The organism is Streptomyces sp. NPDC049954, from assembly GCF_040656295.1.
Classification (GTDB): Bacteria; Actinomycetota; Actinomycetes; order Streptomycetales; family Streptomycetaceae; genus Streptomyces.
The window spans coordinates 194258-309600 of record NZ_JBFALS010000001.1; the positions used below are offsets into that span (position 1 = coordinate 194258).

Genomic DNA, 115343 nt, shown 5'->3' on the forward strand with positions numbered 1-115343 from the left:
CGGGGGGGGGGGGGGGGGGGGGGGGGGGGGGGGGGGGGGGGGGTGCGCCCCGGGGCCCGGGGGGGGGGGGGGGGCCGGGGGGGGGGGCCGCGGGGGGGGCGCCCCCCCCCCCCGGCCCGGTCCGGGCTGCGGGAGCCCGGACCGGGCCGATCGGTCCCTCATTCTCTGTCCGCGTCCCGCGCCGCGCGCAAACCGGGGAGGGCCCCGGGGAGGGCCCCGGGGAGGGTCAGGCCAGCCACCACACCGTGGTGTCGGCGGCCAGCGGGAAGCGGCCGTCCGTGGCGGCGGGCACGGCCCCGTCGGCGGCGCTGGTGAGCAGCGGCTCCCCGGGGGCGGGCAGTGACACGGCGGCGCCGGTGGTGTTGGCGGTGACCACGACGCAGGGGCCGTCGGGGACGGTGCGCCGGAAGGCGAGCACCCCCTCGGGGGCGTCGAGCCATTCGACGGACTCCCCCGCGCCGAGGGCGGGCTGGGCGCGGCGGGCGGCGAGGGCCGAGCGGTACAGCTCCAGCGTGGAGCCGGGCCGTCCGGTCTGTGCCTCGACGCTCAGTTCGGCCCAGTCGCCGGGCTGCGGGAGCCAGCTGCCGCCGGGCCCGAAGCCGTACGAGGGACCGGTGCGGGTCCACGGGATCGGGACCCGGCAGCCGTCGCGGAAGCCGTCCTGGCCCGCGGCCCGGAAGTACGAGGGGTCCTGGCGCACCTCGTCGGGCAGGTCCACGACGTCGGGCAGGCCGAGTTCCTCCCCCTGGTAGACGTAGGCGGAGCCGGGCAGGGCGAGCATCAGGAGGGTCGCCGCGCGGGCCCGGCGCAGTCCGAGTTCCGGGTCGCCGGCGCTGCGGATCTGGGTGCCCAGGCCCGGCGGGTTGCCGAAGCGGGTGCGGTGCCGGGTCACGTCGTGGTTGGACAGGACCCAGGTGGCGGGCGCCCCGACCGGGCGCATCGAGTCGAGGGTGCGGTCGATGACCTCGCGCAGCGCGGCGGCGTCCCAGTGGGTGCTGAGGTACTGGAAGTTGAACGCCTGGTGCAGTTCGTCGGGCCGTACGTAGCGGGCGGTGCGCTCGACGGTCGGGGTCCAGGCCTCGGCGACGAAGATGCGCTCCCCGGAGTACTCGTCGAGGATGGTGCGCCACGAGCGGTAGATCTCGTGCACGCCGTCCTGGTCGAAGAACGGGGTGACGTCGTTGCCGAGCAGTTTGAGCTGGTCGTGCGAGCCGAGGTCGGGCAGCCCCTCGGCCTTGACGAGTCCATGGGCGACGTCGATGCGGAAGCCGTCGGTGCCCATGTCCAGCCAGAAGCGCAGGATGGAGCGGAACTCATCGGCGACGGCGGGGTGTTCCCAGTTGAAGTCGGGCTGCTCGGGGGCGAACAGGTGCAGGTACCACTCGCCGTCCGCGACCCGGGTCCAGGCGGGGCCGCCGAAGACGGACTCCCAGTCGTTGGGCGGCAGTTCGCCGTCCTCCCCCTGTCCGGGGCGGAAGTGGTAGCGCTCGCGCAGCGGGGAGCCGGGCCCCTCGGCGAGGGCGCGCTTGAACCACTCGTGCTGGTCGGAGGAGTGGTTGGGGACGAGGTCCACGATGACCCGCAGGCCCAGCGCGTGGGCGTCCCGGATCAGGGCGTCGGCGTCGAGCAGCGAGCCGAACACGGGGTCGACGGCGCGGTAGTCGGCGACGTCGTAGCCCGCGTCGGCCTGCGGGGAGGCGTAGAAGGGGCTGAGCCACACCGCGTCCACGCCGAGGTCGCGCAGGTGGGTCAGCCGGGAGCGGACGCCCTCCAGGTCGCCCATGCCGTCCCCGTCGCTGTCGGCGAAACTGCGGGGGTAGACCTGGTAGATGACGGCCTCGCGCCACCAGTCGCGGGGGGCGGCTGCGGTGGCCAGTGCCTGCCGAGGCGCTGGCCCGCGGTCCGGGGTGGGCTCGGTCGGGTGCTGGGTCATGGCGTCCTTGCTCTTGCTGCGTGCGGTCGGGCGGTCGGGCGGTCGTTCGGTGTCCGGCCCGGGGGCCGGGGAGGCGGTCAGCCCTTCGCGGAGCCCGCGGTGAGGCCGGTGACGAGGTGGCGCTGCACGAGGTAGAAGAAGGCGGTCACCGGGATCGCGATGAGCACGGCGGTCGCCGCCATGTAGTTCCACTGGGCGTCGTGTTCGCTCACGAAGCTCTGCAGTCCCACGGCGAAGGTGTACTTCTCGTCGTCGAGCAGGAAGGTCGAGGCGAAGGCGACCTCGGACCACGCGGTGATGAAGGTGTAGAAGGCGGCGACCGCGATCCCGGGGCGGGCCAGCGGGAGGATGAGGCGGCGGAAGGTGCCGAAGGGGGAGAGCCCGTCGATCCGGCCGGCCTCGTCGATCTCGATCGGGATCGTGTCGAAGTAGCCCTTGAGCAGCCAGGCGCTGTAGGGGATCGCGGTCGTGCAGTTGACGAGGACGAGCCCGAGGTAGCTGTCCACCAGGCCGAGTTCGGAGAAGATCTCGTACATCGGCACGATGAGCACGGCGATCGGGAACGCCTGCGTCAGCAGCAGCACCCACATGAGCGGGCGGTAGCCGGGGAAGCGCATCCGGGACACGGCGTAGCCGGTGGTCGCGGCGAACAGGACGCCGATCACGGTGGTGCCCAGGCCCACGATCAGGGTCGAGGACAGCCAGTGCCAGAACTTGGTGTGCTCCAGCACGAAGGAGTAGTTCGACAGGGTCATGCTGCCGAAGATGCGGTCGGGGTGGAGGTAGTCGTCCTTGTGCGGTCCCAGCGACAGGAACGCGAGCCACACGACGGGGAACAGCGCGATCAGGCTCGCGAGGGTGAGGGTGCCGTGGGAGAGGACGGAGGCGAGACGGCCGCGCTCGCCGCGGCGCCGTACCCGCACGGGCCTGGTGCGTTCGGCGGGCCGCCCAGCGGCGGGCGCCACGGGGGCCGCGAGGGTGCTGGGGTTGCTGCTCATGGTCGTAGCTCCTGCGGCGTCAGACGGTGGACTGCTGATCATTGCGGGCCAGCCAGCGACGGTAGAAGGTGGTGAAGACGACGAGGATCGACAGGAGCAGGACGCCGTAGGTCGCGGACTGCGCGAAATCGCGCGGCTGCTGCCCGAAGCCGAGGTGGTAGGCCCAGGTCACCAGGATCTGGGCGTCCGGGGCGCTGTTGCTGCCGAACAGCAGGAAGATGATGGCGAACTGGTTGAAGGTCCAGATCACGCCGAGCAGGACCACGGTGGAGCTGACCGGCCGCAGCCCCGGCAGGGTGACGTGGCGGAAGCGCTGCCAGGCGCTCGCGCCGTCCATCTCCGCCGCCTCGTAGAGCGTCGCGTCGATCGACTGCAGGCCGCCCAGCAGGGAGACCATCATGAACGGCACCCCGCACCAGGTGTTGACGAGGATCGCGGCGATCCGCTGGTACGCCGGGTCCTCCAGCCAGGCCGGCTGCGGCAGGTGCAGGGAGCCGAGCACGGAGTTGATGAGGCCGGAGTCGGCGAGCAGGATGCGCCAGGAGAAGACCGTGACGAAGGTCGGTACGGCCCACGGCAGGATGAGCAGCAGGCGGTAGACGATCCGGCCGCGCAGCTTCTGGTTGAGCAGCAGCGCGAGCCCGAGGCCGAGGCAGTAGTGCAGGAACACGCAGGCCGCGGTCCACACGACGGTCCAGATGAAGTGGGACCAGAACCGGTCGTAGGCGGTGGGGCCCCAGAGGATGTCGGCGTAGTTGTCGAGGCCGATGAACTTGTAGGTGGCGTCGATGTGGTTGACGCCGATGGTGCGGGCCGAGTTGAGGCTGTTGGCGTCGGTCAGCGTCAGGTAGAAGCCGCGCACCAGTGGATAGGCGACCAGCACGCCGAGCACGATCACCACGGGGGCGACCATCGCGTACGCGTACCAGTACTTCTGGTAGCCGCGCCTGAGCCGGGTCAGCGGGCCGGGGCGGCTCTTGTCGGGGGCCGCGCTCTCGACGGCGACTGTCATGGGTTCGACACCTTCTGGGAGGTACTGCGTGCGGGCTGCGCTCGGGGGTGTCCGGGAGGCCGGGAAGCGTCGGGGGTGGTGCGGGCACCCGGGATCCGGCGGACACGACCTGTCCGGTGGCCCGGCCGTCCCCGGTCAGGCGGGGACGGCCGGTACCGGCGGGGGCCCTCGCGCGCCGGCCCGTTCGGGGCCCGGCGCGCGGTGGCCGCACGGCTACTTGCTGAAGTCGGGCAGCAGCTTGGCCATCGCGGTCTCGATGTCGGCGAGGCCCGCGTCCAGGGACTCCTTGCCGCCGGCGATCTTCGGCAGTTCGCTGTCCATCGGCGTCCACAGCGAGGAGTACTCGGGCAGCGCCGGTCGCGGCTGGGCGGCGTCGAGGACCTTCTGGTAACCGGCGGTGCCGGGATCGGAGGTGACCTCGGCGGTGTAGGCGTCCTGACGGGTGGGCAGCGTGCCGTTCTTGAGGGCGATCTGCTCCTGGGTCTTCGCCGAGGTCATGAAGCGCACGAACGTGAGCGAGGCTTCCTGGTGGGCCTTGTCGGAGCCCGCGTACACCGAGAGGTTGTGGCCGCCGGTCGGGGCGCCCGGCTTGCCGGCGGAGCCGGCCGGGACGGTCGCGACCCCGAGGTTGTTCTTGTCGGAGAACGCGGAGCCCTTGTAGAAGTTGGTCAGCTCCCAGGGGCCCTGGATGATCGAGGCGACCTTGCCGTTGACGAAGGCGTCCTGGATGTGCGCGTAGGCGTCGGCGGTGACGTCGGCCTTGTGCAGGCCCTTGCCCTCGAACAGGCCCTGCCACTCCTTGAGTCCCTTGACCGCGGCGGGGCTCCTGACGGTGATCTTCTTCGCCTCGGCGTCGACCGTGTCGGTGCCCTCGCCGTACAGGAAGGGCTGGGCGTAGTAGCCGGCCGTGGAGGCCCAGTAGCCGTCGGCCCCGGTCTTCTCCTTGACGAGGGCGGCGTCCTTCCTGAGGTCGGCCCAGGTGGCGGGCGGCTCGGCGATGCCGGCCTTCTTGAACAGCGCCTTGTTGTACACGAGGGCGAGGGTGTCGGTGACCAGCGGGACACCGTAGGTCTTGCCCTCGAACCGGGCCTGCTCGATCAGGTTGGGCTGGATCTTGTCCTTCTCGGCGAGCGCCTCGGTGCCGTCGAGCGGCAGCAGGTAGCTCTTCTTGGCGAAGGCGGGGGTCCAGCCGACCTCGGCGCGCAGTACGTCGGGGGCGCCCTTCGCACCGGCGGCGGTGTCGAACTTGTTCTGCGCCTGGTCGAAGGGCACGTTGACGTACTTGACCTTGATGCCCTTGTGGGTCTTCTCGAACTGCTGGGCCAGCGCCTTGTACGTGGGGGCCTCGTTGGTGGCGTTGGAGGTGTCCCACCAGGTGATGGTGACGGGGCCGTCCGCCTTGCCGCTGTCGCCGTCGTCGCCGCCGCAGGCCGTCGCCGCGAGGGCGAGGGACGCCACCAGTGCGGTGGCCGCTATGCCACGCCGCATGAGATCTCCTTGAGGGTGAAAAAGCCCGAGTGACCGGAGGGCGGGAACTCCGCGCCTCCGTCCCGCTCCCCGTGATCGGGCAGGGGACTTTGCCGACTTGCCGACAGCGCCGTTGCGGCGGCCGGGCGAACGAGAACGTAACAGCCAGGTAAGCGGCGCGAAAGACCTTGCAGCAAAAAATTGCAAGACATCGCCGACGGACACCCTCCCGTTATCGCCGCGTGACCTGCGAAGTACCGTTTCCGCAGGCCGCCACCCCTCGAACACCGGACCGAGGGCTTTGTGCAAGACTCTGCAAGCCCTTGCCGTGACGGCCGGGAGCGGGGAATCATTCGGACGGTCCGGGCGCGCCACCCACCCGCAGAGAACCGTCGCCGACCCGGACACCGACCCAGAACCCGAGGGAGCCCGATGCCACAGCAGCCCGCGCGGCGCGTACCGGCCGCCCGGCGCCCGCGTGCCTCCGCCGCACGGACCGGGGGCACGGGCACCGCGCGGCTCGCCGACCTCGCGACCCAGGCCGGGGTGAGCGAGGCGACGGTCAGCCGGGTGCTCAACGGGAAGCCGGGGGTCGCCGACGCGACCCGGCAATCCGTGCTCGCCGCGCTCGACGTCCTCGGCTACGAGCGTCCGGTACGGCTGCGGCGCAGCAGCGCGGGGCTGGTGGGGCTGATCACCCCGGAGCTGGAGAACCCGATCTTCCCCGCGCTCGCCCAGGTCATCGGGCAGGCGCTGACCCGGCAGGGCTACACGCCGGTGCTCGCGACGCAGACGCCGGGCGGCTCGACCGAGGACGAGCTGACCGAGATGCTCGTGGACCGCGGGGTGGCCGGGATCATCTTCGTGTCCGGGCTGCACGCGGACACCAGCGCCGACATGAGCCGCTACGAGCGACTACGCGCCAGGGGCGTGCCCTTCGTCCTGGTGGACGGCTTCTCGCCGGAGGTCGGCGCCCCGTTCATCTCACCCGACGACCGTGCCGCCATGCACCTGGCGGTGACCCATCTCGCCTCCCTCGGGCACACCGGCATCGGTCTCGCGCTCGGCCCGGTCCGCTTCGTCCCGGTGCGGCGGAAGATCGAGGGCTTCGTGGACGCGATGCGGGACCGCTTCGGCCTCGACGCGCAGGACGTCACCGGGCGCCTCGTCCAGCACTCGCTGTTCACCCTGGAGGGCGGCCGGGTCGCGGCGGACGCGCTGCTGGACCGCGGGTGCACGGCCGTCGTGTGCGCGAGCGACATGATGGCGCTCGGCGCGATCCGCGCGGCCCGGGCCCGCGGCCTCGACGTGCCCGGGGACGTGTCCGTGGTGGGCTTCGACGACTCGACCCTCATCGCCTTCACCGACCCGCCGCTGACGACCGTACGCAAACCGGTACCGGCGATGGGTCAGGCGGCGGTACGCGCGCTCCTGGAGGAGATCGGCGAAACCCCCGCCCCGCACAGCGAGTTCGTGTTCATGCCGGAGCTGGTGGTGCGCGGTTCGACGGCCTCGGCCCCCGTCCGCGGTGCGCACGGGGGCGCCGGCTGAGACCACCGCCGGCCGTCCCGGACACGAGCAGCGCTCACGTGCCGCCCAGGGGCGCCCGTCGCGCGACAATGGTGCGGTGGCTGATGCGCCACCCCTGATCGCCCCGGACGACCCGGTCCTCGTAGGTGACGCTCCCGGTCGTGCCGTCGGCCCTGACCCCGATGCCCTTGGAGCGGACCCGCACCAGCCCGTCGCCGTCCTGCGTGACGACGATGTTCGTGACGTGGTGCCCCACCGGGTTCGAGGCCCCCGACGCGAGCGCGGCGTCCCGGACGGCCGCCACTCCCCTCAGCGGCCGCTGCCCGAAGTCCGTGAGGTCGTAGACGACGTCGGCGGTGAACAACTCGTCGAGCCGGTCCAGCTCCCCCGCGTCGAAGAGGTGACCGTGCAGCGAGACCAGCTCGGCGATGTCGATCCGGTCCTCCACCGAAAGCGTCCGGTGTGTCATAGCGCTCCGTCCCCTGGCCCAAGTGCCGTGTGCGGCCGACTCATTGTGCCAATAGGCGGCGGCCGGCACCCCTGGAGGAGGTGGCACCGGCCGCCGCGGAAGCGACACCGCGCCTGCGGGCCCGGAGGCTCAGGCCCGGGTGAAGCGCAGCGTCATGAGCTGGAAGGGCCGCAGGGACACGGTCACCCGGCCGTCGGCCACCTCCGGTTCCGGCTCCTCGGTGAGCGTGCGCTCCAGCAGGTCGGTGACGGCCACGGCGGCCACCGGGAACCCCGCGGTGAGTGTGGCCCCGGTCCTGCCGCCGCGCGCCTCGTGGAAGCGGACGACGACGTCACCGCTGCCGTCGTCGGCGAGCTTGACGGCGGTGACCACCACCGACTCCTGGTCGACGGCCACGAGCGGGGCGATCTCCTCGGCGGCGCCGCGCACTTCGCGCTCCGGCAGGTTGATCCGCCAGCCCTCGCGGACCGCGTCGTCGATGGAGGCGGCGGGCACCAGGGCGTGCCGGAAGCGGTGCACCCCCTGGTCGGTCTCCGGGTCCGGGAAGCGGGGGGCGCGCAGCAGGGAGGCCCGCACGGTCGTGGTCGTCCCCCCGTCCCCGTCCTCGCGCACCGCGCGTGTCACGTCGTGCCCGTACGTCGAGTCGTTGACGAGGGCCACGCCCCAGCCCGGCTCCTCCAGGTGCACGAAGCGGTGGTTGCAGGCCTCGAACTTGGCCCACTCCCAGCTCGTGTTGGTGTGGGTGGGGCGGTGGAAGTGCCCGAACTGGGTCTCCGAGGCGTACCGCTCGGCGTGCACGTCGAGCGGGAAGGCGAGCTTGAGGAACTTCTCCGTCTCGTGCCAGTCGACCTCGGTGTCGATGTCGAGGCGCCGGGCCCCGGGCAGCAGGCGCAGCACCTGGGTGGAGCGCGAGTCACCGAAGGAGCGGACGACCCGGACGCCGTTCCCTGCCGCGGCGACCTCCTCGGCCTCGGTGAGGTCGGTGACGGTGTTGCGGTAGAAGGCGTCGACGTCCCAGGCGTCCCACTGGTTGGGGAAGTCGGCGTGCAACTGGAGCAGATTGCCCCGGCTGCCCGGGGCGAGCGTCTCACGGCCGGCCCCCAGGTCCTGGACGGAGACGACAAGGCCCTGCGCGTCGATCTCGACGCGCAGCAACCCGTTGTCGAGGAGGAAGCCGCCGCCCGCGCGGGGGCTCGGGGTGACGCCCTCGGTCGCCGGGACGGCCGCGGCGCCGCCCGCCGCGATGCCGGAGCGGGTGTGCGGAGCACCGTTGAAGACGAGCGCCCGGCCGCCCTCCCCGGCCAGGGCGCGCTGGGCGGCGTCGATGACGGCCTCCAGTTCCCGGGCCACACGCGCGTAGGCGCGCTCGGCCTCGCGGTGCACCCAGGCGATGGAGGACCCGGGCAGGATGTCGTGGAACTGGTGCAGCAGCACCGTCTTCCACAGCCGGTCCAAGTCCTCGTACGGGTAGCGGAAGCCGGTACGCACCGCCGCGGTCGCCGCCCACAGCTCGGCCTCGCGCAGCAGGTGTTCGCTGCGCCGGTTGCCCTGTTTGGTCTTCGCCTGGCTGGTGAGGGTCGCGCGGTGCAGTTCGAGGTATAGCTCGCCGACCCAGACGGGCGGCTCGGGGTACTCGGCGCGGGCCTTGGCGAAGAAGTCGGCCGGGGTCTCCCAGGCGACGGTCGCCGTGCCCTCCATGTCCCGCATCCGGACGGCCTTGGCGACCATCTCGCGGGTCGTGCCGCCGCCCCCGTCGCCGAAACCGGTGGGGGCCAGCGAGTGGCGGGCGCGGCCCTTCTCCTTGAAGTTGCGCGCGGCGTGCGCGATCTGGTGGCCGTGCATCTCGCAGTTGTAGGTGTCGACGGGCGGGAAGTGGGTGAAGATGCGTGTGCCGTCGATCCCCTCCCAGCGGAAGGTGTGGTGCGGGAAGCTGTTGGTCCTGCTCCAGGAGATCTTCTGGGTCAGCAGGTACTGCGAACCGGCGGCCTTGATGATCTGGGGCAGGCCGGCGGCGAACCCGAAGGTGTCGGGCAGCCACGCCTCCTCGTTCTCGATGCCGAACTCGTCGAGGAAGAAGCGTTTCCCGTGCACGAACTGGCGGGCCATGGCCTCGGAGCCGGGCATGTTCGTGTCCGACTCGACCCACATGCCGCCGGCCGGCACGAACCGGCCCCCGGCGACCGCCTCCTTGACCCGCTCCCACACCTCGGGCCGGTGTTCCTTGACCCAGGCCCACTGCTGGGCCTGCGACATGGCGAAGACGAACTCGGGGCTCTCGTCGATCAGCGAGGTCATGTTGGCGCTCGTGCGCGCGACCTTGCGGACCGTCTCGCGCAGCGGCCACAGCCAGGCCGAGTCGATGTGCGCGTGACCGACGGCGCTGACGCGGTGCGCGGAGGGCTGGGCGGGGGTCGCGAGGACGCCCTCCAGTTCGGCGCGGGCGGCGGCGGCCGTGGCGTTCACGCGCTGGAGGTCGACGGCGTCCAGGGCGCGCTCCAGGGCGCGCAGGATCTCCCAGCGGCGCGCCGAGTCGACGGGCAGTTCCCGCATCAGCTCGCCGAGGACCTCCAGGTCCATGACGAGGTCCCACACGGTCTGGTCGAAAACGGCCAGATCCATACGGCCGAGCCGGTACTGCGGCTCGGTGCCGGCGGTCTCCTTGTCACCGAGGGTGGTGGGAGCGAAGGCCCACTCGCCCTGGATGACGGGGTTGGAGGCCGCCTCGACGCGGTATTCGACGGACTCCCCGCCGCGCACCGGGGCGCCCACCCGCACGTACCGGTTGCGGGGGTGGATGCCCTTGACCGGGCTGCCGTCCGGGGTGTGCACGAGCCCCTCGCACTGGAAGCCGGGGCCGGAGTGGTTGAAGCCGATGTCGAGCACGGCCTCGACGGTGCGGCCCGCCCACTCCTGCGGGACGGAACCGGTCACGGTGAACCAGCTGGTGCCCCAGGGCGCGCCCCAGGGTTCTCCGACGGCGATGGGCCGGGGCTCGGCGGCCAGTCCCTCGGCGACGGGGACCGGCTCCCCCGGCGCCTCCCAGATCGCCACCCGGAGGGGAACGGTCTCGGGATGGACGGCGGGACGGATGCGTTCTTCGAGGACGCGGTGGAGGCGTGCTTCGACCAGGGCGCGGTCGTCATGCATGTGAGGTGCTCCGTAGGGACGGCGGCGGGGTGCGGGCGGTTCAAGGTCGGGAACACCCCTGCCCAGACGCCCCGTGCGTCACTCCTCGGGCCGCACGCGAGCGGTTTCCGGGCACCGTCCGGGCAGCCGTGCGGCGGCTTCGGGCAGGCGCCGTGCCCGGGCAAGCGGAACGGCCGGTTCCCGGCGTGCGGCGCACGCCGGGAACCGGCCGTCGTCCGTGCCTTCGTGGACTGACCGCTGACTTCCCGTACGAAGTGGTCAGTCCACGCCCGGGAGGATGTGGGGTTCGGCGAGGTCGTCCTCGTACCCGGCGAGACGGATCGGCGCGGAGCGCGACCACACCTCCAGGTTGCCGATCTGCTGCTGCCGACGCCGGCCGCGTTCGCCGAGTTCTCGTGGCCGCTGTTCTCGCTGGGTCGTTTCAGGTGTCACCGCGCACTCCTTATGTGTCGGGTAACCCCCGGGAGTGCCGGCCCGGCGCCCGTGTCACCGGGGGCGCGCCGACCGCCCGGTGGGGCACTGCTGCTGAGGCGGAACGGGCGCGGTGGCGCCGGTGGCTCGTGCGGAGGACAGCCGAGGTACGGCCGACTTCCGGGGACGGACGGGGGTGAGGGTGGAACCCCCGTCTGCTGTCCGTGCCCCTCAGACTAGCCACATGAGCGCGCTCCCGCTCGATGGCGCGAGAATCCGTCAACACGACAGGGACAGAGCGGCATCTTCCGGCCAAGAGGACACCCGGTGCCGCAATACGGTCACCGGGTGCCGAAGAGGTGGTGGAGGTGTCAGCGCCGCGCGGGCGGAGGGGGGTTCACCACTTGCCGGGTTCGTAGTCCTTGAGGAAGACGCCGTAGACGTCCTCCCCCGACTCCCCGCGCACGATGGGGTCGTAGACCCGGGCGGCGCCGTCCACGAGGTCGAGCGGGGCGTGGAAGCCCGCCTCGGCGAGCCGCATCTTGTCGGGGTGCGGGCGCTCGTCGGTGATCCAGCCGGTGTCCACGGCCGTCATCAGGATGCCGTCCGTCTCGAACATCTCCTGCGCGCTGGTGCGGGTCAGCATGTTGAGCGCGGCCTTGGCCATGTTGGTGTGGGGGTGCCCCGCGCCCTTGTAGCCGCGCGCGAAGACGCCTTCCATCGCGGAGACGTTCACGACGTAGGCGCGGCCCGAGGCGGCGGCCATCGCCGGACGCAGCCGGCTGATGAGGACGAAGGGCGCGGTGGAGTTGCACAGCTGGACCTCCAGCAGCTCCACCGGGTCCACCGCGTCGACGGTCTGCACCCAGCTGTTGGTGTCGTGCAGGTCAGGTACGAGTCCGCCCGCGTCGATCGCGGTGCCGGCCGCGATCCGTGCCGGGGAGGCGGAGCCGGTGACGAGGGCGAGTTCGGTCACGTCCTGGGCACTGAGCACCTGCGTCCGGGAGCGCGCGGCGGGCAGGGCGGCGACGGCCCCCGAGCCGAAGGTCCCGATGACCTGGGAGGCGGGCAGCTCACCTGCGGGCAGCGGCGCCGACTCGGCGGTGAGCAGTTCGCGGTACGCCTGCGGGGAGCGGCGCACGGTCTGCGCGGCGTTGTTGATCAGGATGTCGAGCGGACCCTCGGCGGCCACCGCGTCGGCGAGGGCGACGACCTGGGCGGGGTCGCGCAGGTCGATGCCGACGATCTTGAGGCGGTGCAGCCACTCGGCGCTGTCCGGCATCGCCTTGAAGCGGCGGATCGCGTCGCTGGGGAAGCGGGTGGTGATCGTGGTGTGGGCGCCGTCCCGCAGCAGCCGCAGCGCGATGTACATCCCGATCTTGGCGCGGCCGCCGGTGAGCAGGGCGCGCTTCCCGCTCAGGTCGGTGCGGGCGTCACGGCGCGAGCGGTTCTTCTCGGCGCACTCGGGACACAGCTGGTGGTAGAAGGCGTCGACCTCGACGTAGCGGGTCTTGCAGGTGTAGCAGGACCGGGGGCGCTTGAGGATGCCCGCGAGGCGGCCGGCGGCCGAGGAGGAGGGCAGGACGCCCTGCGTCTCGTCGTCGATGCGCTCGGCGGAACCGGTCGCCGTGGACTCGGTGACGGCCCGGTCGTGGGCGGTCTTGGCCGCCCTGCGCTCCTGCCTGCGGCGCTGCTTCACGGTCCGGTAGAGACCGGAGGTGGCGCGCCGGACGAGTATCGCGTCGGGGTGGTCGACGTCGAGCCCGTCCAGCTCCCTGATCACGTCGAGGCAGACCGCGAGCCGCTCGGGGTCGATCCCCGGCACCCGGGCGTCCTCGCGGGGCTCCTGGGCGCGCGGCTGTCCGGGGACGGCCGCTGCGGGCTGCCCGGGAGCGGTGGGCTCGGTCGTCGTGGGGGTGCTGGCTGCCGGCGTCATCGCTGTGTCCTCTGGGTCCTGAAAGCTGCGCGCACCTGGGGCGCGGCCCCGCCGCCGCGCTTCGGGGCGGCGCCCGGCTCAGAAGAATGAGGGTCGAGGCAAGGTCAGAGGGTACTGGGGCGGGCGCCCCGGCGACAAACCGCTGCGGCGGGCGTGCGGCGCGCACCGGCGGGGTGCGGGCGCCTTGGGGACGGGCGGGCCCGGTGGGCTCAGTGGGCGTGCACTCCCTTGCCGAGAGCGATGACGCCGTGCGGGGAGACGGTGTACAGCCGTCCGTCCCGGTCGGGGTTGACGCCGATGGTGGCCCCGGGGGCGACCTCGACGTTCTTGTCGAGCACGGCGCCGCGTACGACGGCCCCGCGCCCCACCCGCACTCCGGAGTGCAGGACCGAGCCCTGCACGACGGCGCCCGGTTCGATCACGACGCCGGGCGACAGGACGGAGCGGGTCACCTGGCCCCGGATCACGCAGCCGGGGCTCACGATCGACTCGCTCGCGATGCCGCCGGCGCAGAACTTGGCGGGCGGCAGTCCGTCGGCGTAGGTGTAGACGGGCCATCTGCGGTTGTCGAGGTTGAAGGCGGGGGTGTCCGTGACGAGGTCCATGTGGGCCTCGTAGTAGGAGTCGAGGGTGCCCACGTCCCGCCAGTAGCCGTGCTCGCGCTCGCTCTCCCCCGGCACCCGGTTCTCGTCGAAGTCGTAGAGCTGGGCCTGCCCGAGCGAGGTCAGCATCGGGAGGATGGAGCCGCCCATGTCGTGCACGGAGCTCTCGTCCTCGGCGTCCCGGTGCAGGGCGTCGACGAGCACCTTCGTGGTGAACAGGTAGTTGCCCATCGAGGCGAACACGTGGTCCGGGTCCTTGGGCAGGCCCGGCGGGTCGGCCGGCTTCTCCAGGAAGCCCTCGATGTGCCGTCCGTCGCCGCTCGGGCTGATGACGCCGAAGGAGGAGGACTCGGCGCGCGGCACCCTGATCCCGGCGACGGTCACGCCCGCACCGCCCTCGATGTGCCGCTCCAGCATCTGCCGGGGGTCCATGCGGTAGACGTGGTCGGCGCCGAACACGGCTATGTAGTCCGGCTGTTCGTCGTGGACCAGGTTGAGGGACTGGAGGATGGCGTCGGCGCTGCCCAGGTACCAGCGCGGTCCGAGTCGCTGCTGCGCCGGGACCGGGGTCACGTAGTTGCCGAGCAGGCTGGACATGCGCCAGGTGGTGGAGACGTGCCGGTCCAGGGAGTGCGACTTGTACTGCGTGAGCACGCAGATGCGCAGGATGTCGGCGTTGACGAGGTTGGAGAGGACGAAGTCCACGAGCCGGTAGGTGCCGCCGAAGGTCACCGCCGGTTTGGCCCGGTCCGCGGTGAGCGGCATGAGCCGTTTCCCCTCGCCGCCCGCCAGCACGATGCCCAGTACCGAAGGTCCGCCCCGCATAACCGTCCCCTGTCGCCGACCCGTCCTGCATTGCCCGCATGTGGTGCGTCGCGCTGTGGTGCCTGTGGTGCTGTGCGCGGTGGTGCGTGTGCGTGGTGCGCTCCCGGTCCTGCGGCGGTACGGGCGTGGTGCTCGTGTCTCCGCGGCGCGCCCCGGGGGTAGGGCTCAGTTACCCCCGAGCACGGAGGTGTAGACCTCGACGGTGCGACGGGCCACTTGGTCCCAGCCGAACTCGCGTACCGCACGCCCCCGTCCGGCGGCCCCCATGAGGGCGGCCGTGGGCGCGTGCCCGACGAGCCGGTTGAGGGCCCGGGCGAGCCCGCGTTCGAAGCCTTCGCCGTCCTTCGCGTCGTAGGGCACCAGTACCCCGGTCTCCCCGTCCGCGACGACCTCGGGGATGCCGCCGACGGCCGAGGCCACGACGGCCGTGCCGCAGGCCATCGCCTCCAGGTTGACGATACCGAGCGGCTCGTACACCGAGGGGCACACGAAGGCCCGTGCGTGGGTGAGGAGTTGCACGACCTCCGGGCGCGGCAGCATCTGCGGGAACCAGAACACCGCGTCGCGCGTGGCGCGCAGTTCCTCGACCAGGCCGAGGAACTCCTGCTCGATCTCCGGGGTGTCGGGGGCTCCGGCACACAGGACGAGCTGGGCGTCCGGGTCGAGTTCCCGGGCGGCGCGCAGGAGGTGCGGCACGCCCTTCTGCCGGGTGATCCGCCCGACGAACAGGACGTAGGGGCGGTCCGGGTCGATGTCGTACCGCTCCAGCACGTCCGTGGCGGGGTCGGCGCGGTACAGCTCGGGGTCGATGCCGTTGTGCACGACGTGGACCCGGTCGGGGTCGACCGAGGGGTAGCAGTCCAGGATGTCGGCGCGCATACCCCGGGAGACGGCGACGACCGCGTCGGCCGCCTCGATCGCGGTGCGCTCGGCCCAGCTGGAGAGGGCGTAGCCGCCGCCGAGCTGTTCGGCCTTCCAGGGGCGCAGCGGCTCCAGGGAGTGCGCGGTCACGACGTGCGGGACGCCGTACTGGAGTTTCGCGAGGTGCCCCGCGAGGTTCGTGTACCAGGTGTGGGAGTGGACGAGGTCCCGGCCGGCGAGGGCCGCCGCCATCGAGAGGTCCACCGAGAGGGCCCGCAGCGCGTCTCCCGTTCCGGCCGGCAGCGCCCCGGGATGGCGTACGACGCCGGGCTCGGCGCCTTCTCCCCAGGTGTGCACGACGAGGTCGGTCAGGCCGCGCAGCTCGCGGGCCAGGAACTCGACGTGCACCCCCGCCCCGCCGTACACGTCCGGCGGGTACTCCCGGGTGAGCAGTCCCACACGCATGCGTCTCCCCCGTTCCCAAGACGGCTCTGCACCGTCGCGGCGTCCCATGCTCACCCATCAACGGGCGGCCGGGGAAGACCGCGGGCCACCCCGTCGGTGCCCGTGTTCTGCGGATGCCCCGGATCCGCGTGGGCACCCGTCCCAGGGTGATCAGCCCCGCGCCCGGGAGCGCGCGCCCGCCGCACGGCGCAACCGGGCGCCCGTACCCGGGATGTACGCCGGGGTTTCCGTACTCCATCGGCAGTAGGAGGCACTCGGTGCTCAGGAACGACGACGAGATGCCGTCCGGCAGGGAAGGGTGGACGGTATGAGAGCCCACCGTTCACCGTTGTGCCGCCGCCGGAGCCCGTCATGAGCGATCTCACGCTGTCCGTGGTGTTCGCCCTGGTGTCGGCCGTCGCCTACGCGGGCGGGGCCATCGTGCAGGAACGCGTGTCCCTGTCCTCCCCGGACACCGCCTACGCACCCCTGCGCCGCCCGGCGTGGTGGGGTGCGGTGGCGCTGAACGGACTGGGGGCCGCGCTGCACGTCGGGGCGCTCGCCTATGGTCCGCTGAGTCTCGTCCAGCCCCTGGGGGCGCTCACGATCGTCTTCGCGCTGCCGATGGCGGCCCTACTGGTGGGCAAGAAGGCGGGGGCCGGCGCCTGGCGCGGGGCGCTCATGGCCTCGGTGGGGCTCGCCGGTCTGCTGGCCCTGACCGGTTCCGGCGGTGACCGGACGCCGGGGCAGTCCGAGATGGCGGTCGTGGGCGTGGTGACGGCGGGGGTCGTCCTGGCGCTCATGGTGGTGGCCCGTACGGTCCACCACCGGCCCGCCGCGCGGGGTGGGCTGGTCGCGGCGGCGGCCGGGGTCGCCTTCGGGATGGCCTCGGTGTTCACGAAGACGGTCGCCGACCGGTTCAGCGGCGAGGAACCTCTCGCGCAGTTGCCGAGCCTGCTCGCGATCGCGGTGTTCGCGGCCTCCGGAATGCTGCTGTCCCAGGCCTCGTACCGGGGCGCGGGGCTCGCCGCTCCGCTGTCGACGGCGACCGTGGTCAATCCGGTGGCGGCGGCCGCCGTGGGGCTGTCGCTGTTCGGGGAGCACTTCCGGTTCGGGGTGCCGGGCACCGTCCTCGCGCTGGGCTGCGGCGTGCTCGCGGCGGCCGGGCTGATCCTGCTGACGACGCGGCGCGCGGACGCGGACGGTTCCGAGGAGGCGCCGCCCCAGGTCTCCCGCCCGGGTCCGCCGGGCGGCCCGCTGACCGGCCCGGCGCAGGGGCCGTCCGGGCCGGCCGGACCCCGTGGGGACCGCCCCGGTGACCCGGCCACCGGGCCCGGGGAGGCGCCGCTCGGCGGGGGCCCGGTGCCCCGGGTGCTGTGCGTCCCGCCCGGGAGCGACCGTACGTGGTGATCCGACGGCCGACCCGGGCGGTCGGGGCGGTCAGACGTGTACGCCGCCGGCCCGCAGGTAGGCCAGCGGGTCGATGTCGGAGCCGAAGCCCGGGCCGGTGCGGACCTCGAAGTGCAGGTGCGGCCCGGTGACGTTGCCGGTGGCCCCGGAACGGGCGATGCGCTGGCCCGCGGCGACACTCTGCCCGGCCTTGACGTTGAGCGCCGAGAGGTGCGCGTACTGGCTGTACCTGCCGTCGTGGTGGCGGATGACGATCTGGTAGCCGTAGCTGCCGCCCCAGCCGGCCGAGACGACCTCTCCCGCGCCGATCGCCTTGACGGAGGTGCCGGTGGCCACCGGGAAGTCGACGCCGGTGTGGTAGCCCTTCGACCAGGAGGAGCCCGCCGCGCGGTACTGGGTGCCGGTGCCCGCGGCGACGGGCGCGGTCAGACTGCCGGTGCGGGTGGCGCGGTCGGCCTTCTTGGGCTGCTCCGTGTGCGCCGGGGCCTTCTTCACCTCGGCCTCGCGCGCCGGGGCCTTCGGCTCGGCCTTCTTGGGTGCCGCCTTCTTGGGTGCCGCCTTCTTCGGCGCGGTCTTCGGTGCCGTCTTCTGCGGCGTGTGGCGCGGGCCGGCCTTCTCGCCGGAACCGGCGAGGGACAGGTGCTGGCCGGGGAGGATCAGGTCGGGGTCGGCGCCGACGGTGGCGCGGTTGATCGCGTAGAGCTGTTCCCAGCCGCCCGCAATCCGCTGGTCCTCGGCTATCCCGGAGAGGCTGTCGCCGTGCAGGACGGTGTACATACGGGCCGTGCCCGCCCGGGACTGCGGGGTGGCCGCGGGGTTGGCGTGCGTGCTGTGGGCCGCTTCGGCCCCCTGCGCGGTGTGCTTCACGCGGACGTCCGGGACGTCCTTCGCCCTGGCCGGCTGCGCCTGCTTCTGCTGCTGCTGCGCCTGCTTCTGCTGTACGGGCTTCGCCTTCTCGGCGCCGTCCGGGTGGGCCCCCGGGGCGGGGCCGCCGCGGGCGAGTCCCGCGCGTGGTCCGCACTGGGGCCAGGCGCCGGGGCCCTGGCCGTCCAGGACCTTCTCGGCGACGGCCATCTGCTCGGCGCGGCTCGCGTGGTCGGCGCGATCGGCATAGGCCCCGCCGCCGTACGCCTTCCAGGTGCTCTGCGTGAACTGGAGGCCGCCGTAGAAGCCGTTCCCGGTGTTGATGTCCCAGTCGTTGCCCGACTCGCACGCGGCGACCTTGCGCCAGGTGTCCTCGGTGGCGGCGTGCGCGGAGCCCACGGCGACGAGCGGGAGGGCGAGTCCGGCGCCGGAGGCGGTGACGGTGAGGGACGCGCGCTGGAGTGGGTGCGGCTGGTAGCGCCGGTGACGGCCTAACGGCATGGAGACTCCCTCGGAGGTGGTCCCGGACGTGGGTCAGCAGCGCAAAGTTAGGCCGCCCGCACTGTGCGCGACAAGCGGAATGGCTGAAGACGCAGCTCACGAGGGGGGTCGGGAGAGCCCTTCGCGGGTACCCGGGCCCGGCGGGCGCCCGTCGGCGCGGCGGCTGCGGCCCCGCGCAGGAGATGTCGGCGGTTCGTGGCGATACTGGCGTCAGCGGTGCGTCGCCCGGCGCACGGACCCGACGCACAGACCGCCGTACGACGGACATCCGGGGCCCGGTCCGCGGGCCCCTCGACCCCACAGGTCTCAGGGAGTGACAGGAATGAGCGCTTCGGCCCAGATCGGTGTGACCGGACTCGCGGTGATGGGGCGCAATCTCGCGCGCAACTTCGCCCGCAACGGGTTCACCGTCGCCCTGCACAACCGCACCGCCTCGAAGACGCACGCGCTGGTCGAGGAGTTCGGCGAGGAGGGCACGTTCGTGCCCACCGAGAGCGCGCGGGAGTTCGTCGCCGCGCTGGAGCGGCCACGCCGCCTCGTCGTGATGGTGAAGGCGGGCGAGCCCACGGACGCGGTGATCGAGGAGTTCGCCCCGCTGCTGGAGGAGGGCGACATGATCATCGACGGGGGGAACGCCCACTTCGCCGATACCCGCCGCCGCGAGAGGCAACTGCGCGAGCGCGGCATCCACTTCGTCGGCGCCGGAGTCTCCGGAGGCGAGGAGGGCGCCCTCAACGGGCCCAGCATCATGCCGGGCGGCAGCGAGGAATCGTACGCGTCGCTGGGACCGATGCTGGAGAAGATCTCCGCGAAAGCCAAGAACGGCGACCCCTGCGTGACACACATCGGCCCGGACGGATCGGGCCATTTCGTGAAGATGGTGCACAACGGCATCGAGTACGCCGACATGCAGCTCATCGGTGAGGCCTACCAGCTGCTCCGCGACGTGGCCGGTTACTCCGCCGGGCAGATCGCGGACATCTTCCGCACCTGGAACACCGGACGCCTCGACTCCTACCTCATCGAGATCACCGCGGAGGTCCTCTCCCACGTCGACGCCGCGACCGGCAAGCCCTTTGTGGACGTGGTGCTCGACCAGGCCGAGCAGAAGGGCACCGGCCGCTGGACCGTCCAGATCGCCCTCGACCTCGGCGTCCCCGTCTCCGGCATCGCCGAGGCCGTCTTCGCCCGCTCCGTCTCCGGCCACGCCGCCCTGCGCGAGGCGTCCCGCCACCTGGCCGGACCCAGCGCCCGGCCGCTCGGCGAGGACGAGGCGGCGGCCTTCGCCGACCAGGTCGAACAGGCCCTGTACGCCTCGAAGATCGTCTCCTACACCCAGGGCTTCCACCAGATCGCCGCCGGCAGCGAGCAGTACGACTGGGACGTCGACCTCGGCGGGATCGCCGCCATCTGGCGCGGCGGATGCATCATCCGCGCCGCCTTCCTCGACCGCATCACCAGCGCCTACGAGGCCCAGCCCGACCTCCCCAGCCTGCTGGCCGACAAGGGCTTCGCCGACGAGATCGCCGCCGCCCAGGACGACTGGCGGGCCGTCATCTCCACCGCCGTCACCCAAGGCGTCCCCACCCCCGCCTTCGCCGCGACCCTCGCCTACTACGACTCCCTGCGCGCCGAACGCCTCCCCGCCGCCCTCACCCAGGGCCAGCGCGACTATTTCGGCGCCCACACCTACCACCGCACCGACCGCGAGGGCACCTTCCACACGCTGTGGGGCGGGGACAGGACCGAGGTCGAGAGCTGACGCCGAGGCGGAGCCCGCTCCCCCGGATCGAGTTCCGGCTACTGGGGCCCAGGACACAGAGGTCCGTCCTGGGTCTCCAGAAGGCCGTCCTCCGAATTCAGCCCGAGACCTACGCGTCACGGGACCGCGAGCGTTCGTGTCGGGTGGCTGGCGGCCGTCCCGCTGAGTGCCGTTCTACCTGATCAGGGACGTGCGGCTGGGGGACGCCGAAGCGGTGGGCCAGGCCCGCCGCATCATCGAAGGCCTGCTCGTCGCCCCACGCTCCTGACGCCGCGGGGCGTCAGTCGGCGGCGGCCCGGTTTTTCGGGAGCAGGAAGACCAGTACGGCCGCCAGGACCGCGATGGCGCACGTGGCCAGGGACGACATGGCGAAGGCATGGCCTGCGGCCTCGGTCTTCCCGTCCGTGTCGGGGCGGAAGGTGTCGAAGAAGACGGCTCCGATCACGGCGACGCCCAGGGCACCGCCGATCTGCTGGTCGGTCGACAAAGCCCCCGAGGCCATGCCCACGCTGTGCGCGACACCCGTCGCGCACGGTGATGTCACGCACGGGGGCGCGGCGCTCGATGAGGTTGACGCGCCATGAGCTGTGGCGGCGTCGCCACGTTCCCGCTGCCGCTCCATTCCGGGTCCGTGTCCCTGCCGAAAGCATGGAGACGTCAACGCGCGAGAGCGCCTGGGGCGGGTCAGTAGTACTGGACCAGGCAGAATTCGTGCTCTTCGGGATCGGCCATCACGACGACCACGCCCTCGTCGTAGTCGTACCGTTCGCCGGTGAACCGGCCGCCGAGAGCGCTGACCTGCGCGATGCCCTGGTCGATGTCGTCCACTCCGACGTCCAGATGCAGACGTACCTTGCCGTGCTTCGGCTCGGTCGTGGGCTGGAAGTTGAGGCGGGGCTCTGGGTCACCTGAACGGCCGAGGTAGGCCCAGCCGGGCCGGGACGGCAGTCGCGGGCGGTCCAGCAGCGCACTCCAGAAATCCGCGACCCGTTCCACGTCGACGCAGTCGATGGTCACTCCGACCCAGCGGTTCGTCATCTCGTCAGCTCTCCTGTGTTGTCGGGTGGAATGCCCGGGCTCGGATTGCCTCCGGCCCGGCAGCCCGGAGGACCACGGGCTCACCGCGTCCTGACCGGGTGCGAGGCACCCTGGCTGACGCGCCGCCCCACGAGTTCCGCGGCCGCGGCCGCAGGTGTACTCCCGTGGTTCCGGGCGGCGTTGAGGACCTGACGGAGCGTACCGGCTGTACCGGCGAGACGCTCGGTCAGCTGTTCCCCGGACTCCCGACCGAGCGCGACACCGGTGGCGTGGGTGCGTGCCTCCTCCCGCACTGACGACCGCGTCCGCCGCCCATCAGAGGATTCCGCGCGCGGCGAGGAGGCGGACAGTGGCCGGTTCGTCGAGTTGGTTGGTGGCCGGGCCGGCGATCGCGGCGCATCGCAGCAGCGACACGGCACGGGCGGTCAGCGGACCGCCGAGCGCGGGCGGCACGAGGACGCCGGCCTCCGTCGCGAGGGCGGTGCCGGGGTCCCCCGGGTCGCGCCCAGCGCAGGGCAACGGGGCTGCTTCGGCACGCGCAGCCACCGCCGCACCGACCGCGAGGGCACCTTCCACACGCTGTGGGGCGGCGACCGCTCGGAGGTGGAGAGCTGAGCGGCCCGTGCAGGACGGGGAGGAGGGGGGGGCCCCCGGGGGGGGGGCGCCCCCCCCCCCCCCCCCCGCGCCGGCGGCCCCCGGGGGGGGGGGGGAGGGCGGCACCCCGGGTGGGGTGCCGCCCTCCTCCCCGTCCTACGACGCGGCTCACATCGGCTGCGGCTCGGGCTCCGGCCCCGGCTCGGGCGGTACCGGCGAGGGCGCCGGGCCCGGAAGGGGCGGCTGCGGCTCGGGGTCGGGGTGTGCGGGCCCCGGGCCCGGTACCGGCCTCGGGGTGGGCGGCACCGGGTCGGGGCGGCCCGGTACGGGCGTGGGGGACGGCGGTACCGGTTCGGGCACCGGATTGGGGGCCGGTGTCGGCGTCGGGGTGGGCGCCGGGGGCACGGGGTCCGGCGGCGGGCTGGTCCAGGCGGGCGGGGCGCCCTCGTTCGTGCGGGTCATGCGGTTCTCCTTCCGGCCAGGAAACGGTTCGGCTTCCGGAGTTCTCCCCCGCGTACCCGGAGGGCTCGCGCCCACGCCCCCTTCCTGAGCCGTACGGACCAGTGCGGCGGTGGCGCGTCCGCCGCCGGGCTCCGGGCTCCCTCAGGAGACGGGCGCGGTCTCGGCGGGGGCGAACTGGGTGCGGTAGAGCTGCGCGTACCGTCCGCCACGGGCCAGCAGCGTCTCGTGGGTGCCGCGTTCGGCGATCCGCCCGTCCTCGACCACGAGGATGAGGTCGGCGGAGCGGATCGTGGACAGGCGGTGGGCGATGACGAGAGCGGTGCGTCCGGCGAGGGCCTCGGTGAGCGCCTCCTGGACGGCGGCCTCCGAGGTGTTGTCGAGGTGCGCGGTGGCCTCGTCCAGGATCACGACGCGCTGACGGGCCAGCAGCAGCCGGGCGAGCGTCATCCGCTGGCGTTCCCCGCCGGAGAGCCGGTAGCCGCGCTCGCCGACCACGGTGTCGAGTCCGTCCGGCAGATCCGCCACGAGACGGTCCAGGCGCGCCCGGCGCAGCGCCTCCCACAGCTCCTCCTCGCTCGCCCCGGGGTCGGCGATCAGGAGGTTGTCACGTACCGACTCGTGGAAGAGGTGGCCGTCCTGGGTCACCATGCCGACGGTGGCGCGCAGCGCGGAGCCGCCGAGTTCGCGCACGTCGACGCCGCCGAGGCGGACGGCCCCGGCGTCGACGTCGTGGAGGCGGGGCACGAGGCTCGCGACGGTCGACTTGCCCGCTCCGGAGGACCCGACCAGGGCGACGGTCTGTCCCGGTTCGGCACGGAAGGAGATGCCGTGCAGAACCTCCTGGCCGCCCCGCGTGTCGAGGCCCGCGACCTCTTCGAGGGAGGCGAGCGAGACCTTGTCGGCCGCCGGGTAGGCGAAGCTCACCGCTTCGAACTCGACGGAGACCGGGCCCGGCGGCACCTCGCGAGCCTGCTCCGGTTCGGCCACGAGGGGTTCGAGGTCCAGGACCTCGAAGACCCGCTCGAAGCTGACGAGGGCACCCATGACCTCGACCCGCGCCCCGGCGAGCGCGGTGAGCGGGGCGTAGAGCCGGGTCAGCAGCAGGGAGAGGGACACGACGGCTCCGGCCTCCAGGGTGCCGTCCAGTGCGAGACGCCCGCCGATTCCGTAGACCAGGGCGAGGGCGAGCGAGGAGACGAGCGTGAGGGCGGTCACGAACACCGACTGGGCCGTCGCGGTGCGCACGCCGATGTCCCGGACGCGGGCGGCTCGTTCGGCGAAGGCGGCGGACTCCCGGCCGGGATCGCCGAAGAGTTTGACGAGGGTCGCGCCGGGCGCGGAGAAGCGCTCGGTCATCCGGGTGCCCATAGCGGCGTTGTGCTCGGCCGCCTCGCGCTGGAGGCGGGCCATCCGCCGCCCGGTGCGGCGCGCCGGGATCACGAAGAGGGGCAGCAGGACGAGGGCGAGCAGGGTGACGCGCCAGGACAGGGCGAGCATCACGCCGAGGGTCAGGACGAGCGTGACGAGGTTGGCGGCGACCCCGGAGAGGGTGTCGCTGAAGGCGCGCTGGGCTCCGATGACGTCGTTGTTGAGGCGGCTGACGAGGGCCCCGGTGCGGGTGCGGGTGAAGAAGGCGACCGGCATGCGCTGGACGTGGTCGAAGACGGTGGTGCGCAGGTCGAGGATGAGCCCCTCGCCGAGACTCGCGGAGAGCCGGCGGCCGGTCAGGGCGAGCGCGGCCTCGGCGAGCGCGATGAGGGCGATCAGCAGCGCGAGCCGGGTGACGCGGCCGGGGTCGGCGCCGGAGACGATCCCGGTCACCACCCGGCCGGCCAGCAGCGGGGTGGCGACGGCGAGCAGCGCGGTGGCCACGCTCAGGACGAGGTAGGCGAGGATGCGGCCGCGGTGCGGCCGGGCGAAGCGGGCGATCCTGCGCAGGGTCGCGCGGGCGAGCGGGCGGTGGGTGCTCTCGGCGTTCATGGCCGAGCGCAGTTGGCTCCAGGCCGTCATTTCCATGCTCATGACGGCGACGCTAGGACCCGAACCAAACTTGAGGTCAAGCGTCGCCGCGCGGGGGCCGCGGCCGGTTCAGCGCGGGCCCCCGGCCGGAGTGCGCCCGCTGGAGACCCCGTAGTACTGGAGGTCCTGGACCTGCGGCTGACGGACCACCGGGTAGGCCATGCGGACGGAGGCCACGGTCCTGCCCTCGCGCGACACGGCGGCGGAGCCGGTTCCCTCGCCCAGTGGGACGAGGGTGGAGTGCACCCCGGCGGGGACCCGCGCCTCGCGCGGAGTGCCGCCCTGTTCGGTGCGGAGGGTGGCGGGCGCGGTGAGGAAGGTGAGCGCCTCGGCGGCGTCCCGGGTGGGTGCGGAGCCGCCACGCAGGCGCATCAGCCGCTGCTGCCCGGCGGCCGGCGCGGTGGCGGCGAACTGGGTGCGCGAGCTGAGGTAGACGACGTCCCGCACGATCCTCGGCCACTGCCCGGTCTTGAAGCGGGTCAGGTAGTACGAGGAGAGGTCGAGGTAGGTGTAGCCGTTGTGCAGCGAGGGGGCGAACTGCGTTCCCTCGGAGTAGTCGTTCCAGGTCGTCATCTGGACCCAGTCGGCGCCCTGGTCGATGGCCGCCTGCCAGCTCGCGCGCAGCGTCGCGGTGTTGCCCGCCTCGTCGAAGATCCCCTGGTTGGGGCGGGCGTCCTGCACGGAGACGGGCTGCATCCAGAGCTTCCCGTACCGCTGGGCGAGGGCGATGTCGGCTGCCGCACCGTTCTGCGTGGTGTAGCTGCGGTTGCCCCACTCACTGAAACCGTGACTGACCGGGGCGAACTTCTCGGCGTTGGCGGGCAGGTTGAGGAACACCGGGACGAGCGCGGAGTCCACGCCGTGGGCCTGGCGCAGCCGGTCCATGACCTGGCTCCACCAGGCGGGCTCCTGCGCCTCGGCCTTGAAGGGGGAGATCACGAGACGCCCGTCGTCCAGGCGCTGGGCGGCGGGGGCGGCGGCGAGTTCGGCGAGCTTGTCGGCGAGGGTGACGGGGTCGGTGCGCAGGCCGACCATGTCGGGCATCAGCATGATCCGGAATTCCGGGTCCACGGTGTGCGCGGCCTCCATCAGGAGCCTCACGCGGTCCCAGTTGGTGCCGGAGAGCGACAACAGGTCGACGCTGAACCCGTCGAGTCCGGCCTCGCGGGCGGTGGCCACCTCCTGTTCGAGGTTGGCCCGCTGCCAGTCCCCCTGCTGGGGCGCGACCGGCAGCGGCCGGTCGCGCAGCAGTCCGCCGTAGGCCGCGTGCTTGCCCTTCTCGCCGTCCTGCCGCAGGTAGTTGCGCGCGTAGTAGTCGGCTCCCGGCGGCTGGTTGTCGAGGGAGACGGGGTAGGGCGTGAAGTAGTGCGCGAAGACCTTCTTGCCGGAGGCGGCCCGCAGCGCGGCCGGGTCGGGCAGGTCGAAGGGCAGGGCCTCGGCCGTCGGGCGGACCGCGGGGGGCAGCGGGGAAGCGGCCGCGGACGGCGGCAGGGCGGACTGCTGCCCGCCGCCCCCCGAGTCGCCGAGCGGACCCCACGCGAGGCCGGTGCCGGCGACCACGCCGAGCAGCAGGACACCCGACAGCGCGGCGAGCAGCAGCCGCAGCCGTCCGCCCAGCGGTGAACGGCGGTGCGGAGCGGGACGGGGCGGAGGCTGCGTCACTGGGATTCCCCTCTGTCACGAGCTTCGCGTCACGGAAGGCTCGCCAGTAGTACAGCGGATCGGACAGGACGGGACAACAAGAACCCCGCGGACGGCAGGACTCCGTTTAATCCGGGCCCGGGGCGAACACGGGCACAGCTCGGGCATACTGTAGCCACTTCACTCGCTTCACGAACTGCCGTCCGATTCGGGAGCCGCCCTCAGCGGCCGCCCCGGAGTTAATGGAAGGTCACCGGGAGCGGACGTTCCTGTAAACGGAGATGCGAGAAGACCGGCCAGTGCCATAGTGTTCTCCGTTGCCACACTTGTTCGTCGATCGGGGATTCGACCGATGAGTCGTGGTTCGTCAACACGTGCCGGGGGGGTACATGTGGCATGTCCAGTCGCCTGAGACAAGTGCGTCCACAGTCAGTCGCTTGCCCAGGGGACTTCCCCCGGGAAGCAAGGCGCGGTGGTATCTGCCACTCGCGCTGCTCGTCGACGTGCTCGGGACCTCCGTTCCGGTAGCCGTCCTCTTCCAGGGGCACGACCAGCCCTACCCGAAGGCCGCCGCGGCCGTCGCCGCGACGGCCTGGGTGCTCGTGCAGGCCCTGCGTCAGCGCTACGCGGCGCGGGCCATCGGTGAGTCGCGCGGCGCCCTGCCGGTGCTGCACGACTGGCTCATCCTGATCGGGGTGCTCGCCGTCGTGCACGTCGCGGCGGACCTGCGGCACGGCCAGCTCGTCAGCCTCGCCGCGCTGCTGCCCGCGCTCGTGCTGACCCTGACCTGCCGCAAGCTCACCTACCGCCACCTCGCCGCGACCCGCAGGGCCGCGCAGGGCGTGGTGCGGGTCCTGCTGCTCGGGGAGCCGCCGGCCGTCGAGTCGGTGGCCGGTCACCTCGCCGGGCACACCAACCATCCGTACGTCGTGGTCGGCGTGGTCGCGATCGGCGAGGGCCCGCTCGACGGGGGCCTGCGGCTCGCCGCCCGGCTGCCCGAGCACCGGCCCACGACTCCGGGCGGGGACACCACCCTGGTCCTGGCCGCGGCGCTCGAACTGCGCGTCGACGTCGTGCTGGTGGCGGCGGGCCGGGAGATGTCCGGGGACCGGCTGCGGCAGTTGTCCTGGGGGCTGCACGACGCGGGCCTCGAACTGGCCGTGGCCCCGGGCCTCGTGGAGGTCGCGCCCAAACGTCTGGAGACGACCTCGGCGGCCGGGATGGCGCTGCTGCGGATAGCCCCACCGGTACGGCGCGGCGTCCAGCCGGCTTTGAAGACCGTACTGGACCGGGTGCTGGCCGTCGCGGGGATCGCGGTCATCTCCCCGCTGCTGCTCGGCATCGCGCTCGCGATCAAGCTCACCTCGCGCGGGCCCGTGTTCTACCGCAGCGAGCGCGTCGGGCAGGGCGGGGTGCCCTTCCGGATGTGGAAGTTCCGCTCCATGAAGGTCGGCGCGGACGCGATGAAGGCCGAACTCGCGGCGGAGAACGAGCACGACGGCGCGATGTTCAAGATGCGCAAGGACCCCCGGGTGACCGGGGTCGGCCGACTGCTGCGCCGCACCTCGCTGGACGAACTGCCCCAGCTGCTCAACGTGGCGGTGGGGCAGATGTCCCTGGTGGGACCGCGTCCCCCGTTGCCGGACGAGGTCGCGACGTACTCGGACACCGAGCGCAGGCGGCTCGCCGTGCGGCCCGGGATGACCGGGCTGTGGCAGATCAGCGGGCGCTCCGACCTGTCCTGGGACGAGACGGTTCAGCTCGATCTCAGCTATGTCGACAACTGGTCGTTCACCAGCGATGTCGACGTCATGGCCCGTACGCTCCGCGCCGTCGTCGACGGTCGCGGTGCGTACTGAGCCCGGCGGGGCGGCCACGGTCTCAGACCGTGGCGCGCCACGCCTCATAGGTCCGCGCGATGCCGTCGCGCAGCGGGACGCGGGGCTTCCAGCCGAGCGAGGCGAGCCGCGAGATGTCGAGCAGTTTGCGCGGGGTGCCGTCGGGCTTCGAGGTGTCCCAGCCGATGGACCCGGTGTAGCCGGTGACGTCCTTGACGGTCTCGGCCAGTTCCCTGATCGTCAGATCGCTTCCGCAGCCGACGTTGACCGGTTCGGCGCCGTCGTAGGAGCGCAGCAGCAGGGCGCAGGCGTCGGCGAGGTCGTCCACGTGCAGGAACTCCCGGCGCGGGCTGCCCGAGCCCCACAGCACGACCTCCTCGCGGCCGGCCGCCTTCGCCTCGTGGAAGCGGCGCACGAGGGCGGGCAGGACGTGCGAGGTCTCCAGGTCGAAGTTGTCCCCGGGGCCGTAGAGGTTGGTCGGCATCGCGGAGATGTAGGAGGCGCCGTACTGGGTGCGGTAGGACTGCACCTGCACGATGCCGGCGATCTTGGCGAGCGCGTACGCCTCGTTGGTGGGCTCCAGCGGGCCGGTCAGCAGGGCGTCCTCGCTGATGGGCTGCGGGGCGAGCTTCGGGTAGATGCACGAGGAGCCCAGGAACAGCAGCCTGCCGACCTCCGCCGCGTGCGCCCCGGCGATCACGGACAGCTGGATCTGGAGGTTCTCCTCCAGGAACTGCACGGGATAGGTGCTGTTCGCCATGATCCCGCCGACCTTGGCGGCGGCGAGCACCACCGCGTCGGGTCGGGTCCGGGCGAGGTAGGCGGCGGTGGCCGCCGCATCGCGCAGATCGAGTTCCTGGCGGGTGCGGGTGAGGACCTCGTGTCCGTCGGCGCGCAGCTTGCGCGCGACGGCGGAACCTACCAGGCCGCGGTGTCCCGCGACGAATATTCGGGCCTGCTCCGGCAGGAGCTGCGGTTCGGTCATGGACCGGATCATGCCAGGACACAGCCCGCCGACGGCACCCGGTACGGGATTTTCTTCGCGGAACGCGGCAAAAGACCTGTCGCCGGGCCCGTCGCCCCGGGTTCCCCCGGCGCCCGGGGCCGCCGTACGCTCCGCGCACGACCTCCGGGCCGCCCGCCCGCCGGCCGGGGCCCCACGCCCCGCCCGAGGACCACCGTTCACCACCTCACCACCACGTTTCAGAACCACGAAGGCGGCCCCCACTCCGGCCGGCCGGTTCAGGAGGGGCACCACTCATGAGCAAGAGCGCACTGATCACCGGCATCACCGGGCAGGACGGCTCGTATCTGGCCGAACTGCTGCTGTCGAAGGGCTACACGGTCCACGGACTGCTGCGCCGTTCCTCCAGCTTCAACACGGAGCGGATCGACCACATCTACCAGGACCCGCAGGAGGCCGACCGCTCCTTCGTGCTGCACCACGCCGACCTCAGTGACGGGGTGGCGCTGGTGAACCTGCTGCGCGAGATACAGCCCGACGAGGTGTACAACCTGGGCGCCCAGTCGCATGTGCGGGTCTCCTTCGACGCGCCGCTGTACACGGGTGACGTGACCGGCCTGGGCGCCCTGCGCCTGCTGGAGGCCATCCGCGCCTCGGGGGTGAACACGCGCATCTACCAGGCGAGTTCCTCGGAGATGTTCGGCGCCACTCCCCCGCCGCAGAACGAGGGAACGCCCTTCCACCCGCGCAGCCCGTACGGCGCGGCGAAGGTGTTCGCCTACTGGGCGACGGTCAACTACCGCGAGGCGTACGACATGTTCGCGGTCAACGGCATCCTGTTCAACCACGAGTCGCCGCGGCGCGGTGAGACCTTCGTGACCCGCAAGATCACCCGTGCGGTCGCGCGGATCAAGGCGGGGCTCCAGGACCGGCTGTACCTGGGCAATCTGGACGCCGTCCGGGACTGGGGCTACGCCCCGGAGTACGTCGACGCGATGTGGCGCATGCTCCAGCACGGCGAGCCGACGGACTACGTGGTGGCGACCGGGGTCCCCGCCACGGTCCGGGAGTTCGTGGAGACCGCCTTCGCGCACGCGGGCCTGGACTGGAACGAGTACGTCCGCTACGACCCGAAGTACGAGCGCCCCAGCGAGGTCGACGCGCTGATCGGCGACGCGGGCAAGGCCCGGGAGCTGCTGGGCTGGAAGCCCAGCGTGCTGGTCGAGGAGCTGGCCCGGATCATGGTGGACGCCGACGTGCGGCAGGTCGAGGACCAGTTGGCGGGCGCCACGGTGCGCATCGACCGCTGATCCCGCCCGCGCGGAACACACCTCACGTCGGGCCCGCGTCCGTCCCGCGTCCGACGGGGGCACCCGTCGGACGCGGGGCCTCGCGCGTGACCTCGCAGGCCCCACCCTCGCGCGGTCGTGGCCGGGACGGCCGGGGCAACCGATTTCTCCGGGCCTGCTGACCGGTTTTCATACCGATACGGTCAAGGAACCCCCATGAGGCGCCACCCGGCTGTCCCTCGCCCGGAGTTCTCCTGCGAAGATACTGATCCGTTCGGCCAGAGCAGGCCGCTCGTCCGGGCCCATAGCCTTGGGGGGTACATGCAAAGATCCAAGGGGCTCTCCGCTGCCCTTGTCCTCTCCGCCTCCGTTCTCGGAATGGGGGCGACCGCCGTTCCGCAGGCGGCCGCCGTCACTCCGCCGGTCGCGTTCACCGCCGACGACCTGCCGACCTGGCAGACCAACGGGATCGTCTGGGCGCTCGCCCAGTCCGGCGACACCGTCTTCGTCGGCGGCACCTTCTCGCAGCTGAAACCGCCGAACGGTGCGAGCGGCACGCCGAAGTCGGCCGTGAACTTCGCCGCGATGAACGCCGCCACGGGCGCGCCCATCGACTGCGACCTGTCGTTCACGGTGACCAGCGGCACCGCGACGGTGCGCGCGATGGCGGTCTCCGACGACGGCAAGACGCTGTACGTCGGCGGTTACTTCGGCGCGGTCAACGGGGTGCAGGCCAGCAGCCTGGCCGCGATCGACATCGCGACCTGCAAGCCGAAGACCGACTTCAAGGCGAGCTTCTCGGCGACCGTGCGGGCCCTCGCGGTGTCCGGCGACACGGTGTACGCGGGCGGCGACTTCCAGACCGTCGGCGGCCAGTCGCACAAGCGCTTCGCCGCCGTCAACGGCAGGACCGGCGCGGTGCTGCCCTTCCAGGCGGACGCCGACCAGCCGGGGCGCGCGATCGCCGTGACCCCGGACAAGAAGCACGTCCTGCTGGGCGGCGACTTCTTCACGGTCAACGGTGCCGACTCGCACGCCCTCGGCGTCGTGGACGCCACCACGGGCGCCAACGTGAAGACGTACCCGGACAACTTCGTGCCACAGAACTCGGTCGTGAAGTCCATCGCGACGGACGGCACCGGGTTCTACACGGGCAACGAGGGCACCGGTGGCGGGGTGTTCGACGGCCGGATCGCCGTGGACCTCGACACCTACGCGCAGCGCTGGCGGGACACCTGCCTGGGCGCGACGCAGGCGGTGCTGCCGTACAACGGGGTGCTCTACAGCGCCTCGCACGCGCACGACTGCTCCAGCGTCGGGGAGTTCCCCGACGGCCGCCGTCACCACCTGCTCGCCCAGTCGGTCGACGACGTGCACAAGCTGGGCTGGATGCCGGACACCAACGACGGGATCGGCGAGCAGATCGGCCCCCGCGCGATGTCCATATCCGGCACCGGCGCGCAGAAGTACCTGTGGGTGGGCGGCGAGTTCACCACCGTCAACGGTGGCGCCGCGCAGGGGCTGACGCGCTTCGCGACCGGTCCCGACACGAAGGCGCCCGGGGTTCCGCAGGCCAGCGCGGCCAGCGTCAAGCCGGGCGCGGTGCAGGTGCGGTGGCGTTCCAGCCTCGACCTGGACGACAGCAAGCTGACGTACAAGGTCTACCGCAACGGTTCCGCCACCCCGATCCACACCATGACCGGGGACTCCCTGGAGTGGTCGCGGCCGCAGCTGTCCTTCACGGACACCACGGCCAAGGCGGGCGAGACCTACACCTACCGGGTGACCGCCTCGGACGCGGCGGGCAACACGAGCGCCCTGTCCAACTCGGTGTCGGTGACCGTCCCGGAGAGCGCCGAGGCGTACCCGAACGCGGTGCTGGAGGACGGCGCCTCGATGTACTGGCGCTACGACGAGAGCGCGGGCCCCTTCGTGGGCGACCTCTCCTCGGGCGACCTGCACGGCATCGGCGCGAACGCCCCGACGCTCGGACAGACCCCGGGCGCGGTCGGCGGCTCCTCGAAGTCCCTGTCGCTCAACGGCACCGACCAGCAGGTCGACACCGCCAACAGGACGACGGTCGACGGCGCCTTCTCGATCGAGACGTGGTTCAAGACGACCTCGACCAAGGGCGGCAAGCTCGTCGGCTTCGGCGACCAGACCGGTACCCGGGGCAGCGGCAACTACGACAAGCACCTGTACATGACCGACGCCGGGAAGGTGATCTTCGGCGCCCACCCGGGCCTGCCCAAGGTCGTCGCCTCCAGCGCCGGGCTCAACGACGGCAAGTGGCACCATGCCGTCGGGACGCAGAGCGCCAACGGCATGGCGCTGTACGTCGACGGGAAGCTCCAGCAGGTCAACGACGTGAGCGGCAACCAGTCGTACTCGGGTTACTGGCACGTCGGCGGGGACAACATCAGCGGCTGGCCGGAGGCTCCCTCCAGCCAGTTCTTCGCGGGGCAGATCGACGAGACGGCCGTCTACAACAAGGCGCTCACCGGCGATCAGGTCGCCCGCCACTACCAGCTCGCGACGAACCCGGCTCCGGCCGACACGATCGTGAAGGTGACGGCGAGCGAGGACAGCTACGCGAACGCCGGGGCCCCCAGCACCAACTACGGGTCCTCCGCCTCGCTCGCGGTGCGCGGCACCTCGGCGTACGAGTCCTACCTGCGGTTCACGCTGCCGAAGGCCCCGCCCGGCACGGTGCTCAAGAGCGCCCGGCTCGCGGTGAAGACCTCGACCCAGGCGGGGGCGGGCTCCACCGACCCGCAGAAGATCTCGCCGGTCGCCGGGGACTGGACGGAGGACGGGGTCACGTACAAGAACCGTCCCTCGCTCGGCACCTCCGCGCTCGGCACGCTGACGGGCGCGACCGAGGGCTCCACGGTCTACTCGGCGCTGCTGGACACCACCGCCATGACCAAGGCGCTGGGCGCCGAGTACAGCATGGCGCTCACCAGCGAGGGCACCGACCCGCTGTGGCTGTGGTCCAGCGAGGCGAGTGCGGGGGCGCAGACCCCGCAGCTCATGCTGACCTTCGGAGCGCCGTGAGCGTACGGCGTTGACCGGGTGCGGGGCCGGACACCGGGAAGGTGTCCGGCCCCGCGCCGTACCGGCGTCCCGTACCCCCCGATCCCCCGCACGACCCGCCGCGAGGCACCGCACCATCCGTACAGGAGTTGTGTCCCATGCGTATCTCCCACCGCCGCCCGGCGGCCGTCGCCGTCCTGGCCGCCGCCCTGCTCACGCTGAGCGCGTGCGGCTCCGACCACGACGACAAGGACAGCGCCAAGGGCGCGGCGACCTCCGCCCCCGCGGCGGGCGAGGAGAGCGGGGGCCCGGACGAGAAGGCCGCCGACCAGCCGGCCGCCAACGCCGCCTCCGCGCAGCCGAAGCCCACCGGTTCGGTGGTCTCCGACGACGGTCTCAAGCCGGCCACCGGTTCGTTCACGAAGAAGGAGAAGAAGTACCTGAGCGGGCGGGTCCCGAAGGACGTGGACCCCGCTTCGGTCCTCCAGACGGGTCAGGAGGCCTGCCAGCGCATCGAGCTGACCGCTCAGCACGACAAGGACGCGGTGGTCGGCGCGCTGATCACGGGCGAGATCCCGGACGCGCCGGCCGCCGTGGAACAGTTGTGCCCCGAGCAGCAGCCGCTGCTGGACCGCGCCCGGCAGGGCTTCAGCGACGGCACCCGCAGGAGTCCGGCCGCCGGTACCTACCGGGCGCTCACGGCCGACACGAGTTCCTGCACCTGGCAGGCGCTGGGCGAGGGCGGCAAGGTCCTCGCCTCGGGTCCCCCGCAGGGGCAGAAGCCGGCGAAGGTGACGGCGGACATCCCGGCGGGGACGGCGAAGTTCGTGTCGACGGGCTGCTACGCCTGGCTGCCCGTCTGAGCCGCCCCACGCCGTGCCCCGGCCCCCACAGGCCGCGCGCCGCTCTGTGTAGAGTGAGCCGCCGCGAAGGGGAGTAGCCCCGCGAACCGGTCGTCGACATGCTGGAGCCCCTTACGGCTCCCGGTGGCCGGGCCCGTGCACAATCTGCCGGGTGGGCGAGACCTTCGGCTCTTTGTCGACGATGTACGTACGTCGCGGGGCCGAGGTCGTGTGCGCCGGGACTCCCGCGGCGTCTCGCCGAGGAACCCGTGACGCGGGAAAACCGGGCGGTCAGTGTGATGCATTTCGTTGTGCTCGTCGTGTGCGCGGTGGCGATCTATCTCTCGTGCGAGTGGTTCGTCAACGCCGTGGAGTGGCTGGGCAGACGCCTCAACGTCGGCAGGACGGCGGTCGGCACGATCCTGGCCGCGTTCGGGACGGCGCTGCCCGAGTCGGTGGTGACGCTGGTCGCGGTCACCACGGGCGCCACCGAGGAGGCCAGGAACATCGGTGTCGGCGCCGCGATGGGCGGCCCGCTGGCCCTCGCCACGGTCGCCTACGGGGTGACCGGCGCGATGCTGCTCCTCAAACGCCGCAGGGAGCGCCGTCTCGTCCTGCAGACCACCGGCATGCCGCCGGTCCGCCTTGAGGAGGGGGAGGCGCTCGGCGACGAGAAGGACATGCGGCGGCTGGCCAAGGACCAGAAGTGGTTCCTGCCGATCTTCGTCGTCAAGGTGTGTCTGGGCCTGGTCGCGTTCGCCTTCAAGCCCGTTCTCGGCCTGCTGTTCTTCGGCGCCTACGCGGCCTACTTCTGGCGTGAGATCCGCAGCGAGGACGACGGCGAGGAGGAGGACGAGGAGCTGGAGCCGCTGAAGCTCCAGCCCAAGGCGGCCACACCGGCCACCTGGGCGGTCGTGGTCCAGACCCTGGCGACGCTGCTCGTGATCTTCCTCGCCTCGCAGCTGTTCGTGAAGCAGCTCGACGCGATCGGCCCGATGCTCGGCCTGTCGGCCGCCGTCACCGCGCTTCTGCTGTCGCCGGTGGCGACGGAGCTGCCCGAGATCATGAACGCGATCATCTGGGTCCGCCAGGGCAAGACCAGACTGGCCCTGGCGAACATCTCCGGCGCGATGATGATCCAGGCGACCGTCCCCAGCGGTCTGGGACTGCTGTTCACCCGGTGGAAGTTCGACGGCGCCCTGCTCTGGGCGGGCCTGATCACCATGGCGGCGATCGTCTACCTGCTGCTGACGATGCGTGCCAAGAGGCTCACCCCGGGGCGGCTGGCCGTGGCCGCGCTCTTCTACGTCGTCTTCGGCCTGGGACTCATCCCGATCCTGAGCTGAGTGCCCGTCCACGACGAACCCGGTGGCGGCTCTCGGGGGCCGCCACCGGGTTCGTCGTGGACGAGGGGACCGCTAACGCACGCCGAGGCCCGTGTAGACGCCGAGCAGGGTGTCGAGCACGGAGTCCATCGAGAAGGAGCCGGTGGCGAGTTCCAGCGCCGCGCGGGAGGCCTCGCGGTGGGCGGCGGGGTCCAGGAGGTCGCGTACGGCGGCGGCCAGTCCCCCCGCGCCGGTCACCACCCGGCCGGCACCGGAACGCGCGATGTCCTTGGCGAGCCCGTTGGAGGTGGTGACGACCGCCGGGGTGCCCACCGAGAGGGACTCCAGTACCGACATGGGGAAGGGCTCGTCCACGGCGGGCAGCACGTAGACGGTCGCGGCGCGCAGTTCCTCGGGCATCCGCTCGCCGCTCAGCGCGCCCGGCACCGCGATCCGGTCGGCCAGTCCCAGTTCGTCGATCAGCGCGCGGACCGGCGCGAGTTCGCCCTCGTCGGGCCCCGCCACGGTGAAGGTGGCCTCGGGGTGGTGGACGAGGATCTCCGGGACGGCGGCGACGAAGTCCCGCGGTCGTTTGCGTGCCTGGAGCCGGGCCGCGTACAGGATGTGCGGCGGGCCGCCCCGCCACGGGGCGCGCGGCTCCTGGACGGGGACTCCGTTGACGAGGCGCACGGCGCGCTCCAGGGGCGGCGCGCCCACCACCGCGTCCAGCCCGGCCCGTTCGTGGTCGGTGAGGTACAGGACCGCGCCCGCCGAGCGCAGCAGCCGGCGCACGGCGAGCGCGTCGAGGACCTTGGCGAGCAGCCGGCCGCTGGGGTCGACCATGCCGTGCGTCTGGAGCACGAGGGGCCGGCCCGCGCGCAGCGCCGCGAGGGCGACCGGGAGGGTCACGAGGTCGCGCGCGAGGTGCACGTGGACGACGTCGGCGTCCTTGACGAGTTTGGTGGCGGCGCTCAGCAGGGCGGGCGAGGTGATGCCGCTGAAGCCGAGCGGGGCGAAGCGGCGCGCCGGGTAGAGGCGGGCGGGCACCCCCTCGACCTCGGTGGGCAGCTCGCCCTCGAAGCCGTCGCCGAGCGCCACCAGGGCGGCCTCGTGCCCGCGTTCGGCCAGTCCCTTGGACAGGTTGAGGGCGACCCGGACGGGACCGCCGAAGGCACCGGTGGGGCTGTGCAGGGTGACGACGTGCAGGACTCTCATACGGGCTCCTGCACGGGCCTGCGGGTGCCGTCGACGCCGTGCAGTGTCAGGTCGGGCAGGTCGCGGTGCAGGACGGTGCCGGCGGCCACCACGGACTGGCTGCCGACGGTGACTCCGGCGAGGACGGTGGCGCGGGCCGCGACCCAGGCGCCGTCGCGCACGGTGATCGGCGCGTTGCGGTAGCGGAAGTCGGCTTGGCGGTGGTCGTGGCTGCCGGTGCACAGCAGCGCCTCCTGCGAGACGCACACGTGGGCGCCGAGGCTGATGGGCTCCAGGTTGAGCAGCCAGGCGCCCTCACCTATCCAGGTGTGGTCGCCTATCTCCAGCTTCCAGGGCCACAGGACGCGGACCCGGTGCCGGATGAGCACCCCCTCGCCGATCTTCGCCCCGAAGGCGCGCAGCAGCGCGACCCGCAGCCGGGCCGGGGTGAACCACGCCATGAAGACGGTGTTCATCACGGCGAACCACAGGGCCTGGACCAGCTTGCCGCGGCCCTTGTCGTATCCGGCCAGCGTGAAGGCCGGGAGATTGCGCATGAATTCATAACCCCCACCGGCGCCTCCCCGGGCGCCCTCGGTGCTCAGCCTAATGGTTGACTCAAGGTGACCGTCGGGCGTCGGTAGACTGCCGCGGGGGATCTCTTCCGGGGCGTATCCGGAATGTTGTCAGGGGCGCAGCTCCGGGGGCGGGGGCCAGTACATGGCGATGGACACTCAGGACGCGGACAGCGGGGCTGCCGTACTGCCGCCGACGCCTCCCGTGCCGCCGCGCGGGAACAGCGGGGACGGCGGGGACGGCGGGGACACGGAGTGGGGCAAGCCCACCTCCCCGCGCACCATGCTCTCGCGCGCCCTGTCCGTGCCGCTCGTCCTGGGCCTCGCGGTGTTCTTCCCGCTGTGGGTGTGCACGCAGCCGGGCAGCGGCGTGCGCGACGCGGCCTTCTGGCTCCAGCTCGCGCTGACCGTGTACGCGGGCGCCCGGCTGTCGGCGATGGTGCTGACCAGTAAACGGAAGCTGCTGCAGGGCTCGTTCTGGCTGTTCGTCTACATGGCGATGGGGGTGGCCCCGCTCGCGCAGGCCGTGCTCGGGCAGGTGCCGACGCCGGTCGTCGGGGCGCGCGGCGACCTGACCGAGGCGATCGCCCTGATCCTGGCGGGCTGCATCGCCTTCGACCTCGGCGTGCTGCTCGCGCGGCACCGGCCGGGCGGCCGGGGCCGGGGCGAGACCCGGCCCGCCCTCGTGCACCGCAGGCGGCTGTACGTCCTGGTCGGGGTGTCCTTCGTGGCCAGCGCCCTGTTCGTGCAGAAGCTCGGTGGTCCCGCGGTGTTCTTCAGCAGCCGCCAGGAGATCATCGCGGGCATCGAGGACGCGGGGCTCTCGCAGGCCGACTCGCAGGCCGGGCAGGCGATCCTGCGGGGTTTCGGGACCGTGCCCGCGCTGCTGTCGCTGCTCATCTACACGCGCTGGCTGGTGACCTCGCGGCGGGCGCGGCGCTCGGTCGCGGTGATCTCGGTGTGGGCGGCGCTCGTGCTGCTGAACTGCGTGGTCAACAACCCCATCTCCAACCCGCGCTACTGGTTCCTCACGGTCATGTTCTCGCTGCTGTTCACGGTCTTCCCGCGCAGCGCGGCGATGTACCGCTCGGCGCTGAGCCTCGGCGTGGTGGTCGCGCTCATCGTGTTCCCCTTCGCCGACCGGTTCCGCTACGACGACAAGAACTACAAGCCGATGCAGACGACCTCGATCCTGGAGCCGCTGGCCCTCAAGGACTACGACCAGGTCGGTATGTTCGCGAACACCATCACCTTCGTGCACTCCGGGGAGGGCCACACCTTCGGCCTGCAGTTCGCGGGCGACGTGCTGTTCGCGGTGCCCCGCTCGGTGTGGGCGGGCAAGCCGAAGGACACCGGGGTCGTCGTCGCCGAGTGGATGGACACCAAGAACACCAACCTGTCCTCCCCGGTCTGGGCCGAACTGTGGATCGACTTCGGTCCGCTCGGTGTCTTCTTCGGGCTGCTCGGCATCGGCTACGCCTCGGCCCGCGTCGACCGCCGCTACGCGCGCCGGGCGGTGCGCAGGACCGCGCCGGGCTCCCTGGTGTCGATCCTGGTGCCCCTCGTGGCGGGCTACTCCTTCATCCTGCTGCGCGGGCCCCTGCTCCAGGCCACCGGCCGGGTCGCGATCGCCCTGGCCTGCGTCGCCCTCATCACGACGTGGAAGCAGGACGGGCGCGCCAAGATGCAGTGAGGGGGGGCCGTCTCGGTACCTGTGGACGCAGGGTCGCGGGCGCCGCCTGGCGGGCGATCAGGGCGGGCGAGGCGGACGCGGGGCGCTTCGGGCCCGACCCCGGGGGCCCGCTGCGCGGCACGTGGTTCGTGGCGGGCGAGGTACCACTGGACCTCGCCGCACTCAACAAGTCCGAGATGTCGCAGTGGGACGTCTGGGGCGCCGGGGCCGACAGCGACGCGGAACTCGCCGAGGCCGACCGGCTCCTGTACGACGAGGTGACCCGGGTGACGGGCGAACGGCTGCCCGCGTTCGGCGCGCTGCGGGGGCTCTGGGAGGACGAGCGGCTGCGCACCCCGCGTACGGTGCGCTCTCTCGCGCCGTACACGGGGGCCCGCGAGGTCACCCTCCGGGGCTGATCCCGGGCGGGCTCAGGTGGTGGCCGCGGCGGGGCTGCCCTCCGCCTCCTGCGCGGCCGGGGCCGCCGGGAGCCGGCTCACCCGGGTCCACGCGGCGACCGCCTTCAGCGCCGAGCCGAGGGCCAGTCCCCAGGCGGCGCCCTGGACCCCGTCGAGTCCGTAGCCGCCGAGCATGAAGGCGACGGACAGCAGGGAGAACACGACCTGGAGCGAGAGGGTCGCGCGCGGGTTCAGGACGCGCAGGGTGACCAGCGCGCAGGTGCCGAGCGCCATCACCGCGTACTGGCTGCCGGTGGCGGGCAGCAGGTGCGCGGTGGACTGCCAGGTGGCGCCCAGGAGACGGCGGCCCGCCGAGTCGGGCAGCGCGTACAGCACGGCGGCCCAGCCTAGGGCCACCGCGCCGAGGACGACGCCGAGCAGGGCCGCGGCCCGCGCGGTGGCGCGGCGGCCGCCGAAGCGGCCGAGGACCGGCGGCCCGAAGGCGTTGACCGAGTTGAACAGGACGTTGAGCGGTCCGAACAGGGTCGTCGCACCGCGCAGCGCGCCCACGGCCAGCGGGTTCGCGAACAGGCCGAGGCCGAGCACCGCGAGCTGGCTGGAGGCGTTGCCGACGGCGAACTCGACGACGAAGCGCTGCCCGAGGTGGCCCCGCCTCAGGTAGGCGCCGAGCGAGGCCCGCGCCCCCTTCACGTACGGCCGCAGCAGGACGAGGGACAGCAGCAGCGCGGGCAGCGCCGACAGGCCCCAGGCCACGACCATGCGGGCGGGGCCCGCGTGGTGGGGCTGGGTGACCAGGGCGGGCACCACGCAGGCCAGCCGCAGGGTGTCGGCGGCCAGCGCCCGGTGCGGGGCCTGGAGGGCGGAGAAGCTGTAGCGCATCCCGTCCTGGAGCAGCACGAGCGGCAAGATCGCGCCGAGCGCGAGGAAGGCGTGCCCGGAGGCGCCGCCCGCGAGCGCCCCGCCCGCGACGAGCAGGAGCCCGGCGAGCACCGAGGCGAGCGCGGTGAAGGCCGTCGCGGAACGGCAGGCGGCGCCGAGCGCGCGGGACTCGCCGCGCTCCAGCACCACCACCTGGCCCACGTACGACATGTTGAGCCCGAGCAGCACCGTGAAGGTCACGTAGACCATCGAGAAGGCGGCGAAGCCCGTGGCGGTCGAGACCCGGGCGACGATCACCAGGACCAGGATGTTGGTCAGGCTGGACGCGGCCTGGTCGAGCACGGAGGCCGCGACCGTGGCCGAACGTCTCATCTCTTGTCGCCCGTCCGCAGGTCCTCGGGGCGCAGGGTGCGCAGGGTGACGGTCTCGCTGCCGTCCCGCACCGGCCGTACGGGGTCGGGTTCCGGGGCCGGGGCGGGGGGACGGCCGGGGCCGGAGCCCGGGCCGGGCCGTTCGGCGCCGCCCGCGCGACGGCCACCGCTGCCCTTGCGCTTCGCGGCCCTGCCGCCCTCGTCGTGGGTGACGGCGCCGAGGACGGTACCGCCGGCGCCGACGATCAGCTCGCGGATGCGGGCCAGTTCGGTGCGGTGCACGCTGCGCATGTCGCACACGATGACGACGCCGTCGACCCGGTCCACGAGGGCGAGGGCGTCGGCGTAGGCGAGGACGGGCGGGGCGAGGACGACGACGGTGGCGCCGGAGTCGTCGGCCTCGTCGATGAGCCGGGTGGTGCGCGCCGAGGTCAGCGCGCGGGCCACGTTGCGCACGCGCTGCCCGGGGACGAGGTCGAAGGTGCCCGACTCCCCCGCGTCGACGGTGAGCGGGCGCGGTCCGGGCCAGCCGTTCTCGTCGGCGTCCGGCGGCAGGCTCCAGCGCGGACGGCCGGAGCTGGTGCGCAGCCGTCCCCCGAGGGCCGGGGTGCGCAGGTCGGCCTCGACGAGCAGGACGTCCTTGCCGGTCTCCGCGAAGGACGCGGCGAGGTTGGAGGCGACGGCCGCGGCTGCCTGGATGCTCGCGTCGCGGGCGGCGACGACCAGGAGCCTGCGGCGGTCGGCGAACCGGGAGTCGTAGGCGAGCCGGAAGGCGACCGAGCGGTACTCCTCGGCGGCGCGCGAGTCGGTCAGCTCACCGGCCAGCAGCGCCTTGCCCGCGCCGTGCGGCAGGGAGCCGAGGACGGGGGCGCGCACGGCGCGCGCGACGTCGCCGGTGGAGCGGGGCGAGGGGTCGAAGACGAGCCTGACCCAGGCGCCGAGGAGTCCGAGCGCGATGCCGAGGGCGCCGCCGAGCGCGAGGGACATGAACACGCCGAGCCCGTCGGCGGTGTCGGGCGGGCTCGCCTTCTGGGTGACCGAACCGGCTGCCATGTCCAGGCCCTTGAGGCTGTCGATCTGGTTCTGGAGGTCGCTGATGCGGCTCTTCAGGTTGACGTTCTGTGTCTGCAGGGCGTCGTAGGCGGAGGAGCCCTCGGTCATGGTGTCGAGTTCGCTCGCGAGCTGGTTCTGCTTCTTGCCGAGCGGGTTGACCTGGTTGGTGAGCCGCTTGACCATGCCGTCGCGCAGGTCCGACCACTTCTTCTCGCTCGCGTCCAGGTACGCCTGGGAGAGGATGTTGGCGCGGCGGGCGGCCTCGGTGGGCGAGCCGTCGGTGTAGGTGAAGCGCAGGGTCAGGCTCTGCGGCGGGTTGGTGACCTGGAGGTTCTTCTTCAACTCGCGTGCCGCGGAGGGCTGTTTGAGCTTCTTCGCGGCGATCTCGGCGACGTTGGTGCTGAGCGCCGTCTGCCGCTCGGTGTTCATGTTGACGTTCTTGTCCGGCGCCGCCGAACCGTCGAAGGGATTGGTGGTGGGGGTGCGCACCACGATGTCGCTGCTCGCCGCGTAGGACTCGGAGGAGGTGATCCCCAGGTAGGCGCCGCCGACCAGTCCGATGCCTATGCCGCCGCCTATCAGCCAGCGGTAGCGCAGAAGTTGACGGAACTGGTCCCGCAACAGGTCCGGTTCGTCGTCCCCCGCCGCCCGGACATGCGTGTCGGTCATGTGCGCAGACCCCCCATGGCCTCTTCGATGAGTGCGTCGATGCGGGCGAGTCCCGCCTCACGCGTCAGATGGGCCGCGACATGACGCGGTCCCGCCTCCCCCAGTGCTCCGGCTCCCGCCGGGTCGTCAGCGAGTCTACGCACTTCCTTGAGGAGGGCTTCGGGGTCCTCCGGCACGACGAGCACCCCGGCCCCGGAGCGCCGCACCTCCTGCGCCGTTCCGCCCTCGGCGGCGACCGAGGCGAGGACCGGGCGGCCCGCGGCGAAGTACGAGGTGAGCTTGGAGGGCACACTCATGTCGAGGACGGAGGCGCGCTGGGTGACGGCGAGCACGTCGGCGGCGGCGAGCACGTCCATGAACTGTCCGTCCTCGGCGGGCGGCAGGAAGTCCAGGTTGGGCACGCCCCGGCCGAGTTCCTCCAGGTGGGCGCGCTGGTTGCCGTCCCCCATGAGGACGAAGCGCACGGCGGGGTCCCTGCGGGCGGACTCGACCAGGACGTCGAGGCCCTGCTTGAGGCCCATGTTGCCGGAGTGCAGGACGACGGTCTGGCCGGGGGCCCAGCCGAGCCGGGCCCGGGTCGCGGCGCGGTCGCCGGTGGGGCTCTCGACGTGGGACCAGTTGGGGACCAGGCGGATGCGCTCGGGGGCGACGCCGAGCGCCTCGACCTTCGCCGCGAAGGTCTCGTGGATGACTCCGACGAGGGTCGCGCGGCGCAGCGCGAAGGACTCGGCGCGGGCGGCGAGACTCGCGGCGCGGTCCCCGCCGCGGATTCCGCTCTGGGCCGCGGCCGCGCCCATGAGGTCCTGGACGACGGGGACGTACGGCACCTTCCAGCGGTGCGCGAGCCGGGCGGCGAGCACCCCTCCGGCGAGGCTCGGCATCTGCGCGAGCACCGCGTCCGGGCGGCTCATCCTGGGCGGGGCGACGGCTCCGTGGAGCAGGATCGTGCCTTCGAACAGGGCGCGGCGGGCGGCGGTCTGGCGGGGCGGCACGGTGTGCCTGCGGCGGTGCACGGTCACGCCGTTGCGGTCCTCGACACGGCGCCAGACCCCCGTGTACGCCGGGTCCACGGACCACGCGGGGTAGTGCGGCATCCCCGCCAGGACGTGGGTGTCGTGGCCGCTCGACGCCCAGTGCTCGGCGATCTGGGTGGCGTACGGGCCGATCCCGGCGTGCTCGGGCGCGTAGTTGGTGGAGACCATCAGCAGCGTGCGCCGCCGGCCGCCCGCCGGCCGCCCGGCGTCCCTCGCGGGTTCCGGCGCGGCAGCCGCCGGACCCCCGCCCGGCCCTCCTGCGGAGCCAGTTGTTCCGGTTCCGTTTCCGGTGTGCGCCGGCCCGGACGGCTCCGGAGCCGGTATCGCTCCGGAGTTGTCATTCGCTGTCACGCAGCGTTCCCCTTCCCCCTGCATTCGCCCAGGTGCGAACTGTTTCCCCCTCGCAGGCGAACCGTTCTTACCCTAATCGTTCACTCACACCAAAGGGAACGTGCACGCTATCGTCGGACATCGCACCGTACGAAGGGTGCGAACGAGACCAGGGGGGTTTCCCAGATGACGACCGGCAGACCGTATCGGGTCGGTTATGCACCAGGTGCATACGATCTGTTCCACATAGGGCATCTCAACATCCTGCGGCACGCCCGGAGTCAGTGCGACTACCTGGTCGCGGGGGTGGTCTCGGACGAGATGTGCGAGCGCACCAAGGGCCGCCGCCCGATGATTCCGCTTGTCGAGCGGCTGGAGATCGTACGCAGCGTCAAGTACGTGGACGCGGCCTTCGTCGAGACGGTGCCGGACAAGGTGGACACCTGGCGGCAGGTCCGCTTCGACGTGCTCTTCAAGGGCGACGACTGGCGCGGGACCCCCAAGGGCGACAAGCTGGAGCGGGACTTCGCCGAGGTCGGCGTCGACATCGTCTACTTCCCCTACACCGTGCACACGTCCAGCACACAGCTTCGCCGTGCGCTGGACGTGCTCGCCCAGCCGGAGGCCCCGGCCGCCTTCAGCGCTGAACTGCGTTCAGTTCCCGGAACCACTTCGTGAGGAAGGCGAGCAGGAAGAGCACGGCCGCGGCACCGAAGGCCGTGTAGGCCCAGCGGAAGCCGGGCCCCGCTCCCAGCACCAGGAACACCAGGCAGAACACGCCGTGGTCCACGGGCAGCAGCGCGAGCGCGCGCACCGTGGAGGGGGACTCGGCGGGCGTGCCGGGGGCGGGCCGGGGCTTGAGCTTCTCGGTGAGCAGCCCGCCGAAGAAGGTCACGACGGCGGCGAACTGGAAGGCCAGCGGCACCAGGAGCCAGGCCCGGTCCCCGGTCCCGAAGTCGGCGGGGTGCCGGTAGAAGGCGATCAGGACGACGGCGTGCAGCGCGGTGATCTTGGCGCAGTCCACGACGTGGTCCAGCCACTCCCCCGCCGCGCTGCCGCCCCCGCGCAGCCGGGCCAGCTGTCCGTCGGCGGAGTCGAAGGCGAAGCCGATCGCGAGCCCGAGCCAGACCAGCAGCCCGAGGCCCCAGCCCGGGGTGCCGACCGCGAGGCCGACGACGGCGGCGAAGCTGAACAGGGCACTGACGAGCGTGACCTGGTTCGGCGTCAGGCGCAGTCCGTGGGACACGGCGGCCAGACAGCGTCCGGCGGGCCGGTTCACGAAGCGTGAGTAGAGCGATACGCCCTTGGACGACTTCTGCGCCGTTCTCAGTTCGAGCAGCGCGGTTCCGACAGTTCCCATGGCCCCCCCGGGTCAATTTCCGTTCATCTTCTGATCACATCATCGCAGGTGTGATGGCCGGACAACCCTACGGGCCTGGTGGGCGGCGTCGCGGCCCCCCGCCGGGCTGTGCGGCCGTGACGGCCGGCATCGCCCCGGGGTGCCGGCCCGCGCGCCCCTCGGTCAGGCGGTGGCCGCCGGTTCGGCCGCGCAGTCGGCGATCATGCGGAGGACCTCCCGCTGGTGCGCGGTCAGGTAGAAGCGACCGCCCCGGAAGACGCGGAGCGCGAAGTATTCACAGTGCCGCCCGCTGTCCGCCGTCGCGCACCATGTCGGCTACTCGTCCCCGAGTTCCTTCGTCGCGGCCTTCCGCCAGGAGACGGGGAGACCCCCGGGGCGCACTTCTCGGGAGCACCGGCCCTCTCGGCGTCACCGGCCACCGGGGACGGCAGGGGCTGAGACGCCTCAGCCGCGCACGGCCGCTCCCCGTCGCCGCGAGCCCGGGACTCGAACACCCGCACGCCATCAGCCCGGGCCGGTCCCGATGCGACGGGTCCCCGCGCCTTCCTGACCGGCGGCGCGTGCGCTCCTACCACGCGCGAAGCCGCCGGTCCGGGGAATCCACGGGAAACACCACCATCGTGGGGCAGTGATGCGCAGAGGTGGATCAGCCGGCTCGGGGCGTGATTAGCATGACGGCCGAATACGGATCCGCGCCCCATCTCCCGCCGCTCCGCGTGCCGTTCCCGTACAACCACCCGCGTACGCCCCCCACCACTCCGACACCGAGGGACCGCAGAATGTCAGTGTCTGCCCCCCAACGTCCGCGCCGCTCGGGCAGCCCCCGGCCCGTGTCCCCGTTGCCCGCTCTCGCCACCCTCCTCGTGGCGGCGGCCGGGGCGGGGGCGGTGTGGCTGAGCGCGCCCGCCCCGGCCCGGCCCTGGGTGGGGTGGACCGGGGTGGTGGCCTGGACGTGCCTGGCGCTGACGGCGGCCCGGACGCAGACGCTCGTACGCGGGGACCGGCGCAGGACCGCGCGGGCCGAGGCGGAGAGCGCCGCGGCCAGGTCGCGGCTGGCCGAGCACGGCGCGGAGGCCTCCCGGATCGCGCACGCCGTCCTGCCCTCCCTCGTCGAACGGCTGCGCGAGGGCAACGGGGCGGACGAGGCGCTGGCCTCGGTGCCGCTGCCCTCCGACCCCCAACTGGTGGCCGTGCTGCGGACCTTCACGGAGGAGCTGGCGCGCGGCCAGGAGCGGGTGGTGGGCGCCCGGCTGGCCGCCCAGGAGGCCGAACGGCGCTTCCACGCGCTGGACCGGGACGTCGAGCGGTACGCCGGGGAGACCGTGCCGCTCGTGGTGAGCCGCTTCCGCGAGAACAAGAACCACGGGGACGCGCTGCACCGCGTGCACCTGCCCGAGGACCCCCGGCTCGCGAAGGCGCTGGACGAGTTCGCGTGGACGACCCACACCGGGGTGCGCCGGGCCAAGGTCGCCTACGGCATGGTCCGGCACGTGCTGACCAAGGTGCAGGCCCGCAACACCACGATTCTGCACCACCTGCGGGACATGCAGTTCCGCTACGGCCAGGAGGCCCTGAAGGACCTGTTCTTCCTCGACGAGACCGCCTCCCAGCTCGCCCTGTCCGCGGACCGCATCGCCTGGATGGTGGGCGGCCGGGGCAGCCGGCTGTGGACGAGGCCGATCGTGATGGAGAGCATCCTGCGCGGGGCGATCGGCAAGATCCAGTCGTACCGGCGGGTCAAGACGCACAACGACAGCAAGCTCGCGATCGTCGGCCGCTCGGCGGAGGCGATCATGCACCTGCTGGCCGAGGTAATCAACAACGCCGCCCAGTACTCCCCGCCGATGGACGAGGTGCACGTCTACGTCGAGGAACGCACCGCCGGGATCATCGTGACGGTCGAGGACAGCGGGCTGAAGATCCCGCCGGCGGCCCTGCCCTATCTGGAGGACTGCATCGCGGGGCGCGTCCTCGACCTGGCCGAGTTCCGCAACCACCACTACGGGCTCAACGTGGTCGGCATCCTCGCGCACCGGTTCCGGCTGACCGTCAACTTCCGGCCCTCCTCGCGCGGCGGAACCGGCGTCGTGATCCTCATCCCCTCCGAGCACATCGCCCAGCGTCAGCCCCCGCACCCGCTCGACGCGGAGAAGAGCGGGCTGCCCGCCGTCACCTCCCCGGGCGCACCGCCCGTGGACCGCGCGCGCCGGCGGGCCGAACGTGCGGAGACCCTGGCGCGCGAGGCCGCGGCCCGGGCGGCAGACGGTGAGCGGACGGGAGCGGCGGCGGGGACCACGTCGGCGCCGGCCCCCACACCGGCGCCCGGCAGTCAGCAGGGCGAGGCGCCCCCGCTCCCGGCCCGTTCCGCGACGGCCAGGACCTTCGGCGAAGGCTCCGGTGAGGCCGCCCCGCAGACGTTTTCCGGCAAGGAGGAGCGCCCGCCCGCTCCCCCGGTGATCCCCGCTCCCGCAGGACCCGGGCCGCGCGTCTCCACCGAGCACGGACTGCCGGTACGGCCCCCGGGCCGCACCATGGCGGCGGTCGACCAGGCCTTCGCCGCGATGCCGGAGGAGGCCGGGCCGCCGCCGGTGCGCGACGTCGGCCGGCTGTTCGGCTCCTTCCACCGCGCCGTGCGCGCCGGGCGGAACCCGTCCGGAACTCCGCAGGAAGGATCCGCCACCGCTCCCCGCCCCACCGGCGGGCACGCGGCGGCCCCGGCCGGGGACCGGAGCACCGCGGGGCCCGACCCCGCCCTTCCCCCCTCCGACTGAGCCGGGGGCCGGGGGCCCGCACCGGGCCCCCGGCCCCGTACGTCCTCCCCCAGCCCGGCGAACGCGATAGGAGACAAGGGCACCCGGCCGGAGCGCCGCTCCGGTCCCGCCCGCGCACACCATGCCGACGACTGACAACAGCCTGACCTGGCTCCTGGAGAACCTGCTGGAGCGCACCCCCGGCACCCGGCACGCCCTCGTGCTGTCCCGGGACGGGCTCAAGCTCTGCTGGAGCCGCCACCTCACGCTCGACCAGGCCGACCAGCTGGCCGCGATCTGCTCCGGCATCCAGGCGCTCGCGCAGGGCGCCTCGATGGAGTTCGGCGACCACTCCGGCGGGGTCAGGCACTCGATGACGGAGTACCACGGCGGCCAGTTGCTCATCGTGGACGCGGGCGAGGGCGCGCATCTCGCGGTGGTCGCCGCCGAGGAGGCCGATCCGGGCTACGTGGGCCAGGAGATGACCCTGCTGGTCTCGGCGATCGGGACGTATCTGCGGGCCGAGCCGCGCACCCCGGTCCAGAACGCCGGCTCCTCGTGACACCGCGCGGCCCCATCGAGGTGGGCGCCCCGGACCGGATGTACCTCGTCACGAGCGGCAGGACCGAGGGCGACGCGCACACCTTCGACCTCGTGACGCTGATCGTGCGGGAGTCGGCGCAGTGCGCGGGGCTGTCCTCGGAGCACCGGCGCATCCTCGATCTGAGCCGGCATCCGATCGCGGTCGTGGAACTCTCCGCCGAACTCGAACTGCCGGTGGCCGTCACCCGCATCCTGCTCGACGACCTGCTGGCCGGCGGCCGGATCAGCGCCCGCAGGCCGCGGCTGCGCCAGGACGCCGCCCACCCCGACATCGCCATCCTGAGGGAGGTGCTGCATGGACTCCACAGGCTCTGAACCGCCCGCGCGCACACCGCTGTCCGATACGGCCGACAACGGCCTGAAGATCGTCGTGGTGGGCGGGTTCGGGGTGGGCAAGACCACCCTGGTGCGCTCGGTGAGCGAGATCCGTCCGCTCAACACCGAGGAGGTCATGACCCAGGCCGGGGTCGGGGTGGACGATCCGAGCGGGGTGGACCACAAGACGACGACGACCGTCGCCTTCGACTTCGGGCGCATCACGCTGAGCGAGCGCACGGTGCTCTACCTGTTCGGGGCGCCGGGCCAGGAGCGGTTCTGGTTCCTGTGGGACCGGCTGTTCTCGGGCGCGCTCGGCGCGGTGGTGCTGGTCGACACACGCCGGGTCGCGGACTCCTGGTACGCCGTCGACCGCCTGGAGTTCCACCGCACCCCCTTCGTGGTCGCCGTCAACCGCTTCGAGACCGACGGGCACTACTACTCCCTCGGTGAGATCCGGCAGGCGCTCTCCCTGCCGGAGCACGTCCCGATGCTCGACTGCGACGCCCGGGTGCGTTCCTCCGGCAAGAGCGTCCTGCTGAGCCTCGTCGATCACCTCTACACAAGGGCTCTGGCCCGGGAGGCGGCCACCTCATGACCGAACCGGTGAACCACTCTTTCCCGCCCTCCGGCCCGGACGACGGCGCGGTGCCGCGGCCTGACCGGCACCCGGGCGGGCTCCCCCACGACGGCGCGGCCTCGTACGACCCCCCGGGGTCCTACGACATCCCGGCCGGATACGGCACCTCGGCGCCGTATCCGCAGCAGGTCGCGCCGTACCCCGGGGAGGGGGACGGGAACGCGGAGGCGGCGTACGCCGGTTCGTCCGCTCCCCCGCATTCCCCGCAGGCCGCCGCGCGGGCGGCGCCCCCCGGGTGCCCGGCGCACGAGGGGGAGCAGCCGTTCCGGATCGGCGGTCTGGAGTTCCAGCGGCCCCCGGCCGACCTGTACCGCGCGCTGCGCCGTCAGTACGGCCCGGTGGCGCCGGTCCTGCTCGACGACGACGTGCCGGCCTGGCTGGCGCTCGGCTATCCGGAGGTCACCTACGTCACCGCGCACGACGAGATCTTCGCGCGGGACTCCCGGCGCTGGAACCAGTGGGACGCGATCCCGGGGAACTGGCCGCTGCTGCCCTATGTCGGCTTCCAGCCGTCCGTGCTGTTCGCCGAGGGGCCCGAGCACCGGCGGCGGGCCGGGGTGATCTCCCGGGCGCTGGAGGCGATGGACCTGTACGACGTGTCGCTCGTGTGCGAGGCGGTCGGGGACCGGCTCATCGCGCGCTTCGCGGGCGCGGGCCGGGCCGAACTCATGCGCGCGTATGTGCACTCGGTGCCCGTGCGGGTCATCGTCGAGCTGTGCGGGATGCCGGCCGGTGAGGAGGAGACCGAGGAGCTGGTGCGGGATCTGCGGATCTCCCTGGACGCCGAGGAGGGCGAGGACCCGGTGGCCGCGTACGGCAGGGTCGGCGAGCGCATTCACGCGCTGGTCGAGGACCGCAGGCTGCGGCCCGACCGGGACATCACCTCGCACATGACCTGCGATCCGGCGGGGCTGAGCGACGAGGAGATCGTGCAGGACCTCATCTCGGTGATCGCCGCCGGTCAGCAGCCGACCGCGAACTGGATCTGCAACGCCCTGCGGCTGCTGCTGCTCGACGACCGGTTCGCGGACCGGCTCGCGGGGGGCCGGGTGGGGGTGCCCGAGGCGCTCAACGAGACGCTGTGGCTGGACACGCCGACGCAGAACTTCATCGGCCGCTGGGCGGCCCGGGACGTGGAGCTGGGCGGGCGGCTGATCCGCGCGGGCGACTGCGTGGTCATGGGCCTGTCGGCCGCCAACACGGACCCCGAGGTGTGGCCGGAGGGGTACGTCGGGGAGGAGAACGCGGCGAACCTGTCGTTCAGCAACGGTGAGCACCGCTGTCCGCATCCGGCGCCGCAGATCGCCCGGGTCATCGCGCAGACCGCCATCGACACGCTGCTCGGCAGGCTGCCGGACGTGGCGATGGCGGTCGAGGGCGAGGCCCTGCGCTGGCGCCCCTCGATCTGGATGCGGGGTCTGGAGGAGCTTCCGGTGACCTTCTCCCCGACGGTGATGTGAGGCGACTGCGAGGTGAGGCCGGTGGTGGCGGGCGGGCTCAGGCGGGTACCGGGGCGGCCGGGGTGAACCGTACCGGGAGCGACTGCGGTCCCCGCGTGAACACCCCTTGTTCGCGCGGGTCGAAGCCCTCGGCGAGCCGTACGTCGGGCATCGCGTCGAGCAGCTGGTTGACCCCGGTCTCCACCTCGGCCTTCGCGAGCAGCGCGCCGACGCAGAAGTGCCGGCCGAGGGCGAAGGCGAGGTGGTCGGCGGCGGCGGAGAACGCGGTCGTCGTGGTGAGGTCCTCGCGGAACAGGTCGAAGCGGTCCGGGTCCGTGTAGCGCGCCGGATCGCGGTTGGCCGCGCCGATCAGACAGGTCACGGTCGCCCCGGCCGGTACGGGGCCGCCGGTGAGCCGTACCTCCACGGCGGTCTGCCGCATGATCATGTGGACGGGCGGGGTGTACCGCAGCGTCTCGGCGAAGGCGCGCGGTATCAGCGAACGGTCGGCGCGGACGGCCGCCAACTGCTCGGGGTGGGCGAGCAGGTTGGCGAAGATGCTGGCGATCGCCTTGTCGGTGGTCTCGCCGCCGGCCGCGAGCAGCAGGCTGCAGAACGCCTTGATGTCCTCGTCGCTCATCCGCACCCCGTCCACCTCGGCGGCGCACAGCGCGGAGAGCAGGTCGCTGCCGGGGTTGGCCCTGCGCTCCCGGATGATCGGGAGCATGTAGGCGGCGAACTCCTCCCGGGTGCGTTCGCCCGCGGCCTGCACGTCCTTGTCGCCGGAGAGGTTGCCGAGGAAGGCGATGACGGCGGTGTACCAGCGGTGGAAGCGCGCGTGGTCGGCCTTGTCGAGGCCCAGCATGTCGGCGATGACATTGACCGGGAAACGGGTCGCGTAGGCGTCGACGAGGTCGGCCTCGCCCGACTGGCGGAAGGCGTCGATGAGTTCGCGGGAGTTGCGCTCGATCACGGGCAGGAAGGTGTCGCGCAGCTCGGAGCCGCGGAAGGCGGGCGCCACCAGGGCCCGGCGCACGGAGTGCTCGCGGCCGCTGAGCTGGAGGATGGTCCGGCCGTGCACGGGTTCGAGCTGCCAGTCGTAGTTGTCGGTGGTGAACTGGCCCTCGCGGTCCTTGAAGACGCGCTCCACGTCGTCGTAGCGCGAGACCAGGTAGCTGCCGGTCGGCTCGTGCCACAGCAGCGGGGCGCTCTCGCGCAGGACGGCGTACGTCGGGTAGGGGTCGGCGGCGAACTCGGGCGACAGGATGTCGGTTACCTGCGGGGCGGTGGACATGGCGCTCCTCTGTCTGCGGCGGACCACGGTCAACGGGACATGAGGGTCAGGTTATTGACGCTGCGGCCCGCTTTTGAAGACCGCGGAGGGGTGGATCGTGCGGCGGGAGAGTGGTGGAGGCACCGGATACCGCACCGCGAGGGCGGCCTGGACGCGGCTCCCGCCCGCCGCGAAGGCGGCGGGGACGTCCGGGGTTTGCATGCGGCGCCCTCACTCGTTCGGTGGGGTTTTGTCCCCGGAACACCCTTTGGCGAGGGTGTGCGCGGGGGCCGCCGGTAGTTTTCAGCGGGTCGATCACCGGGCGGACCGGGCGCGCCGTCACGGCGGTCGCGCCGGGTGCGCCCGGGTCCGCAGAACCCGGAGGATGCTTCGCGTGACGTCGAAATCCCTGCCCCTGCTGCTGGCCGCCCTGGCCGCGACGGCGCTGTCCGCCGCTCCCGCCCCGGCGGTGGAGAAAACGGTCAAACCCGCCCCGTCGGGCACCCGTCCGGCTCCGTGCACGGGTGAGTTCCGGGGTGACGCGCGGCTGGGGCCGCGTCATCTCCCCGGCCCCCGGCAGCAGCCGGTCGGCCCGCTGCTGCGGGGCTGGCAGCGCACCGGGGGCCTGTCCCCGGCCGCGTTCCTGAAGAAGTACTGGGAGGGCGACGCCTCGACCGGCAGCTGGAAGTACCCGCCGAACGACGGTTTCACGCAGACCAACGGCAAGCCGGACCGTACGGCGACCCGCTTGCGGCGCGGGGAGCGGCTGGACCGCTTCGGCTCGGTGTACGGCGGCTTCCTGGCCCCGGCCGGGGACTCGTACGCGAAGCGCGCGCTGCCGCCGCAGAACCTCAACACCCGTGAGCCGGTGTCGCCCTGCGACTACCACGTGTACGAGGTGCGGAAGCGGTTCACGGTGTGGCAGGGGCCGATCGCCCCGTGGTTCGCGCAGCCCGGCGGCGGTCGGCAGATCAAGCTGGACGCGGAGTTCCTCGACCCGGGCGAAGGGGAACGGCTGAACGTCAAGTGGCTGCTGGACCACGGCTATCTGTCCACGGTCGCGTAACCTGCGGCCGTGGACAGAACGGCGTTGGTGAGCGCGTTGCGGGCCGCCGGTCTCCCGGACACCGTGTACTGGGTCGAGGGCGTGCACGAACCGGCGCCGCCGCCGCCCGACTTCCTGTACCTGCGTACCGCACCGGCGGACGGGGCGGGCGGGGCCTGGGAGACGGGGGCCTGTGAGCGGGGTTCCTGGCAGCGGGTGGCCCGGCACGACTCGGAGGCGGCGGCTTGCGCGCATCTGCGGCACCTGCTGCTCGGGGGCTGACCTGTCGGCGCCTCCCGCTCGGGGGCGGGAGGCGCCGACGCGTCAGTCGCGCCCGGCGGTGGACCGGCTCTGGACGGTGCGGGCCAGGCGTGGCCCGAGCCAGCGCTTGAGGCGCCGCAGGGACTCCAGCTGTCCTGCGGCGCGGTCCATCCGGTAGTAGAGCTGGGGCGGTACGTAGGGGAGCAGCGGGGAGTGCCGCTGGCCGAGCAGGGCGAACATGTGCTCGGGGGCGAGATTGATGTAGCGCGGCAGGTTCTCGTACCACTGCGCGCTGTACCGGGCCGCGCTCTGCACTGGCAGCAGGGCTTCGCGGCGTTCGCGTCCGTAGCGTTCGAGGGCCGGGGCGAGGGGGCCGCCCGCGCGCAGTGCCCCGGCGAGGGCCATCGCGTCCTCCAGGGCGAGGGTGGTTCCGGCACCGATCGAGTAGTGGGTGGTGTGGGCCGCGTCGCCGAGCAGGACGAGGTTGTCCCGGTGCCAGGTCCGGTTGGTGAGGGTGCGGAAGCTGAGCCAGTGCGGGGTGGCGTGGGCGTGGGCGCGGCCGATGAGGGGGTGGCCGTCGAGCAGCCCGGCGAACAGCTTCTCCAGGGTGGCGAGCCCGGTGGCCTCGTCGGCGGTGTCGAGTCCAAGGCCCCGCCAGGTGGTGGGGGCGCACTCGATGACGCAGGTGCTGCCCTCGGCGCCGAAGCCGTAGGCGTAGCACCAGATCCAGCCGTGCGGGGTCTCGACGAAGGCGAAGCTGAAGCTGTCGAAGACCTTGGGGGTGCCGAGCCACAGGTACTTGTTGCGTCCGTGGGTGACCTCGGGGCGGAAGTGGTGGGCGTGCCGCTCGCGCAGTGCGCTGCTCACGCCGTCGGCCGCGACCACGAGGTCGGCCGGGGGCAGGTGCGAGGGGTCGATCTCGCTGTCGAAGCGCACGTCGACGCCGAGTTCGCGGGCGCGGTCGGTGAGCAGGGCGATCAGGCGGTGGCGGCCGATGCCGAAGCCCTCGTCCCCGTGGTGCACGGTGACCCGGTCGCGGACCCGGGCCGTCCCGTCGCTCCAGCGCACGGACGCCTCGCGTACGGCCCGGGCCGACGCGGGGTCGTGCCGCTCCAGTTCGCCGAGCAGTTCCCCCCAGTAGGTGACGCCCCAGCCGTAGGTGGAGCCGGCCGGATTACGTTCGTGGACGGTGATCTCGTGGCGGGGGTCCTGCCGTTTCATCAGGAGGGAGAAGTAGAGGCCGGCGGGCCCGCCACCGACTACGAGGATCTTCACGCACGCGCTCCTGTCCTTGACCACCGAACTGCCCGAAACGGGACGCAAGGTAGCAAGCAGGTCCGGCGGTGGAGGGCTCGGCGGGCGGGGGCCCGCCGGGGTCCACCCGAGCGGCGGTCGTCCGGGGCGGAAGAAACGACGGGGCGTCATGAGCGGAAAACAGGATCGACATATCGTCAATCCGGGGTGGCGGCGCCCAGACGGCGGGAGGACCACCCGAATGCCCTGACCGACCGCCCCTCACCGCCTGCGCTCTCCCGCGTGGCTCTCACGCACAGCGACGGGCCCGCCCTTCCGGGCCGCCTGGGACCCGAGCCCCGCAGGCACCCCCTCTCAGTCCCGCACCGCGTGGAACTCCCGTCGCAGCTCGGTGAATCCGGTGCGTTCGCGGCTCGGGTGCACGCGGTTGGTCAGCAGGACCGCGTACCGCCCTTCCCGGGGGTCGCACCAGACGCTGGTCCCGGTGAAGCCGGTGTGGCCGAAGGAGTCGGGACCGAAGGACGGGCCCACGGGTGAGTCGACCGGGTCCTGTCCCTGCCAGGCCAGGGCGCGGCGGAGGTTGAGGCCGTCGGTGTGCGGGGCCGTCATGAGGGCGGAGGTCTGCGGCCGCAGCACCCCGGGCAGTCCGGCGGCGAGGGCCACGCCCAGCCGTTCGACGTCGGCGAGAGGGGCGAAGAGGCCGGCGTGCCCGGCGATCCCGCCGAGCACCACGGTGTTCTCGTCGTGGACCTCGCCGCGCACGACGTGCCCGCGCCAGGGGCAGTCCTCGGTGGCCACGCAGCGCTCGCGCTCCTGCGGAGCGGGGCGGAAACCGGTGTCGCGCAGGCCCAGCGGGGAGAGCACCAGCGCGTCCAGGAGGGCGTCGAGCGGCTGTCCGCCCGCCTGCTCGGCGATCAGGCCGAGGAGCATGAAGCCCTGGGAGGAGTAGACGACCCGCTCCCCGGGCGGCGCCAGGAGCGGCAGCGTACCGAGCGCGTCGAGCAGGGCCGCGCGCGTGGGGTGGGAGCGGTACATCGGCACCTGTCCCGGCAGCCCGGAGGTGTGCGTGAGGAGCCCGCGGATCGTGAGCGGCGCCTTGTCGGTGCCGCGGTAGCGGGCGAGGTGGACGCCCACCGTGTCGTCGAGGGCGAGCGCGCCCCGGTCGGCGAGCGCGAGCACCGCGAGCCCGACGACCGGTTTCGTCACCGAGGCGAGGTCCCACAGGTCCTCGCCGTCCAGCGGCTCCCCGCCCCAGCTCCTCGTCCCGGTCCAGCCCCGGTCCAGGGGCCCGCTCGCGGTGCCCACCGACCAGGCGGCGCCGGAGAACAGGCCGCGCTCCCGCCCCCGCTCCAGGATCCGGGACCGCTCCCCCGCGTGCGTCGCGTCTTCTTCGGCGCGGTTGATGTCGGCGCTCATCGTGTCTCCCCTGCCTCGAAGGCCCGCCCGGGCACCAGGCCCAGCCGGGGGCCGCGCTCGCCGAGCGCCGCCGACACCGAGCCGGCGGCCGCGCGCACCATCGGTCCGTACAGGTCGACGCTCGCGTCGTCGAGGGTGAAGGCGAGGCCCGTGAGCACGAGTGCGCCCACGACGCGTCCGGTGCCCTCGCGCACCACCGAGGCGACGGCCCGCTGGTCCTCCCGGACGAATCCGTCCTCCACGGCGTATCCGTGCCGCGCGGCCAGCTCCACGGCGGCCCGCAGGCGCCCGGCCGGCACCGGGAGCACGGCGGCGCCGGGCTCCTCGGCGAACGGCTCCCAGGGGTCCGGCTGTCCGGCCTCGGACCGGGCGATCTCCGCCTCCGCCTCGGCGGCCGGCGAGGCGGCCAGCACGGCGAGGCCCGCTGCCGAGCCGAGCAGCGGGGACCGGGAACCGGGCCGGGGCCCCACGGCGTACTCGCGCGCCGGTTCGGAGACGTCGAGACAGACGGTGGCCGCCCCGTCCCGCACCGCGTAGTGGGCGCACAGCCCCGTGCGGGTGCGCAGGTCCGCCAGGACCGGGCGGGCCAGGCGCAGTTCGGGCCCCCCGTCGAGAGCGGCGGCGGCGAGCCCCAGGAGCCGGGGGCCGGCGCGGTAGCTCCCCCCTTCGGCGGGCTCGGCGAAACCCGAGTCCGCGAGCGAGCGCAGCAGCCGGTGCACGGTCGGTTTGGCCAGGCCGGTGCGGCGGGCGAGGTCGGCGAGGCGGTGCGGCGCACCCCCGGCGACGAGCGCGGAGAGCACCTCCATCGCCTTGTCCACTGGCCCCGTGACGGACTGACCGGCAGTCGGCCGCCCGGCCGGCTGCGCACTGGAACGGGTGTTGACCGGTTTCCCCATGTCGCCTAGCTTACCCCCACTGCATTCCATCTGCCGGAACGGGTGTGTTGTTCAATGGAACGAATACGTGGAGGGTGGAGCGGAGCCCGTGGCCGGCCCTCGCGCCGCACGATCCTGCGGTACGGCAGCGCGGTGCTGCCCGCGGTGGCCGCCCCGGCCCTGCTCACCGGCTGCGGCACGGACCCCGCGACCGGCGCGGGGAACGTGCTGCGCGTCTCGCAGACGGGCGACCCGAAGACCATGGACCCGCAGAAACAGGGCGACATGGTCTCGATGAACGCGCTGGTCAACATGTTCGACACGCTGACCACCCGGGGGCGTGACGGGAAACTGCGGCCCCGGCTCGCGCTGTCCTGGAAGGCGCTCTCGCCGCGCGTGTGGCGCTTTCGGCTGCGGCCGGGGGTCACCTTCCACAACGGGGAGCCCTGTGACGCCGAGGCCGTGCGCTTCAGCATCCGCAGGCTCCTCGACCCGAAGACCAAGTCGCCGATCGTGGAGCTGCGTTACGTCGAGGACGTGAGCGTCGTGGACCGGCACACGGTCGACTTCCACACCTCCGTGCACGATCCGATCCTGCCCGACAAGGTGTCGCTGTTCGGCGGTGTCGTGGTGCCTCCGCGCCACCTCGCCGAGGTGGGCGACGCGGGCTTCGCGGCGCACCCCGTCGGCACCGGCCCGTTCACCTTCGCCCGCTGGCAGCGCGACCACGAACTGCGGATGCGGGCCTGGGACGGCCACTGGGACGGCCGCCCGGCACTGGACGAACTGGTCTTCAGTCCCGCGCCCAACGCGTCCTCCGCGCTCGCGGCCCTGCAGAGCGGGGGCGTGGACCTCGTCGCGGGCCTCACCCCCGACGCGGCGCAACAGCTCGACGGCTACACCGGGGTGACGCTCGACCACTACCCCGGCATCCGCACCTCCTACCTGTCCCTGGACACCCTCTCCCCCGGGCCGCTGCGGGACCGCCGGGTGCGTCAGGCCCTCAACCACGCCATCGACGTACCGCTCCTGGTCAAGGCGGTGCTCGGCGGAAAGGCCGGCGAGGTGCCGGCGATGATCCCGCGCGGCGCCTTCGGCTTCGACCCCGAGGTGACCCCGTTCACCCGTTCCGTGCCCACCGCCCGCAAGCTGCTGGCCGAGGCCGGTCACCCCGACGGGTTCCGCACCACCCTCACCGCGTCGAACGCCGACGCCAACGTGGCCGAGGCGCTGTCCGGGCTGCTGGCCCGCGCCGGTGTCCGCGCCACGGTGAACCTCCTCGACCCCGGCACCTACGCGCAGCGGCTGACCTCCGACAACCACGGCGCGCTCGGTCCGATGTACCTGGCCGCCTCCACCGTGTGGACCCTCGACGGCGAGAGCATGCTCCAGTCCAATGTGCGCAGCGACCGCAGGCAGAGCCGCTGGCACCACAAGGCGGCGGACCGCCTGGTCGACCTGGAGGAGCTGTCCGTCGACCCCGGCACCCGCCGGCGCGCCTTCTCCGAACTGCAACAGCTCATCAAGCGGGAGGCGCCCTTCGTCCCGCTCTACCAGCTGGACAACATCTACGCCCGCAACGACCGGCCGCGCTGGAAACCGGGTTCCGCCGGAGTCCTCGACATGGCGAGCGCTGAGGTGGGCCGATGAGCACCACCGCCCCCACCGAGGACCCCACCGTGACCGGCGGGCCCGCCCCCAGCGCGACCGCGCCCCGGAACACCGCTCTGACGATCCTGCGCACGGTCGCCACCCGGATCGGCACCGCGCTGCTCGTCCTGCTGTGCACCGCGACCGTCGCGTTCTTCCTCGTCCGGCTCTCCGGCGACCCGGTCAAGGTCCTGCTGCCCCCCGACGCGAGCGCCCATCAGGAGACCGTCCTGCGCCACAGTCTGGGCCTGGACCGGCCACTGCTGCGGCAGTACCTCGACTACCTGTGGGGCATACCGCGCCTCGACTTCGGCGACTCCCTCTTCTACAACCAGCCGGTGCGCTCGGTGCTCGCCGACCGTATCCCCGCCACCCTCCAGCTCGCCGCCGCGGCCCTGGTCGTCACCCTCGTCCTCGCGGTGCCGGCGGGCATCGTCGCCGCGATGCGCCGGGGCCGGGCCACCGACCGCACTGTGATGACCGGCATCCTGCTCGGCCAGTCGACCCCGCCCTTCTGGGTCGGCATCCTCCTGATCCTGGTCTTCGCCGTCGGACTGCACGCCCTGCCCGCCTCCGGATACGGCGGCTTCCGCAACCTGGTGCTGCCCGCCGTGACCCTGGCCGTGTACTCCGTCGCCGTCGTCGCGCGGTTGCTGCGCTCCTCCCTCGTCGACGTGCTGAGCGCCGACCACATCCGCACCGCCCGTGCCAAGGGCTTCGGCCCCGTCAAGATCGTGCTGACCCACGGTCTGCGCAACGCCTCGCTGCCGGTCGTCACCGTCGTCGGCCTGGAGGTCGGGAGCCTGCTGGGCGGCGCGATCCTCACCGAACAGGTCTTCTCCTGGCCGGGCGTCGGACAGCTGACCATCGAGGCCATCTCCAACCGCGACTTCCCGCTCGTCCAGGCCACCGTGCTGCTGTTCGCCGCGACCTTCGTCGTGGTCAACCTGCTCGTCGACCTCTCCTACAGCCTCCTCGACCCGAGGGTGAGGACCTCCCGATGACCACCACCTCCCCCGCGCCCGCGACGGACGAGCGGACCGTGCCCGCCCCCGCGCCACGCGCCGCCGCCCTGCGCGTACTGCTGCGCAACCGGCTCGCCGTGGCCGCCCTGGCCTTCCTCGCGCTCCTCGTCCTGTGCGCCCTGTTCGCACCGCTGATCGCCCCCGCCGACCCCAACGCGCAGGACCTGCTCGACCGGCTGCGACCGCCGGTGTGGCAGGACGGCGGCAGCGCCGCCCACCTCCTGGGCACCGACCAGCTCGGCCGCGACCTGCTCTCCCGCGTCGTCTACGGCACCCGGGTGTCCCTCCTGGTGGGCGCCGGGGCCGCACTGCTCGCCGGGCTCATCGGCACCACCGTCGGACTCAGCTCCGGCTACTTCGGCGGCTGGACCGACCGGGTCCTGATGCGGCTGGCCGACGTCCAGCTCGCCTTCCCCGCGATCCTGCTGGCCCTCGCCGTCGTCGGCTTCGTCGGCTCGGGCCTGTGGTACGTCGTCCTCGTACTCGGGATCACCGGCTGGGTGTCGTACGCCCGCGTCGTACGGTCCGAGGTGCTCTCGCTGCGCTCCCGGGACTTCGTGACGGAGGCCCATGCGATCGGGGCCGGACACGGCGCGATCATGCGCCGCCACCTGCTGCCCAACGTGATGGCCCCGCTCGCCACGATCGGGACCCTGCACGTCGCCGCCGCCATCGTCGCCGAGGCCTCGCTCAGCTATCTGGGCCTGGGCGTGCCGAAGGAGACGGTGACCTGGGGCTCGATGCTCGCGGACGGCCAGCTCTACCTCGGCACCTCGTGGTGGGTCGCCGTCTTCCCCGGGATCGCCCTCATGCTCACCTCCCTCGCCGTCAACATCACCGGCGACGCCCTGCGCGACGTCGCGGACCCGAAGGCGTACCGCCGATGACGACCGAACCCCACGCCCCCGCCCAGCCGGTCCTGGACATCCGTGACCTGCACGTCGACTTCCGCCTCGCCACCACGACCGTGCACGCCGTGCGCGGACTGAGCCTGTCGGTCCGCGCCGGCGAAACCCTCGCCGTCGTCGGCGAGTCGGGCAGCGGGAAGTCCGCCACCGCCCTGTCCGCGATGCGGCTGAACCCCGAACCGCCCTGCGTGTACACCGGCGGGCAGGTCCTGCTGGACGGCCAGGACGTCCTGACCCGAGGCGAACGGGCCCTGCGCGGCATCAGGGGCGCCGACATCTCCATGATCTTCCAGGACCCGATGACGAGCCTCGACCCGCTGCAACGGGTCGGCCGGCAGGTCGCCGAGGTGCTGCGCCACCACGGCACGCACAACCGGGCGCAGGCCAGGGACGCGGCGCTCGCCGCCCTGGACGAGGTCGGCATCCCCGACCCCGAGCGGCGCTACCGCCAGTACCCGCACGAGCTGTCCGGCGGACTGCGCCAGCGCGTCATGATCGCCGCCGCGCTCGTCGCACGGCCCCGCGTACTGATCGCCGACGAGCCGACCACGGCCCTCGACGTCACCGTGCAGCGGCAGATCCTCGACCTGCTCGTCACGCTCCAGGCCCGGCACGGCATGGCCGTCCTCCTCATCACGCACGACCTCGGAGTCGTCGCGGAGACCGCGGACCGCGTGGTCGTCATGCACCACGGCCGGGCGGTCGAGAGCGGCACCGTGCACGAGGTGTTCGCCCGCCCCACCGATCCGTACACCCGGCAACTGCTCGCCGTCACGCCCCGATTGGAGCCCGTCTCATGACCACCGAGGCCCCGCCCCTGCTCGTCCTCGAAGGGCTGCGCAAGGAGTTCGGCGGGCGGCCGGGCAGCGTCGCCGTCGACGACGTGAGCCTGAGCGTCCACGAGGGCGAGACGCTCGCGCTGGTCGGGGAGTCCGGCTGCGGCAAGACCACGCTCACCCGGCTGCTGCTGCGCCTGCTGGAGCCCACCGCGGGCAGCGTGCGCTTCGACGGCGCCGACCTGCACGCCCTCGGCCCGGCACCACTGCGGCGGGTCCGCCGGCAGATGCAGGTCGTCCTCCAGGACCCGTACTCCAGCATGAACCCGCGGATGCGGATCGTGGACATCGTCGCCGAGCCCCTCGTGACCCACGAGCCGCAGGCCAGGGGCCGGCGCGGCCGGGCCCGCACGCGGGAGCGGGTCGGGGAACTCCTCGAAGCCGTGGGACTGGACGCGAGCATCCTGGACCGCTACCCGCACGAGTTCTCCGGCGGCCAGCGCCAGCGCGTCTCCATCGCCCGCGCGCTCGCCCTCAACCCCCGGCTGGTCGTCCTGGACGAGCCCACCAGCGCCCTCGACGTGTCGGTCCAGGCCCGGGTCCTCGACCTCCTGGCCGACCTCCAGCGCCGCCTCGGACTGACCTACGTGTTCGTCTCGCACAACCTCGCCGTCGTCCAGCAGGTGGCCGACCGGGTCGCCGTGATGCGCCGGGGCCGGATCGTGGAGATCGGGGAGGCCGCCCAGGTCCTCACCGCGCCCGTCCACCCGTATACGCGCCAGCTTCTCGACGCGGTCCCGGTACCCGATCCGGCGCGGGCCCGGCGGCTGCGGGAGGCGGGCCCCGCGCACAGCGGCGCTCCGGGCGGGGAGCCGGCCCGGCGGCGGGCGGGCGGCGACGCCGGATGAAGCCCGTGACACCCGTGACCCCCGTGACCCCCGCGCTAGCCGCGCTGGCCGCGCGACAGGACGAGCCCCGCGCCGCCCAGCAGCGCGACGTCGTCCACCGCCGCCTCGCTCACCATCACGCGGGGCAGTTCACCGCCGCCGAGCACGTCGGCGCGCAGCCGGGACTCCACGAGGGCCCGGAAGCTCTCCCCGCCCTCGCGCGCCTCGCCGTGCAGGACGAAGAGGCCGCAGGCGAACAGCTGCTGCACGGTCGCGAGCCCCAGCACCAGGTTCTCCGCGTACCGCGCCACCACCCGGGCGGCCCGCTCGTCCTCGCACGCCACCAGGGCGGCGAGCGGGTCGGCGCGGCCGTCGAGCCCGTCGAGCCCGAGCTCGGCCGCGCGCCGGCGCAGCCAGCGCGTCGTGGCGAGCGTCTTCCAGCAGCCGCGCCGCCCGCAGGTGCACACCTCGCCGCTCGCCGACACCGTCATGTGGGCGCCGCTGCGGCCGCCGTCGGGGGCCAGCACCTCGCCGCCGTAGAGGATGCCCACGCCCAGGACCTCGCCCGTGGACACCGAGGCGAAGGACCGCCGGCCGCGCCCGGGACCGAACCACCGGTCGCCCAGCACCTGCACCCTGGCCCGGTGCTCGACGCGCACCGGGGCGCCGGTCAGCGCCTCCAGCCGTTCGCTGACCGGGTAGCCGCGCAGCGAGGGGGCGTCGTTCACCTCGACGATCCTTCCGGCCGCGGGATCGACGACGCCCGCCGCCGCGACGCCGACGCCACTGAGCCGGTGCCCCGCGAACACCCTGGCGGCCCGGGCGAGCGCCGCGTCGACCTCCCCGGGCAGCCGGGAGGCGGCGTCGAACACCGCCTCGGCCCGGTCCAGTACGCCCCCGGAGCGCGCGACGACCGCCGCCCGGACCCGGCCGGGCACCAGTTCCACCGCCCCCAGCACCGCGGGGGCCTCCCGTCCGACCGGGCCCGCCGCGGGCTCGGGCACCAACCGCAAAGGAGAACGTTCATGCGCCATACGCCGACTCTGCCACGCCCGTGTCACCGGGAGACAGCCGCATGAGTCACCACGAGCTCACGGAGTCCACCTGGCGCGAGACCCGGCAGGCGGCCCCCGAGGCGATCGCGCTGCTGCCCATCGGCTCCCAGGAGCAGCACGCGGAGCACCTGCCCCTGGGCACCGACACCCTCCTGGCCGAGGCGGTGGTGGACCGGGCCCTGGACCTCCTGGCGAACGGCGAGGAGAGTCAGGGCGGACCAGGTCCGCGGGTGGTGCGCCTGCCGACGCTGCCGTACGGGCACAGCCCCCACCACCTGTTCGCCGCCGCGCTGACCCTGTCCCCGGCCACGCTGTCGGCGGTGCTCGGCGAGCTGCTCGACTCCCTCGCGGCCTGCGGTCACCGGCGGGTCCTGGTCGTCAACGGGCACGGCGGCAACGACGAGATCATGCGGCTCGCCGTGAAGGCGTTCGCGCTGCGCCACGAGGTGAGTGCCGCCGCCTGCTCGTACTGGAGCGTGACCGGCGGTGACGCGGGCGGGGAGCGCCCGGACGTCACCCCGGGCCACGCGGGCTGGTTCGAGACCTCCCTCATGCTCGCCGCCCACCCCGCCCTCGTCCGCACCCCGGTCCCCGCGCGCGAGCCCGTGCGACCGCCGCCGCTGTTCGACCGGCCCCCGTACCCGGGGCTGACCGTCGAGCGGCACGGCGAGTGGGAGCGCGTCGGCGGTGCCACCGACGACGCCTCCACCGCGAGCGCCGCCGCCGGTCACCGACTGCTCGACGACCGCGCCCGGGGGCTCGCCCGCGCCCTGCACGCCTTCGACACCGCCACCCGCTCCGGCCGAGGAACAGCATGAAGATCACCGACATCGACGTCCACGTCGTCAACCTCCCCCTCGTCAACCCCTTCACCAGCTCCTTCGAGACGAAGACCGGCGAGACCAGGACCGTGGTCCGCATCCGTACCGACTCCGGCGTCGAGGGCTGGGGCGAGACGATGTGGGGCCGGCCCGTCGCGGCGATCGTCAGGAATCTCGCCGAGGACCTCATCGGCACGAGCCCCTTCGCGCTGGAGGCCTTCCACCGCAAGCAGCACATGGTGCCGTTCTTCTACGGCTACCTCGGCTACGCGGCCCTCGCCGCGCTCGACGTCGCGTGCTGGGACGTCATCGGCAAGGCCACCGGACAGTCCGTGACCGACCTGCTGGGCGGCCCGGTCCGCGAGGAGGTCCCGCTGACCGCCCTCGTCACCCGCGCCGACGCCCCCGGGGCGGCGCCGAAGGACCTGCCGCGGGCCCTCGCCGAGCACACCGTGCGGGTCGTCGACGAGGGCGGTTTCCGGGCGGTCAAGCTCAAGGGCACCAAGGACGTGGGCGGCGACGTCGCGATCCTGCGCGCCCTGCGCACCGCCCTGCCCGAGGTGGACCTGCGGGTCGACCCCAACGCGGCCTGGTCGGTGCCCGACTCGGTGCGCGCCGGGATAGCCCTGGAGGAGCTGGACCTGGAGTACCTGGAGGACCCCTGCGTCGGAATCGAGGGCATGAGCCAGGTCCGCGCGAAGGTCCGCATCCCGCTGTGCACCAACATGTGCGTCGTACGGTTCGAGGAGTTCGCCCCGGCGGTGCGCCTCGGCGCGGTCGACGTGATCCACGGGGACGTCTACAAGTGGGGCGGCATCGCGGCCACCAAGAACCTGGCGGCGCACTGCGAGACCTTCGGGCTCGGGATGAACCTGCACAGCGGCGGCGAACTCGGCATCGCGACCGCCGCGCACCTGGCCGTGGTGGCGTCCACGCCGGTGCTCTCCCGGGCCATCGATTCGATGTACTACCTGCACGCCGACGACATCATCGAACCGCTCACCCTCCAGGACGGCAGCCTGCGTGTGCCCACGGGGCCCGGCCTCGGGGTCACCGTCGACGAGGACAAGCTGCGCCACTACGCCGAGGTCAACGCGCGCGAGGGGGACCTGACCCGATGAACCACGAGCGGCCGCGCCAGGTCACCACTTCGCGGGCCCCCGATCCGGCGGGCGCCTACAGCCAGGGGCTCCTCGCCGGCCCCTACCTCTTCACCTCCGGCTTCGGGCCGCAGGACCCGGACACGGGGCTGGTCGCCGACACCGTGGGCGAGCAGACCGCACAGGTCCTGCGCAACGTGAGCGCCGTCCTGCACGCCGGTGGGGCGAGCCTGGACGACGTCGTCAAGGTCACCGTCCATCTCCAGCACCTGCACCGGGACTTCGCGGACTTCGACGCGGCGTACCGCGCGTTCTTCGGTGAGCCGCGCCCGGTCCGCACCACCGTCGGCTCCGACCTCATGGACATCCTGGTGGAGATCGACATGGTGGCGGTCGTGCCGGGTCCGGGCGGCGGGCAGGACACCGGGGCCTGAACGAGGTGTGCGGGCCCGGCGGGCCCGCACACCGCCACGGCGGGCCTTCTCCTTAAGGTGCAGGCATGCACCCCACCACCACCTGCCCGGCCGCCCCCGGTCCCGCGTCCGCCGCTCGGGCGGGCGCCGGGAACCGTTCCCGCCACGCGCACGACGGCGCGCACGGAGGCGGTACGGCATGACGCTGAACCAGTTGCGGGCCTTCGTCGAGGCGGAGCGGCTCGGGTCGTTCACGGCCGCCGCACGGGCCATGGACATCGCCCAGGCCTCCGCCTCGGAGCTGGTGCGGCGCCTGGAGACGGAGCTGGACGCCGACCTGTTCGTCCGCGGCAGCCGGACGCTCACGCTGACCTCGGCGGGGCAGGAACTCCTGCCGTACGCGCAGGAGTCCGTGGAGGCGGCCGACAGCGGGGCCCGCGCGGTGCACTCCCTCGGTTCGCTGGGCGGCGGCACCGCGACCTTCGGGGTGCTGCGCAACGCCGACTACTACCTGCTGGCCAACCTCGTGCAGATGTTCCACGCCCGTTACCCGGCCGTCCGGGTGCGGCTCGTGGGGCAGAACTCGGCGGAGACCGCCCTCGCCGTGGCGTCCGGGGACATCGAGGCGGGCCTGGTGATCCTGCCGATCGACCAGGAGGGGCTGTCCGTCTCCCCGCTCATGCGCGACGAGGTGTACTACGTCAGCGCGAGCGAGGAGCGCACCCGCACCCCGGTGAGCATCGAGGACTTCGCGCGGGCCCCTCTCGTGCTGTACGACGCGCACTACGGCTGGAAGGACCCCACCCGGCGGCAGATCGCCGAGCGGGCCCAGCTCGCCGGGGTCAGGATCGACCCGCTCATCGAACTCGAACACGTCGAGGCCGCGCTGAAGCTGGCGGCGGCCGGGGTCGGCGACACGATCGCCAGCCGGGCGGTGATCTCCAGCCCCTCCTTCCCCGCAGGTCTGCGCACCGCCCCCTTCGCCGAACCGCTGTACGACACGATCGCGCTGGTCAGACGCCGGGGGTATCCGCTCTCCCGCGCCACCCGGGAACTCGCCCGGCTCGCCGAGGACACCATCAGGGAGATCAGCAACGGCCTGCTGAGCTGATCCACGCGCCAAAGACCACGGCACAGGAAAACCCTGTGGATCGTGCAGGAATCGCCCCTCTAGTCCTGTGGAAGCGTCACGTCTACCGTCCCGGGTATGCAGATCACGCACGACGAAGCACAGTCCCTCGCCCCCCTCCAGTGGCTGAAGAAGCCCGCCGTCGACGGCCCTCCCGCCCAGCGCGACCCGAAGGTGGTCGAGCGGGTGTCGCAGATGCTGAAGGAGATCGAGCACAAGGGCCTGGACGCGGTGCGCGCCTACGCCCAGGAGCTCGACGGCTGGTCCGGCGAGCTGGAGATCGGGGCCGCGGAACTCAAGAAGTCCGGCGACGCGCTGCCCGCCGACGTCCGTACCGCCCTGGAGATGGGCTACGAGCGCACCCACCGGTTCGCCTCCGCGCAGCGCGAGCACCTGACCGACTTCGAGATCGAACTCGCCCCCGGCGTACGGGGCGGGCAGCGCTACGTCCCGGTCTCCCGGGTCGGCGCCTACCTCCCCGCGGGCCGCTTCCCGCTGCTGGCCAGCGCGTTCATGACGGTGAACGTCGCCAAGACGGCCGGCGTCCCGACCGTGGTGGCGTGCACTCCCCCGTCGGGCGAGCACGGCGCCCACCCGGCCGTCCTGTACGGCGCCTACCTCTCCCGGGCCGACCGCGTCTTCGCCGTCGGCGGGGTCCAGGCGCTCGGCGCGATGGCCTTCGGCCTGCTGGGCGAGGCCCCGGTCGACATGCTGGTCGGCGCCGGAAACGCCTTCGTGACGGAGGCCAAGCGGCAGCTGTTCGGGCAGGTCGGGATCGACCTGCTGGCCGGCCCCTCCGAGGTGGCCGTCCTGGCCGACGACAGCGCCGACCCGGTGTGGGTGGCAGCCGACCTGCTCGGCCAGGCGGAGCACGGCCCGAACTCCCCCGCCGCCCTCATCACCACCTCCGAGACGCTGGGCCGCGCGGTCGTCGCCGAGATGGACCGGCAGCTGGAGACCCTCGCCACCCGGGACATCGCCGGTCCCGCCTGGCGCGACTTCGGCTCGGTCATCGTGGTCCGCGACCGCGACGAGGCCATCGCGGTGTGCGACGTCCTGGGCCCCGAGCACCTGGAGATCCAGACCGAGGACGACGACTACTACCTGGAGAACCTCTCCAACTACGGTTCGCTCTTCATCGGCCCCTGGTCCACGGTCGCCTACTCCGACAAGGGCATCGCGGGCACCAACCACGTGCTGCCGACGGGCAAGACCGCGCGCTACAACGCGGGCCTGTCGGTCTCGCGCTTCCTCAAGCCGCTGACGTACCAGCGGGCGGCCAAGGAAGGCACCGCCTCGCTCGCACCCGCCGTCGAGCGCATCTCCGCCTTCGAGGGCCTCGCCGCCCACGGGGCGACCGCGACCGTCCGGATCGACCGCATCGGCCGCGACTCGGGCGCCTTCGACGACATCCCCGAGGCGCTGCGCGCGCAGCTCTGAGCAACCCGCCTCCCCCCGTACCTCCCCCGCCCCCGCGTCGGCCACGCGGGGGCGGGGGAACCGGGGGGACGCCGGGGGCCGCGTCAAGAGCCCCGGCCTCCGGCGCGTCTCCCTCCGGCCTCCACCGCCGGGTCACGGGACGCGCGGGCCCGGAGCTCCACCCCCACCCGGCCTCGTCCCGACCGCCCGAGAGACCATCGCCTACCGCCGCCGTCCTCCAGCAGGGGCCCCCGCGCCCCCAGTTCCCCGAGGATCACCCATGCACCACCGTCCGTCCGCTCCCGCGCCGTCCGAGGGGACCGGCCCCGCGCCGTCCGAGAAGCGGGGTCCCGCACTCACTCAGGGCCTCAAGGGGCGCCAGATCACGATGATCTCGATCGGCGGTGTGATCGGGGCCGGTCTGTTCGTCGGCTCCTCGACCGCGGTCGCGGCCGCGGGTCCGGCCGTCCTCATCTCGTTCCTGCTGGCCGCGGCGCTCGTGGTGCTCGTCATGCAGATGCTCGGCGAGATGGCCGTGGCCAACCCGGACACCGGCTCCTTCTCCACGTACGCGGACCGGGCGCTGGGCCGCTGGGCGGGCTTCTCCATCGGCTGGCTGTACTGGTGGTTCTACATTCTCGTGATCCCCATCGAGGCCATCGCGGCGGGCGAGGTGATCGCCGGCCTGACCTCGGTGCCGAGCTGGATCCCGGCGCTCGTCATGATCCTGCTGCTGGCGGGCAGCAATCTGCTCTCGGTGCGCAACTACGGGGAGTTCGAGTACTGGTTCGCGCTGCTGAAGGTCGTCGCGATCGTCGCCTTCCTGGTCCTCGGCGCCCTCGCCGTGTTCGGCCTGCTGCCCGGTTCCGACGCCCACGGGGTGTCGAACCTGTGGAGCCACGGCGGCTTCGCACCGAAGGGCGGGGTGGCCGTCCTGGCCGGGCTGCTCACCGCGATGTTCAGCTTCCAGGGCAGCGAGATCGTGACGATCGCCGCCGCCGAGTCCGCGGAGCCGAGGAAGAACATCAAGAAGGCCGTGCGCGCCGTCGTATGGCGTCTGGGCCTGTTCTACATCGGCTCGATCTTCTTCGTGGTCAGCCTCGTCCCGTGGAACGCCGACGGACTGTCCGAGGGTTCCTACCAGGCCGTCCTCGACCGCATGAACATCCCGGGCGCCGGGCGGATCATGGACGTGGTCCTGATCGTGGCGGTCAGCAGCTGCCTCAACTCGGCCGTCTACACCGCCTCCCGCATGGCCTTCTCGCTCGCCCGGCGCAAAGACGCCCCGCGGGCCCTGGCCGCGACCTCCACGAGCGGGGTGCCGCGCAACGCGGTCGTGGCCTCCACCGTCATCGGCATCGCGGCGGTGATCGCCAACTACCTGCTGCCGAGCGTCTTCACGTACCTCATCGCCTCCAGCGGCGCGATCGCCCTGATGATGTACATGGTCATCGCGATCACCCAGTACGCCACCCGCCGCAAGGAGCAGCAGCCCTCCGAGGTGCGCATGTGGGGCTTCCCCTACCTCACGCTCGCGACGATCGCCTTCATCGCGGGGGTGCTGGTCCTCATGGCGGTGCTGCCCGGCCACCGGCTCGAACTGTGGCTGTCCCTCGGGCTCGCCGCGATCCTCGTCGGCGTCGGCGTTCTGCGCCAGCGCCGGGACGGGGACCGGCGGCCGGAAGCGGAGGGCGCCTTCGACGGCTCTCCCCTGACGGACAACGGCGCCGCCGCCACGCCGCCCGCGCGACCCGGTACGGTCACCGAGTCCTCCCCGGCCGCCCACTGAGGCTCAGGAGGGGCGGGCGTGCGTGGCCCGGGGCACGAACGCGGTGGGCAGCACGAGGCGTTCCCCGGCCGGGTCGGCCTCACCGCCGATGCGCCGCACCAGCAGGCGGGCCGCCTGCCGCGAGAGTTCCGCGAGGTCGTGGCGGACCGTGGTCAGCCGGAACACCTCCCAGGCGGCCATCGGGAGATCGTCGAAGCCGATCACGCTGAGGTCCTCGGGCACCCGCAGTCCGGCGGCCAGGGCGGCGTTCAGGACACCGATGGCGACGACGTCGTTGCCGCAGAACACCGCGGTGGGCGCCCGCGCCGCCTCCAGCAGGAAGGGCAGCGCCTCGTAGCCCGTCTCGTACTCGAAGGCGCCGCGCGCCACGCGGTCCTCCTGGAGGCCGATCCCGGACTCCGCCAGGGCCAGCCGGAAGCCGAGTTCCCGCTCCCGGCCGGTCGTCGTGTTGGCCGCGCCGAACACGCCGGCGATCCGGCGGTGCCCGAGACCGACGAGCACCTCGGCGACCAGGCGCCCGCCGCCCTCGTTGTCGACGACCGAGGCGTACTCGCCGCGACCGCCGGTGTCGCGGTTGAGGAACACGTACGGGATGCCCCTGCGGTCCAGCTGGGCGGGGAGCCGGGACTCGGTGGTCGCGGTCGCGAGGACCACGCCGTCCAGGGACTGGTCGAGCAGGGTCTCCTCGGCGACCGCCTCGTCGGAGCGCTCGGTGATGAGCATCATCCGGTAGCCCAGGTGCTGGAGTTCGTCGTGCAGCGGCGCGACGACATGGGGGTAGAAGGGGTTCGTCAGGTCGGTGACGATGACCCCGACACGGCGCGTGGAGCGGGTCGACAGGGTCCGCCCGGCCTCGCTGGGCACGTAGTTCAGCGCCGCCGCGGCCTGTCTGACCTTCTCGCGGGTCGCCGCCGAGACCCTCGGATCGTCCCGCAGGGCCCGGGAGACCGTGGGCTGGGACACGCCCGCCAGCCTCGCCACGTCGTGACTCGTGATCGCCATCGGCCCTCCGCTCCCCGCCCGGCGTGCCGCACCGGCCTCGACTGCCTTCACCATACGTATGTACGTCTCACTATAGGTGGGCACGCGGCGTTCCGGCAGTGGAGGCCGCGACCCGGACGACCGAGGCGCACCGGCGAGGAACCTCCCCCGCACCGAGGCGAGGCCGACCCGAAGTCGACCGGACGGAACCCGTGTCGACCGCTCCCGGCGAGAGACCCCGATCGTTCGGCGCACCCCTCGCGCCGGCGACCGAATTCCCCGCAGCATACGCCCAGCCCCGGTTCCCCACGCACCCTTGACATTGGCGGCGCGAGGGCCTGTCATGGGTATGCATACGTATTCCAAGCGAGGGAGCAGTCATGCCCGATGTCGTCGTGTCCACCGAGGAGCTGGGGCGTCGCACGGTCCGCCGCAGCGACTTCGTCTCCTGCAACCAGGCGTTCATCGACTGCCGTACGCCGGGCTCGGACCGGAAGGAGAACTACGCGATGATCGGTCCCGGCGTCTCCCAGTCCGCCGGTCAGCACGTCAACCTCCGCCTGCCGCACGGCTACAACATCGGCGCCGCCGCCATGCCGCACGGCATCACCAACAACCTCCACCTGCACTACACCGCCGAGGTGTTCGTGTGCACCGAGGGCGAGTACCTGCTGCGCTGGGGCGCCGACGGCTCCGAGGGCGAGCTGCTGCTCAGGGCCGGGGACATCGCGTCCGTGCCGACATGGATCTTCCGCGGCTTCACGAACACCGGACCGGACGACGGCTGGATGTTCACCGTGCTCGGCATGGACGACACCGGCGGCATCATCTGGGGCCCCTCGGTCCTGCGCGAGGCGGAGGGCCACGGCCTGTACCTGACCGCCGACAACGAGCTGATCGACACGGTCGCCGGGGACGAGATCCCGGCCGGCGCCGAACTGACCACGCCGATGAGCCAGGAGCACATCGACCGGCTGCGCCACTACACCCCCGAGGAGATGGGGCGCCGTATCGCGGCGGCCGACGCGCTGGTGTGGTCCGAGCACCCCTTCCTCGACAGCGCGCTGCCGGGCGGGGGCGTGCGGCTGAGCCTGGTCATCGGCTACGGGATGACCGAGGACCCGCACCAGGAACCGCGGATCACCAACCCGCACGGCCACAACCTCGCCTGGATGCGCGCCGAGCCCGGCCAGGGCGTCTCCACGCACCGTCAGCACGAGACCCAGACGCTGATCGTCAAGGACGGCCTGTGGGAGGTCACGCTCAACCGGACCGACCCCGTCTCGGTGCGGCTGGGCCCGCGCGACATGCTCTCCGTCCCGCAGGACGCCTGGCGCTCCCTGCGCAACGTCGGTGACACCCGCGGCGACCTGCTGGTGGTCAACTCCGGGGACGGCCGGGTCCGCCTGGAGTGGGACGAGGAGGTCGGCAAGGCCGCGGCCGACGCGGGCCTGGGCGTCGACCACAACGGCTACGTCGCCCCGTACGCGCTGCTGCCCCGCTCCGCGCGCCGCTGGTGAGCGCCCCCGCCGGGGAGGCGGCGGCCCGTCCGCTGCCGCTGGTGGTGGTGCCCGGGATGCTGTGCGACGAGGACCTCTGGTCCGACGTGGTGTTCCCGGAGGGGCACGAAGTGCACCACCTCTCCCTCACGAAGACGGACCTCGGGGCGCTCGCCGAGGATCTGCTGTCCGTGGTGTCAGGACCGTTCGTGCTGGTCGGGCTGAGTCTCGGGGCCATCGTCGGCTTCGAGGCGCTGCGCCGGGCACCCGAGCGGATCGCGGGGCTGTGCGTCATGTCGACGAACGCGGGCGCGCCCCGCCCCGGGCAGTACACCGCCTGGCGGGACCTGGACGCACTCATCGCGGCGGACCGGTTCGAGGAGGCCGTCGAGCAGACCCTCCCGGGCATGTTCGCGCTGCCGGAGCCGGCACGCGAACAGGCGCTGCGCTACCGCGAGATGGCCCACCGCGTCGGACGGGGACCGGCCCGCGCCCAGCTCGCCGCGCAGGCCACCCGCACGGACGCCTTCGACGCGCTGGGCGGGGCCCGCTGCCCCGGCGTCGTCCTGCACGGCACGCGGGACGCGCTGTGCCCGCCGGAGTTCCACCGGGCCGTGGCGCGGGCCCTGCCGGACGCCCGGCTGCACGCGGTGGACGGCGCGGGACACCTGCTGCCCTGGGAGAGGCCCGACGCCGTCTCCGAAGCGGTGCGGGACCTGCTCGCCCGGGCCGGGGCCGCACCACTCGCCCCCTCCTCCGCCGCGCCCCCGGTGGCCTGAACCCGCGACCGGGCGGCGCACCTCGCCAAGGCCGTGCGAGCCGACCGCCCGGCCCCCGCACCACCCCCTCACGTACCCACTCATTCCCCGACCGAAGAGAGCCGCCATGCCTCGACACCTCAAGTCCCCCGTCCCCTCCGCCCAGGTCCGGGCGGGCCGCGCCGACGTGGCCGACCGCGTCCGCGCCATCCTCGACGACATCCGTGAGCGCGGGGACGAAGCGGTCCGCCAGTACTCCGAGAAGTTCGACAACTGGAGCCCCGAGTCCTTCCGCCTCGGCCCCGACGAGATCCGCGCGATCGTCTCCGGGGTGCCGGACACCGTGCAGGAGGACATCCGCTTCGTCCAAAAGCAGGTGCGCACCTTCGCCCAGGCGCAGCGCGACTCGCTGCTCGACGTCGAGATCGAGACGCTGCCCGGAGTGCGTCTGGGGCACCGGCACGTCCCGGTGACCGGAGCGGGCGCGTACGTGCCGGGTGGCCGCTACCCGCTCACGGCGTCGGCGCACATGACGATCGTGACCGCGAAGGTGGCGGGGGTGGACCGGGTGGCCGCGTGCACCCCGCCGATCCGGGGCGAGATCCCCGCCGCGACGGTCGCCGCGATGCATCTCGCGGGCGCCGACGAGATCTACCTGCTCGGCGGGGTCCAGGCCGTCGCCGCGCTCGCCCTGGGCACCGAGACCATCGGCCGGGTGCCGCTCATCGCGGGGCCGGGCAACGCGTACGTCGCCGAGGCCAAGCGACAGTTGTTCGGCGAGGTCGGCATCGACCTGTTCGCGGGGCCGACGGAGATCCTGGTGATCGCCGACGAGCACGCAGACCCGTTCGTGGTGGCCGTCGACCTGCTCTCGCAGGCCGAGCACGGCCCCGACTCCCCCGCCGTCCTCGTCACCACCTCCGAGGAGCTGGGCCGACAGGTCGAGCGCCACATCGAGCGGCTGCTGCCCGGCATGCCCACGAAGGACTTCGCCGAGCCCGCCTGGCGCGACCACGGCGAGATCGTGGTGACCGACTCGCTCGACGAGGCGTTCGAGGTCGCGGACTCCTACGCGAGCGAGCACGTCGAGGTCCTGACCGAGAACCCGCGCCAGGCCCTGGACAAGATGCGCGACTACGGCGCCCTGTTCCTCGGCGAGGGCACCTGCGTGTCGTACGGCGACAAGGTCATCGGCACCAACCACGTGCTGCCCACCCGGGGCGCCGCGCGCTACACGGGCGGCCTCTGGGTCGGGAAGTACCTGAAGACCGTCACCCATCAGGAGGTCACCGACACCGCCTCCTCGGCGCTGCTCGGCGAGGTGTGCGGCCGGGCCGCGCGGGTCGAGCTGTTCGAGGGGCACGCCCGCTCCGGTGACGTGCGCGCCGCCAAGTACGGCGACGGCACCCTGCCGTGGAACGAGGAGGCCGGCGCGTGAGCGGCACCGGCCGGCAGCTTCCACTGAGCGGTCGCACCGCCCTGGTCAGCGGGGGCGGGAGCGGTCTGGGCCGGGCCATCGCGCGCGCGTTGCTGGCGGACGGCGCCCGCGTCGTGATCACCGGCCGCGACGAGCGCACCCTCAAGGAGACGGCCGCGCTGCTCGGCCCGGACGTCGGCCACCGGGTGTGCGACGTGTCCCGGCCCTCCGACGTCGAGGCGCTCGCCGCGAGTCTCGCGGACGAGGAGATCTCGGTGCTCGTCAACAACGCGGGCATCGCGGGCCCGGTGGCACCGCTGACCGAGATCTCGGCGCGGGACTGGGACGAGGTCTTCGACGTGAACGTGCGCGGTGTGTTCCTGATGTGCCGGGCCTTCCTGCCGGCCATGACGGAGCGCGGCGCGGGGGATGTCGTCAACATCGCCTCCGTGTCGGGGAAGCGGCCGCTGCTGCGCCGCACTCCGTACTGCGCCTCGAAGATGGCGGTGATCGGCCTGACCACGACCCTGGCGGGCGAGGTGGGGCCGCTCGGCGTCACGGTGAACTCGCTGTCGCCCGGGCCGGTGGCCGGTCCCCGGATGGAGCGCAACTTCCGGCTGGAGTCGGAGCGGACCGGCAGTACGTACGCCGAGGCCGAGGAGGCGTTCGTGTCGCGTGCGGCGCTCGGGCGCATGGTGATGGAGGAGGAGGTGGGCGCCGCCGTGAGCGCGATGCTGCGGATGCGTGGACTGTGCGGGGCGGACATCGACCTCTCGGCGGGGATGGTGGCACGGTGACGGCGACCGGAGGGGAACGCCGCTCCCTCAAGCGGCGGCTGGCGGACGGGGAGAGGCTGTACGGCGCTCTGCTGCGGCTGCCCTCGGAGACGCTGGTGGAGATGGCGGGCGTCGCGGGCCTCGACTACGTGGTGATCGACTGCGAGCACGGGCCGGCCGACATGGGCGCGCTCCAGCACCACCTGACGGCCGCGGCGGCGCAGGGCCTGGACGTGCTGGTGCGGGTGGGCACCGCGGAGCCCTCCCTCGCCCTGCGCTGCCTCGACCTGGGCGCGGCGGGCATCATCCACCCGCACGTGGACAGCGCGCTTCAGGCGCGGGAGGCGGTGGCCGCGGACCACTATCCGCCGCTCGGGCAGCGGGGTTTCGCGACGTACAGCAGAGCGGGCCGCTTCGGCACGGTCTCCGCGTCCGAGCATCTGGCCGCCGCCGAGGACACCCTCGTGGTGGTGATGGTGGAGACGGAACGGGCCTGCGCGGCGGCCGGGGAGATCGTCGCCACGGAGGGGGTGGACGCCGTTCTCGTGGGCCCCGCCGACCTCGCGGCGGACTGCGGCTTCCCGGGGCAGGAGGTGGTGGCCGGCCTGATCGAGGGGGTCCACCTCGCGACCCGCGCGGCGGGCCGCAAGGTCATGACGATCGTGCCCGGCACTGTCGCGGCGCGGGCCGCCGAGCGGGCGGGCGCGCACCTCGTGCTCTACAACATGGCCCACGTCCTCATGGACACCTTCCGTACGCTCACCGCACCGTCCCCGTCCCCGGAGCCCCCCGGGCGTCCCTGAGGGGACCCGTACGGTGTGCGGCACCTCCCGGGCGTGCGCCCCCGGGAGGTGCCGCACGCCCAGGACTCCGGGCCGTGCGGTGAAGAGCGAAAAGGCCCTCCCCGTACCTCTTGACGGCCCCGGCCGGGCTCCCTAACGTTCGGCGGGAGTTCATACGTATGCACGCCCCGCCCCTCTCCTCTCCCCCCATCCCTCAGCATCGCGCGAACGGAGAAGCCATGTCCGCTGTAGCGCCCCCCGGCACGGCCGTCGACACCCCGGAGGCCGACCGGGAGAAGCGGATCGCGATACGCCGAGCCATCGGCGCGGGCAGTATCGGAAACTTCGTGGAACAGTTCGACTACGGCCTCTACGGCTACATGGCCCCGATCCTGGCCCCCGCCTTCTTCCCCGAGAGCGACGGGACCGTGGCCGTGCTGAGCACGTACGCGATCATCGCCATCGCCTGCCTGTTCCGTCCCCTGGGCGGGACCCTGGTCGGGCGCTGGGGAGACCGGGTGGGCCGCAAGAAGACGCTGCTGTGGACCATCGTGTTCATGGGGGTCGCGACCGCGCTGATCGGCGCCCTTCCCACCTACCAGCAGATCGGGATCTTCGCCCCGCTACTCCTCCTGCTGCTGCGCGTCGTGCAGGGCATGGTGTCCGGCGGCGAGTACGTCGGGGCGGTCGCGTTCATCGTGGAGTGGGCGGAGCCCGAACGGCGCGCCTACTACACCTCGTACGCCTCCAACAGCTGTTTCGCCGGCATCCTGGCCGGGGCCGGGACCGCCGCGCTGGCCAGCTGGCTGTTCGAGGGGCCGGCCCTCGACTCCTGGGGCTGGCGCATCCCGTTCCTGCTGTCCCTGCCGCTGAGCGCGGTCGGGATCTGGCTGCGGCAGCACATCCAGGAGAGCCCGGAGTTCGTCCGTGCCACGGCGGGCGGCACCCTGGTCGTGAAGTCCCCGGTCCGGGACGCGCTGCGTACGCAGTGGCGGCCGATCCTCGCGTACTGCGGGGTCTCGATCATGGCGGCGATCCTGTCGTACAGCTGGGTCACCTTCTATCCCGAGTACCTGACCGGGACGCTCGGCCTGCCCCGCTGGATGGGCCTGACCTCGAACGCGATCTCGATCGCCGTCCTCATCCCGCTGCTGCCGCTGGCCGGGAAGCTCTCGGACCGCATCGGCCGCAAACCGATGCTGACCACGGGGGCCCTCGCGTGCCTCGTGCTCGTCCCCGTCGCCTTCCGGGTCGGCGAGCAGGGCACCTTCGCCACGGCGGTCGCCAGCCAGTTGATCTACATCGTGCCGGAGTTCTTCCTGACCGGCATCGTCACGGTCTGCGCCGCCGAACTCTTCGCGACGCGCAGCCGGTTCAGCGCGAGCGCCATCGCGTACAACAGCTCGTTCTCCATCTTCATGGGCATCACGCCCTTCGTCGCCGCGCTCCTCGTGGACAGCTTCGACTCGATCTACGCCGTGTGGGTCTATCTCGCCGCCGCGGCCCTCCTGGCCCTGGTCGTGGTGAGCACCTTCATGACCGAGACGTACCGCAGCGTCCTGGGCGCGGACAAGTTCGCCCGGTGACGGAGCGGAACAGCACGCGCGGGCCCGTCGTCCGCCGACCGGACCCGCGACGCCCCCGACCGGCCGCCCGCCTACCATCTGATGCATACGCATACGCATTTGCACGCGCACTGACGCAGCAGTACTGAGAAAGGACATCCCCATGGCCCTCGATCCCGTCGCCTACGCCCCCTACGAGGACCCGGACGACTTCATCCGCGAGGTGACCGACCGCATCTGGGTCGGCCGCGACATCTCCTACATCGTCGACAACTACGAGCCGGACTCGATCGTCCACACGAGTCTGGGCACGGTCGTGGGCCGCGACGGCGTCATCGAGGGCAGCACGATGCGCATGGGCAGCACGCCCGGGCACATCGGCCAGGCCGAGGACGTGGTGTGGGAGGCGCGCGGGGACGACGCGTTCCTCAGCTCGCACCTGGTCTTCTCCGCGGACGAACACCTGGTCGGCGGCCAGAACATCCGCATTCGCAAGCGGACAGTCGCCAACTGCCTCTACCAGCGCGGCCGGATGGTCGAGGAGTGGGTGGTCCGGGACGAACTCGCGGACTGTCTGCAGCGCGGCGTGGACCCGGCCGAGGCGGCGCGCGCACTGCGCTTCCAGGGCTACAGCGGCTCGATGACCGAGGAGGCGCCGAAGGACGTCCTGCTGCGGGGGGTCAGCGGCGCGCGCCCGGACGAGTTCCGTCCCGAGTGCGAGATGGTGCTGGAGTTCATCGACGAGGTGTGGACGCAGCGCCGGCTCCAGAAGGTCAACGACTTCATGGTGCGCGACCTGTTCCTGCACACCGTCGGCGACCGGACGGTCATCCGCCCCGAGCGCTACCAGGCCGATCTGCTGTCCCTGGTCGGCTCGTTCCCCGACGCGCGGTTCTCCGTCCGGGACGTGCAGACCAACTACTCGGAGCGGTACGCGGGTCTGCGGGTGGCCGTGCTGTGGACGATGCACGGCACCTACCGGGGCACGCCGGCCTTCGGCCCGCTGACCGACCGCCCGGTGACCGTACTGGGCGTGTCCCAGTTCCTGGTCCAAGGGGGCAGGATCGTCAAGGAGGTCCGCGTGTACGACGAGATCTCGCTGCGCGCCCAGATCAACAGCACCCGGGGCGACGGCCCGGAGGTCGAGGCCAACATCTACTGAGCCTCGCCCCCGCCCGGCGGGGCGGACGCGACCGATGACGCAGGAGGGGCCCCAGGGATCACACCTGGGGCCCCTCCTGTCGTCATGACCGGACGGTGGACGGTGGCACGGGGCTTCGCCACTCTCCGTCGGTGGACGGTGGCACGGGGCTTCGCCACTCTCCGTCGGTGGACGGTGGCACGGGTCTTCGCCGCTCTCCGTCGGTGGACGGTGGCACGGGTCTTCGCCGCTCTCCGTCCGCTCCCCGCCCGCCCTCCGTCCACCTTCCGCCCGCCCTCCGCGCCCTGCCGCTCGGCCTGGTCCGCGCGACACCAGCGCCACTCACCGGACCCTCCCGCACGCCGGGCCGCCCAACCAGTCACGCGGGTCCTGCTCGTGCACGACCGGACGGGGCCGATCCGCAGCACGTTCCGGGAAGGCCATGTCTGCTCCCGGAATCCAGTGGTGGAATAGCTCGTACTGCGGTGACCACCACCCCGCATGCCTCGTGGCAGCGGTCGTGCCGGAGGGGCTGGCCGTGCGCGACTCCACGGTGGCGGCCGGGCCGGTGCTCGTCGTGCGGCCGGCACAGCGGAGGCGTTTCCTCCGCGCTCCGGAAGAGGGGCTCGGCGGCAACTGAGCGGGGAGCGTGATGCCGGCCGGCCGGCGTCATCCGCCGACCTGGGACGCGGCGGACCGGGCGGCACCTCCGACGGAACAGCGGGGAACCGGACACGTGCGCGCTGACGAGACCTCATGTGTGCCCGGACGAAGGTGAGTCGACCGCGCGCGATCCCTTGACCGTGACGGGACACCGCGCCATAGTGCGTGAATCCTTTCAATCATCGACTCGGTCGCGGCACAGGAGACGCAGCCAACGGCGAGGGGAGAAAGCTGCCCGGGTCCAGTTTCCGCCGTGGCATCAGGCCCCCTCAGCCGACTGAATCCATTCACATCTGCGGGGCCCGCGCGCACTGTTGCCGTAGGCCCGCACCGTCCGGAAGCAGGAGTCCGTCCATGACCGTGGAACTCACCGAGGGGCAGCAGCAGCCGCCCGGGCGGCGTGGCGTCGTCAAGGCCCTCGCCGGCGGCGCCCTGGCCGCCGGCGCGACCTGGGCTGCCGGGGGTACGGCCGGGGCCGCGGGCGCCCCCGCCCCGGACGCCCCGTCGCTGACCCCGTTCGACCTCTCCTTCTCCACGGCCAGGAAACTGGTTCCCTACTCCGTGGTCTCCCCCCGGTTCCGCGAACTGGACGACCACTTCACCACCGACACCACCGGCGCGTACGAACAGCTCCATCCCGACGGGCGTCCGGCCGCCGTCGAAGCCGGCGGGGGCACCCTCAGAGCGAGCGGGGCGGACCCGTACTTCACCCTGTTGCGCTCTAGGACCGCGCAACGCGCCCCGTACTCCGCGGTGATCGCCGACGTGCGCGCGCTCTCCGGCGGTCCGGGCGAGCACGACGCCGTCCTGACCGGTCTCGCCCGCGACGCCGGGCACCACCTGATGGGCTGGTACGACGACGCCCCCGGCGAGGTGGGCGTGGACGTCACGGTCGCCGGCCGGGTCACGCGGCTCGGAGTGGTCCCGGTGCGCCTCAAGGCGCCGTTCCGCCTGGCCACCGCGGTGACCGGGACCGGGGCGAGTGTCCTCGCCGACGAGGGCAGCGGCTGGCGGCTGCTGACCGGCGCGGAGTTCAGCACCGTGCTGGACCTGCGCGGAGCGGGCCACAGCGCGGGCAACACCACCTTCGACATCGCCTCCGACACACCGAAGGGCGGTACGCAGGGCCAGTCCTTCACCGCGAAGGAGCCCTTCGTCAGCGTCGGCGGCATGTTCCCCACCCACCAGACCCGGGACGCGGCGGTGACGCTGTCGCTGTACCGCGAGGGGCCGGGCGGGGAACTCGTCACGCGTGCGCGGCTCACGGACGTCCCGGACAACAACTGGCAGTACCTGACGGTGGACACGCCGCTGCCGGCGGGCACGTACTACCTGGAGCAGTCGGAGCCCTCCGGCCAGATCTCGTGGTGGACCAGCAGCACGGACCAGGTCGACGGCGGCACCGCCTTCGAGAACGGGAAGCCGGTCGCCGGAGACCGCACCTTCCGGGTGCTCTCCCCCGCCGCCGAGACGGGTGCGCAGCTGCTCTCCGCGTACCGCAACACCGTCGGGTTCCGCTCGGGCGGCGGGACGGTCGTGCTCGGCCGGGTCGAGGCCGGTTACTTCGGACAGGCCGGTATCCGGGACCCCAACATCGTCACGTCTGCGGACGGGCGTCCGTACATCAAGGACGGCAAGCTCTACTTCACCCTCAGCAGCAACGGCCCCGCGGGCGGTATCCCGGCCGGTCACATGGGCGTCTTCCGGATGTCACTGCGCGACTTCGGGGATCTGGAGGAGGTCGGGAAGATCTTCCTGGAGCGCGAGGGGCTGGTGGTGGGCGACCACGCGGGGCACGTGGTGGTCGACCCGGAGGCCGGCACCCACCGGGTCTTCTCCGTCACCTTCGGCGACTACGACATCTACAACGCCGGGCGGATCGAGTACTCCACGAGCGGCGCGGACGTGCTCCACGGAGTCAGCGTCCTGACGCCCCGGCCCGTGGTCGCGGGCATCGACCCGTTCCCGGTGCGGATCGAGGGCCGCTGGTGGCTGGCGCTCAGCGACGCCGGCCGGACGACACTCCACCGGTTCGAGGACGACGCCTTCCGGCGGCCCGTGCTGATGGCCGAGAACGACAACGGCGGCGAGTACTACGAGGGCACCAAGCTGAGCCGGATCGGGGGCAGGTGGTACGTCCTCACCAGCAGCGGGACGGACTACCGGGTCTACGATCTGCGGGCCCGTCTCCTGGGCACGCTGGACGCCCCGCATCCCAGCGGCTGGATACCGCACCCCATGGTGCTGCCGCTCGCGGTGCGCGGGAACCGCACGCGGTACCTCCAACTGAGCATGGACGGGGACGGGGACCCGGTCTCCGGTGCCTTCGGCCACTTCCGGCTGCACCTGTCCGACCAGACCGTCAAGGGCCGTGAGTTTCCCGTCCGCTGAACACGCGGGTACGGGCCGGGACCCAGGGGGGTCCCGGCCCGTACCGGAGGAGCGCCGAGCGAGCCGGCGCCCGGTGGTGGGGGTTACTCGGTGCCCGTCCCCACGACCCCCTTGATGTACCAGCGCTGGAACAGCACGAAGATCAGCAGCACGGGCAGCATGCTGATCACGGCGGCGGCCATGCCGACGCTCGGCGACATGAGGTTGTACTGCCCCCGGGCCAGCGGTGCGAGCGCCACGGTCATCACCATGTGCTCCCGGTCCGGGGCGATGACCTGAGGCCAGATGTAGGTGTTCCACGCGGTGAGGAAACTGATGGAGCAGTACGCGGCCAGGGCGGGCTTCGCGAGGGGCAGCGCGATCTGTACGAGCACCCGGCCCCAGCCCGCGCCGTCCAGCTTCGCCGCCTCGATCAGCCCCGCGGGCAGGGTGCCGAAGAACTGCCGGAACAGCAGCATCGCGAAGGCCGTCTGCCCGACGACGGGGAGGATCATCCCCGGGTACGTGCCCACCAGCCCCATCTGGTTGGTGATGATGTACAGCGGGATCAGCGTCATGTTGGTCGGCACGAACATCGGGATGACGATCACCGCCATCAGGACCCCGGCCCAGCGGAACGGGATCTTCGCCAGGGCGAAGCCGGCCGGGACCGCGATGACCAGCTGGACGAGGACGATCCCGATGCTGAAGATGAACGAGTTGGCGATGACCCGCGCCGACAGGAAGTGGTACGCCTCGACGTAGTTGTGCCAGACCACGTGCGGCGGCACCAGGTGCGGTGGATACGAGCGGATGTCCGAGGCGGACATCAGCGAGGCGGACAGCAGGTAGAAGAGCGGCAGCGCCATGATCAGACCGCATACGACGATCAGGGCGTAACGGCCGGCCGTCGACCGTGTCTTCGTGGTCACGCGGACCTCCTGAATATCCGGGCCCCGACCTTGAACACCAGGACGGCCAAGCCGATGATCACCAACTGGAACAGGCAGAGCGCACTGGCGTAGCCCATGTCCGAGTTCCCGAAGGCGGTCTTGTACGCGTAGAGCGCCAGGGTCTGCGTGTGGTCGAGCGGACCACCGTCGGTCATGATCAGCGAGACCTCGAAGGAGTTGCTCATGTAGTTGATCACCTGGAGCGTCGCCACCATGATCGTGGTGGAGCGCACGTTGGGCCAGGTGATGCTCCACAACTGCCGCCAGCGGCCGGCCCCGTCGAGCGCGGCGGCGGCGTAGATGTCGTCCGGTATCCGTTGCAGGCCCGCGAGGTAGAGGATCATCACGAGGGGCAGCGCGAGCCAGATCATCATCACGGTCATCGCCGGCAGCGCCCAGGTGGTGCTGGACAGCCAGGCCGGCCCGTCGATCCCCACCCAGCCGAGGATCCGGTTGGCCACTCCCGAGCGCGGGTCGTACATGTAGGACCACAGCACCGCGGCGACCGCCGAGGAGGCCACCATCGGGGCGAAGTAGAGGATGCGCAGGGCCCCGATGCCGCGCATGCGGCTGTTGATCACGACGGCGAGCACGAAGCCGCACAGGATCGTGGGGATGACACCGAGTACGACGAACTCGACGGTGGTCCAGAGCGAGGACCACATGGCCGAGTCCTGGAGCAGGCGCGTGAAGTTGTCGCCGCCCACCCACTGCGGAGTGCCGAACAGGTCCCACTTGAAGAAACTGAGTCCCAGCCCGACGAGTGCGGGCAGGATGACGAACAGGCCGAACCCGACCATGCTGGGGGTCAGGAAGATCGCCGCGGCCAGCGCGTCACGGCGTCGCTGCCTGTTGCGCGGGCGCGTGACCACGGCGGTCGACGGAGCTTCCCGCTCCACCGGCTTCTTGTCCAATGCCGAAACCATTACTGCACCATTCTGTATGCACCAGCCGCTTCGAGCGGCTGTGTCCCGGGACGGCCGGCGGCCGGCCGCCCCGGGACACGCCGACGACTACTCACTCGACTGCAGAGCCTCGTTGACGGCCTTCTCGGCATCCTGGAAGGCGGCGGCCACGGAACGGTGCTCGATCTCCACCTGCTGCACGGCCTTCTTGATGCTGTCCGTCAGGACCTTCTGCGCGGCGGCCGGGAGCGCGGGGAGCAGGTAGGCGTCCTTGGCGGCGCCCGCGAACACCTCGACGTTCTTCGGCGGGGCCGGAAGCTCACGCCAACTGCCCTTGCTCAGGCCCTGTTCGGTCGGCGGGACGACCTGTCCGGTGGCCTGGGCGAGCTTCATGCCGCCGTCGTTCTTGTAGAACCAGGCCAGGAACGCCCAGGCCGCTTCCTTGTTCTTGCTGGTCTTGCCGATCGACAGACCGTAGGAACCGCCGCCGACCGTGGCCTTGCCGTTGACCTTCGGCATGCTCTGGACGTCCCAGTCGTCCTTGAGGGACTGCTTCATGGTGGGCACCGTCGCGCGCACCGAGAAGGCCATCGCCGACTGGCGGGTGTCGAACTTGGGCAGACTGCCCGGGTCGGCCGCGTACTTGGGGCCCGTCTTCCCGAACGCGTCGAGCATCATGGTCCAGGCCTTGATCGCCTCGGGCTGTCCGATGCCGGACTTGTGCGTCTTCGGGTTGTAGACGTAACCGCCGTACGCGTTGATCACCGGGTTGTAGACGGACCCCTGGTCGCCGACGCCCAGCGGCGGGAAGAGTCCGGCGAACTTGCCGCCGGAGTTCTTCTGGATCTTCTCGGCGACCCGGTACAGGTCGTCCCAGGTCCAGTCGGCCTTGGGGTACTCGGTGACGCCCGCCTGCTTGAAGAGCGTCTTGTTGTAGAACAGCGTCGTGGAGTCGGCGCTGACCGGCAGCCCGGTCACCTGCTCGGGGTGGTTGACCGGCCGGTACTGGCCGAGGAACTGCGGGATGAAGTCGCTGCCCTTCAGCCCGTCCTTGCCCTCCTTGAGCCACTGCGCCATGTCCATCGTGACGTTGCCGTTGGCGAGCTGGTTGGCCGCGTAGTCGACGTTCATCAGGACGTCGGGGAGCTTGTTGCCCAGGCGCTGGGTGGACAGCTGCTGGACGTACTGGGTCGAGTCGTCGGGCAGGGACTCGACCGTGACCTTGCGCCCGGGGAACTTCTTCTCGTAACCGGCGGCGTACTTCTTGAACTGCGGGACCAGACCGTTCTGCACCGACAGGACGATCTTGCTCCCGTCGACGCCGCCGCCCCCGCCTCCGGAGGAGCTGCCGCACGCGCAGGTCAGCGTGAGCAGTCCCGCGCCGGCCAGCGCCATCAGTGACTGTCTCCCCCGGAGTCCTCTTCTTGTGGCCATCTCGCTGATCCTCTCTGATTCGCTGACGGGCGACCCGCCGCCCAACGGGCCCGGGAGGGCAGGCAGCGCATTCCGGCCCTCGCGCCGGGGACCGTGCCCGCGCGGAGGCGGTGACAGCCGACTCCTCGGCCGTACGGGGTGGTTGACAGACCCTTGGCCGACCCATAAATGAAAGCTTTCACTGAAGATGGGCCATTGTTTCGCCACTGTCAACAGTTTTCGGCCGAAAACCCCGGGGCAACGCCGCGGACACCCGCAGAACGGCACCGCAGAGGCCGGAAACCGGCGTTCGGCGCCCTTGCGGCCCGCCCTCCCGCACACACCGGCGCGGGCCGCCGCGCATGGAGGCGCGCGGCGGCCCGCGTCTTCGAAAGGGTTGAATTGTTTCAAGCAGGTCACGGGGAGGGGCTTCGTCGTCCCCTGCCCTGAGCACCGGGCTCCTCAGGTGGCGGCGTCGCAGTCGTCGGGCCTGGCCGAGTGCTGCCCGGAGGTGACGGGCGTGACGGGGACGAGCGGGATGCGCCGTGCGAGGAACGCCGCGACGACGGCGAGCGCGGCTCCCACGGGAAGGGCGAGGGCCACCTGGTCCACGACGGCCGAGGCCCGTTCCGCTGTCGACGTCGCCCCCGCTGTGGCGGTGAGCGCGGCGGCGATCCCGGTCAGGGCCGCCAGGCCGATCGAGGAACCGCTCTGCCCCGAGGCGGTGATCAGTCCGCCCGCGAGGCCCGACTGGTGCGGCGGCAGCGAGCGGCTCGCGGCCGAGGTGAGGGTGATCACCGCGATGCTGCTGCCCACGGCCAGCACCAACTGGAGCGGGATCAGCGCCGCGAAGGGCACCTCCGCCTTCATGCACACGGCCAGTCCGAGCTGGGCGACGGCGGTCAGTACCGGGCCTGCCGTACGGCACGAGCGTATCCCCCACCTGCTGACCAGGCGGGGGATGCGCCGGGCGGTGACGACCCCGGCGACCGTGGCCGGCAGCATCAACGCGGCCGTCGCCAGCGGGGAGAGCCCGGAGACCTCCTGCGCGTACAGGGTGGAGTAGTAACCGGTCGCGGCGGTACCGGCCAGCAGCGCGGCGGCCGCGCCGTTGGTGTACGCGACGTGGCCGTTGCGCAGCAGACGCAGCGGCAGCAGCGGATGCCGCACCCGCCGTTCGACCAGGACGAACGCGGTCAGCCCGGCCACCGCGACGACGCCCGCGGGCACGCTGCGCGTCACCTGCTGCGCGCCGCCGTCCGCGGTCGCGGCCAGGTTGAGGCTCGCGAAGCCCAGGAGGAACAGCAGGACTCCCGGGACGTCCAGTTGGGACCTTCGGCGCAGATTCGGGGCCTGCGCGGCGGGCGGCAGCCCGAGCCCCCTGCTGCCGAGGAAGAGAGGGGGAGCGATCAGTACGTTGATGAGCAGCACCCAGCGCCAGCCCAGTGTCTGCGTCAGCACCCCGCCGAGGAGGGCCGAGGCCGAGGCGCCCACGGAGGCGGCGATGCTCCACACCCCGATGGCGCGTTCCCGCTCCGTGCCCGCCGCCGTGGCGCCGGTGAGCAGCGCCAGGCTCGCCGGGGAGAGCAGCGCGCCCCCGACCCCCTGGAGCCCGCGGCACAGCAGCAGCACGTCGAGGGAGGGGGCGAGTCCCGCGCCGAGGCTCGCCACGGCGAACAGGCCCAGCCCGGTACGCAGCGCCGTGACCGACCCGAACAGGTCGGAGATCCGCCCGCCGAGGAGCAGGCAGCCGGCGAAGGGCAGTGCGTAGGCGTTCATCACCCACGGCAGCATGCCGGTGCTGATGTGCAGATCGCCGGCCATCCAGGGCAGGGCGATCGCGAGGACGGCGGTGTCGAGCACCACCATGGTCTGGGTCGTCGCGGCCACCGCCACGGCACGCCGGGCCGAGGCGGCGGGCGCGGGGGCGGCGGCCGCTCGCGGCCGGCTCATCGGCGCGTTCCGGCGGCCGTCCCGGTGTACGCGGCGCCCGTTCTCGCGGGCACGGTGTGCCGTACCGGCCGGTGACGCTCACGCGGGTGCCGCCCGCGTGGTTCGCCGCCGGCCCCGGGCGCGGACCGGCTGGCCGGCCCGGTGTCCCGGGCGCGGGTTCCCGCCCTCGTCCCGCGGTGGTGCCGGAAGAGGGGACCGGGAGCGGAGTGTCCGGCTCCCGGGTCGTTGATCGTGCCCACTGGCGAAAACCCCTGCTGTCCTGAGTGGATGACGGTGGAGGCCGGTCACCTGCCCGGCCGGGGTGACGGACGCGGCGCCGGGGGAGATCCACCGGTGTCCGGTGCCCTGGCCCACGGGCGGGCGCAGTCCGTCCCCTTTTTTGAAAGCATTCACCATCTTGGGAGTCGCACAGGGAGTCGTCAAGGCGCGTTTCCGGCGCGCCGGAACGGGCGGCCGGAACGTGACGGAAACCTTCGGGGATCAGCGTTCGGCTTGCCGGATCGGCAAGAGCCCGGCGGCACCCGCGCCTCGGCGGATCACTCACCGGCACAGCCGCGAGGGCCACCTCGGCCGGCGTAGGCCAAGAGTGGGTAATGAAACGTTACATTCTCTCGGAGCGGCTGGTCGTACGCGTGGGGCACCTGGCCCCGGACTATCGGGGGTCGAACACCACCCGCGCCCGGTAGCCGCTCACCGCCGCGCCGGTGCGGGCGAAGACCTCACGGACGGGGGACAGCCCGAGCAGGCCACCACCCGCCCGGTAGTGCGCGCACGCAGGGTCCACCGGCTCGATGTCGCAGGGCAGCACCGGCCCCGCCTCCGCCCCGGTTTCCCCACCGGCCTCCAGCGGCTCGGCGCCCAGCAGCAGCGTCCCGTGCCACAAGGACACGGGGCCGTCCTGCCCCGCCACCGGACGGACCCGCGTGCCCACCGGGAACTCCACGGCGTACCGGTCCCCCGCCACGGGTACCTTCACCAGTCGGCCGGGGGCCGAATTCCCTCCTGCCGGAATGCCGTTGACGGTCGTCGTGACCCGGCGCGGGTCGGCCCACGACGGCAGGAAGAAGCTGAGGCACAGCGGACCGGTCAGTGTGGACTCCAGCACCTCCAGCTCGGTCCGGCCGCCCACGGGCCAGGTGGTCCGCTGCCGGAGCACCAGGGAGCCGCCGGGCAGGACGAGGCGGGTGTCCCCGTCGTGGTAGAGATCGACACTCAGCACGTCGACGGCGCCCCGCTCCCCCGCGCCGTCACCGAGACGGGCCCGCACACCCGCATCCGCACCCGCACCCGCACCCGCACCCGCACCCGCACCCGCACCGACCAGGCTGTATCCGCGCTCGTGGAGTTCGGCCAGGCCGACGGCCCCGCGCATCGTGCAGCACCACGCGGCGTCGGGGTGGACGTTGGTGAGCCAGGGCTGTGCGGGGCCGGTGACGGAGTCGAGGCCGAAGCCGCCGTCCGGCTTCTGCGCGTGGCCGAGGCCGTTGTGCTCGATCGCGTGGGCGTCCTCCAGGTAGCGCGGCTCACGCGTGGTCCGCCACAGCCCCAGGGCGAGGATCACCGAGTCGGTCACGGCGCAGGGCTCGGTCCAGGAGTCGGCGCGGCCGAACCAGTTCCAGGTCGCGTAGTGGGCGGTGCGGCCGTGCGCGCCGTACAGGTCGTAGAGCCTGCGGGCGGTGGCGAGGGCGGTGGCCGAGCCGGTCAGCTCGTGGAAGGCGTGCAGGCAGCGGGCCGCGGTCAGGGTGGCGTGCAGTTGCGCCCGGGAGGCCAGCGGGTCGTCCCGGTCCACGAGGAGCGCCAGCGCCTCCACGGCGTCCGCGAGTTCCTGGTCCCGCGTGGCGGCGTACGCGGCCACCAGGCCCTCCAGGGCGATGAAGACGCAGTAGGTGTCGGAGGACAGCAGCCAGCCGCCCTCGCGGCCCACGACCGTGCCGGACGCCTCGCCCTCGGTGTCGTCGCCGGGCCGGCGGCGCGGGTAGTCCGGCAGCCGAGAGGCGGCGGGCAGGAACAGCCCGCGGACGATGCCCAGGGCGAGGTCCTTCGAGCGGTCCTGGCCGGTCAGCCGGTGGTGGGCGAGCAGTCCGGAGACCAGCCAGCCGTGTCCGGCCAGTTGCTGCTCGTCGACGGCCTCGCGGTGCACGGGGCCGAGGTGTCCCCGGGCGTTGAGCCGGCCGGGCAGCGCGTCCACCAGCTCCTGCAACTGCCGCGGCTGCTCACCGGTGACGGCGGCCAGGCGGCTGAGGGCCAGGACCAGTCGCCCCGGGTAGTCGCCCGGCCAGGTCCCCGTCACCCCGTCCTCCAGTACGGGGTCCGCGTCGTAGTCCGCCTGCTGGAGGCGGCGCAGGGACGCCGCGAGGCGCGGATCGAGGTCCTCGCCGGGGAGAACCGTGGCGAAGGGGACGGGGGACGAGGGGATCATGCGGGTGTTTCCTCTCGGTGGGAGGGCGACTGCCCCACAGCGGCGGCACGCGCCGGCCGCCCCGGTGGTCGCGGGTCCTGCGGCACCGCGTGTCCGGGGCGGACTTCGCTGGCCGGGGTTTACACGGCAGGTCCGGCGTGATGACATAGCGCCCGAATGAATCGATTCAGATTCTGTCAGAGCCGCCGACGGAGGACAACCACCGCGATGTCCGCGCACCCCACGACCGAGCTGTCCGAGCCCGACGTCTCCCCCGCCCCCCGCGAGCTGCGGGCCGATGACCAGTCGCCCACCACGGCCACCGCCGACCGCTTCGTCGCGGTCCTCACCTCCCTTACCCCCACCCTCAGTTGGGTCGTCCCCCTGGTCCGGCGCGGGCAGCTCCAGCGCGCCTACCAGGTGCGGGCCTGGATTCCGGGCGCGGGCGGGGGCCGGGAGGACCGGGAGCTGTGGGACTCGGGGCGCGTCGAGGGCGACAGCGGGGTGCACGTGCCCTGGACCGGCGCGCCGCTGCCGCCCCTGGTCTCGGCCCGCTGGGCGGTCCGGGTGTGGGACGAGACGGACCGGGTGTCCGGCTGGTCGGCACCCGGCGCGCTGGAGACGGGGCCGGCCGACGAGGACTGGGACGCCAGGTGGCTGGAGGTCCCGGCGCGGCACGCGGCCCGCCGGGTCCTCACCCTTCCGCACGCGCCCCGGCGCGCGCGGCTGTACTTCACGGCCCAGGGGCTCGTGCGCGTGCACGTGAACGGGCGTCCGGTCAACCCGGACTCCTGCGATCCCTCACGGACCGAGCAGCACGTCGCCCTGTACCGCTGCTACGACGTCACCGATCTGCTGGGGGCGGGCGACAACGCGATCACCCTGATCACCGGGACCGGGAAGCGCCGCGATCACGACAGCCCGCCGCGGGTGCTCGCCACCCTGGTGGGCGAACTGTCGGACGGCGGCGGCTTCCGTGCCGGTACGGGAGCGGGCTGGCGGTACGGCCCGACCCCGGTGGTCGCCGAGGAGAACCACTACCTCGAACACCACGACGCCACGGTCGGTGACGGCTGGGACACGGTCGCCTTCGACGACGCGGCGTGGCGGCCGTGCGCGATGGTGGAGCCGGCCGGACTGCCGAGCGTGCTGCCGGACCCGGGGCCCGCGCTGCGCGTGGTGCGCGAGCGGGAGGCCGTGGAGATCGGGCGTCCGGCGCCCGGCGTGCGGGTGTACGACGTCGGGGAGAACCTGGCCGGCCGCAGCGAGCTGACCCTGCACGGGGTGCCCGCCGGAACCGTCCTGGAGGCCGTCCACGGCGAGCTGCTCGACGCGGCGGGCCGTGTCTGCACGACGAACATCCGGCTGCCGAGCGACGTGGAACGCGAGCGGCAGGTGTTCCGCTGCACGGCGGGTGGTCGCGAGGGTGAGCGGGCCGGTGTGTGGTTCGCCTTCCACGGGTTCCGGTACGTCGAGGTGCGTGGCGTACCCGAGGCGGCGCGGGTGGGCGTCACCGGCCGCGCCCTGCACAGCGACGTTCCACGGATCGGCACCGTGCGGGCCGACGACCCGCTGGTGGAACAGATGGTGGACGCGGCGGTGCGCACGCAGTGGAACAACCTGCACGCGCTGCCCGAGGACTGCCCGACCCGCGAGCAGCAGGGCTGGACGGGCGACGCCTCGGTGTCGGCCGCGGCGGCCGTCTCGCACCTGGACATGGCGGGCGTCTACCGCAAGTGGCTGCGGGACATCAGGGCGGGGCAGCGCGCGGACGGGGCGGTGCCGGCCATCGTGCCGCAGCTGGAGGAGGCGGCCGCCGCTCCCGACCCGGTGTGGGGTTCGGCCTACAACGTGATCGTCCGTGAGCACTACCTGCGCTACGGCGATCTCGCGGTCGTGCACGAGCACATCGGCGCGCTGCGGCGCTGGGCGGACCACCAGCTCGGTCTGGTGGGGCCGCAGGGGCTGGTGACCGAGGTCGAGCTGTCGTACGGCTTCGACTGGCTCGCGCTGCGGCAGACCCCGCCGGTGCTGCTCCAGACCTGCGCGGTGATCGCCTCGCTGCGCGATCTGGCCGATCTGGAGGCGGCGATCGGCGAGGACGCGCAGGCTGTCCGGCGCAGGGCCGAGGCGGACCGGCTCGTGGCGGCGGCCCGCCGTCTGCTGCGGGACCCGGTGACCGGGCGGTGGGCCAACGGGACACAGGCCGCCGCGGCGCTCGCCCTCGCCTGCGGGCTGGCCGAGAGCGCGGCACAGGAGGCGGGGCTGCTCGCGGAACTCGCCGCCGCGGTGCACGACGGCGGGGACCGGGTGACCTCGGGTTTCTCCGCCACGCAGTCGCTGGTGCGGGCCCTGGGCGGGGGTCCGGTGCGGCCGGGCGCGGACAGCGCCGTGTGGCGTCCCGGTGCGGGGGCGGCGCTGCTCGCCGCCCTGCACCAGCCGCGGTCGCCCGGCATCGGCGCGATGCTCGCCCAGGGCCCGGGCACGCTGTGGGAGTGCTGGTGGATCGACGCGAAGAACACCGGGACGGGCTCGCTGGACCACATCGGCATGGGGGCCCCGTTCGCGGAGTGGGTGTGGCGGCGCCTGGTGGGGATCGAGCCCGATCTCTCGGGCCCCGGGTTCGCCCGGTTCACGGTCGCTCCGCGTCCGGTGCCGGGACTGAACCGGGTGAGCGGCGAGGTGCGGACCGTGCGGGGCACCGTCGCGGTGGCGTGGGAGCGCACCGGTGCGGGGCCTCAGCGCGGGCTCGCGCTGTCGGTGACCGTTCCGGTGGGTTCCGAGGCCGTGATCCGGGTGCCCGGCGGGGCGCACGGCCCGGTCCTGGCAGACGGGCTGGTGCTCGGTGAGCGGCCGCATCCGCAGCTGCGGGTGCTGGGCCGCGACGGCGAGGACCTGCTGGTCGGAGCCCCCGCGGGTTCCTACGCCCTGGAGAGCGCGGCGGACGGCGACGAGCGGGCGCCGCTGCTGGGCGCGGCGCCGGCCGCGCGGCCGGGCGAGCCGGTGCGGGTGCCGCTGGTGGCGGGCACCACTCCCGGGGACGTGCGGGCGCTGATCGGCGCGGGCTGGTCCGCCGAGGCGGTCGCGGGCGGCGGGGAGCCGGGTGCGGCGCCCAGTGTGCTGGTCACGGCGCCCGTGGACGCCGCGCCGGACGCCACGGCGCGGCTGGAGGTCGGGTACGGCGAACGGCGCGCGGAGCGTGTCCTGCGGGTGGAGACCGGGGCGAGCTGGTTGTCCGACGGTACCGGCGCCGAGGGCTGGCGGGCGGTGTCCGGCGGCGCCTCGCTCCAGGTGCTCGACACCCCCGAGTGCCGTCCGGTCTTCCACGAGCCGGTGTCCGGCGCGGTGCTGCTGGTGGGCGGGGAGCCGTGCGACCCGCGGCAGTCGCGTACCGTGCGGCTGGATCTGCCGCGGCCGGCGGATCTGCGGGCCGCGCGCTACGCGTACGCCCATGTCGACCAGTGCGTGCCGGCCCCGGCGGACTCCCTGATGGGCCGGGCGGTGCTGCGCCTGATAGCCGCCGACGGCTCGGTCCGGGAGGGGTACCTGAACCGCCCGCTGCCGGCCGGCTGGAACCGGGTGACGGTCGATCTGGCGGACGGCCCCGAAGCGTGGGAGGGGCAGGGCTCGGTGGTCGCGATCGAGGTCGCCGTACACCACCCCGACGCCGGGGGCGTGCCGTTCCCGGTGAGCTTCTTCCTCGGCCGGGTGGGCTGGACCTCCGCCCCGCGCACGTGGTGAGGCCCGCGGCTCCCGCAGTATCCGGCCGCCGTGGTGGCCGGCCCCGCTTCCGTACGATCCGAAGGGTCACCTCATGACCGACTCCCCCCTGGCCGACGGCCTCCTGACCGACGCCGAGGGCCGACGGGGCTGGCAGCGCCTCGACGAGCAGGTCCGCGCGTGGTGGGACGAGGACCTCGTCACCGCTCACGAGGAGGAGGTGCGCGCCGACTCCAACGCCCTCTACCTTCCGGAGCCCTACGCCTCGGGCGGTGGGCGGGTGGGTCCGCCGTGGTACCGGTCGATGTTCGCCTGGGACACGTGGTTCAGCAACCTGGCCCTGCTCCAGCACGGGCGGACCGACCTCGTCCGCAACCACGCGGTCGACTACCTGTCGATGGTGGAGCGCTTCGGCTTCATGCCGAACGCCAACCAGCTGGCGCTGTGCACCCGTTCGCAGACACCGGTGTTCCCCGACGGAATCCTGCGGTACGTGCGGGCCGTGGGCGACACCGCGCTGCTGCACCGCGCCTATCCGGCTCTGGTCGCCGAGTACACGGACTACTGGGGCGCCGCTCACCACTCGACCCCTTGCGGTCTGGCGACCAACGCCGACCTCGGGGACCCGTCGCTGGACCCGCGGCTGGCCGCCGAGGCGGAGACGGGGCTGGACTGGACGCCGATCTACGACGGGGACGTTCGCCGTGTCGCGCCGCTGATCACCAACTGCGCGCTGGTCCGTTACGCCGAGGTCCTCGCCGAACTCGCGGACCTGCTCGGCGAGGAGGAGGACGCTCAGAGGTGGCGCGCCGAGGCCGGGCGGCGGGCGGCGCTCATCCGTGAGCTGTGCTGGGACGAGGAGGCCGGCTTCTTCTTCGACTACGACCACGTGGCGGGCCGCAGGCTCCCGCACTGGAGTCTGTGCGGCTTCTGGCCGCTGTGGGCGGGGGTCGCCACCCCGGAACAGGCCGAGCGGGCGGCGCTCGCTCTGGACCGCTTCCGCCACCCGCACGGTCTGACCACGACCGACCGTGCCCTGCCCAGTCCGCACGCGGGCATGGGCGAGGGCGACGTGCAGTGGATGTACCCGGCGGGCTGGGCACCACTGATCGTCGTCGCCGTGTGGGGGCTGGACCGGTACGGACTGCACGAGGCGGGGCTGGACGCCGCGGAGGGCTTCGTCCGGCTGATGGTGCGCCACTTCGAGGAGACCGGCGAACTCTACGAGAAGTACAACGTGGTGACGGGCGGCCTGGAGCTGCCGAACGAGCGGTACGGCACGATCAGGCTGCACGGCTGGACCTCGGCCGCGGCCGTCCTCCTGGGGCGCCGCGTGTTCGAGGGCACGCCCCTGGACCGGCTCGTGGCCCTGGGGCAGGAGGGCACGGCGGTCTGAGCACCGCAGCACGCGCGTCGGCCGCCCGGGACGACATCTCCCGGGCGGCCGGCTCGCGTTGACGCGGTGATCAGTGGATCAGGGTGGTCAGTGGATCAAGGGGCAGTGGCTCACGGGTAGCGCACGTCGAGGCGGACGTCGGGGAACTCGGCCCCGGCGCGGTACTGGTCCACCAGGTCCCGCGTCAGGTCCAGGTAGTAGTAGCCCCAGCCGTCGGAGGCCTTGCCCTTGAGCTTGGTCACCTTGGTGGGCTCGATGTCGTTGCTGGCGCTCACGCTGAACTGGTCGGGGGCGCCGAACTCGTTCCACGCGGTGATCTGGAGGAACTCCGGCTCCCAGTCGAAGGCACCGGTGAACTGCGAGAGATAGGTGGCGCCGTGCTCGCGCGAGTCGGCGTCCCAGGTGTCGTAGCTGCCGGGGCCGTGGTTGCCGGCGCTCGCGGGCACCACGACGATCTGCTCGGCCCGCTGCTGGAAGACCCGGTCCACGCCGGTCCAGCCCAGGTTCGCGGGGAAGTCGTTGTTGTTGACGATCTCGAACACGACCTTGCGTCCCTTGAGGTCACGCACGTTCCACTGGCGCACGTGGAAGCCCGTCGGTTCGCCGGGCGGGGAGGCGTGCCGGAGCACCTCGCCCGTGGTGGCGTCGGACAGCAGGAAGACGTTGCGGCCGTCCAGGCTCGGGATCTTGTCGTACGCGGCCATGTCCGTGCCGATGGCGTTGAAGGCGACGACCGGTTCCGTGATGGTGAAGGGCGGGCTGGTGAGCCGTCCCTTGGCCTGGTCCTCCCCTTCGGCGGGGCGGATGGAGACGCAGCGCACCTCGACCTGGTTGTCGAAGGACGGGCCGGTGGGCACCTTGTCGATCTTCCAGGGGCCCTCGACCTTCCAGCCGTCCAGGGTGTCCCCGCCGAACCGGAAGTCGGCGACGACCTTCTCCGGGCCGTTGGCGAAGGTCGTACGGTCCTTCCAGCTCCACTGGCCACCGGGGTTGAGGACGATCTCCCGGAAGGCGCCCTGCCAGCGGAGGGTGAAGGCGTCGTCGTGCCAGTCCGGAGGCATGTTCACGCTCGCACCGGTGAAGACGCTCAGCAGCGGCTTGCCCTCGTGCTGCAACCACAGATCGGGATACTTGGCGATCCGCTTCTTGACCTCCTCGATCTGTTCGAGGAAGTGCGGTGTGCCCGCCTTGCCGTCGTCCATGCCGAGCAGCAGCGTCACCTGCGGACGCTTCCTGAGCTTGGCGTACACCGCCAGGAGCGCGTCCGTACCCTTGATGATCTGGGCGGCGGTGTCATTGGTCCAGTTGCCGCCGAGGTTGTTCGACCAGTCCAGCAGCAGGTAGTCCATCCCCGCCCAGTTCAGCCACTCGGCGTGCTGCTTGATGACCTTCTCGTCGAGGGAGTTGTAGTGGCCGAGGACCGGGGTGGCCTCCGGGGTCTGCCACTGGCTCACCCCGGGCATGAACCAGGTCTGGTATCCCATGCCGATCTTGGTCTGCCTGCGCGCTCCGGTCGCACGCTCCCGGCCCCGCGCGGCCGTCCTCGTGGTGCGCACGCGACCGCTCCCGCCCGGCACGGACGACGACGCGGCCTCGGCGGGGGCGGCGGCAAGTCCCGTGGCGGCGACGGCGGCGACAGCACCTGAGCCGGCCAGCAGACCGCGCCGGCTCAGTCCGGCGGAAGCCGAGGTACCGGCGGGCAGCCCGGTCGAGTGTGGTTCTCGCATGGACAAAAGTCCTCCTGCGGTGAAGGCATGGCGACGCCTACCGGATCACTCGGGCCTGAGCGGCTCGGCAAGCGGCGGTCGAATGAAAGGATTCAGCGCACTATGGCGCGCCCCGGCACGCCGGTCAAGGGCTCGGGCGACACCTCTCGGCCGGGACCTCGCCCGCACGCGTCGCCACCCGGCCCCCGGGCGGTCCGGTCAACACGGCTGCCGCGCGGCGCGGTTGCCGCCCGATCGACCGGCGCCGCCACGGACCACACCGCCCCAGCGCCCCGACCCCCTTTTTCGGACCGCGCACTTGCGTCCGGAAGGGGGCAAGTGGGTTCCACCGCCCAGCAGTCGAGCCGCTCCCCGGCCACCGCCCGGCCGACGCGCGGAGCCGCCGGACCGGGCCGGACGGTGCGCGGAAACCGGGCGGGGAGCCCCTTCGGCCCGGCGCGTGGCACTCCACAGCCCGGGCCGCGAGGAAGGCCGCGCACGACTCTGGACACCGATCCGTACGCGTGTTGTAGTCCCTGGGGGTGAATCCTTTCACGTTGGAGGGGACAGCCCGCCTCCCCGCCCTGGCGGCCCGAAGGACGCCTCGGGCCGCGCACATCCACGGAGCCGCACCCCTCCGCAGCCCCCCACCCGGAGTCGTGCGACTGCGGGGCCGCATCCCTCCGTGACCGTGCGGCCGTGAAGTCACACACCCACGCGGAGTCGTACCCCCTCGGAGACACACACCTGGAGTTCGCATGAACGCCTTACCCTCCCCCCGCAGACGAACCGTCATCACCGGTGCGGTGGCGGCGGCCGCCGGCGCCCTGGGCCTTCCGTTGACTCTCGGCAGCGGCCGGGCCGCCGCCACCGAGGACCGGCTGGTCGGCATCGCCTACTCCCCCTGGTTCCCGCCGACCACCTGGTCGAGCAACGGTGGCTGCACCTGGGGCACCCCCCAGCTGGGGCCCTACGACTCGTCCGACCCGGCCGTCATCCGGCAGCACGGCGAATGGCTGGCCGGCGCCGGGGTCGACTTTCTCCTGATCGACTGGTCCAACAACATCGATTACCCGGCGGACCCGGGGCGGACCGACATCAAGGCCATCGAGGACGCCACGGCCGCCGTCTTCGCCACCTTCGCGCACATGCCCTCGCCGCCGAGGCTCGCGATCCTGATCGGCACCTCGCACGCCGCCGACTACACCAACGGACGCATCCAGGCCAAGGCGGACCAGGTCTACCGCGATTTCGTCAGCGACCCGGTACGCGGGCCGCTCTACCAGACCTTCCGGGACAAGCCCCTGCTCGTCGACTACGCCGGGACCCCCGCCCTGTTTCCCGACGGACCGCCCCCGTGGGACGACCAGCGGTTCACCGTGCGGCACATGACCGGCTTCGTCTCGGACCAGCCGAGCCTTCTGGACGGCCGGGTGAGCAAGTACGGCTACTGGTCGTGGGAGGACCGCGGCGAGCAGACCTACCCGGTGGTGGACGGCGTCCCCGAGGCCATGGTGGTCAACGCTGCGGTGCGCGGGGATCCGGACGGCTGGGTCAGCGAGAACAAGCGCGAGGGGCGCGAGGGCGGGCGCACCTTCGTCAGCAAGTGGGACCGGGCGGTCGCCGTCGGACCGCGCGTCGTGCTGGTGCAGTCCTTCAACGAGTGGACCGGCTGCCCGGAGAAACCGGGAGAGGAGATGTCCCCCGAGTTCAGCAACGACATCGAGCCCAGCGTCGAACTCGGCACTCTCTATCTGGACCTCCTGGGACAGCAGGTGGCCCGCTTCAAGGGGTCGGGCGACGCCTGACGCGCCCCGGGGGAAACCGGCTGCGGAACCTTGACAGTTCCGCAGCCGGACCTCTAGCGTGTCCGTGTCTGAATCGTTTCATGCACCCTGTCCTGCGCACCCGGCGAGGCGGGCGGGACGCGGCTCGCACCATCGCGAACGGCCCGTGGTCCTTCCCGGTGTCCCGCCCCTGCCCCGTACCCGGCCGCACCGGGTCGAGGGAGCCGTCCGGGGTGACGCCCCGGCACCGCCACCGAAGTCCACGAGGAGTCAGCACCATGCACCAGGACAGGGACCTCGCCCTCGCCACCGGGAGCGCCCCACGGCCCTCCACCGAGTCCCAGGACCGGAACCGGGGACGGACCGGCGACGACCATGGACGGGTCGGCGACGACCGGGGCCGGGAACAGCAGCAGGCCCTGGTGCGGGAGAAGGTCGTCGAGGCCGCCCTCGCCGTACTCGACCTGGACACCAAGACGCGGCTGCTGGCCGGGCAGGACCTGTGGTCGCTGCCCGCGCTTCCCGAGATCGGCCTGGAGTCCCTGGTCGTGTCCGACGGCCCGGTCGGTGTGCGCGGTTCCGGCTGGAGCGCCGACAACCCGTCGATCGCCCTGCCCTCGCCGACCGCGCTCTCCGCGACCTGGGACCCGGACCTCGCCCGCCGCGCCGGACGACTGCTCGCCCAGGAGGCCCGCCGCAAGGGCGTGCACGTCCTGCTCGCGCCGACCGTCAACCTGCACCGCTCACCGCTGGGCGGCCGGCACTTCGAGACCTACAGCGAGGACCCGTACCTCACCGGGGCGATCGGCACCGGCTACGTCCAGGGCGTGCAGTCCGGCGGCGTCGGCACCACCGTCAAGCACTTCGTGGGCAACGACGCCGAGACCGACCGCTTCACCGTCGACAACCGCATCGCCCCACGCCCCCTGCGCGAGCTCTACCTCGCCCCCTTCGAGACCATCGTCAAGAACGCCCACCCCTGGGGCATCATGACCGCCTACAACACGGTCAACGGCGCCACGATGACCGAGCACCGCTACCTCGTCAACGAGGTGCTGCGCGGCGAGTGGGACTTCGACGGCGTGAACGTCTCGGACTGGCTGGCCGCCCGCTCCACCCTCGGCGGCATCGAGGGCGGACTGGACCTCGCGATGCCGGGGCCGGACACCGTCTACGGAGAGGCGCTGGCCAAGGCCGTGCGGGACGGCGCGGTCGAGGAGGCGAAAGTCGACCAGGCCGTGCGCCGCGTCCTGCTGCTCGCGGCCCGTCTGGGGCTGCTCGCGGGCGCGGAGCCGGTGGCCGGACGGCTTCCGGCCGAGGTGGACGGGGCGGCCCTGGTCCGCGAGATCGCGCGGCGCGGCTTCGTCCTCGTCCGCAACGAGCCCGTGTCCGGCGGGCTTCCCGCACTCCCGCTGTCCCTCTCCGCGGGCGGCCGGGTCGCCCTGCTGGGGGCGGCCGCACGGGACGCCCGGGTCCTGGGCGGCGGATCGGCGACCGTCTTCCCCGAGCACACCGTCTCCCCGCTCGACGGCCTCGCGGCAGCTCTCCCCGAGGGGGCCCTCAGCTATGCGGTGGGCGCCGACCCTAGCGACGAACTGGCGGCTGCCGACAAGGGGTTCACCCTGCGGGCGGTGTGCCGTGACGCGGACGGCGGCCTGCTCACCGAGACGCCGCTGCCCAACGGGCACCTTCAGTGGAGCGCCGACGACCTGCCGGCCGGCGTCACCCGGGAGTCGCTGCACAGCGTCGAGATCGTCGGCACCTTCGTTCCCCGGGAGAGCGGCCCGCACCCCTTCGGCACCCGGGGCGCCGGAAGGTTCAGGCTCACCGTCGGGGACGAACTCCTCTACGACGGCGAGGAGCCGGCCGGTGAGTCCACGGACGCCTTCGGCCCGGCCTTCGGCGCTCCCGTGGAACGCGGCACGCCCGTACTGACCGAGGGCGAGCCGGTCGAGGTGTCGCTGCTGTACACCCTGCCCGAGGAGTCCGCCGCGCCGCTGTTCGGCGTGATCTTCACCCTCGTGCACCTCGGCCCGCGCAGGGACGCCGAGGAGCTGATCGCCGAGGCGGTGTCCCTCGCGCGCGAGGCGGACGCCGCGATCGTGGTCGTCGCCACGACCGAACGCGTCGAGTCCGAGGGCTTCGACCGCCGCGACCTGCGGCTGCCCGGGCGCCAGGACGACCTGGTGCGCGCGGTGGCCGCCGTGAACCCGCACACCGTCGTGGTGGTCAACTCCGGTTCCCCGGTGGAGCTTCCGTGGCGTGACGAGGTGGCCGCCGTCCTGCTCAGCTGGTTCCCCGGGCAGGAGGGTGGGGCCGCGCTCGCCGACGTCCTGCTCGGCGCCGAGGAGCCGGGGGGACGACTCCCGACCACGTGGGGCGAACTCCGCCTGGCCCCGGTCACCGAGGTGACCCCGACGGACGGCCGACTCCATTACGAGGAGGGCGTGTTCATCGGCTACCGGGCCTGGGAGAGGGCGGGAGCGGTCCCCTCGTACCCCTTCGGCCACGGACTGGGGTACACCGAGTGGACGTACGAGGCGGTCCAGGTGGAGGAGGGGACCGTCAGCGTCGACATCCGCAACTCGGGCCGGCGCGCGGGGCGTGAGGTCGTCCAGGTGTATCTCGCCCCCACGGACGGCGAGGGAGCGTCCGGCGCGGGGGAGGCCCGCCCCGCGAGGTGGCTGGCCGGTTTCGCGAACGTCGAGGCCGCGCCGGGCGAGACGGTGCGGGTGACGGTGCCTCTTCCCGGGCGCGCCTTCGAGATCTGGGACGAGACCCGGGATCGCTGGCGCCACGTCGCGGGCCGCTACGAGGTGCAGGTCGGGCGCTCCGTCACCGATCGCCGGCTCAGCGCCTTCCTCACCGTGTAGGGGCACCGGGGGGACCGGCGGCCTGCGCACCGGCGGGACGCCCCGCCGTCACCGCGTCGGCCCGGGGGCCGGCTCCGGTGAGGTGGGAGCCGCAGCGGCGAGGCGGGCGGCCGCGGCGCGAACCGCGCCGGTCCGCCGGGTCAGCGGGCCGGCCGGAACGTCGATGAGCCGGTATCCGAACGTCCGATAGCTCTGCTCGTGGACGCGCTCGAACTCCAGTGACTCCCGGAAGCTGATGCGTCGCGCCGCGCTGGGTTCGCAGAACCCCAGATTGCGGACGAAGAAGACGTCCCGTTCGTAGACCGCCTCCCTGGCGATCCGGTCGAGCTCGGACACGAGCGCCGGGGAGTGCGGCAGTTTCAGGTACACGGCCAGCGCGTGTGTGCAGACCGGTGACCTGTCGAAGAACTGGACACCGTCGGCCGGGACGGGTGCCTCCCGTTGCCGTCGGCGCTGTACGGCGACGATGTCGTCGAGGAACGAGGCCCGGGTCCACGGCTCGGCCTCGCCGTGCTCCTGCGCCTGGGCGATGACGGTGGTCGCCGCCTCCTCGACCGTGCTGTGGCCGAGCTGTGCCAGGCCACGAAGGATCGACGTCTTACCGGCGCCCGGTGTGCCGGTGAGGATGTAGCGTCGCATGATCATGGTCCTCCGTGACGGGGTGACGTGATGGACTGACGTGGCGGGGCGGGTACGGGAGACGTCCGGTGTCCGGCCGCCCGGGATGTCCCGACTCCCCAGCGGCGAAGGGCGCGCCGGGTGCCGAGCGGCGGGGAGGGAGACGAGGGCGGGGCTGGCCGGCCCATCGGCACGCGGCACCGGCGTCGTGGATCGTGAGCCCGTCGAAGCTCCCGCCGATCAGGGCCGGGTGCAGGGTGCCACCGAGGGACGGGGTTCCGGGCGGATGTGCCCCGTCGGCCCTGACCCTACGCCGAAACATGCTTGTGGGACCGCTCCCACGCCCCTCATAATCCCCGCCATGACATCAACGGCGACTCTTCGTCCCTATCGGCCCGAGGATCAGCAAGCACTTTTCGACATCTGCGTGCGGACCGCGCACGAGGGCGGTGACTCGCGGGCGATCTACCCGGACCTGGAGCTGCTGCCCAACATCTTCGCGGCGCCCTACGCCGTCCTCGAACCCGATCTGGCCTTCGTGGTGGAGGACGAGGGACGGGCGGTCGGCTACGTCCTGGGGACCGCCGACACCGCGTCGTTCGTCTCCCGTTTCCGCACGGAGTGGCTGCCGGGGGTGTCCACGCGCTATCCCGCCCTCGCGGGCCCGCCGACCACCCCGACCGAGGTGATGGTCGACCTGATGCACCGCCCGGAACGGATGCTGGTGCCCGAGCTGTCGGAGTACCCGGCGCACCTCCACATCGACCTGCTGCCCACGCACCAGCGCAGTGGGCACGGACGGCAGTTGATACGGGCGTTCCTCGACGCCCTGCACCGGAAGGGGGTGGCGGCCGTGCATCTGGGCATGGTCACCAGCAACACTCCGGCCCGCGCCTTCTACGACCGGCTCGGCTTCCACGAGATCCCGGTCCCGGACCCGGGCCCGCTGACCTACCTCGGGCGCGGAACCGCCTGAGCACCCGGCCACCTCCACGACTTCCTTCACATCGCGCCCGGGGCCGGGCGGGCGCCCCATCGCGTCCCTTGCCGGGCGGACCGGAGCGCCCCGGCCTGCGTATCCCTGTCCTGCGGGATGGGAACTGGGCTCGTCGCGCGGGGAGTTCGGGCCCCTTGCCCTGGAGCCCTTCCCGGTGCGGAGGCTCTGCCCTGCGGATGCCACTCACCCGCCCGCTACCCGCCGGCGCAGGCGGCTGAGCACCCGAGGAGCGCCCCAGGTAGCTGGTGCCCGGAGGGTCGCCCCACGAGTCCGGGCGCGGGACGTGCGGCTTCCCCCACGCTCTCCGAACGCCCGGGCTGCCTCCCGGCCCACGAGATCCGCGTCGAGCGGGTCACTTCCCCGCAGCTCGCGGTGGTGCGCTTCCACGGGCGCGGCGAGGCCTGGGCCACCGGCACGAAGGAGGACAAGTTCCGTCACTCGCACAGCGGGAGGAACTGTCCGAATGGACCTCGCGCATCCGCATGATGGGCCGGCAGGCGCGGGAGGTGCACGTGCCGGGAAACACCGCGTCGCGCGGTGGCGGTGGCGGTGGCGGTGGCGGTGGCGGTGGCGGTGGCGGTGGAATCGGTGGCGGGCGAGACGAGTGGCTTGTCTGCGAGGCCGGTCCGCCGAGTCCGGACGGCTCGTTCAGCCGGCCCGAAGAGTGACCGGGGGAAGGCACTTCATGTACCGATGTACCGGCGTCAATCGGAGGGCACGGACGGTTGCGCCACGCGCTGCCGCTGTCCCAGGGCGCTGCCGCGCCGCCGGGGGCACGGCGGGGGGCCGTCAGTTCCGCGGTGCTACAGCGGGGGGCAGCTCCCTGAAAGTATGATCAAGCAATGTCTGACATGACCGAAACCACGCCCGGTTGGCTGTCGGCCGACGAACTCGAATCGGCGCGCGCCCGTATGCCGATCCTCTACGTCGAGGCCGTACCGGTGCGCGTCGACGACAGTGGTGAAGTCACCAGCGTCGGCCTGTTGCTGCGCATCGGCCCCGACGGAACGGTCAGCCGGACGCTGGTCTCCGGCCGGGTACTGCACCACGAACGGGTCCGCGACGCGCTGCTGCGCCACCTGGAGAAGGACCTCGGCCCGGTGGCCCTCCCCCGGGTCCCCGCCTCCCTGCAGCCGTTCACGGTCGCGGAGTACTTCCCGACGCAGGGCGTCACCCCCTTCCACGATCCGCGTCAGCACGCGGTGTCCCTGGCGTACGTCGTCCCGGTGGCCGGCGACTGCCGGCCGCGCCAGGACGCCCTCGACCTGGTCTGGTTCAGTCCGGAGGACGCCTTGTCCCCGGCTCTGCGCAGCGAGATGCCGGGCGGCCACGGCGTCCTGCTCAAGCAGGCCCTGGCGCACGTGGGACGCGTGAGCTGAGGGCGGAACCGACCGGGTCGACCACCTGAGTTCTCCGGCCGGGTCGCCGGTGCGGGCCCTCGCGGGCTTCCCTCGCGAGGGCCTTCGCCATGCCGGGACGCGCCGGGGGCGGGACGGAACCTCCCGCGCTCCTGTCCGCGCCGGGTCACGCATGGGCGCGGTCGAGGTGGCAACCCGCAGGACATGGAGCGAGGCGGGACCGCGACCGCGGCAAGCGGTGAGCGCAACGCGTGCGTGGGGCACGTGCGCGGGGACGGCCGCTGCCGGGCCGATGCCGCGGCGTCCCGCGCAAAGCGTTTCCGCGCCGGGTGGGTGACGGGGCGGTTGCCGGGTACCCCGGCAGGAGAACGGCGTGCGTGCCCGACGAGGAGCTTGCGTCGCCGTGGCGCGCTGCGGTGGAGCGGCCGACCGTCCCGCGGCGGGCGCCTCGGCCCGGTGGACGATTCCGACGGATCGAGGAAGAAAGTGATCGCGCCATGAGCACAACAGAGCGGCGAGCCCCGGCCGACGACGACTCGGTGGGCGTGCTGGTCTCGCGGGCGTCACAGCAGATGTCCGAGCTGGTACGCGACGAGATGCGGCTGGCCCGGGCCGAGATGGCCCAGAAGGGCAAACGCTTCGGCAAGGGCGGCGGTCTCTTCGGCACCGCGGGTCTGCTGGGCGTCCTGACGGCCCAGGCTCTGGTGGCGACCTGCGTCGCCGCTCTCGCTCTGGCCCTGCCGGTGTGGGCGGCGGCTCTCATCGTCACGGCGGTGCTGGCCGTGGCGACCTCGGTGGCCGCCCTGGCCGGAAAGAAGCAGATCGCCGAGGGCGGCACCCCCGCCCCTGAACAGACCATCGACAGCGTCAAGGCCGATCTGGCCGAGATCAAGGAGAGGGCACACTGATGAGCGACGAATCCCGGACCAACATCGGTAATCCCACCCCCGAGGCCCCCACCCCGGAGGAGCTGCGCGAGCAGGTCGAGAGCACGCGCGACGAACTCGGGCAGACCGTCGAAGCGCTGGCCGCCAAGGCCGACGTCAAGGCGCAGGCGCAGGAGAGGACGGCCGCGGTGAAGGCACAGGTGACCGAGAAGGCCTCCGTGGTCTCCGGGCAGATTCGTGACAAGGCCGAGCAGGCACAGCGTGTGGTGCAGGACCGGACACCGGATCCCGTCCTGGAGCGGACGGCGCGGACCGCCGCCCAGGTGCGGGACACGGCGGCCCGGGCGGGACGGTACGCGGCGGACAAGACGCCCGATCCACTGCTGCGGAAGGCCGGCCAGGCCGCTGGTGTCGCGCGTGCCAACCGGACGCCGCTCCTCGCGGGAGGGGCGGCGCTCCTCGTCTTCCTGCTCGTGCGTCGCGGCCGCGGAGGCCGCCGATGAAGGCGGTCAAGATCGCCTACAAGCCGGTCGGGATGGTTCTCGGCGCCGTCAGCGGCCTGATCGCGGGCGCCGTGTTCAAGCAGACGTGGAAGGTCGTCGAGGGCGACGACGACGCTCCCGACGCCACGGACGAGGACCGCTCCTGGCGGCAGATCCTGCTGGCCGCGGCCATCCAGGGCGCGATCTACGCGGTCGTCAAGGCCGCGGTCGACCGTTCGGGCGCCGTCGCCACGCGGCGCCTGACCGGCACCTGGCCGGGCTGACCCGCCGCGATCCCACCACTCCCCCGGCCCGGGGGCCCGGCAGGCCCACGTCGAGGGGGAACACGGCGCCGTTCTGGCGTGCCGCACCCGGCGCCGTCGCGGGTGCGGTGCACCAGGGCGGCTACTGCATGCGAGGGGCCCGCGTCGGCGCCCCGCGCGGGCGGGCGCTGAGCCGCCCCGGGCCCGGTAGCCTGCGGCGATGTCCTTCCACGGATGGCCGGCGGAGGCCCTGGAGTTCTTCGAGGGCCTGGAGGCCGAGAACTCACGGATCTACTGGCAGCGACATCGGGAGACCTACGACACCTGCGTACTCGCCCCGCTGCTGGCCCTGTTGGACGAACTGGAGCCCAGGTGGGGGCCGGGACACGTCCTGCGCCCCTACCGCGACATCCGGTTCAGCAAGGACAAGTCGCTCTACAAGACCACGGCCGCCGCCACGCTCGCCGGCGGCGGCTACGTCCAGCTCTCCGCCGACGGTCTCCTCGTCGGGACGGGCCTCTACACGATGGCCCGCGACCAGCTCGACCGCTACCGTCGGGCCGTGGCCGACGAGGACTCCGGCAGGCGGCTGCACCGAGCGATCGCCAAGACGGAACGCGCCGGCCCCACCGTCCACGCCGTACAGAGACTGAAGACCGCGCCGCGCGGGTACCCCCGGGACCATCCGCGCATCGAACTGCTGCGCAACAAGAGCCTCTACGCCGGGCAGAGCTGGCCCGCCGGCCCCTGGCTGGGCACGAGCGAGGCCCGGGACCGGGTGGAGCGGGCGCTCAGGGCCACCCGGCCGCTCCAGCGGTGGCTCGACGAGTTCGTCGGCGACTCCCACGAACCCCCGGCACGTTGACCCGCCGGCCCACCACTCGCCGCGTGGCACGCACCCCCGGGACCCGGCCGTTCCGCTGACATGACGATCAACCCCCGTATAGGTTTCGTTGTTCAGGCGTGGACCTCGGTTCGTGTGCCGGGGTCGTGAGAGGAGTCGCGATGTCCGGGACCAACGAGTCCACCACCTCCCCCGTGATCGACACCAGCAGACCCCATCCCGCCCGCATGTACGACTTCTGGCTCGGCGGCAAGGACAACTACCCGGTGGACGAGGAGCTGGGCCGCCAGGTGCTGGCCATCGAGCCGAGCGTCCGGGACGTGGCACGAGCGAACCGGGCGTTCATGCGCAGGGCGACCCGATGGGCTGCCTCGCACGGGATGCGGCAGTTCCTCGACATCGGGACGGGGATACCCACGGAGCCCAATCTGCACCAGGTGGCGCAGGCCGTCGCGCCGGAGGCGCGGGTCGTCTACTGCGACAACGACCCGATCGTGCTGGCACACGCGGAAGCCCTGATGCGGGGCACGCCCGAAGGCGCCACCGCCTATGTTCAGGCAGACGTGCGCGAACCGCGGGACATTCTCGAACAGGCTTCAGAAGTCCTGGACTTCACGCGTCCCGTGCAGCTCTCGCTGGTCGCGCTGCTGCACTTCGTCAGCGACGAGCAAGGGGCGTACGAGCTGGTGGGCACTCTGACGGACGCGCTGGCCCCAGGCAGTCAACTGGTGGTCACCCACGCCGGTTACACGCCCGGCGACGCCCGGCTGGGCGAGGTCGACGACCAGTACAGGGCGGGAGGCATCACCCTGGCCCTGCGCACGCGCGAGGAGATCGCCCGCTTCTTCGGCGACTTCGAGATCCTGGAGCCGGGTCTGGTGGGCGCCGACCGGTGGCGCCCCGAACTCGACGAGTCGCCCCAGACTTCCCTGCCCGACTCCGTCGTCTTCTACGGGGGCGTGGCCCGGAGGACCTGACCGTCCGGGCCACTCGCGGTCACCTCCTGACACCACTCGGGGACCCGGTCCCGACGGCCCGGCTGCCCGGGCAACGTGCCGAGACTTCCCAGAACAACACCCACCAGGGGCGCGATCGTCTTCCACCATTCCATCGGCGGATCGCAACCAGGGGTCAGGGCGTTAGAGCCCCGATCCGTGGTGGCGGACCGGCTGGCCGACTACACGCCAGGAAGCCACAGCCCGTGTGAGCTGCGGCTTCCTGGCGTTCAGGTGGCGGGGAGTTCCGGCCGCGCCTCGGTGGCCATGCCGCGCAGGAGACCGGCCATCACCTCGGGCGCGCGAGCGCGCTGCGTGGCCGTCAGCTCCAGAGCGTCCAACGCCCGGTTCATCGCCTCGTACCCGATCTTCGTCTGAACCTCGGCCAGCGTCACCAGGCGTTCGTTCACGCTCATCTGCGCGGCCACAACGGGGTGCCGGACACGGTGGTCTCCGCCTGGGCCGGTCACTCGGGCCTCGGGTTCACGAAGCGGGCCTACGCGCACCCCGGCCCACCGTCGTTGAAGGCGGGTTCGGAGAAGCTGGCCGAACTCTCGGCCGACCTTGATCAGCAGCGTATGCGGGAGATGTGAGACGACCCACCCCTGGAAACGATCAAGAGGGGCCCCGGAGGACCCCTCTGATCTGCGACGTTACCGTCGGGACGACAGGATTTGAACCTGCGACCCCTTGACCCCCAGTCAAGTGCGCTACCAAGCTGCGCCACGTCCCGATGCCCGTTGCGCGGGGTGTCCCGCGTGTCGTGCAGGAAGAACATTACCGCACGTCCGAGAGGCTTTGTGACACGGAGGGGCGGGCGGACAATGTGGGGATGAGTACTGCGCGGACACCTGACGGCCGGGACCGGGACGAGGAGGGGCGGGCGCGGAACGCGCGGCCCAGGGACGGGCTCGGCCGGCCCCTGGAGCACGGCGCCCCCGGCGGGGTGGAGCGGCAGCCCGAGGGCATGGTGCGCACCCCCGCGCGGACGGTCGTCGAGGCGCAGGCGCTGCTCGACGCGGGGAAGCCGTTCCACGCACACGAGGTGTTCGAGGACGCGTGGAAGAGCGGTCCGCCGCAGGAACGCGGGCTGTGGCGCGCGCTCGCGCAGCTCGCCGTCGGTCTCACCCACGCCGCTCGTGGCAACGACAAGGGCGGGGCGCGGCTGCTGCTGCGCGGGGCCGCCGGCCTCGGACAGTGGGTCGCTGAGAGCGGGACGGCGTCACCGTACGGTCTGGATCTGGCCGGGCTCGGCGGGTGGGCGCGGGCGCTCGCGGGGCGGGTCGAGAGCCGGGGGCAGGATGCGGACGGCCGGCCGGGGGCGGTCGACGCGGCGGCGGAGGCGCCCCGCCTGCGAGCGGAGGTCTGAAGCGCCCGGACCCGGGGAAGCGGACCGCGGGCCGTACGGCACACTCGGGGGCGTGCGAACCATTCATGTGATCGGGATCGGCGCGGGCGATCCCGAACAGCTGACCCTCCAGGCCGTGCGCGTCATGCGTGAGACCCAGGTGTTCTTCCTGCTGGACAAGGGCGAGGAGAAGGCGGACCTGAGTGATCTGCGGCTCGGGATGCTCTCAGCGCATCTGCCGGACGACGGTTCCTGGCGGGTGGTCCGCTCGCGCGACCCCGAGCGGGACCGGCGGGCGCAGGGTAGCGCCTACTCCCCGGCCGTGGACGCGTGGCGGGCGCGGCGGGCCGACATCTTCGAGCGGCTCATCCGTGAGGAGCTGGACGAGGACGGTACGGGCGCCTTCCTGGTGTGGGGCGATCCCGCGCTGTACGACAGCACACTCGGGATGCTCGCCGAGGTGAGCGAGCGCGGTGGGCTCGCCTTCGACTGCACGGTGGTGCCGGGGATCAGCTCGGTGTCGACGCTGGCCGCGCGGCACCGTACGGGGCTGAACCGGGTGGGCGGCGCGGTGCAGGTGACCACGGGGCGGCGGCTCGCCGAGGGGTTTCCCGAGGAGGCCGAGGACGTCGTCGTCATGCTCGACGCGCACCAGCGGTTCCTCGCGTACGCGGACCGGGCGGACCTCGACATCTACTGGGGTGCCTATCTGGGCACCCCGGACGAGGTGCTCGTCTCCGGGGCGCTGCGGGAGGTCGCGCCGCGGATCGTGGAGCTGCGCGCCCGCGAGCGTGAGCGCAAGGGCTGGATCATGGACACCTACCTGCTGCGGCGCCGCCGGGAGGGCTGAGAGCCGGGCGGACGCGGGGGCGGGCTGCCCGGCGCGTGGTCCGGGGCTCCGCCATGCGGACCGTTTCGCCGTGCGGGCCCGGTGACGCGGTGTGAGGCTGGCCGATGTGACCACCGCGCGCGAGAGTGTCCCGAGTCCGGCGCCGCCGCAGCCGCCCGTCCTGGAGCGGCGTCGGCGCAACATCGTCTTCGCCACCATCGTGCTGGGCATTCTGCTCGCCGCCCTCGACCAGACGATCGTCGGCACCGCGTTGCCGACGATCGTCTCGGACCTCGGCGGCGCCGAGCACATGTCCTGGGTGGTGACCTCGTACCTGCTGGCGGAGACGGTGGCGACCGTCCTGGTCGGCAAGTTCGGGGATCTCTTCGGCCGCAAGGTCGTCTTCCAGATCTCGGCGATCATCTTCATCACCGGTTCCTTCCTGTGCGGTCTCGCCTCGAACATGACGCTGCTGATCCTGTGGCGGGCCGTTCAGGGCATCGGTGCGGGCGGCCTCATGGTGACGGCGATGGCGCTGATCGCCGACGTCATCCCGTTGCGGGAACGCGGGAAGTACCAGGGCGCGATCGGGGCGGTCTTCGGGGTGGCCACGGTCGTCGGGCCGCTGCTGGGCGGGGTGTTCACCGACCATCTGACCTGGCGCTGGGCCTTCTACGTCAACGTGCCCATCGCGATCGTGGTGGTCATCGCGGCGGCCCGGAACATCCCGGCGGTCAAGTCGGCGGTCAAACCGGCCATCGACTATCTCGGGATCGCTCTGGTCGCGATCGGGGCGAGCGCGGTGATCCTCGCGACGAGCTGGGGCGGCAACCAGTACGCGTGGGGTTCCGCGACCATCATCGGGCTGTTCGCGGGCGGCATCCTGGCGCTCGCGCTGTTCTGCTGGGTGGAGACGCGCGCCGCCCAGCCGATGCTGCCGATGCGGCTGTTCTCCAATCCGGTGTTCACGGTGTGCGCGATCCTGAGCTTCGTGGTGGGTTTCGCGATGCTCGGCGCGCTGACCTTCCTGCCGACGTACCTGCAGTACGTGGACGGGGACTCGGCGACGATCTCCGGGGTGCGGACGCTGCCCATGGTGATCGGCCTGCTCATCGCGTCGATCTTCAGCGGCAACGTCGTCAGCAAGACCGGCCACTACCGGTGGTTCCCGATCGTGGGGACGCTCGTGATGGGGCTCGGCCTGTTCCTGATGTCGACCATGGACAACCACTCGGGGGTGTTCCTGGAGTCGCTGTACATGTTCGTGCTGGGCACCGGGATCGGGCTGTCCATGCAGGTGTTGACGATCGCGGTGCAGAACACCGTGGACTACTCCGACCTCGGTACGGCGACCTCGGGTGTGACCTTCTTCCGGACGCTCGGCAGTTCCTTCGGCACCGCCGTGTTCGGCACGATCTACGCCAACTCGCTCGGCCCGCACCTGCGGGACGGCGTGCGGGAGGCGGCCGGTACGGGGCGGCTGGACCCGGCCACGCTGGCCCGGGCCGCGCAGAGCCCGGAGGGCCTGCACGCGCTGCCGGAGGCCGCGCGCGCTCCTCTCGTGCACGCGTACGCGGAGTCCTTGCAGACCGTGTTCCTGTGGACGGTGCCGGTCGCCGTGTTCGGGTTCCTGGTGGCGCTGTTCCTCAAGGAGGTCAAGCTGCGCGACAGCGCGCGTCTGGGGTCCTCCGACATGGGTGAAGGTTTCGCCTCGCCCTCGGGCGCTGACTCGCGGCCGCTGCTGGAGCTGTCCGTGGCCAAACTGCTGCTCGCGGCCCGCCCGGACACGGCGCGCAAGCTGGTCGACCGCTCGGACACGCGACTGGACATGGCGGGGGCCTGGGCGGTCATGCAGGTCGAGCTGCTCACGCGGCTCGTGGGGTTCGCGAGCATCGGGCTGATCGCCTCGCGCCGCAGGATTCCTCCGGAGGTGCTGTTCCCGGTGTTCGACCGGATGGTCGAGGAGGGCTATCTGACCAGGGAGGGTTCGCTGTTGTCGCACACCGCTGCGGGAAAGCGCGAGGCCGACACCATCACCCGGTCCTGGGCCGACTGGTTGCGCGGGCAGCTGGAGCAGGACCAGGGCCGGCCGAGCGGTGCGGATCTGCGGGCGGCGGTGGACTCGATCGCGAAGCGCCTGGTGGCCGAGGACCTCGGCGGCGGTACGGAGGGGCGCGGCAACCCGCCCCGCGCGCTGGTGAAGGCCGCCGGCGGGGACGGCGACTGACGGCGCGCGGCGCGCGTGAGGGGGCGCGCGCACGCGGCTCAGGTGCTGCCTGCGGGCCGCTCCCCCGCCGTACCTCGCGTCGGCCGGGTGATCGACGCGAGCCGTTCCAGGGCCTGCTGCACATCGTGGGTGACCGGGACGCCGGCGGGCGGGGCGGGGCGGCGGACGATCAGCACGGGGAGTCCGCGTTCGCGGGCGGCGGTGAGTTTGGCGGAGGTCGCGGTGCCGCCGCTGTCCTTCGTGACGAGGACGTCCACACGGTGTTCGCGCAGCAGCGCGCGCTCCGCTTCGAGGGTGTAGGGTCCCCGGTCGAGCAGGGTCTCCAGGTGACGGGGGGCGGGCGGCCGCGGCTCCTCCACGGCCCGGACGAGGAAGTGGTGGGTGTCGGTCGCGGCGAACGCCGCGAGGCTGCCGCGACCGGTCGTGAGCAGCACCCTGGGACCGTACGCGCTCAGGCGGCGGGCCGCCTCCTCGGTCGAGTCGGCCCATTCCCAGCGGTCGCCGGGCTGCTCCCGCCAGCCGGGCCGGCACAGGACCAGCAGCGGGGTGCCGGTGTGCGCGGCGGCGCTCGCCGCGTGGCCGCTCATGGTGGCGGCGAAGGGGTGCGTCGCGTCGACCAGGGCGTCCACCTCGTGCGCCCGCAGCCAGTCGGCGAGGCCCTCGGGGCCGCCGAATCCGCCGACGCGGACCGCGCCGGGCAGGGCGGCGGGTGCCGTGACCCGGCCGGCGAGCGAGGTGGTGACCCGCGTCCCGGGCCGGGCGTCGAGGGCGAGGGCCAGGGCGCGCGCCTCGGTGGTGCCGCCGAGGACGAGTACGTGGACGAGGCGGGTGGACCGGGGGTGCGGAGCCGGTGTCCTCCGGCCGGCCGGGGCCCCGTCGGGGGTACCCTCGCCCGCTGCGTTCGGGTCCGGCGGGCCCGTGTCAGGTGGGTGCTGTCCGGCTGGGGGCCGCGGTGCGCGCATCGGCTTAGCCGTCCTCCTCGCCGGGGCCCGGCTGCGGGCCCTCGCCGCGGTGGCTCTCGATCTGGAGGGCCATCTCGCGCAGGACGTCGGCGGAGCCGAGATCGGTGCGGCCGCTGTCGTGGACGTCCGCGAGTTCGGACCAGGTGAAGACGAATCCGGCGGCGAGCCGGGTCAGGGCGACGCTCATCTGTTCGCCGATGACGGAGCCGAGTTCGGAGACCGGCGTCTGCTCCGGGATCTCCACAGCGGGCAGGACCTCCTTGATGAGGTCGCCGACGAGTCCCAGGCGGCTCAGGTCGTCCTCGTCCTCCGCTTCGGTGCCCGCTTCCCGCATCCACTCGGCGGAGGCGGTGAGCAGGCCGATGATGCGCAGGATGATGTCGCGCTGTTGCTCGTCGTAGTCCATGTCACGAGGCTAGAGCCTCCTGCCGCGCGGCCCGCCCCGGGATCGCGGTGACCGCCCGTCCGGGCCGTGGCGGTGGCCGCCCGTTCGGGCCGTACGGCGGTCCGTCCGCCGGGGCGGTACGGCGTGGGGCCCGCACGGCCGGTTGACGGTGCGGGCCTCGCTGTTGGACGGCCGGGGTCAGTCGGTGGTGGTGGGCTGCTTGTCGAGGTCGGGGGCCTGGCGCGGGGCGGGGACCGGGGCGGCCTCGGCGGGGACGGCCTGTGTGGCCTCGTCCGTGTCCCCGGCCGCGGCCTCGTCCTCGGCGGCCAGTCGCTCCATGCCGCTGGTCGTCTTGAGCGGCTTCTCCTTGATGAAGAGGACGGCGACCAGAGCGAGGAAGGCGAAGGGCGTGGCGATCATGAAGAGGTCGCCGGTCGCGACTCCGTAGGCGTGCTCGACGATCTCCTTGAGCGGTGCGGGCAGCTTCGTCATGTCGGGCACGGCGCCACCGCCGTCTCCTCCGCCCTGCGCGGGAAGCCCGGCCTCCTTGAGCCCCTTGGTCATCTCGTCGGCGACCCGGTTGGCGAGGATCGCGCCGAGGACGCTGGTGCCGATGGTGCCGCCGAGGCTGCGGAAGAAGGACAGGACGGAGGTCGCGGCGCCCAGCTCGTGGGCGTCGACGTCGTTCTGCGCGGCGAGCACGAGGTTCTGCATCAGCATGCCGACGCCGATCCCCATGACGGCCATGTAGAGGGCGAGCATGCCGAAGGAGGTGTCGGCGCCGATCGTGCCGAGCAGGCCGAGACCGGCCGTCATGACGACACCGCCGGCGATCAGGTAGATCTTCCACTTGCCGGTCGCGCTGATGATCTGCCCGGCGACGGTGGAGGACACCAGCAGACCGCCGATGAGCGGCAGGCTCATGAGGCCCGCGACGGTCGGGCTCTTGCCGAGCGAGACCTGGAAGTACTGCGAGAGGAAGACGGATCCGGCGAACATCGCGATGCCGACGAAGAAGCTCGCGACGGTCGTGAGCGTCACGGTGCGGTTGCGGAAGATGGCGAGCGGGATGACCGGCTCGGCGGCCCGGGACTCCACGAGGACCGCGGCGGCCAGCAGCACCACGCCGAGGGTGACGAGCGCGGCGGTCTGCCAGGAGGCCCAGTCGAAGTTGTTGCCCGCCAGGGAGGTCCAGATCAGCAACGAGCAGATGCCGGCCACGATGAGGAAGGCGCCCAGCCAGTCGATCCTGACCTCACGGCGCACGGTCGGCAGCTTCAGGGTGCGCTGGAGCAGCACGATTCCGGCGAGGGCGAAGGGCACACCGATGAAGAAGCACCAGCGCCAGCCGAGCCACGAGGTGTCGACGAGGACGCCGCCGACCAGGGGCCCGGCGACCGTGCCGATCGCGAAGACGGCGCCGAAGATGCCCGCGTACTTGCCGAGCCTGCGCGGCGGGATCACGGCGGCCATGACGATCTGGGCCAGTGCGGTGAGACCGCCCGCGCCGACGCCCTGGATGACACGGCTGAGGATGAGGGTGACGACGCCCTGCGAGAAGCCCGCGACGAGGGAGCCGACCACGAACAGGCTCAGCGAGAGCTGGAGCAGGAGTTTCTGGTTGAAGAGGTCGGCGAGCTTGCCCCAGAGCGGGACGGTGGCCGTCATCGCGAGCAGCTCGGAGGTGACGACCCAGGTGTACGAGGACTGGCTGGCCCCGAGGTCGGCGATGATGCGCGGCAGTGCGTTGGCGACGATGGTGCCCGCCAGGATGGCGACGAACATGCCTGCCATCAGGCCCGACATCGCCTGGAGTATCTGCCGGTTGTCCATGGAGGTCGGTGCCTGTGCGGGCGCCTGTGTTGCGGTCACGGTGTCCTTCTTCAGGTACTGGAGCAGTACACGGGGTGGATGGTGCCGAGCGGTGCGGTGTGCCCGGTCGTGCGGCGGCCGGACCCGGTGGAGACGAGGTCGGCTCAGCGGTGAACGTGCGGGGCCGACTGGTGAACCGGGCGCCGTGGGACGGCTGTTGAGCGTGGTCGCGGTGGAGCGGCGGCGCCCGCGTGGTGGCGCCGCCGGGTGCCTGCGGGCCCCCGGCGGCGGAGTACCCGCGCTCGGGACGGCGGCCGGGCTCAGGAGGCCTGCGGGGCCCGGGCGTTGCCCGGCGGCCGCGGCAGCCCCTCGGCCAACTGGGCGAAGACCTCCTGGAAGGTGGCCACCAAGGCGTGTTCCTCGGGGCGCGCGCACCAGTGCTCGACCGCGATGCGTACGGCCGTGTGCGCGACCGCCGCGAGCAGCCGGGGGTAGAGGTCGAGGTCGTGGCCGGCCCGCCCCGGCGGCGCCTGCGGCCGGTCGTCCCCGGGGCCGGCCGCCTCGCGCGCGACGGGAGGGCTCGCCGGGGCACCCGTCAGCCAGTCCATGAGGGCCCTGGCCAGGGCCTGTTCGTCGGCCATGTGTGCGGTGATCCCGCGCA

The 115343-nt window shown here is 72.6% G+C and carries 94 protein-coding genes and 1 tRNA gene (1 of these 95 cut by a window edge); 52 read left to right on the forward strand and 43 right to left on the reverse strand.

Features of this window, described 5'->3' with window-relative positions; all coding sequences use genetic code 11:
- Positions 1-226 precede the first annotated feature (226 nt).
- The 4 genes from AB0J21_RS00855 to AB0J21_RS00870 form a co-directional block, all read right to left on the reverse strand.
- Positions 227-1933, reverse strand: a complete 1707-nt coding sequence (locus tag AB0J21_RS00855; protein WP_363143584.1) for a glycoside hydrolase family 13 protein — start codon at positions 1931-1933, stop codon at positions 227-229.
- A 77-nt stretch (positions 1934-2010) separates the two neighbouring features.
- Positions 2011-2931 carry an ABC transporter permease subunit gene (locus AB0J21_RS00860; RefSeq protein ID WP_363143585.1) on the reverse strand — a complete coding sequence of 307 codons (921 nt, stop codon included), beginning with the start codon at positions 2929-2931 and terminating at the stop codon, positions 2011-2013.
- A 19-nt stretch (positions 2932-2950) separates the two neighbouring features.
- On the reverse strand, positions 2951-3943 hold the full coding sequence (locus AB0J21_RS00865) for a sugar ABC transporter permease (RefSeq protein ID WP_363143586.1): 993 nt from the start codon (positions 3941-3943) through the stop codon (positions 2951-2953).
- A 213-nt stretch (positions 3944-4156) separates the two neighbouring features.
- Complete coding sequence (locus AB0J21_RS00870) at positions 4157-5431, reverse strand: extracellular solute-binding protein (RefSeq protein ID WP_363143587.1); 1275 nt, start codon at positions 5429-5431, stop codon at positions 4157-4159.
- Between the two features lie 411 nt (positions 5432-5842).
- Between AB0J21_RS00870 and AB0J21_RS00875 the strand changes: the two genes are divergently transcribed.
- The gene (locus AB0J21_RS00875) at positions 5843-6961 is read left to right on the forward strand and encodes a LacI family DNA-binding transcriptional regulator (RefSeq protein ID WP_363143588.1); all 1119 of its coding nucleotides are present in this window, start codon (positions 5843-5845) and stop codon (positions 6959-6961) included.
- 34 nt (positions 6962-6995) lie between these two features.
- Here AB0J21_RS00875 and AB0J21_RS00880 read toward each other — a convergent pair whose 3' ends face one another.
- The 6 genes from AB0J21_RS00880 to glgA form a co-directional block, all read right to left on the reverse strand.
- Positions 6996-7409, reverse strand: coding sequence for a nuclear transport factor 2 family protein (locus tag AB0J21_RS00880; RefSeq protein WP_363143589.1), 414 nt, complete (start codon positions 7407-7409; stop codon positions 6996-6998).
- Positions 7410-7538: 129 nt separating this feature from the next.
- A complete protein-coding gene (locus AB0J21_RS00885) occupies positions 7539-10556 on the reverse strand; it encodes a glycoside hydrolase family 38 C-terminal domain-containing protein (RefSeq protein WP_363143590.1) in 3018 nt (1005 codons plus the stop codon).
- A gap of 258 nt (positions 10557-10814) precedes the next feature.
- Positions 10815-10988, reverse strand: coding sequence for a hypothetical protein (locus tag AB0J21_RS00890; RefSeq protein ID WP_363143591.1), 174 nt, complete (start codon positions 10986-10988; stop codon positions 10815-10817).
- A gap of 376 nt (positions 10989-11364) precedes the next feature.
- Positions 11365-12903 (reverse strand): SDR family NAD(P)-dependent oxidoreductase, encoded by a 1539-nt coding sequence (locus AB0J21_RS00895; RefSeq protein ID WP_363143592.1) that lies wholly within the window; start codon positions 12901-12903, stop codon positions 11365-11367.
- 209 nt (positions 12904-13112) lie between these two features.
- A complete protein-coding gene (gene glgC, locus AB0J21_RS00900) occupies positions 13113-14330 on the reverse strand; it encodes a glucose-1-phosphate adenylyltransferase (protein ID WP_363143593.1) in 1218 nt (405 codons plus the stop codon).
- Positions 14331-14495: 165 nt separating this feature from the next.
- The gene (glgA, locus tag AB0J21_RS00905) at positions 14496-15656 is read right to left on the reverse strand and encodes a glycogen synthase (RefSeq protein WP_363143594.1); all 1161 of its coding nucleotides are present in this window, start codon (positions 15654-15656) and stop codon (positions 14496-14498) included.
- A gap of 351 nt (positions 15657-16007) precedes the next feature.
- Between glgA and AB0J21_RS00910 the strand changes: the two genes are divergently transcribed.
- Positions 16008-17045: a DMT family transporter gene (locus AB0J21_RS00910; protein ID WP_363143595.1), complete on the forward strand. Its 1038-nt coding sequence runs from the start codon at positions 16008-16010 to the stop codon at positions 17043-17045.
- A 30-nt stretch (positions 17046-17075) separates the two neighbouring features.
- Here AB0J21_RS00910 and AB0J21_RS00915 read toward each other — a convergent pair whose 3' ends face one another.
- A complete protein-coding gene (locus tag AB0J21_RS00915; RefSeq protein WP_363143596.1) occupies positions 17076-18410 on the reverse strand; it encodes a transglycosylase family protein in 1335 nt (444 codons plus the stop codon).
- 322 nt (positions 18411-18732) lie between these two features.
- On the opposite strand from AB0J21_RS00915, the gene gndA reads away from it, so the two are divergent.
- The gene (gndA, locus tag AB0J21_RS00920; RefSeq protein ID WP_363143597.1) at positions 18733-20172 is read left to right on the forward strand and encodes an NADP-dependent phosphogluconate dehydrogenase; all 1440 of its coding nucleotides are present in this window, start codon (positions 18733-18735) and stop codon (positions 20170-20172) included.
- Positions 20173-20452: 280 nt separating this feature from the next.
- Here gndA and AB0J21_RS00925 read toward each other — a convergent pair whose 3' ends face one another.
- The 6 genes from AB0J21_RS00925 to AB0J21_RS00950 all read right to left on the reverse strand — a co-directional run bounded on the left by AB0J21_RS00925 (position 20453) and on the right by AB0J21_RS00950 (position 25947).
- Positions 20453-20674, reverse strand: a complete 222-nt coding sequence (locus AB0J21_RS00925) for a hypothetical protein (protein WP_363143598.1) — start codon at positions 20672-20674, stop codon at positions 20453-20455.
- Positions 20675-20856: 182 nt separating this feature from the next.
- Positions 20857-21210, reverse strand: a complete 354-nt coding sequence (locus tag AB0J21_RS00930; RefSeq protein ID WP_363143599.1) for a VOC family protein — start codon at positions 21208-21210, stop codon at positions 20857-20859.
- 315 nt (positions 21211-21525) lie between these two features.
- On the reverse strand, positions 21526-21729 hold the full coding sequence (locus tag AB0J21_RS00935; protein WP_363144101.1) for a hypothetical protein: 204 nt from the start codon (positions 21727-21729) through the stop codon (positions 21526-21528).
- A 243-nt stretch (positions 21730-21972) separates the two neighbouring features.
- Positions 21973-22266 (reverse strand): hypothetical protein, encoded by a 294-nt coding sequence (locus AB0J21_RS00940; RefSeq protein ID WP_363143600.1) that lies wholly within the window; start codon positions 22264-22266, stop codon positions 21973-21975.
- A 141-nt stretch (positions 22267-22407) separates the two neighbouring features.
- Positions 22408-24282, reverse strand: coding sequence for an ABC transporter ATP-binding protein (locus AB0J21_RS00945; RefSeq protein WP_363144068.1), 1875 nt, complete (start codon positions 24280-24282; stop codon positions 22408-22410).
- A 72-nt stretch (positions 24283-24354) separates the two neighbouring features.
- Positions 24355-25947: a glycoside hydrolase family 71 protein gene (locus AB0J21_RS00950; RefSeq protein WP_363143601.1), complete on the reverse strand. Its 1593-nt coding sequence runs from the start codon at positions 25945-25947 to the stop codon at positions 24355-24357.
- 353 nt (positions 25948-26300) lie between these two features.
- Between AB0J21_RS00950 and AB0J21_RS00955 the strand changes: the two genes are divergently transcribed.
- A complete protein-coding gene (locus AB0J21_RS00955; protein ID WP_363143602.1) occupies positions 26301-27785 on the forward strand; it encodes a sugar transferase in 1485 nt (494 codons plus the stop codon).
- Between the two features lie 22 nt (positions 27786-27807).
- On the opposite strand, the gene AB0J21_RS00960 is transcribed toward AB0J21_RS00955, so the two are convergent.
- Positions 27808-28749: a GDP-L-fucose synthase gene (locus tag AB0J21_RS00960; protein ID WP_363143603.1), complete on the reverse strand. Its 942-nt coding sequence runs from the start codon at positions 28747-28749 to the stop codon at positions 27808-27810.
- 275 nt (positions 28750-29024) lie between these two features.
- Between AB0J21_RS00960 and gmd the strand changes: the two genes are divergently transcribed.
- From gmd to AB0J21_RS00980, 4 genes are all read left to right on the forward strand, one after another.
- A complete protein-coding gene (gmd, locus tag AB0J21_RS00965; protein ID WP_363143604.1) occupies positions 29025-30038 on the forward strand; it encodes a GDP-mannose 4,6-dehydratase in 1014 nt (337 codons plus the stop codon).
- A 300-nt stretch (positions 30039-30338) separates the two neighbouring features.
- Positions 30339-33074, forward strand: coding sequence for a LamG-like jellyroll fold domain-containing protein (locus tag AB0J21_RS00970; RefSeq protein WP_363143605.1), 2736 nt, complete (start codon positions 30339-30341; stop codon positions 33072-33074).
- Positions 33075-33211: 137 nt separating this feature from the next.
- On the forward strand, positions 33212-33916 hold the full coding sequence (locus AB0J21_RS00975; protein WP_363143606.1) for a hypothetical protein: 705 nt from the start codon (positions 33212-33214) through the stop codon (positions 33914-33916).
- A gap of 278 nt (positions 33917-34194) precedes the next feature.
- A complete protein-coding gene (locus tag AB0J21_RS00980) occupies positions 34195-35241 on the forward strand; it encodes a sodium:calcium antiporter (RefSeq protein ID WP_363143607.1) in 1047 nt (348 codons plus the stop codon).
- 72 nt (positions 35242-35313) lie between these two features.
- On the opposite strand, the gene AB0J21_RS00985 is transcribed toward AB0J21_RS00980, so the two are convergent.
- Complete coding sequence (locus AB0J21_RS00985; RefSeq protein ID WP_363143608.1) at positions 35314-36435, reverse strand: glycosyltransferase; 1122 nt, start codon at positions 36433-36435, stop codon at positions 35314-35316.
- Positions 36432-36971, reverse strand: coding sequence for a WcaF family extracellular polysaccharide biosynthesis acetyltransferase (locus tag AB0J21_RS00990; protein ID WP_363143609.1), 540 nt, complete (start codon positions 36969-36971; stop codon positions 36432-36434). Before AB0J21_RS00990 ends, AB0J21_RS00985 begins: the two co-directional genes overlap by 4 nt.
- Positions 36972-37272: 301 nt before the next feature.
- On the opposite strand from AB0J21_RS00990, the gene AB0J21_RS00995 reads away from it, so the two are divergent.
- Together AB0J21_RS00995 and AB0J21_RS01000 are read left to right on the forward strand one after the other, a co-directional pair.
- Positions 37273-38682 (forward strand): hypothetical protein, encoded by a 1410-nt coding sequence (locus tag AB0J21_RS00995; RefSeq protein ID WP_363144069.1) that lies wholly within the window; start codon positions 37273-37275, stop codon positions 38680-38682.
- The gene (locus AB0J21_RS01000) at positions 38679-39080 is read left to right on the forward strand and encodes a hypothetical protein (protein WP_363143610.1); all 402 of its coding nucleotides are present in this window, start codon (positions 38679-38681) and stop codon (positions 39078-39080) included. Before AB0J21_RS00995 ends, AB0J21_RS01000 begins: the two co-directional genes overlap by 4 nt.
- Before the next feature lie 12 nt (positions 39081-39092).
- On the opposite strand, the gene AB0J21_RS01005 is transcribed toward AB0J21_RS01000, so the two are convergent.
- Genes AB0J21_RS01005 through AB0J21_RS01015 form a run of 3 tightly spaced genes read right to left on the reverse strand, consistent with a single transcriptional unit; the run spans position 39093 to position 43254 of the window.
- Positions 39093-40331, reverse strand: coding sequence for a hypothetical protein (locus tag AB0J21_RS01005; protein ID WP_363143611.1), 1239 nt, complete (start codon positions 40329-40331; stop codon positions 39093-39095).
- A complete protein-coding gene (locus tag AB0J21_RS01010) occupies positions 40328-42052 on the reverse strand; it encodes a lipopolysaccharide biosynthesis protein (protein ID WP_363143612.1) in 1725 nt (574 codons plus the stop codon). Before AB0J21_RS01010 ends, AB0J21_RS01005 begins: the two co-directional genes overlap by 4 nt.
- The gene (locus AB0J21_RS01015) at positions 42049-43254 is read right to left on the reverse strand and encodes a glycosyltransferase (RefSeq protein ID WP_363143613.1); all 1206 of its coding nucleotides are present in this window, start codon (positions 43252-43254) and stop codon (positions 42049-42051) included. The genes AB0J21_RS01010 and AB0J21_RS01015 overlap by 4 nt, the downstream gene beginning before the upstream one ends.
- Positions 43255-43602: 348 nt before the next feature.
- Here AB0J21_RS01015 and AB0J21_RS01020 point away from each other — a divergent pair, with 348 nt between their 5' ends.
- Positions 43603-44094, forward strand: coding sequence for an adenylyltransferase/cytidyltransferase family protein (locus AB0J21_RS01020; RefSeq protein WP_363143614.1), 492 nt, complete (start codon positions 43603-43605; stop codon positions 44092-44094).
- On the opposite strand, the gene AB0J21_RS01025 is transcribed toward AB0J21_RS01020, so the two are convergent.
- Positions 44054-44776 (reverse strand): CDP-alcohol phosphatidyltransferase family protein, encoded by a 723-nt coding sequence (locus AB0J21_RS01025; RefSeq protein WP_363143615.1) that lies wholly within the window; start codon positions 44774-44776, stop codon positions 44054-44056. The two genes, AB0J21_RS01020 and AB0J21_RS01025, sit on opposite strands and share 41 nt — an antisense overlap.
- Before the next feature lie 779 nt (positions 44777-45555).
- Here AB0J21_RS01025 and AB0J21_RS01030 point away from each other — a divergent pair.
- From AB0J21_RS01030 to AB0J21_RS01050, 5 genes are all read left to right on the forward strand, one after another.
- A complete protein-coding gene (locus AB0J21_RS01030) occupies positions 45556-47547 on the forward strand; it encodes an ATP-binding protein (RefSeq protein ID WP_363143616.1) in 1992 nt (663 codons plus the stop codon).
- A gap of 121 nt (positions 47548-47668) precedes the next feature.
- Positions 47669-48088, forward strand: a complete 420-nt coding sequence (locus AB0J21_RS01035; protein WP_363143617.1) for a roadblock/LC7 domain-containing protein — start codon at positions 47669-47671, stop codon at positions 48086-48088.
- Complete coding sequence (locus AB0J21_RS01040) at positions 48085-48444, forward strand: DUF742 domain-containing protein (protein ID WP_363143618.1); 360 nt, start codon at positions 48085-48087, stop codon at positions 48442-48444. Before AB0J21_RS01035 ends, AB0J21_RS01040 begins: the two co-directional genes overlap by 4 nt.
- Positions 48425-49042, forward strand: a complete 618-nt coding sequence (locus tag AB0J21_RS01045; protein ID WP_363143619.1) for an ATP/GTP-binding protein — start codon at positions 48425-48427, stop codon at positions 49040-49042. The genes AB0J21_RS01040 and AB0J21_RS01045 overlap by 20 nt, the downstream gene beginning before the upstream one ends.
- A complete protein-coding gene (locus AB0J21_RS01050; protein WP_363143620.1) occupies positions 49039-50544 on the forward strand; it encodes a cytochrome P450 in 1506 nt (501 codons plus the stop codon). Before AB0J21_RS01045 ends, AB0J21_RS01050 begins: the two co-directional genes overlap by 4 nt.
- Before the next feature lie 37 nt (positions 50545-50581).
- On the opposite strand, the gene AB0J21_RS01055 is transcribed toward AB0J21_RS01050, so the two are convergent.
- Entirely contained in the window at positions 50582-51817 is a 1236-nt protein-coding gene (locus tag AB0J21_RS01055) for a cytochrome P450 (protein ID WP_363143621.1), read from the reverse strand.
- Between the two features lie 373 nt (positions 51818-52190).
- Here AB0J21_RS01055 and AB0J21_RS01060 point away from each other — a divergent pair, with 373 nt between their 5' ends.
- Positions 52191-52862: a TNT domain-containing protein gene (locus AB0J21_RS01060; protein WP_363143622.1), complete on the forward strand. Its 672-nt coding sequence runs from the start codon at positions 52191-52193 to the stop codon at positions 52860-52862.
- Positions 52863-52871: 9 nt separating this feature from the next.
- A complete protein-coding gene (locus tag AB0J21_RS01065; protein ID WP_363143623.1) occupies positions 52872-53123 on the forward strand; it encodes a hypothetical protein in 252 nt (83 codons plus the stop codon).
- Between the two features lie 42 nt (positions 53124-53165).
- Here AB0J21_RS01065 and AB0J21_RS01070 read toward each other — a convergent pair whose 3' ends face one another.
- From AB0J21_RS01070 to AB0J21_RS01080, 3 genes are all read right to left on the reverse strand, one after another.
- The gene (locus AB0J21_RS01070) at positions 53166-54377 is read right to left on the reverse strand and encodes an FAD-dependent monooxygenase (RefSeq protein ID WP_363143624.1); all 1212 of its coding nucleotides are present in this window, start codon (positions 54375-54377) and stop codon (positions 53166-53168) included.
- Positions 54378-54710: 333 nt separating this feature from the next.
- Positions 54711-55772 (reverse strand): serine hydrolase domain-containing protein, encoded by a 1062-nt coding sequence (locus AB0J21_RS01075; protein ID WP_363143625.1) that lies wholly within the window; start codon positions 55770-55772, stop codon positions 54711-54713.
- Complete coding sequence (locus AB0J21_RS01080; RefSeq protein WP_363143626.1) at positions 55769-56668, reverse strand: IclR family transcriptional regulator; 900 nt, start codon at positions 56666-56668, stop codon at positions 55769-55771. Before AB0J21_RS01080 ends, AB0J21_RS01075 begins: the two co-directional genes overlap by 4 nt.
- Positions 56669-56722: 54 nt before the next feature.
- Here AB0J21_RS01080 and AB0J21_RS01085 point away from each other — a divergent pair, with 54 nt between their 5' ends.
- Genes AB0J21_RS01085 through AB0J21_RS01105 form a run of 5 tightly spaced genes read left to right on the forward strand, consistent with a single transcriptional unit; the run spans position 56723 to position 61914 of the window.
- Entirely contained in the window at positions 56723-58297 is a 1575-nt protein-coding gene (locus tag AB0J21_RS01085) for an ABC transporter substrate-binding protein (RefSeq protein ID WP_363143627.1), read from the forward strand.
- Positions 58294-59301 carry an ABC transporter permease gene (locus AB0J21_RS01090; RefSeq protein ID WP_363143628.1) on the forward strand — a complete coding sequence of 336 codons (1008 nt, stop codon included), beginning with the start codon at positions 58294-58296 and terminating at the stop codon, positions 59299-59301. Before AB0J21_RS01085 ends, AB0J21_RS01090 begins: the two co-directional genes overlap by 4 nt.
- Complete coding sequence (locus AB0J21_RS01095) at positions 59298-60209, forward strand: ABC transporter permease (protein WP_363143629.1); 912 nt, start codon at positions 59298-59300, stop codon at positions 60207-60209. Before AB0J21_RS01090 ends, AB0J21_RS01095 begins: the two co-directional genes overlap by 4 nt.
- On the forward strand, positions 60206-61030 hold the full coding sequence (locus AB0J21_RS01100; RefSeq protein ID WP_363143630.1) for an ABC transporter ATP-binding protein: 825 nt from the start codon (positions 60206-60208) through the stop codon (positions 61028-61030). Before AB0J21_RS01095 ends, AB0J21_RS01100 begins: the two co-directional genes overlap by 4 nt.
- Positions 61027-61914 (forward strand): ATP-binding cassette domain-containing protein, encoded by an 888-nt coding sequence (locus AB0J21_RS01105; protein WP_363143631.1) that lies wholly within the window; start codon positions 61027-61029, stop codon positions 61912-61914. The genes AB0J21_RS01100 and AB0J21_RS01105 overlap by 4 nt, the downstream gene beginning before the upstream one ends.
- Before the next feature lie 35 nt (positions 61915-61949).
- Here the strand turns inward: AB0J21_RS01105 and AB0J21_RS01110 are convergent, their stop codons facing one another.
- Entirely contained in the window at positions 61950-62927 is a 978-nt protein-coding gene (locus AB0J21_RS01110) for an ROK family protein (RefSeq protein WP_363143632.1), read from the reverse strand.
- A 41-nt stretch (positions 62928-62968) separates the two neighbouring features.
- Here AB0J21_RS01110 and AB0J21_RS01115 point away from each other — a divergent pair, with 41 nt between their 5' ends.
- The 6 genes from AB0J21_RS01115 to AB0J21_RS01140 all read left to right on the forward strand — a co-directional run bounded on the left by AB0J21_RS01115 (position 62969) and on the right by AB0J21_RS01140 (position 69619).
- A complete protein-coding gene (locus tag AB0J21_RS01115; protein ID WP_363143633.1) occupies positions 62969-63766 on the forward strand; it encodes a creatininase family protein in 798 nt (265 codons plus the stop codon).
- A complete protein-coding gene (locus tag AB0J21_RS01120) occupies positions 63763-64890 on the forward strand; it encodes an enolase C-terminal domain-like protein (RefSeq protein WP_363143634.1) in 1128 nt (375 codons plus the stop codon). The genes AB0J21_RS01115 and AB0J21_RS01120 overlap by 4 nt, the downstream gene beginning before the upstream one ends.
- Positions 64887-65303, forward strand: coding sequence for a Rid family hydrolase (locus AB0J21_RS01125; RefSeq protein WP_363143635.1), 417 nt, complete (start codon positions 64887-64889; stop codon positions 65301-65303). Before AB0J21_RS01120 ends, AB0J21_RS01125 begins: the two co-directional genes overlap by 4 nt.
- Positions 65304-65481: 178 nt before the next feature.
- Positions 65482-66393 (forward strand): LysR family transcriptional regulator, encoded by a 912-nt coding sequence (locus tag AB0J21_RS01130; protein ID WP_363143636.1) that lies wholly within the window; start codon positions 65482-65484, stop codon positions 66391-66393.
- Positions 66394-66489: 96 nt separating this feature from the next.
- The gene (gene hisD / locus AB0J21_RS01135; protein ID WP_363143637.1) at positions 66490-67851 is read left to right on the forward strand and encodes a histidinol dehydrogenase; all 1362 of its coding nucleotides are present in this window, start codon (positions 66490-66492) and stop codon (positions 67849-67851) included.
- Positions 67852-68110: 259 nt separating this feature from the next.
- Complete coding sequence (locus AB0J21_RS01140; RefSeq protein WP_363143638.1) at positions 68111-69619, forward strand: amino acid permease; 1509 nt, start codon at positions 68111-68113, stop codon at positions 69617-69619.
- Positions 69620-69622: 3 nt separating this feature from the next.
- On the opposite strand, the gene AB0J21_RS01145 is transcribed toward AB0J21_RS01140, so the two are convergent.
- Positions 69623-70621, reverse strand: coding sequence for a LacI family DNA-binding transcriptional regulator (locus AB0J21_RS01145; RefSeq protein ID WP_363143639.1), 999 nt, complete (start codon positions 70619-70621; stop codon positions 69623-69625).
- Between the two features lie 359 nt (positions 70622-70980).
- On the opposite strand from AB0J21_RS01145, the gene AB0J21_RS01150 reads away from it, so the two are divergent.
- From AB0J21_RS01150 to AB0J21_RS01190, 9 genes are all read left to right on the forward strand, one after another.
- A complete protein-coding gene (locus AB0J21_RS01150; RefSeq protein ID WP_363143640.1) occupies positions 70981-72120 on the forward strand; it encodes a hypothetical protein in 1140 nt (379 codons plus the stop codon).
- Complete coding sequence (locus AB0J21_RS01155) at positions 72117-72878, forward strand: alpha/beta fold hydrolase (RefSeq protein ID WP_363143641.1); 762 nt, start codon at positions 72117-72119, stop codon at positions 72876-72878. Before AB0J21_RS01150 ends, AB0J21_RS01155 begins: the two co-directional genes overlap by 4 nt.
- A gap of 106 nt (positions 72879-72984) precedes the next feature.
- A complete protein-coding gene (hisD, locus tag AB0J21_RS01160) occupies positions 72985-74295 on the forward strand; it encodes a histidinol dehydrogenase (RefSeq protein ID WP_363143642.1) in 1311 nt (436 codons plus the stop codon).
- Positions 74292-75071: an SDR family oxidoreductase gene (locus AB0J21_RS01165; protein ID WP_363143643.1), complete on the forward strand. Its 780-nt coding sequence runs from the start codon at positions 74292-74294 to the stop codon at positions 75069-75071. The genes hisD (AB0J21_RS01160) and AB0J21_RS01165 overlap by 4 nt, the downstream gene beginning before the upstream one ends.
- Positions 75068-75853 (forward strand): aldolase/citrate lyase family protein, encoded by a 786-nt coding sequence (locus tag AB0J21_RS01170; RefSeq protein ID WP_363143644.1) that lies wholly within the window; start codon positions 75068-75070, stop codon positions 75851-75853. Before AB0J21_RS01165 ends, AB0J21_RS01170 begins: the two co-directional genes overlap by 4 nt.
- Positions 75854-76071: 218 nt before the next feature.
- Positions 76072-77418, forward strand: coding sequence for an MFS transporter (locus AB0J21_RS01175; RefSeq protein ID WP_363143645.1), 1347 nt, complete (start codon positions 76072-76074; stop codon positions 77416-77418).
- Positions 77419-77560: 142 nt separating this feature from the next.
- Entirely contained in the window at positions 77561-78559 is a 999-nt protein-coding gene (locus tag AB0J21_RS01180; RefSeq protein WP_363143646.1) for an ester cyclase, read from the forward strand.
- A gap of 421 nt (positions 78560-78980) precedes the next feature.
- A complete protein-coding gene (locus tag AB0J21_RS01185) occupies positions 78981-79178 on the forward strand; it encodes a DUF397 domain-containing protein (RefSeq protein ID WP_363143647.1) in 198 nt (65 codons plus the stop codon).
- Positions 79179-79555: 377 nt separating this feature from the next.
- Complete coding sequence (locus AB0J21_RS01190; RefSeq protein ID WP_363143648.1) at positions 79556-81592, forward strand: hypothetical protein; 2037 nt, start codon at positions 79556-79558, stop codon at positions 81590-81592.
- A gap of 83 nt (positions 81593-81675) precedes the next feature.
- Here AB0J21_RS01190 and AB0J21_RS01195 read toward each other — a convergent pair whose 3' ends face one another.
- The 5 genes from AB0J21_RS01195 to AB0J21_RS01215 all read right to left on the reverse strand — a co-directional run bounded on the left by AB0J21_RS01195 (position 81676) and on the right by AB0J21_RS01215 (position 89214).
- The gene (locus tag AB0J21_RS01195) at positions 81676-82503 is read right to left on the reverse strand and encodes a carbohydrate ABC transporter permease (protein WP_363143649.1); all 828 of its coding nucleotides are present in this window, start codon (positions 82501-82503) and stop codon (positions 81676-81678) included.
- Positions 82500-83450, reverse strand: a complete 951-nt coding sequence (locus AB0J21_RS01200; protein WP_363143650.1) for a sugar ABC transporter permease — start codon at positions 83448-83450, stop codon at positions 82500-82502. Before AB0J21_RS01200 ends, AB0J21_RS01195 begins: the two co-directional genes overlap by 4 nt.
- A gap of 87 nt (positions 83451-83537) precedes the next feature.
- The gene (locus AB0J21_RS01205) at positions 83538-84824 is read right to left on the reverse strand and encodes a sugar ABC transporter substrate-binding protein (RefSeq protein WP_363143651.1); all 1287 of its coding nucleotides are present in this window, start codon (positions 84822-84824) and stop codon (positions 83538-83540) included.
- Between the two features lie 480 nt (positions 84825-85304).
- The gene (locus AB0J21_RS01210; protein ID WP_363143652.1) at positions 85305-86795 is read right to left on the reverse strand and encodes an MFS transporter; all 1491 of its coding nucleotides are present in this window, start codon (positions 86793-86795) and stop codon (positions 85305-85307) included.
- Between the two features lie 652 nt (positions 86796-87447).
- Positions 87448-89214, reverse strand: coding sequence for a hypothetical protein (locus tag AB0J21_RS01215; protein ID WP_363143653.1), 1767 nt, complete (start codon positions 89212-89214; stop codon positions 87448-87450).
- Positions 89215-89421: 207 nt separating this feature from the next.
- On the opposite strand from AB0J21_RS01215, the gene AB0J21_RS01220 reads away from it, so the two are divergent.
- On the forward strand, positions 89422-92934 hold the full coding sequence (locus AB0J21_RS01220; RefSeq protein WP_363143654.1) for a family 78 glycoside hydrolase catalytic domain: 3513 nt from the start codon (positions 89422-89424) through the stop codon (positions 92932-92934).
- Positions 92935-93007: 73 nt separating this feature from the next.
- Entirely contained in the window at positions 93008-94309 is a 1302-nt protein-coding gene (locus AB0J21_RS01225; RefSeq protein ID WP_363143655.1) for a trehalase family glycosidase, read from the forward strand.
- Positions 94310-94419: 110 nt separating this feature from the next.
- Here the strand turns inward: AB0J21_RS01225 and AB0J21_RS01230 are convergent, their stop codons facing one another.
- Positions 94420-96036: a hypothetical protein gene (locus AB0J21_RS01230; RefSeq protein WP_363143656.1), complete on the reverse strand. Its 1617-nt coding sequence runs from the start codon at positions 96034-96036 to the stop codon at positions 94420-94422.
- A 737-nt stretch (positions 96037-96773) separates the two neighbouring features.
- Here AB0J21_RS01230 and AB0J21_RS01235 point away from each other — a divergent pair.
- Together AB0J21_RS01235 and AB0J21_RS01240 are read left to right on the forward strand one after the other, a co-directional pair.
- On the forward strand, positions 96774-97823 hold the full coding sequence (locus AB0J21_RS01235; RefSeq protein WP_363143657.1) for a hypothetical protein: 1050 nt from the start codon (positions 96774-96776) through the stop codon (positions 97821-97823).
- Between the two features lie 257 nt (positions 97824-98080).
- Positions 98081-100675 carry a glycoside hydrolase family 3 C-terminal domain-containing protein gene (locus AB0J21_RS01240; protein ID WP_363143658.1) on the forward strand — a complete coding sequence of 865 codons (2595 nt, stop codon included), beginning with the start codon at positions 98081-98083 and terminating at the stop codon, positions 100673-100675.
- Positions 100676-100723: 48 nt separating this feature from the next.
- Here AB0J21_RS01240 and AB0J21_RS01245 read toward each other — a convergent pair whose 3' ends face one another.
- Complete coding sequence (locus tag AB0J21_RS01245; protein WP_363143659.1) at positions 100724-101314, reverse strand: AAA family ATPase; 591 nt, start codon at positions 101312-101314, stop codon at positions 100724-100726.
- Between the two features lie 340 nt (positions 101315-101654).
- On the opposite strand from AB0J21_RS01245, the gene AB0J21_RS01250 reads away from it, so the two are divergent.
- The 7 genes from AB0J21_RS01250 (at position 101655) to AB0J21_RS01280 (ending at position 107101) form a co-directional block, all read left to right on the forward strand.
- Positions 101655-102269, forward strand: a complete 615-nt coding sequence (locus AB0J21_RS01250) for a GNAT family N-acetyltransferase (RefSeq protein WP_363143660.1) — start codon at positions 101655-101657, stop codon at positions 102267-102269.
- 863 nt (positions 102270-103132) lie between these two features.
- Entirely contained in the window at positions 103133-103669 is a 537-nt protein-coding gene (locus AB0J21_RS01255) for an NUDIX hydrolase family protein (RefSeq protein ID WP_363143661.1), read from the forward strand.
- 476 nt (positions 103670-104145) lie between these two features.
- Positions 104146-104556, forward strand: a complete 411-nt coding sequence (locus AB0J21_RS01260) for a phage holin family protein (RefSeq protein ID WP_363143662.1) — start codon at positions 104146-104148, stop codon at positions 104554-104556.
- Positions 104556-105038, forward strand: a complete 483-nt coding sequence (locus AB0J21_RS01265) for a DUF3618 domain-containing protein (RefSeq protein WP_363143663.1) — start codon at positions 104556-104558, stop codon at positions 105036-105038. Before AB0J21_RS01260 ends, AB0J21_RS01265 begins: the two co-directional genes overlap by 1 nt.
- The gene (locus AB0J21_RS01270) at positions 105035-105301 is read left to right on the forward strand and encodes a DUF4235 domain-containing protein (RefSeq protein WP_363143664.1); all 267 of its coding nucleotides are present in this window, start codon (positions 105035-105037) and stop codon (positions 105299-105301) included. The genes AB0J21_RS01265 and AB0J21_RS01270 overlap by 4 nt, the downstream gene beginning before the upstream one ends.
- A 199-nt stretch (positions 105302-105500) precedes the next feature.
- Positions 105501-106145 (forward strand): DUF2461 domain-containing protein, encoded by a 645-nt coding sequence (locus tag AB0J21_RS01275; protein ID WP_363143665.1) that lies wholly within the window; start codon positions 105501-105503, stop codon positions 106143-106145.
- 140 nt (positions 106146-106285) lie between these two features.
- Positions 106286-107101 (forward strand): SAM-dependent methyltransferase, encoded by an 816-nt coding sequence (locus tag AB0J21_RS01280; RefSeq protein ID WP_363143666.1) that lies wholly within the window; start codon positions 106286-106288, stop codon positions 107099-107101.
- 248 nt (positions 107102-107349) lie between these two features.
- Here AB0J21_RS01280 and AB0J21_RS01285 read toward each other — a convergent pair whose 3' ends face one another.
- Together AB0J21_RS01285 and AB0J21_RS01290 are read right to left on the reverse strand one after the other, a co-directional pair.
- Positions 107350-107535 (reverse strand): hypothetical protein, encoded by a 186-nt coding sequence (locus tag AB0J21_RS01285; RefSeq protein ID WP_363143667.1) that lies wholly within the window; start codon positions 107533-107535, stop codon positions 107350-107352.
- Positions 107536-107778: 243 nt separating this feature from the next.
- Positions 107779-107852, reverse strand: a tRNA-Pro gene (locus AB0J21_RS01290).
- 99 nt (positions 107853-107951) lie between these two features.
- Between AB0J21_RS01290 and AB0J21_RS01295 the strand changes: the two genes are divergently transcribed.
- From AB0J21_RS01295 to AB0J21_RS01305, 3 genes are all read left to right on the forward strand, one after another.
- Positions 107952-108488 carry a DUF309 domain-containing protein gene (locus AB0J21_RS01295; protein WP_363143668.1) on the forward strand — a complete coding sequence of 179 codons (537 nt, stop codon included), beginning with the start codon at positions 107952-107954 and terminating at the stop codon, positions 108486-108488.
- Positions 108489-108540: 52 nt separating this feature from the next.
- The gene (cobF, locus tag AB0J21_RS01300) at positions 108541-109317 is read left to right on the forward strand and encodes a precorrin-6A synthase (deacetylating) (RefSeq protein ID WP_363143669.1); all 777 of its coding nucleotides are present in this window, start codon (positions 108541-108543) and stop codon (positions 109315-109317) included.
- Between the two features lie 106 nt (positions 109318-109423).
- Positions 109424-111523: an MDR family MFS transporter gene (locus AB0J21_RS01305; protein WP_363143670.1), complete on the forward strand. Its 2100-nt coding sequence runs from the start codon at positions 109424-109426 to the stop codon at positions 111521-111523.
- Positions 111524-111561: 38 nt separating this feature from the next.
- On the opposite strand, the gene AB0J21_RS01310 is transcribed toward AB0J21_RS01305, so the two are convergent.
- The 4 genes from AB0J21_RS01310 to AB0J21_RS01325 form a co-directional block, all read right to left on the reverse strand.
- Complete coding sequence (locus AB0J21_RS01310) at positions 111562-112485, reverse strand: cobalt-precorrin-6A reductase (protein WP_363143671.1); 924 nt, start codon at positions 112483-112485, stop codon at positions 111562-111564.
- Positions 112486-112489: 4 nt separating this feature from the next.
- Positions 112490-112891, reverse strand: coding sequence for a hypothetical protein (locus AB0J21_RS01315; protein ID WP_363143672.1), 402 nt, complete (start codon positions 112889-112891; stop codon positions 112490-112492).
- Positions 112892-113068: 177 nt separating this feature from the next.
- Positions 113069-114742 (reverse strand): MDR family MFS transporter, encoded by a 1674-nt coding sequence (locus AB0J21_RS01320; RefSeq protein WP_363143673.1) that lies wholly within the window; start codon positions 114740-114742, stop codon positions 113069-113071.
- A gap of 260 nt (positions 114743-115002) precedes the next feature.
- Positions 115003-115343, reverse strand: the final stretch of a protein-coding gene (locus tag AB0J21_RS01325) for a TetR/AcrR family transcriptional regulator (RefSeq protein ID WP_363143674.1). The gene runs 385 nt beyond the window's last position; the window shows 341 of its 726 coding nt (coding positions 386-726); its start codon lies off the right edge, out of view; its stop codon occupies positions 115003-115005.

Coding starts and splice junctions, on each gene's coding strand:
- AB0J21_RS00960 (WP_363143603.1), bottom strand. CDS start 28,749: ATGACCGAACCGCAGCTCCTGCCGGAGCAGGCCCGAATATTCGTCGCG.
- AB0J21_RS01250 (WP_363143660.1), top strand. CDS start 101,655: ATGACATCAACGGCGACTCTTCGTCCCTATCGGCCCGAGGATCAGCAA.
- AB0J21_RS01270 (WP_363143664.1), top strand. CDS start 105,035: ATGAAGGCGGTCAAGATCGCCTACAAGCCGGTCGGGATGGTTCTCGGC.
- AB0J21_RS01075 (WP_363143625.1), bottom strand. CDS start 55,772: ATGAGCGCCGACATCAACCGCGCCGAAGAAGACGCGACGCACGCGGGG.
- AB0J21_RS01210 (WP_363143652.1), bottom strand. CDS start 86,795: ATGAGCCGGCCGCGAGCGGCCGCCGCCCCCGCGCCCGCCGCCTCGGCC.
- AB0J21_RS01275 (WP_363143665.1), top strand. CDS start 105,501: ATGTCCTTCCACGGATGGCCGGCGGAGGCCCTGGAGTTCTTCGAGGGC.
- AB0J21_RS01205 (WP_363143651.1), bottom strand. CDS start 84,824: ATGGCGCTGGCCGGCGCGGGACTGCTCACGCTGACCTGCGCGTGCGGC.
- AB0J21_RS01080 (WP_363143626.1), bottom strand. CDS start 56,668: ATGGGGAAACCGGTCAACACCCGTTCCAGTGCGCAGCCGGCCGGGCGG.
- AB0J21_RS00990 (WP_363143609.1), bottom strand. CDS start 36,971: ATGCGCAATCTCCCGGCCTTCACGCTGGCCGGATACGACAAGGGCCGC.
- AB0J21_RS01125 (WP_363143635.1), top strand. CDS start 64,887: ATGAACCACGAGCGGCCGCGCCAGGTCACCACTTCGCGGGCCCCCGAT.
- AB0J21_RS01265 (WP_363143663.1), top strand. CDS start 104,556: ATGAGCGACGAATCCCGGACCAACATCGGTAATCCCACCCCCGAGGCC.
- AB0J21_RS01180 (WP_363143646.1), top strand. CDS start 77,561: ATGGCCCTCGATCCCGTCGCCTACGCCCCCTACGAGGACCCGGACGAC.
- AB0J21_RS00895 (WP_363143592.1), bottom strand. CDS start 12,903: ATGACGCCGGCAGCCAGCACCCCCACGACGACCGAGCCCACCGCTCCC.
- AB0J21_RS01055 (WP_363143621.1), bottom strand. CDS start 51,817: ATGTCCACCGCCCCGCAGGTAACCGACATCCTGTCGCCCGAGTTCGCC.
- AB0J21_RS00870 (WP_363143587.1), bottom strand. CDS start 5,431: ATGCGGCGTGGCATAGCGGCCACCGCACTGGTGGCGTCCCTCGCCCTC.
- AB0J21_RS01120 (WP_363143634.1), top strand. CDS start 63,763: ATGAAGATCACCGACATCGACGTCCACGTCGTCAACCTCCCCCTCGTC.
- AB0J21_RS01150 (WP_363143640.1), top strand. CDS start 70,981: ATGCCCGATGTCGTCGTGTCCACCGAGGAGCTGGGGCGTCGCACGGTC.
- hisD (WP_363143637.1), top strand. CDS start 66,490: ATGCAGATCACGCACGACGAAGCACAGTCCCTCGCCCCCCTCCAGTGG.
- AB0J21_RS01130 (WP_363143636.1), top strand. CDS start 65,482: ATGACGCTGAACCAGTTGCGGGCCTTCGTCGAGGCGGAGCGGCTCGGG.
- AB0J21_RS01085 (WP_363143627.1), top strand. CDS start 56,723: ATGGAACGAATACGTGGAGGGTGGAGCGGAGCCCGTGGCCGGCCCTCG.
- AB0J21_RS01190 (WP_363143648.1), top strand. CDS start 79,556: ATGACCGTGGAACTCACCGAGGGGCAGCAGCAGCCGCCCGGGCGGCGT.
- AB0J21_RS01105 (WP_363143631.1), top strand. CDS start 61,027: ATGACCACCGAGGCCCCGCCCCTGCTCGTCCTCGAAGGGCTGCGCAAG.
- AB0J21_RS00970 (WP_363143605.1), top strand. CDS start 30,339: ATGCAAAGATCCAAGGGGCTCTCCGCTGCCCTTGTCCTCTCCGCCTCC.
- AB0J21_RS01115 (WP_363143633.1), top strand. CDS start 62,969: ATGAGTCACCACGAGCTCACGGAGTCCACCTGGCGCGAGACCCGGCAG.
- AB0J21_RS01220 (WP_363143654.1), top strand. CDS start 89,422: ATGTCCGCGCACCCCACGACCGAGCTGTCCGAGCCCGACGTCTCCCCC.
- AB0J21_RS01225 (WP_363143655.1), top strand. CDS start 93,008: ATGACCGACTCCCCCCTGGCCGACGGCCTCCTGACCGACGCCGAGGGC.
- gmd (WP_363143604.1), top strand. CDS start 29,025: ATGAGCAAGAGCGCACTGATCACCGGCATCACCGGGCAGGACGGCTCG.
- AB0J21_RS00880 (WP_363143589.1), bottom strand. CDS start 7,409: ATGACACACCGGACGCTTTCGGTGGAGGACCGGATCGACATCGCCGAG.
- hisD (WP_363143642.1), top strand. CDS start 72,985: ATGCCTCGACACCTCAAGTCCCCCGTCCCCTCCGCCCAGGTCCGGGCG.
- AB0J21_RS01005 (WP_363143611.1), bottom strand. CDS start 40,331: ATGAGACGTTCGGCCACGGTCGCGGCCTCCGTGCTCGACCAGGCCGCG.
- AB0J21_RS01245 (WP_363143659.1), bottom strand. CDS start 101,314: ATGCGACGCTACATCCTCACCGGCACACCGGGCGCCGGTAAGACGTCG.
- AB0J21_RS01260 (WP_363143662.1), top strand. CDS start 104,146: ATGAGCACAACAGAGCGGCGAGCCCCGGCCGACGACGACTCGGTGGGC.
- AB0J21_RS01045 (WP_363143619.1), top strand. CDS start 48,425: ATGGACTCCACAGGCTCTGAACCGCCCGCGCGCACACCGCTGTCCGAT.
- AB0J21_RS01035 (WP_363143617.1), top strand. CDS start 47,669: ATGCCGACGACTGACAACAGCCTGACCTGGCTCCTGGAGAACCTGCTG.
- AB0J21_RS01235 (WP_363143657.1), top strand. CDS start 96,774: ATGAACGCCTTACCCTCCCCCCGCAGACGAACCGTCATCACCGGTGCG.
- AB0J21_RS01175 (WP_363143645.1), top strand. CDS start 76,072: ATGTCCGCTGTAGCGCCCCCCGGCACGGCCGTCGACACCCCGGAGGCC.
- AB0J21_RS01185 (WP_363143647.1), top strand. CDS start 78,981: ATGTCTGCTCCCGGAATCCAGTGGTGGAATAGCTCGTACTGCGGTGAC.
- AB0J21_RS01310 (WP_363143671.1), bottom strand. CDS start 112,485: ATGCGCGCACCGCGGCCCCCAGCCGGACAGCACCCACCTGACACGGGC.
- AB0J21_RS00995 (WP_363144069.1), top strand. CDS start 37,273: ATGCTCTCGCGCGCCCTGTCCGTGCCGCTCGTCCTGGGCCTCGCGGTG.
- AB0J21_RS00875 (WP_363143588.1), top strand. CDS start 5,843: ATGCCACAGCAGCCCGCGCGGCGCGTACCGGCCGCCCGGCGCCCGCGT.
- AB0J21_RS00925 (WP_363143598.1), bottom strand. CDS start 20,674: ATGGCCTCGGGGGCTTTGTCGACCGACCAGCAGATCGGCGGTGCCCTG.
- AB0J21_RS01140 (WP_363143638.1), top strand. CDS start 68,111: ATGCACCACCGTCCGTCCGCTCCCGCGCCGTCCGAGGGGACCGGCCCC.
- AB0J21_RS01100 (WP_363143630.1), top strand. CDS start 60,206: ATGACGACCGAACCCCACGCCCCCGCCCAGCCGGTCCTGGACATCCGT.
- AB0J21_RS01280 (WP_363143666.1), top strand. CDS start 106,286: ATGTCCGGGACCAACGAGTCCACCACCTCCCCCGTGATCGACACCAGC.
- gndA (WP_363143597.1), top strand. CDS start 18,733: ATGAGCGCTTCGGCCCAGATCGGTGTGACCGGACTCGCGGTGATGGGG.
- AB0J21_RS00860 (WP_363143585.1), bottom strand. CDS start 2,931: ATGAGCAGCAACCCCAGCACCCTCGCGGCCCCCGTGGCGCCCGCCGCT.
- AB0J21_RS00940 (WP_363143600.1), bottom strand. CDS start 22,266: ATGACCCGCACGAACGAGGGCGCCCCGCCCGCCTGGACCAGCCCGCCG.
- AB0J21_RS01050 (WP_363143620.1), top strand. CDS start 49,039: ATGACCGAACCGGTGAACCACTCTTTCCCGCCCTCCGGCCCGGACGAC.
- AB0J21_RS00885 (WP_363143590.1), bottom strand. CDS start 10,556: ATGCATGACGACCGCGCCCTGGTCGAAGCACGCCTCCACCGCGTCCTC.
- AB0J21_RS01110 (WP_363143632.1), bottom strand. CDS start 62,927: ATGGCGCATGAACGTTCTCCTTTGCGGTTGGTGCCCGAGCCCGCGGCG.
- AB0J21_RS01215 (WP_363143653.1), bottom strand. CDS start 89,214: ATGATCCCCTCGTCCCCCGTCCCCTTCGCCACGGTTCTCCCCGGCGAG.
- AB0J21_RS01095 (WP_363143629.1), top strand. CDS start 59,298: ATGACCACCACCTCCCCCGCGCCCGCGACGGACGAGCGGACCGTGCCC.
- AB0J21_RS01315 (WP_363143672.1), bottom strand. CDS start 112,891: ATGGACTACGACGAGCAACAGCGCGACATCATCCTGCGCATCATCGGC.
- AB0J21_RS01020 (WP_363143614.1), top strand. CDS start 43,603: ATGACGACCGGCAGACCGTATCGGGTCGGTTATGCACCAGGTGCATAC.
- AB0J21_RS01030 (WP_363143616.1), top strand. CDS start 45,556: ATGTCAGTGTCTGCCCCCCAACGTCCGCGCCGCTCGGGCAGCCCCCGG.
- AB0J21_RS01295 (WP_363143668.1), top strand. CDS start 107,952: ATGAGTACTGCGCGGACACCTGACGGCCGGGACCGGGACGAGGAGGGG.
- AB0J21_RS01145 (WP_363143639.1), bottom strand. CDS start 70,621: ATGGCGATCACGAGTCACGACGTGGCGAGGCTGGCGGGCGTGTCCCAG.
- AB0J21_RS00945 (WP_363144068.1), bottom strand. CDS start 24,282: ATGGAAATGACGGCCTGGAGCCAACTGCGCTCGGCCATGAACGCCGAG.
- AB0J21_RS01285 (WP_363143667.1), bottom strand. CDS start 107,535: ATGAGCGTGAACGAACGCCTGGTGACGCTGGCCGAGGTTCAGACGAAG.
- AB0J21_RS00865 (WP_363143586.1), bottom strand. CDS start 3,943: ATGACAGTCGCCGTCGAGAGCGCGGCCCCCGACAAGAGCCGCCCCGGC.
- AB0J21_RS01025 (WP_363143615.1), bottom strand. CDS start 44,776: ATGGGAACTGTCGGAACCGCGCTGCTCGAACTGAGAACGGCGCAGAAG.
- AB0J21_RS00915 (WP_363143596.1), bottom strand. CDS start 18,410: ATGCCGTTAGGCCGTCACCGGCGCTACCAGCCGCACCCACTCCAGCGC.
- AB0J21_RS01255 (WP_363143661.1), top strand. CDS start 103,133: ATGTCTGACATGACCGAAACCACGCCCGGTTGGCTGTCGGCCGACGAA.
- glgC (WP_363143593.1), bottom strand. CDS start 14,330: ATGCGGGGCGGACCTTCGGTACTGGGCATCGTGCTGGCGGGCGGCGAG.
- AB0J21_RS01090 (WP_363143628.1), top strand. CDS start 58,294: ATGAGCACCACCGCCCCCACCGAGGACCCCACCGTGACCGGCGGGCCC.
- AB0J21_RS00910 (WP_363143595.1), top strand. CDS start 16,008: ATGAGCGATCTCACGCTGTCCGTGGTGTTCGCCCTGGTGTCGGCCGTC.
- AB0J21_RS00980 (WP_363143607.1), top strand. CDS start 34,195: ATGCATTTCGTTGTGCTCGTCGTGTGCGCGGTGGCGATCTATCTCTCG.
- AB0J21_RS00975 (WP_363143606.1), top strand. CDS start 33,212: ATGCGTATCTCCCACCGCCGCCCGGCGGCCGTCGCCGTCCTGGCCGCC.
- AB0J21_RS01010 (WP_363143612.1), bottom strand. CDS start 42,052: ATGACCGACACGCATGTCCGGGCGGCGGGGGACGACGAACCGGACCTG.
- AB0J21_RS00985 (WP_363143608.1), bottom strand. CDS start 36,435: ATGAGAGTCCTGCACGTCGTCACCCTGCACAGCCCCACCGGTGCCTTC.
- AB0J21_RS01240 (WP_363143658.1), top strand. CDS start 98,081: ATGCACCAGGACAGGGACCTCGCCCTCGCCACCGGGAGCGCCCCACGG.
- glgA (WP_363143594.1), bottom strand. CDS start 15,656: ATGCGTGTGGGACTGCTCACCCGGGAGTACCCGCCGGACGTGTACGGC.
- AB0J21_RS00855 (WP_363143584.1), bottom strand. CDS start 1,933: ATGACCCAGCACCCGACCGAGCCCACCCCGGACCGCGGGCCAGCGCCT.
- AB0J21_RS01230 (WP_363143656.1), bottom strand. CDS start 96,036: ATGCGAGAACCACACTCGACCGGGCTGCCCGCCGGTACCTCGGCTTCC.
- AB0J21_RS01015 (WP_363143613.1), bottom strand. CDS start 43,254: ATGGTCTCCACCAACTACGCGCCCGAGCACGCCGGGATCGGCCCGTAC.
- AB0J21_RS00930 (WP_363143599.1), bottom strand. CDS start 21,210: ATGACGAACCGCTGGGTCGGAGTGACCATCGACTGCGTCGACGTGGAA.
- AB0J21_RS01200 (WP_363143650.1), bottom strand. CDS start 83,450: ATGGTTTCGGCATTGGACAAGAAGCCGGTGGAGCGGGAAGCTCCGTCG.